Source organism: Arthrobacter sp. P1_D4 (genome assembly GCF_056406115.1).
This window is the reverse complement of record NZ_JBFUAU010000026.1, coordinates 1-108,298: the sequence shown is the minus strand read 5'-3', so window position 1 is coordinate 108,298 and position 108,298 is coordinate 1. Positions and strand designations below refer to the sequence as shown.

94 protein-coding genes and 4 pseudogenes are annotated in these 108,298 nt (G+C 65.8%); 39 read left to right on the top strand and 59 right to left on the bottom strand.

Going from position 1 to position 108,298, the window contains the following annotated elements; all coding sequences use genetic code 11:
* The 19 genes from AC1D0A_RS20745 to AC1D0A_RS20655 all read right to left on the bottom strand — a co-directional run.
* A partial coding sequence (locus AC1D0A_RS20745; protein ID WP_476863771.1) for a hypothetical protein occupies positions 1-189 on the bottom strand: 189 nt, incomplete at its 3' end.
* A 120-nt stretch (positions 190-309) separates the two neighbouring features.
* Positions 310-1,041, bottom strand: a complete 732-nt coding sequence (locus AC1D0A_RS20740) for a maleate cis-trans isomerase family protein (RefSeq protein ID WP_476943744.1) — start codon at positions 1,039-1,041, stop codon at positions 310-312.
* An 8-nt stretch (positions 1,042-1,049) separates the two neighbouring features.
* Complete coding sequence (locus tag AC1D0A_RS20735; protein WP_476943743.1) at positions 1,050-2,513, bottom strand: amidohydrolase family protein; 1,464 nt, start codon at positions 2,511-2,513, stop codon at positions 1,050-1,052.
* Between the two features lie 25 nt (positions 2,514-2,538).
* On the bottom strand, positions 2,539-3,324 hold the full coding sequence (locus AC1D0A_RS20730) for an aspartate/glutamate racemase family protein (protein ID WP_476943742.1): 786 nt from the start codon (positions 3,322-3,324) through the stop codon (positions 2,539-2,541).
* Positions 3,324-4,004, bottom strand: coding sequence for a GntR family transcriptional regulator (locus AC1D0A_RS20725; RefSeq protein WP_028275851.1), 681 nt, complete (start codon positions 4,002-4,004; stop codon positions 3,324-3,326). Before AC1D0A_RS20725 ends, AC1D0A_RS20730 begins: the two co-directional genes overlap by 1 nt.
* Before the next feature lie 69 nt (positions 4,005-4,073).
* Complete coding sequence (locus AC1D0A_RS20720) at positions 4,074-5,414, bottom strand: MFS transporter (RefSeq protein ID WP_243180682.1); 1,341 nt, start codon at positions 5,412-5,414, stop codon at positions 4,074-4,076.
* A gap of 441 nt (positions 5,415-5,855) precedes the next feature.
* Entirely contained in the window at positions 5,856-6,197 is a 342-nt protein-coding gene (gene uraH, locus AC1D0A_RS20715) for a hydroxyisourate hydrolase (protein ID WP_230010411.1), read from the bottom strand.
* Complete coding sequence (gene uraD, locus AC1D0A_RS20710) at positions 6,194-6,691, bottom strand: 2-oxo-4-hydroxy-4-carboxy-5-ureidoimidazoline decarboxylase (protein WP_243180683.1); 498 nt, start codon at positions 6,689-6,691, stop codon at positions 6,194-6,196. Before uraD ends, uraH begins: the two co-directional genes overlap by 4 nt.
* Before the next feature lie 154 nt (positions 6,692-6,845).
* Positions 6,846-7,682, bottom strand: a complete 837-nt coding sequence (locus AC1D0A_RS20705; RefSeq protein WP_243180684.1) for an alpha/beta fold hydrolase — start codon at positions 7,680-7,682, stop codon at positions 6,846-6,848.
* A gap of 84 nt (positions 7,683-7,766) precedes the next feature.
* Entirely contained in the window at positions 7,767-8,894 is a 1,128-nt protein-coding gene (locus AC1D0A_RS20700) for a phosphotransferase (RefSeq protein ID WP_476946701.1), read from the bottom strand.
* A gap of 4 nt (positions 8,895-8,898) precedes the next feature.
* The gene (locus AC1D0A_RS20695) at positions 8,899-10,029 is read right to left on the bottom strand and encodes a phosphotransferase (RefSeq protein WP_476946700.1); all 1,131 of its coding nucleotides are present in this window, start codon (positions 10,027-10,029) and stop codon (positions 8,899-8,901) included.
* A complete protein-coding gene (locus tag AC1D0A_RS20690; RefSeq protein ID WP_476946699.1) occupies positions 10,026-11,375 on the bottom strand; it encodes a phosphotransferase family protein in 1,350 nt (449 codons plus the stop codon). The genes AC1D0A_RS20695 and AC1D0A_RS20690 overlap by 4 nt, the downstream gene beginning before the upstream one ends.
* Complete coding sequence (locus AC1D0A_RS20685) at positions 11,372-13,258, bottom strand: ABC transporter ATP-binding protein (protein ID WP_476946698.1); 1,887 nt, start codon at positions 13,256-13,258, stop codon at positions 11,372-11,374. Before AC1D0A_RS20685 ends, AC1D0A_RS20690 begins: the two co-directional genes overlap by 4 nt.
* Positions 13,255-14,430: a glycosyltransferase gene (locus AC1D0A_RS20680; RefSeq protein WP_243180697.1), complete on the bottom strand. Its 1,176-nt coding sequence runs from the start codon at positions 14,428-14,430 to the stop codon at positions 13,255-13,257. The genes AC1D0A_RS20685 and AC1D0A_RS20680 overlap by 4 nt, the downstream gene beginning before the upstream one ends.
* The gene (locus AC1D0A_RS20675; RefSeq protein ID WP_476946697.1) at positions 14,427-15,647 is read right to left on the bottom strand and encodes a glycosyltransferase; all 1,221 of its coding nucleotides are present in this window, start codon (positions 15,645-15,647) and stop codon (positions 14,427-14,429) included. The genes AC1D0A_RS20680 and AC1D0A_RS20675 overlap by 4 nt, the downstream gene beginning before the upstream one ends.
* Positions 15,634-16,866, bottom strand: coding sequence for a glycosyltransferase family protein (locus AC1D0A_RS20670; RefSeq protein ID WP_476946696.1), 1,233 nt, complete (start codon positions 16,864-16,866; stop codon positions 15,634-15,636). The genes AC1D0A_RS20675 and AC1D0A_RS20670 overlap by 14 nt, the downstream gene beginning before the upstream one ends.
* A gap of 304 nt (positions 16,867-17,170) precedes the next feature.
* On the bottom strand, positions 17,171-18,712 hold the full coding sequence (locus AC1D0A_RS20665) for a sensor histidine kinase (RefSeq protein WP_476943736.1): 1,542 nt from the start codon (positions 18,710-18,712) through the stop codon (positions 17,171-17,173).
* Positions 18,713-18,747: 35 nt separating this feature from the next.
* Positions 18,748-19,413, bottom strand: coding sequence for a response regulator transcription factor (locus AC1D0A_RS20660; RefSeq protein ID WP_476946695.1), 666 nt, complete (start codon positions 19,411-19,413; stop codon positions 18,748-18,750).
* 463 nt (positions 19,414-19,876) lie between these two features.
* Positions 19,877-20,812, bottom strand: a complete 936-nt coding sequence (locus tag AC1D0A_RS20655; protein ID WP_043435005.1) for a serine hydrolase — start codon at positions 20,810-20,812, stop codon at positions 19,877-19,879.
* 136 nt (positions 20,813-20,948) lie between these two features.
* Between AC1D0A_RS20655 and AC1D0A_RS20650 the strand changes: the two genes are divergently transcribed.
* Positions 20,949-21,869 (top strand): 2-hydroxyacid dehydrogenase, encoded by a 921-nt coding sequence (locus tag AC1D0A_RS20650; RefSeq protein ID WP_476946694.1) that lies wholly within the window; start codon positions 20,949-20,951, stop codon positions 21,867-21,869.
* 35 nt (positions 21,870-21,904) lie between these two features.
* Here the strand turns inward: AC1D0A_RS20650 and AC1D0A_RS20645 are convergent, their stop codons facing one another.
* Positions 21,905-22,528: a dihydrofolate reductase family protein gene (locus AC1D0A_RS20645; RefSeq protein WP_028275838.1), complete on the bottom strand. Its 624-nt coding sequence runs from the start codon at positions 22,526-22,528 to the stop codon at positions 21,905-21,907.
* Between the two features lie 88 nt (positions 22,529-22,616).
* The gene (locus AC1D0A_RS20640; RefSeq protein WP_476946693.1) at positions 22,617-22,979 is read right to left on the bottom strand and encodes a VOC family protein; all 363 of its coding nucleotides are present in this window, start codon (positions 22,977-22,979) and stop codon (positions 22,617-22,619) included.
* 199 nt (positions 22,980-23,178) lie between these two features.
* Here AC1D0A_RS20640 and AC1D0A_RS20635 point away from each other — a divergent pair, with 199 nt between their 5' ends.
* Together AC1D0A_RS20635 and AC1D0A_RS20630 are read left to right on the top strand one after the other, a co-directional pair.
* Entirely contained in the window at positions 23,179-24,921 is a 1,743-nt protein-coding gene (locus tag AC1D0A_RS20635; RefSeq protein ID WP_476946692.1) for an ABC transporter ATP-binding protein, read from the top strand.
* Positions 24,918-26,951, top strand: coding sequence for an ABC transporter ATP-binding protein (locus AC1D0A_RS20630; protein ID WP_476946691.1), 2,034 nt, complete (start codon positions 24,918-24,920; stop codon positions 26,949-26,951). Before AC1D0A_RS20635 ends, AC1D0A_RS20630 begins: the two co-directional genes overlap by 4 nt.
* A 244-nt stretch (positions 26,952-27,195) precedes the next feature.
* On the opposite strand, the gene AC1D0A_RS20625 is transcribed toward AC1D0A_RS20630, so the two are convergent.
* From AC1D0A_RS20625 to AC1D0A_RS20615, 3 genes are read right to left on the bottom strand one after another with little or no spacing between them, the layout of a single operon-like run.
* Positions 27,196-27,708, bottom strand: a complete 513-nt coding sequence (locus AC1D0A_RS20625; protein WP_476946690.1) for a gluconokinase — start codon at positions 27,706-27,708, stop codon at positions 27,196-27,198.
* Entirely contained in the window at positions 27,708-28,019 is a 312-nt protein-coding gene (locus AC1D0A_RS20620) for a putative quinol monooxygenase (RefSeq protein WP_476946689.1), read from the bottom strand. Before AC1D0A_RS20620 ends, AC1D0A_RS20625 begins: the two co-directional genes overlap by 1 nt.
* A gap of 9 nt (positions 28,020-28,028) precedes the next feature.
* Positions 28,029-29,063 carry a LacI family DNA-binding transcriptional regulator gene (locus AC1D0A_RS20615; RefSeq protein ID WP_476946688.1) on the bottom strand — a complete coding sequence of 345 codons (1,035 nt, stop codon included), beginning with the start codon at positions 29,061-29,063 and terminating at the stop codon, positions 28,029-28,031.
* A gap of 230 nt (positions 29,064-29,293) precedes the next feature.
* Here AC1D0A_RS20615 and AC1D0A_RS20610 point away from each other — a divergent pair, with 230 nt between their 5' ends.
* The 4 genes and pseudogenes from AC1D0A_RS20610 to AC1D0A_RS20595 form a co-directional block, all read left to right on the top strand.
* Positions 29,294-30,646: an NAD(P)H-dependent oxidoreductase gene (locus AC1D0A_RS20610; RefSeq protein WP_476946687.1), complete on the top strand. Its 1,353-nt coding sequence runs from the start codon at positions 29,294-29,296 to the stop codon at positions 30,644-30,646.
* Positions 30,647-30,740: 94 nt separating this feature from the next.
* Positions 30,741-33,671 carry a TRAP transporter large permease subunit gene (locus AC1D0A_RS20605; protein WP_476946686.1) on the top strand — a complete coding sequence of 977 codons (2,931 nt, stop codon included), beginning with the start codon at positions 30,741-30,743 and terminating at the stop codon, positions 33,669-33,671.
* Between the two features lie 17 nt (positions 33,672-33,688).
* The gene (locus AC1D0A_RS20600; RefSeq protein WP_243180733.1) at positions 33,689-34,579 is read left to right on the top strand and encodes an NAD(P)-dependent oxidoreductase; all 891 of its coding nucleotides are present in this window, start codon (positions 33,689-33,691) and stop codon (positions 34,577-34,579) included.
* 218 nt (positions 34,580-34,797) lie between these two features.
* Positions 34,798-34,975, top strand: a pseudogene (locus AC1D0A_RS20595) (carbohydrate kinase); the annotation flags it as partial.
* Between the two features lie 331 nt (positions 34,976-35,306).
* Here the strand turns inward: AC1D0A_RS20595 and AC1D0A_RS20590 are convergent.
* The 9 genes from AC1D0A_RS20590 to AC1D0A_RS20550 all read right to left on the bottom strand — a co-directional run bounded on the left by AC1D0A_RS20590 (position 35,307) and on the right by AC1D0A_RS20550 (position 45,825).
* Complete coding sequence (locus AC1D0A_RS20590) at positions 35,307-36,305, bottom strand: aldo/keto reductase family protein (RefSeq protein ID WP_476946685.1); 999 nt, start codon at positions 36,303-36,305, stop codon at positions 35,307-35,309.
* Between the two features lie 72 nt (positions 36,306-36,377).
* Positions 36,378-37,883, bottom strand: coding sequence for a glycoside hydrolase family 32 protein (locus tag AC1D0A_RS20585; RefSeq protein WP_243180735.1), 1,506 nt, complete (start codon positions 37,881-37,883; stop codon positions 36,378-36,380).
* A 101-nt stretch (positions 37,884-37,984) separates the two neighbouring features.
* On the bottom strand, positions 37,985-38,905 hold the full coding sequence (locus AC1D0A_RS20580; protein ID WP_476946684.1) for a carbohydrate kinase family protein: 921 nt from the start codon (positions 38,903-38,905) through the stop codon (positions 37,985-37,987).
* Between the two features lie 90 nt (positions 38,906-38,995).
* Positions 38,996-39,946 carry an ATP-binding cassette domain-containing protein gene (locus tag AC1D0A_RS20575; RefSeq protein ID WP_243180737.1) on the bottom strand — a complete coding sequence of 317 codons (951 nt, stop codon included), beginning with the start codon at positions 39,944-39,946 and terminating at the stop codon, positions 38,996-38,998.
* Positions 39,943-40,980 (bottom strand): ABC transporter ATP-binding protein, encoded by a 1,038-nt coding sequence (locus AC1D0A_RS20570; protein ID WP_243180738.1) that lies wholly within the window; start codon positions 40,978-40,980, stop codon positions 39,943-39,945. Before AC1D0A_RS20570 ends, AC1D0A_RS20575 begins: the two co-directional genes overlap by 4 nt.
* A gap of 3 nt (positions 40,981-40,983) precedes the next feature.
* On the bottom strand, positions 40,984-41,922 hold the full coding sequence (locus tag AC1D0A_RS20565; RefSeq protein ID WP_243180740.1) for an ABC transporter permease: 939 nt from the start codon (positions 41,920-41,922) through the stop codon (positions 40,984-40,986).
* Positions 41,923-41,935: 13 nt separating this feature from the next.
* A complete protein-coding gene (locus AC1D0A_RS20560; protein WP_243180747.1) occupies positions 41,936-42,913 on the bottom strand; it encodes an ABC transporter permease in 978 nt (325 codons plus the stop codon).
* A 139-nt stretch (positions 42,914-43,052) separates the two neighbouring features.
* Positions 43,053-44,729 carry an ABC transporter substrate-binding protein gene (locus AC1D0A_RS20555; RefSeq protein ID WP_243180755.1) on the bottom strand — a complete coding sequence of 559 codons (1,677 nt, stop codon included), beginning with the start codon at positions 44,727-44,729 and terminating at the stop codon, positions 43,053-43,055.
* 55 nt (positions 44,730-44,784) lie between these two features.
* Positions 44,785-45,825, bottom strand: a complete 1,041-nt coding sequence (locus tag AC1D0A_RS20550; RefSeq protein WP_243180757.1) for a LacI family DNA-binding transcriptional regulator — start codon at positions 45,823-45,825, stop codon at positions 44,785-44,787.
* Positions 45,826-46,448: 623 nt separating this feature from the next.
* On the opposite strand from AC1D0A_RS20550, the gene AC1D0A_RS20545 reads away from it, so the two are divergent.
* The 6 genes from AC1D0A_RS20545 (at position 46,449) to AC1D0A_RS20520 (ending at position 53,762) form a co-directional block, all read left to right on the top strand.
* Positions 46,449-46,616 (top strand): hypothetical protein, encoded by a 168-nt coding sequence (locus AC1D0A_RS20545; protein WP_243180764.1) that lies wholly within the window; start codon positions 46,449-46,451, stop codon positions 46,614-46,616.
* A gap of 229 nt (positions 46,617-46,845) precedes the next feature.
* Positions 46,846-47,718, top strand: a complete 873-nt coding sequence (locus AC1D0A_RS20540; RefSeq protein ID WP_476946683.1) for an aminoglycoside phosphotransferase family protein — start codon at positions 46,846-46,848, stop codon at positions 47,716-47,718.
* A 77-nt stretch (positions 47,719-47,795) separates the two neighbouring features.
* Entirely contained in the window at positions 47,796-49,256 is a 1,461-nt protein-coding gene (locus tag AC1D0A_RS20535) for an HNH endonuclease signature motif containing protein (protein ID WP_476946703.1), read from the top strand.
* Positions 49,257-50,086: 830 nt separating this feature from the next.
* Complete coding sequence (locus AC1D0A_RS20530) at positions 50,087-50,836, top strand: hypothetical protein (protein WP_476946682.1); 750 nt, start codon at positions 50,087-50,089, stop codon at positions 50,834-50,836.
* Positions 50,837-50,959: 123 nt separating this feature from the next.
* Entirely contained in the window at positions 50,960-52,252 is a 1,293-nt protein-coding gene (locus tag AC1D0A_RS20525; RefSeq protein WP_476946702.1) for a C-glycoside deglycosidase beta subunit domain-containing protein, read from the top strand.
* A gap of 31 nt (positions 52,253-52,283) precedes the next feature.
* The gene (locus AC1D0A_RS20520; protein WP_476946681.1) at positions 52,284-53,762 is read left to right on the top strand and encodes a sugar phosphate isomerase/epimerase family protein; all 1,479 of its coding nucleotides are present in this window, start codon (positions 52,284-52,286) and stop codon (positions 53,760-53,762) included.
* Positions 53,763-53,825: 63 nt separating this feature from the next.
* On the opposite strand, the gene AC1D0A_RS20515 is transcribed toward AC1D0A_RS20520, so the two are convergent.
* Complete coding sequence (locus AC1D0A_RS20515) at positions 53,826-54,770, bottom strand: LysR family transcriptional regulator (RefSeq protein WP_476946680.1); 945 nt, start codon at positions 54,768-54,770, stop codon at positions 53,826-53,828.
* Positions 54,771-54,998: 228 nt separating this feature from the next.
* Here AC1D0A_RS20515 and AC1D0A_RS20510 point away from each other — a divergent pair, with 228 nt between their 5' ends.
* The 12 genes and pseudogenes from AC1D0A_RS20510 (at position 54,999) to AC1D0A_RS20455 (ending at position 66,064) form a co-directional block, all read left to right on the top strand.
* Positions 54,999-56,288 (top strand): ABC transporter substrate-binding protein, encoded by a 1,290-nt coding sequence (locus AC1D0A_RS20510; RefSeq protein WP_028275822.1) that lies wholly within the window; start codon positions 54,999-55,001, stop codon positions 56,286-56,288.
* 54 nt (positions 56,289-56,342) lie between these two features.
* On the top strand, positions 56,343-57,302 hold the full coding sequence (locus AC1D0A_RS20505) for a carbohydrate ABC transporter permease (RefSeq protein ID WP_439954124.1): 960 nt from the start codon (positions 56,343-56,345) through the stop codon (positions 57,300-57,302).
* 3 nt (positions 57,303-57,305) lie between these two features.
* Positions 57,306-58,142, top strand: a complete 837-nt coding sequence (locus AC1D0A_RS20500; protein ID WP_243180782.1) for a carbohydrate ABC transporter permease — start codon at positions 57,306-57,308, stop codon at positions 58,140-58,142.
* Positions 58,143-58,148: 6 nt separating this feature from the next.
* Complete coding sequence (locus AC1D0A_RS20495; RefSeq protein WP_476946679.1) at positions 58,149-58,520, top strand: nuclear transport factor 2 family protein; 372 nt, start codon at positions 58,149-58,151, stop codon at positions 58,518-58,520.
* 31 nt (positions 58,521-58,551) lie between these two features.
* Complete coding sequence (locus AC1D0A_RS20490) at positions 58,552-59,328, top strand: TIM barrel protein (RefSeq protein ID WP_476946678.1); 777 nt, start codon at positions 58,552-58,554, stop codon at positions 59,326-59,328.
* Positions 59,325-60,777: pseudogene (locus AC1D0A_RS20485) on the top strand (GMC oxidoreductase). Before AC1D0A_RS20490 ends, AC1D0A_RS20485 begins: the two are co-directional and overlap by 4 nt.
* A 73-nt stretch (positions 60,778-60,850) precedes the next feature.
* Positions 60,851-61,246 (top strand): C-glycoside deglycosidase beta subunit domain-containing protein, encoded by a 396-nt coding sequence (locus AC1D0A_RS20480; protein ID WP_028275817.1) that lies wholly within the window; start codon positions 60,851-60,853, stop codon positions 61,244-61,246.
* A complete protein-coding gene (locus AC1D0A_RS20475) occupies positions 61,243-62,346 on the top strand; it encodes a sugar phosphate isomerase/epimerase family protein (RefSeq protein WP_028275816.1) in 1,104 nt (367 codons plus the stop codon). The genes AC1D0A_RS20480 and AC1D0A_RS20475 overlap by 4 nt, the downstream gene beginning before the upstream one ends.
* 20 nt (positions 62,347-62,366) lie before the next feature.
* Positions 62,367-63,431 (top strand): sugar phosphate isomerase/epimerase family protein, encoded by a 1,065-nt coding sequence (locus AC1D0A_RS20470; RefSeq protein ID WP_243180790.1) that lies wholly within the window; start codon positions 62,367-62,369, stop codon positions 63,429-63,431.
* An 8-nt stretch (positions 63,432-63,439) separates the two neighbouring features.
* Entirely contained in the window at positions 63,440-63,838 is a 399-nt protein-coding gene (locus AC1D0A_RS20465; RefSeq protein ID WP_028275814.1) for a C-glycoside deglycosidase beta subunit domain-containing protein, read from the top strand.
* A complete protein-coding gene (locus AC1D0A_RS20460) occupies positions 63,835-65,046 on the top strand; it encodes a Gfo/Idh/MocA family protein (protein ID WP_476946677.1) in 1,212 nt (403 codons plus the stop codon). Before AC1D0A_RS20465 ends, AC1D0A_RS20460 begins: the two co-directional genes overlap by 4 nt.
* A 13-nt stretch (positions 65,047-65,059) precedes the next feature.
* Positions 65,060-66,064: a sugar phosphate isomerase/epimerase family protein gene (locus AC1D0A_RS20455; RefSeq protein ID WP_476946676.1), complete on the top strand. Its 1,005-nt coding sequence runs from the start codon at positions 65,060-65,062 to the stop codon at positions 66,062-66,064.
* 73 nt (positions 66,065-66,137) lie between these two features.
* On the opposite strand, the gene AC1D0A_RS20450 is transcribed toward AC1D0A_RS20455, so the two are convergent.
* On the bottom strand, positions 66,138-67,181 hold the full coding sequence (locus AC1D0A_RS20450; RefSeq protein ID WP_476946675.1) for a restriction endonuclease subunit R: 1,044 nt from the start codon (positions 67,179-67,181) through the stop codon (positions 66,138-66,140).
* A 68-nt stretch (positions 67,182-67,249) separates the two neighbouring features.
* On the opposite strand from AC1D0A_RS20450, the gene AC1D0A_RS20445 reads away from it, so the two are divergent.
* The gene (locus AC1D0A_RS20445; RefSeq protein ID WP_476946674.1) at positions 67,250-67,666 is read left to right on the top strand and encodes a C-glycoside deglycosidase beta subunit domain-containing protein; all 417 of its coding nucleotides are present in this window, start codon (positions 67,250-67,252) and stop codon (positions 67,664-67,666) included.
* Between the two features lie 24 nt (positions 67,667-67,690).
* Here AC1D0A_RS20445 and AC1D0A_RS20440 read toward each other — a convergent pair whose 3' ends face one another.
* A complete protein-coding gene (locus tag AC1D0A_RS20440) occupies positions 67,691-68,953 on the bottom strand; it encodes an ROK family protein (RefSeq protein WP_476946673.1) in 1,263 nt (420 codons plus the stop codon).
* Positions 68,954-69,058: 105 nt separating this feature from the next.
* Here AC1D0A_RS20440 and AC1D0A_RS20435 point away from each other — a divergent pair.
* From AC1D0A_RS20435 to AC1D0A_RS20405, 7 genes and pseudogenes are all read left to right on the top strand, one after another.
* A pseudogene (locus AC1D0A_RS20435) lies at positions 69,059-69,367 on the top strand (Gfo/Idh/MocA family protein); the annotation flags it as partial.
* A gap of 454 nt (positions 69,368-69,821) precedes the next feature.
* Positions 69,822-70,100, top strand: coding sequence for a hypothetical protein (locus AC1D0A_RS20430; protein ID WP_476946704.1), 279 nt, complete (start codon positions 69,822-69,824; stop codon positions 70,098-70,100).
* The gene (locus tag AC1D0A_RS20425) at positions 70,097-70,894 is read left to right on the top strand and encodes a hypothetical protein (protein WP_476946672.1); all 798 of its coding nucleotides are present in this window, start codon (positions 70,097-70,099) and stop codon (positions 70,892-70,894) included. The genes AC1D0A_RS20430 and AC1D0A_RS20425 overlap by 4 nt, the downstream gene beginning before the upstream one ends.
* Before the next feature lie 222 nt (positions 70,895-71,116).
* Complete coding sequence (locus AC1D0A_RS20420) at positions 71,117-72,598, top strand: MFS transporter (RefSeq protein WP_253906699.1); 1,482 nt, start codon at positions 71,117-71,119, stop codon at positions 72,596-72,598.
* A gap of 16 nt (positions 72,599-72,614) precedes the next feature.
* On the top strand, positions 72,615-74,192 hold the full coding sequence (locus tag AC1D0A_RS20415) for a GMC oxidoreductase (RefSeq protein ID WP_476946671.1): 1,578 nt from the start codon (positions 72,615-72,617) through the stop codon (positions 74,190-74,192).
* 75 nt (positions 74,193-74,267) lie between these two features.
* Complete coding sequence (locus AC1D0A_RS20410; RefSeq protein WP_243180843.1) at positions 74,268-75,230, top strand: LysR family transcriptional regulator; 963 nt, start codon at positions 74,268-74,270, stop codon at positions 75,228-75,230.
* Positions 75,231-75,302: 72 nt separating this feature from the next.
* Entirely contained in the window at positions 75,303-76,085 is a 783-nt protein-coding gene (locus tag AC1D0A_RS20405) for an SDR family NAD(P)-dependent oxidoreductase (RefSeq protein WP_476946670.1), read from the top strand.
* A gap of 18 nt (positions 76,086-76,103) precedes the next feature.
* Here the strand turns inward: AC1D0A_RS20405 and AC1D0A_RS20400 are convergent, their stop codons facing one another.
* From AC1D0A_RS20400 to AC1D0A_RS20340, 13 genes are all read right to left on the bottom strand, one after another.
* Positions 76,104-76,880, bottom strand: a complete 777-nt coding sequence (locus AC1D0A_RS20400) for an SDR family NAD(P)-dependent oxidoreductase (RefSeq protein ID WP_476946669.1) — start codon at positions 76,878-76,880, stop codon at positions 76,104-76,106.
* A 1-nt stretch (position 76,881) separates the two neighbouring features.
* Complete coding sequence (locus tag AC1D0A_RS20395) at positions 76,882-77,880, bottom strand: fumarylacetoacetate hydrolase family protein (protein ID WP_476946668.1); 999 nt, start codon at positions 77,878-77,880, stop codon at positions 76,882-76,884.
* Between the two features lie 11 nt (positions 77,881-77,891).
* On the bottom strand, positions 77,892-78,965 hold the full coding sequence (locus tag AC1D0A_RS20390; protein ID WP_476946667.1) for an amidohydrolase family protein: 1,074 nt from the start codon (positions 78,963-78,965) through the stop codon (positions 77,892-77,894).
* Complete coding sequence (locus AC1D0A_RS20385; RefSeq protein WP_028275799.1) at positions 78,962-80,086, bottom strand: FAD-dependent monooxygenase; 1,125 nt, start codon at positions 80,084-80,086, stop codon at positions 78,962-78,964. Before AC1D0A_RS20385 ends, AC1D0A_RS20390 begins: the two co-directional genes overlap by 4 nt.
* A 61-nt stretch (positions 80,087-80,147) precedes the next feature.
* Positions 80,148-81,191, bottom strand: coding sequence for a cyclase family protein (locus tag AC1D0A_RS20380; RefSeq protein ID WP_476946666.1), 1,044 nt, complete (start codon positions 81,189-81,191; stop codon positions 80,148-80,150).
* A complete protein-coding gene (locus tag AC1D0A_RS20375) occupies positions 81,188-82,150 on the bottom strand; it encodes a fumarylacetoacetate hydrolase family protein (RefSeq protein WP_476946665.1) in 963 nt (320 codons plus the stop codon). The genes AC1D0A_RS20380 and AC1D0A_RS20375 overlap by 4 nt, the downstream gene beginning before the upstream one ends.
* A gap of 6 nt (positions 82,151-82,156) precedes the next feature.
* Positions 82,157-83,176 (bottom strand): VOC family protein, encoded by a 1,020-nt coding sequence (locus tag AC1D0A_RS20370; protein ID WP_476946664.1) that lies wholly within the window; start codon positions 83,174-83,176, stop codon positions 82,157-82,159.
* 327 nt (positions 83,177-83,503) lie between these two features.
* Positions 83,504-84,241 (bottom strand): hypothetical protein, encoded by a 738-nt coding sequence (locus tag AC1D0A_RS20365; protein ID WP_476946663.1) that lies wholly within the window; start codon positions 84,239-84,241, stop codon positions 83,504-83,506.
* Positions 84,242-84,349: 108 nt separating this feature from the next.
* On the bottom strand, positions 84,350-85,660 hold the full coding sequence (locus tag AC1D0A_RS20360) for an MFS transporter (RefSeq protein ID WP_476946662.1): 1,311 nt from the start codon (positions 85,658-85,660) through the stop codon (positions 84,350-84,352).
* Positions 85,657-86,742 (bottom strand): sugar phosphate isomerase/epimerase family protein, encoded by a 1,086-nt coding sequence (locus AC1D0A_RS20355; RefSeq protein ID WP_476946661.1) that lies wholly within the window; start codon positions 86,740-86,742, stop codon positions 85,657-85,659. The genes AC1D0A_RS20360 and AC1D0A_RS20355 overlap by 4 nt, the downstream gene beginning before the upstream one ends.
* Positions 86,743-86,853: 111 nt before the next feature.
* The gene (gene pdxR, locus AC1D0A_RS20350) at positions 86,854-88,344 is read right to left on the bottom strand and encodes a MocR-like pyridoxine biosynthesis transcription factor PdxR (RefSeq protein WP_476946660.1); all 1,491 of its coding nucleotides are present in this window, start codon (positions 88,342-88,344) and stop codon (positions 86,854-86,856) included.
* A 150-nt stretch (positions 88,345-88,494) separates the two neighbouring features.
* Positions 88,495-89,196, bottom strand: a complete 702-nt coding sequence (locus AC1D0A_RS20345) for an SCO1664 family protein (RefSeq protein WP_476946659.1) — start codon at positions 89,194-89,196, stop codon at positions 88,495-88,497.
* Between the two features lie 13 nt (positions 89,197-89,209).
* The gene (locus tag AC1D0A_RS20340; RefSeq protein WP_476946658.1) at positions 89,210-89,893 is read right to left on the bottom strand and encodes an MSMEG_4193 family putative phosphomutase; all 684 of its coding nucleotides are present in this window, start codon (positions 89,891-89,893) and stop codon (positions 89,210-89,212) included.
* Positions 89,894-90,032: 139 nt separating this feature from the next.
* Here AC1D0A_RS20340 and AC1D0A_RS20335 point away from each other — a divergent pair, with 139 nt between their 5' ends.
* The 3 genes from AC1D0A_RS20335 to AC1D0A_RS20325 are packed head-to-tail and all read left to right on the top strand — an operon-like array spanning position 90,033 to position 94,940.
* Positions 90,033-91,421 carry a sigma 54-interacting transcriptional regulator gene (locus AC1D0A_RS20335; RefSeq protein WP_243180868.1) on the top strand — a complete coding sequence of 463 codons (1,389 nt, stop codon included), beginning with the start codon at positions 90,033-90,035 and terminating at the stop codon, positions 91,419-91,421.
* 25 nt (positions 91,422-91,446) lie between these two features.
* The gene (locus tag AC1D0A_RS20330) at positions 91,447-93,450 is read left to right on the top strand and encodes a vWA domain-containing protein (protein WP_476946657.1); all 2,004 of its coding nucleotides are present in this window, start codon (positions 91,447-91,449) and stop codon (positions 93,448-93,450) included.
* Positions 93,451-93,482: 32 nt separating this feature from the next.
* Positions 93,483-94,940, top strand: coding sequence for an MFS transporter (locus AC1D0A_RS20325; RefSeq protein ID WP_476946656.1), 1,458 nt, complete (start codon positions 93,483-93,485; stop codon positions 94,938-94,940).
* A 40-nt stretch (positions 94,941-94,980) separates the two neighbouring features.
* Here the strand turns inward: AC1D0A_RS20325 and AC1D0A_RS20320 are convergent, their stop codons facing one another.
* From AC1D0A_RS20320 to AC1D0A_RS20275, 10 genes are all read right to left on the bottom strand, one after another.
* Positions 94,981-95,586 carry a hypothetical protein gene (locus AC1D0A_RS20320; RefSeq protein WP_243180874.1) on the bottom strand — a complete coding sequence of 202 codons (606 nt, stop codon included), beginning with the start codon at positions 95,584-95,586 and terminating at the stop codon, positions 94,981-94,983.
* Complete coding sequence (locus AC1D0A_RS20315; protein ID WP_459385661.1) at positions 95,583-95,978, bottom strand: PEP-utilizing enzyme; 396 nt, start codon at positions 95,976-95,978, stop codon at positions 95,583-95,585. The genes AC1D0A_RS20320 and AC1D0A_RS20315 overlap by 4 nt, the downstream gene beginning before the upstream one ends.
* 1 nt (position 95,979) lies before the next feature.
* Entirely contained in the window at positions 95,980-96,393 is a 414-nt protein-coding gene (locus AC1D0A_RS20310; RefSeq protein WP_459385660.1) for a hypothetical protein, read from the bottom strand.
* A gap of 207 nt (positions 96,394-96,600) precedes the next feature.
* A complete protein-coding gene (locus tag AC1D0A_RS20305) occupies positions 96,601-98,304 on the bottom strand; it encodes a phospholipase C (RefSeq protein ID WP_476946655.1) in 1,704 nt (567 codons plus the stop codon).
* An 80-nt stretch (positions 98,305-98,384) separates the two neighbouring features.
* Complete coding sequence (locus AC1D0A_RS20300; protein ID WP_028275777.1) at positions 98,385-99,392, bottom strand: DUF6454 family protein; 1,008 nt, start codon at positions 99,390-99,392, stop codon at positions 98,385-98,387.
* Positions 99,393-99,566: 174 nt separating this feature from the next.
* Positions 99,567-101,120 (bottom strand): glycoside hydrolase family 32 protein, encoded by a 1,554-nt coding sequence (locus tag AC1D0A_RS20295; RefSeq protein ID WP_243180882.1) that lies wholly within the window; start codon positions 101,118-101,120, stop codon positions 99,567-99,569.
* 36 nt (positions 101,121-101,156) lie between these two features.
* Positions 101,157-102,044: a carbohydrate ABC transporter permease gene (locus AC1D0A_RS20290; RefSeq protein WP_439954127.1), complete on the bottom strand. Its 888-nt coding sequence runs from the start codon at positions 102,042-102,044 to the stop codon at positions 101,157-101,159.
* A gap of 1 nt (position 102,045) precedes the next feature.
* Complete coding sequence (locus AC1D0A_RS20285; RefSeq protein ID WP_476946654.1) at positions 102,046-103,005, bottom strand: carbohydrate ABC transporter permease; 960 nt, start codon at positions 103,003-103,005, stop codon at positions 102,046-102,048.
* Between the two features lie 83 nt (positions 103,006-103,088).
* Positions 103,089-104,384: a sugar ABC transporter substrate-binding protein gene (locus tag AC1D0A_RS20280; RefSeq protein ID WP_243180885.1), complete on the bottom strand. Its 1,296-nt coding sequence runs from the start codon at positions 104,382-104,384 to the stop codon at positions 103,089-103,091.
* Positions 104,385-104,547: 163 nt separating this feature from the next.
* Positions 104,548-105,570: a LacI family DNA-binding transcriptional regulator gene (locus AC1D0A_RS20275; RefSeq protein ID WP_476946653.1), complete on the bottom strand. Its 1,023-nt coding sequence runs from the start codon at positions 105,568-105,570 to the stop codon at positions 104,548-104,550.
* A 225-nt stretch (positions 105,571-105,795) separates the two neighbouring features.
* On the opposite strand from AC1D0A_RS20275, the gene AC1D0A_RS20270 reads away from it, so the two are divergent.
* The 3 genes and pseudogenes from AC1D0A_RS20270 to AC1D0A_RS20260 all read left to right on the top strand — a co-directional run.
* Entirely contained in the window at positions 105,796-106,572 is a 777-nt protein-coding gene (locus tag AC1D0A_RS20270; RefSeq protein WP_243180888.1) for an electron transfer flavoprotein subunit beta/FixA family protein, read from the top strand.
* A gap of 11 nt (positions 106,573-106,583) precedes the next feature.
* Positions 106,584-107,567, top strand: coding sequence for an electron transfer flavoprotein subunit alpha/FixB family protein (locus tag AC1D0A_RS20265; protein ID WP_476942880.1), 984 nt, complete (start codon positions 106,584-106,586; stop codon positions 107,565-107,567).
* 2 nt (positions 107,568-107,569) lie between these two features.
* Positions 107,570-108,298 (top strand): annotated as a pseudogene (locus tag AC1D0A_RS20260) (cytochrome b/b6 domain-containing protein); the annotation flags it as partial.

Below are 108,298 nucleotides of genomic sequence, written 5' to 3'. Positions count from 1 at the left end.
AATGTACTGGGCACGTTCGGTGCCTTGTTCCTGAATCAGGGTATCCAGGGACTCCAGCCACTCGGCGGTCTCTTCCGGATCACGATCAGGCAGCTGGTTTGTCAACCCGCTGAGGATATGGGAGGTATCTTCTCCTGCAGCCACGTCCACCTCACTCTTCATCGTTGAATGGTGATCAATATTTTTCATTATGTGGAAAAACTTTCTTGCATTTCGAGATTATCGAGAGAGGCTGGGACGCGTCAACATCAGCGGCGCATCACCGCGGCCCGGCAGTCACAATCGGTTGGAAGGTCGGTGCCTTGGCGGTCAGGCTGAGGTGAGCAGCCTGCCCCACCTCGGGGAGAGCAGCGGGGCGCCGGCCATTTTGAGGCAGTGCCACAGGGTCACGGCCACCGAATCGAGCACGGGAACGCCCATGGCCGCCTCGATTTCCTCCGCGATGTTGGCACCGTAGAGATTGGTGCAGAGGTACACGAGCGCGTCCGGGTTCTGTGCCGCAAGTTCCAGCGATCCGGGCCGCATCTCGGCGTCGGAGACCCGGGCGAATGATTCGTTGTCGCTCAGGCCGAGGAAACGGTGGTCAAGTGTTTTGATCCCGTCCCGTTCGTAGGACGCCACGATCCGTTCGTTGACGTCCTCTGTGTACGGGGTGAACAGCCCGATCCGCTCGGTGCCGAAGGACCGGAAAGCCTCCATGTAGGCCAGTGTGGAGGTGGTGGCGGGAATGCCGGTGGCGTCCTGCATTCCCCTGACGAGTTCGCGGTCGTGATCGGCGCCGAGCCACGATCCTGAAGTGCCGTTCCACGCGATGACGTCGACGTCGGCGGTCGCCAGGATCTCGGCGGCGGCCCGCATTGCCGGGGCATCAAATTGCCGGTCGGAGGAATCGTCGAGGGCGATCCGCGTGACCTGGATCCTGGCGAAGTGGATTGTCACGTCGTCGCGGTCGCCGAGGATCCGGTAGCTTTGCGGCTCGAGGCAGGTGTTGGAGGACGGCACGATCATGCCGATACGGGTGGGGCGGGTTGCGGAAGGCATGGGTGCTCCTAGCGGGCAGCGGGGTAGACAGCGGCGGGGGCGGGGGTAGCGCTGACGGGGGCGGTGGCCGCGGCCGCCTGGTGTTCGCGGAAACCGTTTCGGGCCACAAACTGGCCCACGGGGCCGGGGTCATGGAAGCCGCCGGCGTCCAGCACCACGCGTCCGGCGGACACCACGACGGCGGGCCAGCCGGTGAGCGTCCTGCCGTCAAAGGGCGAGAAGTCAGTCCCCATGTGCAGGCCCGCGCCGTCAACGGTGCGTTCCTGTGCGGGATCGAAGACGACGAGGTCGGCGTCGTACCCTGCTGCGATCGTTCCCTTGCCCGGCAGGGCGTTGATCCGGGCCGGACCGGCGGCGAACACTTCCACGAAATCCTCCACCCGGGCTGCCCCGCCGGTGGCGTCCATCATGGCGGTGAAGGTGACAGGCATGCGGGTTTCGACTCCCGGCAGGCCGTGCGGCATGGCGCGGATGTCATCGGACCGCTCGCGCTTTTGCGTGACGTCGTAGCAGGAGTGGTCCGAGGCCACCGTGTGGATGGCTCCGGCGGCAAGCCGGTCCCGCAACGCGGCGACGGTCTCGGGGCTGCGCATCGGCGGGCAGCAGGCGTACCACTCGGGGAAGGACGTGCCGTAGACGGTGTCGTCCAGGGTGAGGTAGTGCGGGCACGTTTCCGAGAAGGCGTCCATTCCGTGGCTGCGGGCCCCGGCGACGAGGTCTACGGCCCCCGGCGTGGACTGGTGCACAAAGTAGACGGGAGCGTTGGTGTACTCGGCCATCGCCAGGGTCTCCTTGACCGAGATCTCCTCCGCGAGTTCGGGCCGGGTCCGGTGCAGGTGTTCGATGCCGATGCGGCCGTCGTCCGCATGCTGCTGGGTGCAGTCGGCAATGATGGGATCGTGTTCGGCGTGGATGTAGGTGAGGCCGTCGAGCCGGACCATCTCGCGCATGACCTTCAGGATGGTGTCCCCGTCGGCCATGGTGGTGCCCCGGTTCGTGGTGTACATCTTGACCGAACGGACACCTTCGGCGGCGAGCTGTTCGAGCTGCCACGGCACAGTCTCGTCCCACTGGACCACCGAGCCGTGCAGGGCGACGTCGCAGCGGGACTCGCGTGCCAGTTCCTTCTTGTGCAACACCGCGGCCAGCGGGGTCTCGCGGGCGTCGCGGGGGATGCCGAAGTCGATAATGGTGGTGGTGCCGCCCCAGAGGGCAGCGGTGGATGTGGTCCGGTAGTCGTCCAGGGTTCGGAACCGTCCGGTTACCTGGGCGACATGGCAGTGGCCGTCCACGCCACCCGGAATCACCAGCTGGCCGGCGGCGTCGATGGTCCTGGCGGCAGCGGGGACCGGCTCAGAAGCGTCCACGAGCTGGACGATCGTCCTGCCGTGCACCACGACGTGCACATTCTGGCGGCCGAAACTGTTGACCACGGTGCCGTTGGCAATGACAAGGTCTGGGGTGTGGGACATCGTTGTCCTCCTTCGAGAAAGAAAATTAGTGGGACGGTGCGGGCAGCCGGGTGGCGTGCTGCGCCGTCGTGAGGGCGGCATCGAGGTTTTTCGAAAGTCCCTTGCGGGCCTTGACCGGTGGCGGCGCGAAGGCGCCGGCCCGGTGCGGACCGGACTGGAGGTTGACTACGGACTGGGCCATCTGGATGCCAGCGGAAATGCCGTCCACCACGGGGACGGGGATCTGGCCTGCAAGCTCGCGGGCAAGTCCGGCGAGCGGCGCGCCGGCGAGGATCACGACGTCGGCCCCGTCCTCGGCGACGGCCTGGCGGCTGAGCGCCAGCAGGGTCTCCTTGAAGTCATGCTGCACGGAGCCGATGCCGTTGAGGCTCTCGTTGATGGAGCGGATCGAGGCCAGCCGGCCGGCGAGCCCGAACCGTTCAACGCAGTCCAGATACCAGGGCCGGATGCGGTCCGAGATGGCGATGATCGAGAACCGGTGCCCCTGCAGGGCGGCGGCGCAGAGTGCCGCCTCGGTAATTCCGATGACGGGGACGTCGGCGAGTTCCTTCAGCGCCGGCATCCCTGGGTCGCCGAATGCGGCGACCACCACGCCGTCGACGCTGGCGCCGTCGCGAGTGTACTCTGCGATGATTTCGGCGACGGCACCGGCGGCGATCAGCGATTCAAAGCGGGTTTCGATGTATTCGACGCCGTGGCCGGCGGTCCGGACTACCAGTTCGGTTCCGGGCGAGGCTGAACGCCGGGCTTCGGATTCGATCAGCGAAGTGACATCGTTGCTGATGTTGGGGTTGATGACAAGGAGTTTCATTACTTCTTCCGATGAAGGTCGGGTTCCGTCCGGCGGAAATTCTCCGGAAACTGTTCCCGGTATTTGTCGATGTGCGACGCCGACTGGGCAGCCGCCCGGTCAGGGTCACCGCTGGCGATCGCGGTGTAGAGCGCCCGATGTTCTTCGATGAGTTCGGGGAGGTCGCTCACATGCCGGAACAGCCAGTGCATCCGGCCCTGGAGGGGTTCGAGCGCCGATTTGAGGAAGCCGTTGTTGGCGATCCGGGTGATGGCATCGTGGAATTCGCTGTTGGCCCGGTGGGCGTCCATAATGGCGCCCTTGGCTAGAGAGAGCTCGGCCGCGTCCAACAAGGCTTCCAGCGCACTGAGGTCCTCCGGTGTGGCGCGGGCCGCGGCCAGTCTGCAGGCCAGCACTTCGAGCGACTGGCGGACGTCGAAGAGATCCTCCACGTCTTTGGGGCTGAGCGAGCTGACTTCGGCCCCGCGAGCGCCGCGGTCGCTGACCAGGCCTTCCTGGCGCAGCATTCGCAGCGCCTCGCGGACCGGGAGGCGGGAGACGTTGAATTCGGCGGCGAGGTCGCGCTCCACCAGCCTGGTGCCGGGAACGTAGTGCCCTTCAAAGATCCTGTTGCGGAGGGTGTCCCGGACAGCCTCCCGGAGGGGGCGTTCCTTGTCCTGGGTTTCTTCTGCGGTAAGCATGGTGCTCCATTTCGGGTTCTTTATGGCACTGCGTTCCCGGCTTCGGGAACTGGTGTTTCGTGGCCTAGCTTAGACAGGGAGCCGCTTGTTGTAGTTCAGGGTCAGCACGGATGCGCCCATGATGATCGCGGATCCCACGAAGTACAGCAGCGCCCAGGTGTATGAGCCGGTGGCACCGACGATCAGGCCGACCGCGATCGGGGTGACGAAGCCGGAGATATTGCCGCTGAAGTTCATCGCGCCGCCCAGGACGCCGGCGTTGGTCCGGCCACCCAGGATCGAGGGGATGCTCCAGAAGAGGCCCACCCAGCGAAGGAAGAACATGACGACGGAGAGCAGGACTACCGCCGTCGTCGGGTCGGCAACGACGGTGACACCGACAAGGCCGCCGATCACTACGACGCTGGAGGTGCCCAGTAGGGTGCGCATGACGCGGTTGGCCGAGGCGCCGGATGCCCGCCATTTGTCGGCGATGGTGCCGCCGAGGATTTCGCCGACGAAACCGGCGCCGAAGATCACGAACGTGGACCAGCCGATGGTCTTCAGGTCAAAGCCCTTGGCCTGGGCCAGGTAGAGCGGGCCCCAGGTGAGCAGGCCGTAGAAGACGCCGTTGAAGCCCAGCCAGCCGAAGCACATGGCCCAGAAGGAACGGAACTTCAGGTAGGGGAGCAGGGCGCGCTTGCCCTTGCTGCCGTCGAGCTCGGCTTCGGCGTCCTCGGCGGCGTGGGAGGCCTCGATGTACTCGGCTTCGGCGTCGTTGACTCCGCGATGCTGGCGGGGGTTGTCCCGGACGTACCACCAGACGGCGAGGCCCATGAGGACGGTGGCGGCGCCGGCGATGATGAAGGAGCTCCGCCAGCTGCCCGTCGAGGCGATCAGGCCTGCGATGAGGATGCCGCCGAGCCCGGCGCCCAAAGGGGCTCCGGCGTCAAGGATGGTGGCGCCGCGGCCGCGTTCCGATTTGTGCATCCAGATGGCGTTCAGCTTTCCGCCGGCCGGCATGACGCCGGCCTCGGTGACGCCGATGCCGAGGCGGGCGATGAACATGCTGACAAAGCCTCCGGCCAGGCCGGAGGCCGCCGTTGCGGCACCCCAGCCGACGCAGGACGCGGTCATCACCTTGCGGGGGCCGAACTTGTCGATCAGCCAGCCGACCGGGATCTGCATGAGGGCGTAGGTCCAGAAGAACGCCGAGAGCAGGAGGCCCACGAGCTCCGGGGCCATGTTGAATTCCTTCTGGATGATGGGCAGGGCGACAGAGATGGATCCCCGGTCGATGTAGTTCACGGACACGAGGACCAACAGGAGGAGGAACATTTTCCATCGGACATTCGTGCGCCGTTGCACGCCGTCCTTGGAGCCTGTGGGTTCAGCAGGCTGTATTGCTGTTTCGGTATTTGGAAGAGACACAACTTCTCCTTGATAGAGAGTAAACATGCCGGCAAGTGATGGGGGATTTGTTTGAGGGGCAGGATGCCGGAGTGTGGGGCGTCCTGTGCGCGGGCCCTGTGTCGATCGCAGCGGTTGATAGGGGGCTGATGTCAGCGCTGACATCAGGTTCGGATCAGGTGCAGAATCTGGGAGGGCGGGGCCCGGCAAAGCTTTCTTGTTTTGGGATCCCGTTTTGGGATCCCAAAATTCAGATTAGGAGTGACGTGGGCCACTGTCAAGGGTCATGGGCCGGCTGGGCCGGTTCGCCGCGAAAATGTCGTTTGTGACTGGCCCGGGGTGCATGGCTGCGCGGGACCATGGCTGCGCCGGCCACCAGGCAGGGAGGCCTGCTCCCGGAGCGGTGCCGGGGGCCGGTAGCGGTGGGAGTGGTGCTGGCAGCCGGTCTTGGCTGCTCCGGGCTTAGCTGCCCCGGTAGGTGGAGTAGGCGAAGGGGCTCAGCAGAAGCGGGACGTGGTAGTGGGCCTGCGCTTCGGACACCGCAAAGGTCAGTGTGACTTCGGGGAAGAAGGTCTCGGTCCCGGCGGCCGCGTAATAGGCTCCGGTGTCGAAGCCCAGGCGGTAGGTGCCGGAGCCCAGGCTGTCGGGGCCGAGCGACTTGACGCGGCCGTCATCGTCCGTGGCGCCGGCCGCGATCCTGACCCAGCGTTCGCCGTCGAGCATGTCCAAGGTGACTGCGACGCCTGCGGCGGGCTTGCCGGAACCCGTGTCCAGAACGTGGGTGGTGACGTGGGAAGTGCTCATGCGCCTATCAGTCCTTCGAGTCGGAGTACCGCGATTTCGCGCAGCTGCTGGCCGATGACCACTTGTTCTTCTTCGGGAGTGTGGGCGAGCCGGGCGTTGAGGGCCGCCAGGATCTCCTCGCGGCTCCGGCCGGCCGCGCGGATCAGGAAGACCTGGCCGAATTTCTCTTCATAGCTCCGGTTCCCTGCGGCGATGGCTGCGGCGACGGCCGGATCCGGAGCGCCCAGGCTCGCCTGCTCCGATTGGGAGAGCCGGGCCTCCGCGCTGTTTCCTGCGGCCCGTTCGCCGATGCGGGGATGGTGGGCCAGCGCGGCTTCCACCTCCGCGTCGGTGAACGGTTCCGCCGCGCGGCCGGCGGTTTGGAGGAGGATTTCCGGACTGTCGAAGGGCCTCGAGCCGACGATCTCCTCAATCCATCGCTCGATGTCCAGGCAGGGGCGCAGGGCGGCGGCGGCCTCCGCGCGTCCGGCGGCATTAAAGTCGTCCAACAGCATGTGCCAGATCCTTTGTGTCAATGCTGGCATCCACGGTGTAGGGCTATACGGACAAAATATTCGTATCGTGGAACTGTTATTTCAGCATATGCAAAAGATTGAACCGTACCCGTCTGAGCTGTGTCAACCAGGGGCGGCTCCGCGACAGCCCCGGCTAACTCGCCAGGAACCGCAGCAGAACCTCGTTGACCTCCGCCGCGTGGGTCCACAGCATGCCGTGCGGGGCGCCGTCGATCTCCACATACTCGGCGCTCGGCAGCGCCTTGGCGAACTGGCGGCCCGCGACATCGATCGGCAGGATGTTGTCCGCAGTGCCGTGCACAATGAGGGCCGGGACATCAATTTTGGGGATGTCGGCACGGAAGTCCGTGTACCAGGTCGGCTGCGCTGCCGCCGACGCCGTGGCCCCACCACTGGTGGCGAGGTTCCAGCCGGCGTTCATGACCTCCTGGCTGAGCCGGGGGGTGCCGAGGAGGGTTTCGCTGTTGTAGAAGTTCTTGAAGAATTCCGTGAAGAAAGCGTACCGGTCCGCCGTCACGGCCTCCATCAGCCCGTCGAACACCGACTGCGGGACCCCGCCCGGGTTGTCCTCGGCCTGAAGGAGGTATGGCTCAAGGGAGCTCAGGAACACGGCTTTCGCCACCCGGGCAGAGCCGTAGGTTCCAAGGTAGCGGCCCACCTCGCCGGTGCCCATGGAGAAGCCCACCAGCACGGCGTCGTTCAGGTCGAGGGTGGTCAGGATGGTGTTGAGGTCCGCCGCGAACGTGTCGTAGTCGTAGCCCTCGGTGGGCTTGCTGGACTGTCCGAAGCCGCGCCGGTCGTAGGTGATCACACGGTAGCCGGCACCGAGCAGCGCTGCGCTCTGCTTTTCCCACGACGAGCCGTCCAGTGGGTAGCCATGGATCAGGACCACGGCCTGGCCGGATCCGTGGTCCTCGTAGTAGAGCTCGACGTCTGTGCTGTTTTCGCTTCCAACCTTGATGTAAGCCATGCCAGCGGTCCTCCCGGTTCGGCGCAATGCGCGGTGGTTCGGTGTGGGCGGTTCGGTGTGGGGCGGTTTCGATCTGATGTGCAGTCAGTACGTGGGCTCCACTTTAGCGGCCGGAACTCCCGCCGCCAGTGCCTGTTCACCATCCGGAATGAGGAAGTCCTCCGCCAGGTCCGCCCACTGCGGCCGGAAGGAATACAGGCAGCCGAGCCTCAGGCGGGTCGCGGCTGCGTAGGCGTCGAAGCGCGCCGGGGTGACATGCAGTTCCTCGGCGGTGGCAATGACGTGGCGGCGGGCGGTTTGGTACCTTTCGGCGGTCAGGCGGTGTTGGTGCAGGCGCAGCTGGAGGTGCACGGCGATGTTGCCGAGGTCGGCGGCGGCCTCGGCGCGGCAGGCTTCGTCGAAGTCCAGCAGACCCAGGGGAGCGCCCGGATCCACGGTGAAGACCTGCTTGTCGTGAAGGTCCCCGTGGGACCACACCAGCGGATCCGGATCGGTCCGGAGCAGCTTTTGGGCGGCCTGCCCTGCGGCCCCGCGGACGGCCGCGCGCTCGGCTTGCGCCGCCGGAATGTCCCCGGCGTGCACCAGCCACAGGTTCACCGTGTGTTGCAGTCTCGCCAGTTCGACGGCGGCCGTCCGGGGCGGGAGCGCCTCGAGGCTCGGGCGGTGCGCCGGAGTCCGGGCCACGGAATGCTGCCGAACCCAGGCCCGGGACCATTTTTGCCAGGCATTTTCAAAGACCACATCGCTGACCGCGGGGTCGATTCCCAGCTCGAACAGGGAACGGCCGGGCAGCGTCATGAGGGTGAGGCAGCCAGGGGCGGAGGAAACAATTTCCGGGGTGAGGAAGTCCCCTGCGCCGAGGAGCTCGTTCATCCGGGCGTGCCTGCCCACTGCTTCATCGGACTGGCGGGCCCGGAAGAGCTTGAGATGGTGCTCCCCGGCTCTGACCACGGCACGCTTGTGGGCCCGGTGCACCACCACCACCCCCAGCGGCGACGCGCGCTTCAGGGCGGGGAGACGCCGGTCGCGGCCGTCCCGCAGGAGCTCCAGCTGGCCCGCCCGGAGGTGGGCTGCCCGGACCCCTGCCCGGCCGGGAACCCCCAACTCCAGGACGTAGTCCTCCGCGGAGTCGTCGGGCCAGGACCGGATGACCTGCCATTCGGTGTTGTCAGCATCCAGGACGGCGGCCGGGACGGGCGGGTGCCAGCCCATTGGATCAGCCCCTGGATCCGAGGGACTGGCTGGCGGCCAGTGGGGTGAATCCGAAGGACTGACGATGCCGTACCCGTTCCTCGAGAACGCGGGTCGCCAGAGATGAGCCCGACGGGAGCGAAGAACAGGCCAGGCGCAGCCAGCGTGCGTCCGAGTAGGCATCGAACCGATCCGGGCTGACCTGCAGTTGCCGGGCGACGGCCAACACCTCCGAGTGAGCCTTTAGGTATCGCCCCGGCGTCAGGCTATTGCGCCTCAGGCGGCGCTCCAGATGGAAATCCAGGTAAGCGAGGTCGCGGGCGGCCTCGGCCTGGGCAGCATCGTCGAAGTCCAGCAGCCCGAACGGGGACCGGTCGTCGCCAGCGATGATCTGCCGGTCGTGCAGGTCTCCGTGCGCCCATACTAGTGGGTCCGGTACTGAGCCGAGCAAGTTCGCCGTGACGTAATCTGCCATGGCCATCAACGTGTGGCGTTGGGTGGACAGTTCCGGGACGTTCTCTGTGTGGCGCAGCCATCGTTTCAGCCAACGGGCCGCGGCGTTTGCTTCCGCCTCCGGTGAATGGACCGGCATTGCGCCCAGAATGGTTCGTCTGCTGGCGTCAGACGCCGCGCTCAGCTGGGCGAGCCACGCGCGGGACCATTTTTCCCATGCGTCGTCAAAATCTTTTTCGCCGATCGTGACGTAGTCCTCGCCGATTTCGCCGAGCGTCGGTCCGGAGAGGGCGCTTAAAACGAGGGTGTCCGGGGAGCTCCGAAGCACTTTGGGCGCCGTGAAGGCACCGGCGTCCAGCAAGCGGTCCATCTGGGCGCATCGTTCGGCGGGGACGGCGGCGCCTCCGGGCCGGAAGATCTTGATGTAGCAGCCCTCCGCCCGGATGATCGCCCGCATGTAAGGCCAGTGGGAAATGATTTCCCCGCGCTGTCTTTCCGTCCGAAGGGCCGGCAGGTAGGGATCGTCCTCCGGCAGGAGCTCAAAGTGGCCTTGGCTCAGATGGGCTCCCCGGACGCCGGGCCGTCCCGCAGTCGCGACCTCAAGCAGGTATTCTCCGGGTTCTTTGTCGGGCCACGCCCAGCGGACGCGCCACGGGGTGCCGGCGTCGTCGATGTATTTCCAAAGCGGTGGGTGCCAGCTCACGCGATCAGCTCCAAAGCTCGGCGGATCTGCCAGTTCGTGTCGGCCGGCCAGTCGCTGGCCCGGTTCCGGAACGGGTCGACGCTGTTCAGGAACAACCGGAAGGCCGCCCAGGTCTCCACCCCGGCCTGCGTCACATGCCCGCCGGCGTCGCGGTAACCGTCGATCAACTGGGCCGTCTTACGGCCGCCGGCGMCGGGCCCGACGCCGGCGGGGTCTGCGATGTCCTCCACCGCGGCAAAGGACCCAAGGTCCCTCGCCGGCTCGGAGGTCGTCACGCGGTCGAAATCGATGATGCGGATGGCCGGGCCGTCCACCAGTACTTGGTCCGCCGAAAAGTCACCATGGACCATCACCGGCTGTTGCCTTCGGGGGCCGGCGGCGCCGACAGCTGCCAGGAGCCGGCCGGTGAGCGCGTCCACCGGAGCCTCGAGCCCGGGGAGCAGGCAGGCGATCATGGACCGCGTGGCCATGAGCTGGCGTACAAGGTCCTCCATGTCCGTCATCCGGTCCGCCCCGGGCTCCGTGTCCATGCCATGGATCGCCGCCAGGGCTTGGCCGGCCCGGTAGGCGGCCGGATCGTTGCCGCCGCCACCCAGGTCTCCCTGGCCCCAGCCCGGGGAGGCACTGATGCCGTGCGCGGCGCATTCCGGGTCCGCGAGTTCGGGCAGGACCGGGATGCCGTGGCTCTGAAGCCGCTGCCGCAGGCGGAGTCCCGCGGCAGCCTCGTCAGCTTGGACGGCGGTCTTGACGACGACGGGGACCGTCTCCGTGGGGACCCTGGCAACGAGCCTGCGCTCCGGGTTGTATCTCAGCACGCTGACCGGGGGGTCCAGGAAGCGCCCTGCCGCGGGGAGCGCTCCGAGCCGACGGAGTCCGTGGTCCCGGAGCCAGCGCAGGTTGGGGCGAAGCGGCCAGTCCTCCTCGATGGGACCGGCCGCCACGGCGACGTCGGGGTTGAGATGATCGGGCTGGATAAGCCGGATGCCGCCGCCGCGCTTTTGCGAACTGTCTGCCCGCTGCTGCAGTTTCCCGACGTGCTCCGGTGTTGTTGTCAGTGCCCAGCCGTAGCTGCCGGCACCGCTGGCATAACTGCCGCTGCCGTAACTGCCGTTGCCGGTCCGGCGGAAGGCGACGAGGGCGGAGGTGTGCGGTTTGTAGCGGGTCCTGACGATCTGGACACTTTCGCCCAGGAGCTCGGAGAGCAGCTCGTCGTCGAGCACCCAGTTCAGGCCAGGGACCCGGACGTCACGGGCCGCCAGGGCACGGTCAGCGTCGCGCCGCTGCGCCTGCAGCCACTGTCCCTGCAGCCATCGTCCCTGCAGCCGCTGTCCCTGCGGGGTGCTCACGTCGGCACCTTGAACAGTTCACCCGGCTCGGGGGTCTGCTGCCGGTGGACCCAGCCGGCAAAGCGGGAATCCGGATCGGCCAGCAATGACTGCGGCGGCCCGTCTTCCAGGATTTGGCCGTCTTCGAGCCAGATCACCCGGTCGCACGATTGGGCCGAGTTGACGTCGTGGGTGATCGTGATGGAGGTCCGGCCCTCGGTGAGTGTGTCCAGGGCGCTGAGGACCGAATCCCGGGATGCCGGATCGAGGCCGGCGGTCGCCTCGTCCAGGATCACGATCGGGGCCTTGCGGAGCATGGCACGGGCGACGGCCAGCCGTTGACGCTGGCCCCCGGAAAGATCGTTGGCCGCCTCGCCAAGGACGGTTTCATAGCCCTGGGGCAGTGCGCGGATGAAACCGTCGGCCTGGGCGAGGGCCGCCACGGCTTCGATCTCCTCATCGGTGGCATCGAGGCGGCCGAACCTGATGTTCTCCCGGACGGAGGTTCCGAACAGCACGGAGTCCTGGAGCAGGATTGAGACATGGGAACGCACGGAAGCGATCTTCAGGGCCCGCAGGTCCTCGCCGCCGAGGCTGACACTTCCCTTCCACGGGTCCACCATCCGGAGGATCATGCTTGCCAGCGTGGACTTCCCGGCCCCGGAAGGCCCCAGCACGGCGCAGTGCTGACCCGCCGGTATGGTCAGAGTGATTCCCTTGAGCACCGCGGTTTCCTCGAAGTGGCCGGCCCAGACGTCCTCGAACACAATGTCCGGGTGCGGGTTCTTGAGGGCGACGGCGTGCGGTGACTCGGGCACGTCACTCTGGGCCTCAAGCAGGTCCGCAACCCGTTCCCCGGAGGCCGTCGCGCGTGCGATACGGCTGGTGTACCTGGCCACGTCCTTGAGTGGCCTCAGCCCGGTTTTCAGGTAAGTCAGGAAAACGACCAGATCTCCGGGTGTCATCGCGTGGTGCATCACCCTCCATCCACCGGCAGCCAGGACCACCGCCGTCGCGATTCCCGTCAGGACGTCGGTCTTCCGTTGCAGGCTGGCGGCCAGCCGCAGCGTGACCACCCCTGAGCCAAGTGCCGACTGGTTGCTCTTGCTGAAGCCCGAGCTGAGGGTGTCTTCGAGTCCGTACGCCTGGACTTCGCGCATTGCGCCCAACGTCTGGGCGGCGGTGGTGGCCAGGGCGCTTTCACCCTTGCGTGACTTGCGGGCCGCCGTAGTAATCGATCCCGAGTTCTTGCGGGACACCAACACGAATATCCCGATGGACACGAACGTCACCAGTGCGATCAAAGGATCGAGCCAGAGCATGATGATCATCATTGCTATCAGCGACACGAAATTGCCGATGAGGGGGAGCCCCGCCGTGACGGCCACATCCTGCAGCCGGGACACGTCTCCGACGAGCCGCTGGACAGTGTCGCCGGTGGAGGCGCGGCTGTGGTGGCGCATCGACAGGCCCTGGAGGTGGCGGAAGGTTCGGGCGCGCAATTCGGAGGAAATCCGGGTACCCACCAGGGCAAACGAAATCGCGGACACGTAGCCGGCCACGGCCCGGATCAGGCAGATGACAACCACCGCACCGGCGCAGAGGAGCAACACCTCCGCGCTCGCCTCCACGCTGAGCGGGGACCTGCGCAGAGTGGCGCCGAGTGAGTGTGAGACGGAGTCGAGGACGATTTTCACCGGCCACGGCTCAAGAAGCCGGAAGAGGATTTCCACGGCCATGGCAATGAATCCCCAAGTGATGAGCAGCCTGTGCCCGCGCAAATGCGGGCGGACGCATCGCAAGGTCCGCCGCAGCGGTGAGAGTTCAGCCGGTGCGCTGGTGCGGGTCCGTCGCCACAAGGTCCGCCAGCTGCGGGGGTGCGAATGTCTGGCAGTGGTGGTCATTGCCTGGCCAGTCTGCGTGCAGGCGGCAGCGCCCCGGTGATCCGGGACAGCACCCCGCTCCAGCTGAACCGCTGCACGGCGTCGTTGCGGGCCTCGAGCCCCAGCCTTTCCCGCAAATTCGGGTCTTGGCCGAGCCGGAGGAGGGCGTCCGCGAGCGCGGCAGGGTCCCCCGGCGGGACGAGGATCCCGGTGCGGCCGTCCTGGATGATGGACGGAATCTGGCCCACGGCGCTCGCGATCACAGGCAACCCGGCCGCCATGTACTCAAAAACCTTCAGTGGCGAGAAGTAATCGTCCTGGCCAGGTCCGTCCGGGGGATAGGGAGCGGCGGCGGCGTCGAATTCTGCCAGGAGGCCGGGCACCGCAGCCGGCGCGACGGCGCCTGAGAATACCGTCGGCACGCCGAGGGATTCGGCGAGGCGTTCGAGGTCCTGCCGGCCGGGGCCGTCACCCACCACATGGAGCTGCCAGCGCAGGCCCGGGTCGGCGGTCTGCTGGTTGGCCAGGGCGACACCGTGCAGCAGGCCGGGGACACCGTGCCAGGGCTTCAAGGTTCCGACGAACCCGACGGTGAGGTGGTCCGGATTCCGTCGGCCGGGGCGGCGGGCCGTGATCCGTTCGACGTTCACTCCGTTCGGCGCCAGCACAGTCCTGGCGGTCGGCACCCGCGCCCGCACCCAGCGGACCACGGGATCCGAGACGCAGGCCACGACGTCGGCCGTCGCGGCGTTGCGGCGGAACACCGTCTCAGCCTTCTTCACATCGAGCAGCTGGCGGTACCGCTGCTGCTCCTCGATCAGCGGAGCATTGACCTCAAGAACGGACGGCACGTCCAGGATGCGGGCCACCACCGACAGTGCCGGGCTAAACAGCGAATACCGCTCGTAGAACAGCCCGCAACCGTTGCGCAGGACCTCGTCCGCCAGGCCCAGCGCGGCGTCCTGGACCGCCCGTTCCCGCGCCGAGGCGGGGACGGATTCCGGCTTGACTTCGACGACGTCGAGATCGGCAAGATCGCTGGGCCGCTCGGTGCCGAGCAGGGTGCAGTAGACGGTGACGACGGCGCCGGTGCCACGCCACGCCCGGACGATTTCCTGGACATGGACGGAGGAGCCCTTGGTGCCGAAGACAGGAACGCCGGGGTCGGCGCAGAGATAGGCCACGCGTGTCATGCGACTCTCCTTTCAGAACGGGAGAGGGACCTCAGGAGCTCGGCCTGGCGGTGGACGTCGTAGTCCTCCTCGATCAGGGCGCGGGCGTTGCGGGACATGGCGAGCCTGTCCGTGGCAGGGGAGCCGAGCGTGCAGATGCCGCGGGCCAGGGCGTGCGGGTTGCCCGGCCGGACCAGGACCCCGGTGGAGCCGTTCCGGACTACTTCGGGGATCCCGGTGACGGACGTGCTGACGCAGGGGACGCCCGTGGCCATGGCCTCGAGCAAGACCGTGGGCATGCCGTCCGCGTTGCCGTCTGCGCCGACCACGCAGGGCGCCACGAAGACATCGGAGGAGTGGAGCAGTTCGTGGACCTGGTCCTGGGTCTGCGGGCCGAGGAGGCGGACATGGCTGCCGAGTCGGAGCTGGCCGATGCCGGTCTCCAGTTCCTCGGCCATGAGCCCGGTACCGGCGATCCGGAGGTCCAGTTTGACCCCCTGGTCCAGCAGTTCGGCGGCCGCGGGCAACAGATACTGGAAGCCTTTTTTCTCCACCAGGCGCCCGACGGCGGCGATCCGGAGGGTGGCTTCGAGCGGCCGGGGTTCCCGGTACGGGAAGCGCTCGAGCTCCAGGCCGTTGCGCACCAGATGGAGCCGGGCGGTCGAGGACGGGAAGCGGCGGCGCAGGTAGCGCATGTTGTACCGGCTGATGGTCACGGCGTGATGGGCCTGCTCGAGCTTGAGCCGCAGGTCCTCGTCCTGGACCGATTCATGGAAGATGTCCACCGCGTGCGCGGTGAACGAGAACGGGATGCTGGTGATGAGGGACGTCAGCCGGGCCACGGTGGTTGATCCCGAGGCGAAGTGGACGTGCATGTGCCGGATGTTGCGGTTCTGCAGCGCGGTGGCCAGGTTGATGGCCTGCACGGCGTCGTCTGCCGAGGCGGCGGCGAGTTCGCCCAAATTCCGGCCGACGGCGGCTGTGAGCCCGGCCGCGTCGGCCATCCGGAGGCTCTCCCACAGGGCCACAGTCTTGATGGGGCGGTCAATATAGGTCACCGGTGCCTGGACCCGGGCGAGCTCGGGGTGGAACCGGGGGTCGTCGGTGGGCCGGAGCGAGAAGATTTCGATCCGGTCCCCGGCGGCCTCGCGGGCCAGGATCTCCGAAACGATGAACGTTTCGGAGAACCGCGGGTACATCTTCAGGACGTACGCCGTCCCCGGTTCAAACGGCGACACGGCTGGCACCTTTCACGCTCACGGCGGCATCGCTTTCGTCCGCGTTGAATTGTTCGGCACTGGCCCGTTCGGCGGTGACCTGATCGGCACTGTCCCGCTCGGTATCGGCCAGCCTGGTGGTGGCCAGCGGCCGCAGCAGCTCGGCGGCCATCTGCGGAACCCGGATCAGGCCGTCCAGCACCGCACGACGGCGGTCCACGGTGGTGCCGAACCGGGCGGCCAGCCAGGCCGCCAGGATCTCCGGCGTCAGCGTGCCAATCTCGTGTTGCTCCAGGTACCCGGCCGCGGCGAGGGAGGCGGCCCGGATCCGCTGCTCGGCGCGCGACTGCGTGCGGGGCACGATCAGGGCCGGGACAGGCGTGCTCATGATTTCGCACACCGTGTTGTAGCCGCCCATGGCCACGACTGCGCCGGCGTGCCGGATGTGGAACACGATGTCATCGACTGCGGCGACCACTTTGACGCCGGGGCGGGCCCGCTGCCGGAGGTCGTTGAGCTGCTCGGCGGGCATCTGCGGCCCGGCGACCACGAGGTGTCCCAGCCCGTCCGGGACCGGCGTGGCGACGGCGACGCGGGCCAGGGCATAGCCGTCCGAACCGCCGCCGACCGTCGTCATGCAGTACCGCCCGGGCATGCAGCTGGTGCCGGAGGCCGAAGGGCGCCCCTCGGCGAGGTAGCCCGTGTACCGGATGAGCTTTCGGAGGGCGAACGGTATTTCGCCGGCTGCTACGGGATCATGGACCGCGGGATCGCCGTAGACCCAAATGGCGTCGAACAGGTCCTTCACCACGCGGGGACCGCCCACCCTGGCCCATTCGGCGAGGGCCGCGGCGGGCGAGTCAAGGACCTCTCGGAGGCCCAGCACCACGCGCACGGGCCCGGCGGTGCGGGCGTGGCGCAAGGCTGTTTCGAGTTCGCCATGAACGCCCGTGGCGTGCCGGTCCACCACCACGAGGTGGGGGGAGAAACCGGCCAGCGTTGCCTGCAGCAGCCTGGCCCGCAATGGCACGAGCTCCCCCATGGGCAACGTCAGATTCCGCGGCAGGTAGCCCGCGGAACCCTTCGCCACACCGGGAAGGAGTACCCAGTCCCAGCCCTCGGGCAGCCGGAACGCCGGTGCGAGGGCTGTGCCGGTGATGAGGATTCCGGTGACGGGGCGGCCGATCAGGCCGGGAAGCTGATTGTTCAGCGCGTGGGCCAGTGCTAGATTCCGACGCACATGTCCCAGGCCCACTGAATCATGCGAGTACAGCACTATCCGCAATGGCTCCACAACAATCCTCCCCCGCCCCCGGTGCCCCCGGACACGGTCGCGAACGCGACTGTGTACGGGCAGGTGCTGTCTGATGTTATGCACCAGCGTGCGCCCCGAGAGTGAGGATGGGATGAGGGGATGATTAAGGATTCCTCATCCAAGGGCCCGCGTTTGCGGCGCCGCGCTTAGGCACGTACACCGGCAGGTGCGGGCCAGGCCAGACGGCGGGCAAGGTAAGGCGGCGGGCAAGGTAAGACGGCGGGCCAGGTCAGACGCGGACGCCGGAGGACTGCAGGGGGATCCGGATCAGGAAAGTGGCCCCGTGGCCGAATTCGGATTCCACCGTGGCCACGCCCCCATGCGCCTGGGCGATGGCCGCGACAATGGCAAGGCCTAGTCCCGAGCCCTCCACGCCGCGGCCCGTGTGCGCCCGGCCGAACCGTTCGAAGATCCGCCTCTGGTCCTCGGTGGCGATGCCGATCCCGTCATCGCGCACCCACAGCACGAGGGTGTCCTGCGGGGGCAGCGAGGTGCCGTCGTTCGCCGTCGGGCGCTCAATCCGGGAGCCGAGCGCGATGGTGGAGGACGGACCGGTGTACTTGACGGCGTTCGCGGCGAGCTGGACCAGTGCCTGGGTGAGGCGCTGCGGATCCGCCTCCACCACGTAGTCGGCTCTTTCATCGATCTGCCAGTGCCGGTCGGCCAGGACGTGCACTTTCTCCATGACCTGATCCAGGAGTTCCGGGACCCGGACGGGTTCACGCTGGATGAAGCCGATCTCGCCGGAGTTGGCGAGCAGCAGGAGGTCGTCCACCAGGCGCTGCATCCGGTCCACCTCGTCCAGCAGCACGTCCCTGGTGGCAATGACATCGTCCGGATCATCGACCGTCACGAGCTCGAGGTGCCCGCGGAGAATGGTCAGCGGGGTCCGCAGTTCATGGCCGGCGTCGTCCAGGAACTGCTGCTGTTGCTGGGCGCCCTCATCGAGTCTTTCCAGCATGGTGTTGAAGGTCTTGGCAAGCAGGGTGACGTCGTCCTCGCCCTTGCGCACCTGGACCCGCTGCGTGAGGTCCTCCGGACCCACCGCCCGGGAAGTCTCGCGCATACGGCGGAGCGGATCGAGCAGCCGGCCGGCAACCACGCTGCCAATCACCGCGGCAGCCAGGAGCATGCCGAGGGCCACCAGCGAATACGTCCGGACCGAGCTGGCGTTGTGCTCGCGCTGGTCGCCCGCGTCCCGGCCGACCAGGAAGAATGTCCCGGGGGCGCCTTTCATGGGCACCACCACTGTTCTGAGCGGACGGCCGTCCGAGTTCAGCTCGCCGAAGGACGCGCCGGCCTGGTTACTGAGCTGGGCGGCATCGGCCAACATGCTGTTGTTCAGGAGGTTGCTGTCCCCGTTGCCCTCAACGGTCCATGCCACATGCCCATCCACTATCCCTGCCATGACCTCGTTGCTGCGCGGCTCGATATCCTCCGCGGCCTCGTGAAGTGCGCTGATGTACTTCCTGTTAGCGTAGTCTCCGGACGTTTTTTTGTTGGTCTGGACGAGCTTGACCACGGCGTTGGCCTTGTCCAGAACCGCCTGGTCTGTCCTGGCGTCAGCCTCCTGGAACTGCACCACGAACGTGACCACCCCGGCCGTGACCACTCCGGCGAGCATCATGCCCAGCATGGCGGCCACCACCCGGAAACGCACCGAGTGGAACTTTGCGCCCCAGCCGGACGGGTCCTGGGTTTCCGCCTCAGGGAAGGCAACCGCCGGCGCGGCCTGGCCGTCTTCACTGGGATGTTCATCCGAGGTGGCCACTCTGTTCCCTTCCTGCGCGGATCAGCTTGCTGTGCCTAGCTGAGGCGGTACCCGGCGCCGCGGGTGGTGAGGATTCGGTCCGCGCCGAGTTTCATCCGCAACTGACGCACGTACACATCCACCACGTTGGACGTGCCGTCGAAGTCGTAGCCCCAGACATGGCTGAGCAGTTGCTGCCGGCTCAGAACCTGCCCGGGGTGGAGCAGGAACATTTCCACCAACGCGAATTCGCGGGCGGAGAGTTCCACCATCCTGCCGTCGACGCTGACCGAGTGGGTGAGCAGGTTCAGCTCCAGGTGCCCGTAGCGCATGACGCTTCCCGCCAGCACATCGCCGGAGTCCGACTTGCGGATCCGGGCCTTGATGCGGGCCACGAGTTCCTCGAAGTGGAAAGGCTTGACGATGTAGTCGTCGGCGCCGCCCTCCAGCGCTGCGACGGTGTCGCTGGATGATCCGCGGGCCGTGAGGAAGATGACCGGGATGCCCACCTGGCCGCGGCGCAGTGCCGCGAGGACGGCGTACCCGTCCAGGCGGGGGAGCCCGATGTCCAAAAGCAGGAGATCGAATTCGCCGCTGGAGGCGTAGTCCACGGCCGTGACGCCGTCGGCGACCACTGTGGGCACGTAGCCAGCCGCGCGCAGGCCCTTTTCGATGAAGCGGGAGATGCGTTCTTCGTCTTCTGCAATAAGGATGCGGGTCAAGGTGACTCCCTGGAAAAGCCCGGATCCGGAAGGCCCCCCTAGCCGCGCATCTGCACGGTCCTCTTCGCGGGATCCTAGGCCTGCTCCAATACTGCGGCGTCTCCTACATGTGACTGGGAGGAATTCCGGGGCCCCAGCAGCCTCGATCAGCCCGGAGTGCGGGCCGGACCCGTGCCCCGCTGTGTGGGGCCGGCGGTTGAGCTGGTGCGGACCCGTCAGGGCGGCGCGGCAGGACGTGCTGGACCGCGCGCTGGACAAGAGGCCCCTGCGTCGGGGCGACTGAACGTTCTTGATTCAGAAGGAATGGACATCTGGTGCTCCTCCAGAGGACGGCCCCACGGCGTGGGGTTCCATCGGGCAGCTGCGGCTGAGACTATTCCCGCTTCTTTCATCCTGCCCCCGTAATGGAGCCTGCGCCACCTTTGATCGGTTGATTTTCAGGCTATTAACAGGGACCTCACCATCACCGCCCAAAAAGCGCACCGGTGAGCTGGCGGGTCAGGTCGTGGATGAGGTCCAGGCGGTCCGCACTGTCGGCGTCGTCCGGGCCCCACGTATAGATGACCACCGCGTAGGAGCGGTCCCCGGCGCTGAGCAGGGCGGCGTCGTGGACGTAGCCCTGCACCACGCCGTACTTGTGGTGGACCGTGATGCCGGGCGCAACGGCGGCCGGGACGAGGTCCTCGTCATTGGTGTGCTGCATGTAGCCGAGCAGCTCCGCGGTGTGATCGGCGTTGAGCAGCTTGCCCGTGGTGAGCTGCGCCAGGAGCCGCGCCATGTCCGTCGGGGCCACCAGGTTTTGCTCGGGATCGTAGGTGATGCCGAGGGTGGCGGCGTAGGCGGTGAGGTTGGGGTAGCCGATGTCCCGCATCAGCAGGAGCCATGAGTCGTCGCTGCTGGTGTTGATCATGGCTTTGAGCTGGAACGCGGCATTGAACGCGCCCAGGGGAGCATCGAGTGACTTATCGCCGGTTTCCACGAGGTGGTAGTAGGCGGCGGCCGTCAGGACCTTCGCGGTGCTCGCCGCGGTGTACGGTGCCACGTCGCCGTAGCTCTGCAGCTGGCCGTCGCGGGTGTCCAGCACGGCGACGCCGATCCGGTGATCGGGGTGCGCGCCGATGATCCGCTGCATCTCGGCGGGAAGGTCGACGGCGGCGGCCGCCGGGGCTGCCGGTGCGGACTCCGCCGGGCCCGGCTCCTGCTGCTGGGCGACGGTCAGGACGTCACCGGTCAGGAAGTCGCGGGTCAGGAAGTCACGGGTGTGGGAATCACTGCCGGGTGCGGTGCGGATCGCGCCGAGGACCACGACGGCGGCCAGCACCAGCACGGCGGCGGCCCAGACAAGCACCACGTTCCTGCGGTGGGTGGGAGCGGCCGGCCGGGGGCCCGGATTCGTCATGTGCGTGGGCCTTTCCGGACTCGACTGGGTGGTGCCTCCGACGTTAGGCCGGGCCGGGGGCGAAGTCCACGGAGCGCGCGGGGCACGGCCCAAGTGGGACAAAAATCCCAGATGCGGGTCCACTACGCTGGCATTCATGACCCGGAAAATTACTGTCAGCCTGCCGGACCCCACCTTGCGTGAGTACCTTCAGCCGCACCCGGACGTCACCGTCCTGGAATGGGACCTCGCCAGTGAGCCGCCCCTGCCGCGGATCGACATCGTGGTCCCGCCGTACATGGGCGGCCCGGAGGTCCTGCGGAGCCTGGCAGCGGTGGACACGGCCCTGGTGCAGAGTCAATCGATCGGATACGACGGCGTGGCGGAGTTCCTGCCGGCCGGGCGGGTCTTCGCTAACGCGTCCGGCGTGCACGAGACCTCCACCGCGGAGCTGGCCCTCGCCCTGATCCTCGCCAGCCAGCGCGAACTGCCCCGCCTGATCCAGAACCAGCAGGACGGACGGTGGGATGCCCGGCCCACGGCCAGCCTGGCCGACCGCCGCGTCCTGATTGTTGGCTACGGCGGGGTGGGCAAGGCGATCGAGGACCGGCTGCTTCCATTCGAGACCACCGTGACCCGGGTGGCCAGCACCGAACGGACGGATGACCGCGGCCGGATCCACGGCATCGCGGAGCTGCACACGCTCCTGCCGGAGCACGACATCGTGGTGGTGGGGGTTCCGCTCAGCGACTCCACCCGGCACCTGATTGATGACGCCTTCCTCGCGGCCATGCCGGACGGCGCCCTGGTGGTGAACGTGGCCCGCGGCCCGGTGGCGGACACGGAGGCCGTGGTCCGGCACACCGCCTCCGGCCGGATCCGCGCCGCGCTGGACGTCACTGATCCCGAACCCCTGCCGCAGGACCACCCGCTCTGGCGGACCCCGGGCGTCATCATCAGCCCGCACGTGGGTGGCGCGAGCTCGGCGATGCGCCCGCGGATGGGCCGGCTGCTGCAGCGGCAGATCGAGATCATGCTGGCGGGCGAGCCGCCGGTGAATGTGGTGTTGAACGGCTAGTTGGGCGGCACGGGCCCCGGCCCGGGCGTGTCGCTTTAGCCCTCCTGGGTCACGGCCGACATATCGCCGACGCCAGGTGTGCCGTCGGCGAGCGCGTAGCGCTGCTGCACCGCGCCCTTCTGTGAGGCGACGACCGGCTCGATGAGCCTGAGGTTCGTCGGAACTACCCCGTCCGCGAAGACCTTCTTTCCACCGCCGAGGAGGATCGGATATACCCAGAGCGTAAGTCGGTCGAAGAGCCGCTCGGCAAACAGGGTCTGCACGAAGTCGAGGCTGCCGATCACGTGGATGTGCTCGTGCCGGTCGCGCAGTTCGCGTACGGCGGCGACGGTATCAGGACCGAGGAGCGTGGAGTCGGCCCATTCGAGGGCCGGCGACTGGCGCGAGGCCACATATTTCGGGATGCGGTTGAACAGCCGTGCGATGTCACCGTTGGCGTGCGGCCAGTAGGCGGCGAAAATGTCGTAGGTCCGGCGTCCGAGCAGAAGCGCGTCCATCCCTTCCATCCCGGAGACGACCTGCCCGCCGACGACCTCGTCTATGAGGGGTGCCTGCCAGCCGCCAAACGCGAAGCCGTCGGCAGGGTCCTCGTCGGGCCCGCCGGGCGCCTGCGCAACGCCGTCGAGAGTGGTGAACAGGTCGATATGGATGAGTCCCATGCCGTGCTCCTTCTCCGTCGCCCGTCGTCGCCGCGGCGACGGGATCACTTCGAGGCTGGCACACCGTTCCCCTGCGAAGCAACAGGTATCAGCGGCTCCCGGCGGTGTCCACCACGCAGAACCTGTTGCCCTCCGGATCGGCCAGGATCACGTAGTCGGCGTCCGAGGGCCGCTTGCTCCATTCGATCCGGGTGGCGCCCAGGGCCAGGAGGCGCTGCACCTCGGCGTCCTGGGTGTCCGTGTAGAGGTCCAGGTGCAGTCGCGGGGGAATCTGGACGGCCGCGGGGACGCGGTCCAGGGAGACACAGGTGCCCACGCCGCCCGGCGGCTGCAGGATCACGAAGTCGCCGTCGGGCTCGTACCGCGGCTCGTAACCCAGGGCTGCCTGCCAGAAATTCATCTGGCGTTCGAGGTTGTCCACCCGGATGACGATTGAGCCAATGCGCAGCATCCGCCTCAAGCTACACCCGGGCCGCAGGCCCGGCAAGCAGTCCAGCCCGGCAAGCAGTCCAGCCCGGCAAGCAAACCGCGCATTTGAACATCGCCGCAGGCCCGCCCCCGATTCGCCCTGAGAGGAACCCAGCTATCTCCCGGCGGCCGGACGTAAACTGACCCACACAAGTGCCTGTGACGCGTGAAGTGGAGACCGGATGCTCTGGAAACTGCTCGTCGAATACCTGAGGCCGCAGCGGCGGCTGTTGCTCGCCGTCGTCGTCTTCCAGCTGGCGGCGTCCATTGCCTCGCTGTACCTGCCCACCTTGAACGCGGACATCATCGATCAGGGCGTGGCGACGGGGGACACGGACTACATCCTGCGCGTCGGCGGCCTGATGCTGGCGGTCACGCTGCTGCAGGTCATCTGCACCGTCGTGGCCGTGTACTTCGGGGCGAAGGCCGCGATGGCACTGGGCCGGGACGTCCGGGGCGCCATCTTCAGCCGGGTCGCCGCGTTTTCCGAGCAGGAAGTCACCCGGTTCGGCCCGCCCAGCCTCATCACCCGCTCCACCAACGACGTCCAGCAGGTCCAGCAGCTGGTTCTGATGTCCGCCACGCTCATGGTTACGGCGCCCATGCTCTGCATCGGCGGGGTGATCATGGCCATCCGGCAGGACCTGCAGCTGTCCTGGCTGATCGCCGTCAGCGTCCCCGTGCTGCTGGCCGCGGTGGGTTCGATCATCTTGCGGATGGTGCCGCTGTTCCGGGTGATGCAGGCCCGGATCGACACCGTCAACCGGGTGCTGCGCGAACAGCTCACCGGCATCCGCGTGGTGCGGGCCTTCGTCCGGGAGGACGTGGAGACGGCCCGCTTTGCCCGCGCCAACGAGGACGTCACGGACACTGCGCTGCGCGCCGGCAGGCTCATGGCTCTCGCGTTCCCCACCGTGATGTTGGTCCTCAACGTCTCCAGCACAGCCGTGATCTGGTTCGGCGCGTTCCGGATCGAGGACGGCTCCATGCAGGTGGGCACCATGATCGCGTTCCTGAGCTACCTGATGCAGATCCTGATGTCCGTAATGATGGCCACGTTCATGGCGATCATGATCCCGCGCGCCGCCGTCTCGGGGGACCGGATCGGCGAGGTCCTCGGGACCGAATCCAGCGTCCGGCCGCCGCTGCGCCCGGTTTCGCGCGCGGCCGGGCGGGCAGCCCGTGGCGAGCTGGAGATGCGCGACGTCGGGTTCGCCTACCCGGGTGCCGAGCAGCCGGTGCTGTCGGACGTGAACTTCACCGCCCGCGCGGGGCAGACGACGGCGATCATCGGCAGCACCGGCTCCGGCAAGACCACCCTGGTGAACCTGATGCCGCGGCTCTTCGACGCGACCTCCGGTTCGGTCCGGATTGACGGCGTGGACGTCCGCGAGCTGCACCCGGACCTGCTGTGGGGGCACATCGGCCTGGTCCCGCAAAAGCCCTACCTGTTCTCCGGCACGGTGCGCAGCAACCTGCTCTACGGCAAGCCCGACGCCACCGAGGACGAGCTCTGGCGGGCCCTGAGAATTGCGCAGGCGCAGGATTTTGTGGAGGAGCTGGAGGGCGGGCTGGACGCGCCGATCTCGCAGGGCGGCACCAACGTCTCCGGTGGCCAGCGGCAGCGGCTCGCGATCGCCCGGGCACTGGTGAAACAGCCCGAGCTCTACATCTTTGACGACTCCTTCTCTTCGCTGGACACCGCCACGGACGCCCGGCTGCGGCAGGCACTCAAACAGCACACCGCCGGGGCCACCATGGTGATCATCGCCCAGCGGGTCTCCAGCATTGTGGACGCGGACCAGATCCTGGTGCTCGAACGCGGCAGGATCGTCGCGCACGGCACACACGAGGAACTGCTGGAGGCGTCGGAGACGTACCAGGAGATTGTGAACTCCCAGCTCGCAGCGGAGGAGGCAGCATGAGCCGCACCGACAAGGCGCCGACGCCGGCCCCCGCCGCCGCTCCTGCCGCCGGGGCCCCCGGGGCCCCCGCGGCGCAAACCCCGATGCGGATTCCGCGCCCGGCGGGCGGACCCGGCCGCGGCGGCCCGTTTGCCGGGATGAACATCCCGGCCGAGAAGGCCATGAACTTCGGACCGTCTGCCCGGCGGCTGCTGGGGGAGCTGCGGCCCGAACGGCTGTGGCTGACGCTGGTCCTGGTGCTCGCCGTCGTCGGGGTGACGTTCTCGGTGATCGGACCCCGGCTCCTGGGCGAGGGCACTAACCTGATCTTCGCCGGCGTCGTGTCCAAGCAGCTGCCGCCCGGGGAGACCCAGGACCAGGTGCTCGCCCAGATGCGCGCCGCCGGGCAGACCCAGCAGGCGGACATGCTCGGCGCCATGACGCTGACCCCGGGCGCCGGGATCGACTTCACCGCGCTGGCCACCGTGCTGCTGTGGGCGCTGGTGTTGTACGTGCTGGCATCGGTGTTCGGCTGGATGCAGGCGTACATCCTCAACGGCGTCGTGCAGCGCACGGTCTTCCGGCTCCGCGAGCGGATCGAGGCGAAGATCAATAAGCTGCCGCTGCGCTACTTCGACTCGGTGCAGCGCGGCGAGCTGCTCAGCCGGGTGACCAACGACGTCGACAACATCTCCCAGAGCCTGCAGCAGTCCATCAGCCAGGCCGTGACCTCGGTGCTGACCGTGGCCGGGGTGCTGGTGATGATGGTCCTGCTCTCGCCCACGCTGGCGCTGATCGCGCTGGTGACCATTCCGCTGACCCTCGTGACGACGGCGGTGATCGCCAAGCGCTCCCAGAAGCTGTTCGTCGCGCAGTGGCGGCACACCGGGGAGCTGAACGGGCAGATTGAGGAGACCTACACCGGGCACGCCCTGGTGAAGGTGTTCGGCCGGCAGCGCGAGGTGGAGGAGCGGTTCCGGCAGAAGAACGCGGAGCTGTACCAGGCGAGCTTCGGCGCGCAGTTCATTTCCGGCTTGATCATGCCGGCCATGACGTTCATCGGAAACCTGGTCTACGTGGGGATCGCCGTGGTGGGCGGCCTGCAGGTGGCCTCCGGGGCGATGCAGCTGGGCGATGTGCAGGCGTTCATCCAGTACTCACGGCAGTTCACCCAGCCGCTGGCCCAGTTGGGGTCCATGGCGAACCTGCTGCAGTCCGGCGTGGCCTCGGCCGAGCGGGTGTTCGAGCTGCTGGACACGGACGAGCAGTCGCCCGATCCTTCGCCGTCCGAGGCGCCTACTGGTGGCCGGGGGCGGCTGGTGTTCGAGGACGTGTCCTTCTCCTATTCGCCGGACAAGCCGCTGATTTCCTCCCTCAGCCTGGTGGCGGAGCCGGGGCAGACGGTGGCCATTGTGGGCCCGACGGGTGCGGGCAAGACCACCCTGGTGAACCTGATGATGCGCTTCTACGAGCTCGACGCCGGCCGGATCACGCTGGACGGCGTGGACGTCACCGCGATGACCCGGGATGAGCTGCGCTCGCGGATGGGCATGGTGCTGCAGGACACCTGGCTGTTCGGCGGGACCATCCGGGACAACATCGCCTACGGCCGGCCCGGCGCTTCGGAGGACGAAATCCTGGAGGCCGCGAAGGCGACGTACGTGGACCGGTTCGTCCGGTCCCTACCTGAGGGCTACGACACCGTGCTCGACGACGAAGGCGGCAATGTGTCCGCCGGCGAGAAGCAGCTGCTCACCATCGCCCGGGCGTTCCTGGCCCGGCCGTCCGTGCTGATCCTGGACGAGGCGACTTCTTCCGTGGATACGCGGACCGAGGTGCTGGTGCAGAAGGCGATGAGTGCTTTGAGGAGCGACCGGACTTCGTTTGTCATTGCCCACCGGCTGTCCACCATCCGCGACGCCGACCTCATCCTGGTGATGGAGGCGGGGCAGATCGTGGAGCAGGGCACGCATGCTTCGTTGCTGGAGGCGGGCGGCGCGTACGCGGCGCTGTATGCGGCGCAGTTCGCGGCTCCGGTGGCGGAGGTTTAGCGGGAACAGAAACATTCTTCCGTCGGACTCGAGACGGGTAGTTCTCAGTGCGGATCAATTCTACGTAATATCCACTATCGATGGCTGCCCCGTAGTAGCTCAGTCGCGCCTGTGTGGCAGCTGACTATAATGTGCTGGCACCCAGCAAATCGAGATCCTCAAGCTCGTCGTCGGTATCCCAGCGCAGGTCAATTACGAGTCCTCCGAATATCAGGATGTTATTTGTAGCAGCCCACTTCGCGGGTCAACTGCGAATGGCTTGCAGGTTGTCGAGTTGAGAGAGTATTTCGTTCGTAGTTGCCTCGATGCCTTCCTGGGTGGGCACTGTCAGTCCTGCTTCGTCCGACTGAAGGGGTTCGAGTGTCTCCAGCTGAGAGTTGAGAAGAGAAGGGGGCATGAAGTGTCCGGGACGCTGCGCTACCCGGCTTTGCAGAAGCGGCAGCTCGACCTTGAGTTGGACGAAGGCTGCCGCGGGTGCTTGGGCCCTGATTGCATCCCTGTAGGCGCGTTTTAGCGCCGAGCAGGCAACGATGATTCCCTTCGGATGGTTTGAGGTCAGCTCGGCACCTACGAGTCCGAGCCAGGGCCACCGGTCCTCGTCTGTGAGTGGGATGCCTGCAGCCATTTTTTCGACGTTGGCTTGAGGATGCAGCGAGTCTGAGTCGACAAAAGTGGCACCCATGCGTTGTGCAAGCGCAGCACCTACGGTTGATTTTCCGGCCCCGCAGACGCCCATTACGACAAGGACAGGTTTCATCAGAGAATGCCCTGGACGGGGGTCCCGGCCGGGATCGGCTCGTGACGTGCCACCTCGACCGGACGCTGGAGCAGCCCGTCGAGGGAGGCGTTGAGCCGCTTGACCGGTTCGCCGGCGCCGTGGGCGTCGAGCAGTTCGGCGGATTCCCATTTCTCGATCATGAGGATGTGGCCCTCGGGAGTCTCGTGGATGGCGTAGAGGAGGCAGCCGGGTTCCCCATGGACCTCGGCAATGGCCGGGGACAGGGCCGCGACGACCTGGTCGAAGGATCCCTCTTTGGGGGTGAACTTTGCGGTGACGACGACGGGCATGGTTTTTCCTTAGTGGGTAGGGGCTAGGGCGAGGGGGGCACAGCTATTGCGGGGCAGGAACTCGGCTTTGACCTCGATGAGCCGCGGGCCTTCGGGCAACCTTCCCTGCATCCGTCCAAGCACGAGTTCGAGCGCATGGACGGCGAGCATGTCCAGCGGCTGGCGGATCACGCTCAGCGGCGGGGACATGAGTTCTGTCCAGGGATTGTCATCGAAGACGATCACGGAGAGGTCGTCCGGGATGCGTACCCCCCTCTGAACAAGCCGCCGGACCGAGCTCTGTACCTGTGCGGTGTTGGCCACAACCAGGGCGGTGGGCGGCTGTGGCATGGCAAGGAGGGAGCCGACGGCGTCGCCGCCAGCGTCGCCGCGAAAAGGCACATCGCGGATGAGCAGGGGGTCGACCGGAAGGGACGCGCTGTCGTGCGCCGCGGTGTAGCCGCTGATCCTGGCCCTTCCCGTTGAGGTGCTCCGGGGCCCGGTAATAAGGGCGATCCTGGTGTGGCCGAGGCCGATCAGGTACTCCGTTGAGCGCTGGGCGGAGTCATAGTTTTCAATGCTGACGACGTCGGCCTCGCCGAGTTCCTCGATGGTGCGGTCAACGAAGACAACATTCACGCCGAGGTCCTGCAGGCGTGCCCATTTCTCAACGTTCCCGCCCGTGGGGGTAGCGATGACACCGCTCACGGACCGGTCCAACAGCGTATCCAGCGATTCCGCTTCCAGGTGCGGATCCTCCTGGGTGGTCATCAGGACAACCTGCACGCCGTGGCTGCGGGCCTCCCACACGATGCGGTCAGCCAGCCGCGCGAAGAACGGGTTGGAGAGGTCTGTGACCACGAGCCCGATCGTGAGTGCATGGCCTGCGCTGAGTTCCCGGGCGGCCGCGCGCGGACGGTAGCCGAGTTCGTCGATGATCCTGAGAACTTCCTGCCGTTTTGCCGGCGCGACGGGTCCGGAGTCCGGGTTCAGGACCCGGGACACGACAGAGACCGAGACTCCCGCAGCCGCCGCGACATCGCGAATGGTTGGGGCCTTCTTCACTGCTCCTCCTTGAGGTCCGCGATCGGCGGCTGATGACCGCGGGCTGTCTATCCGCCCTGTGATCCTTGCCCGTTCGACTGCGTTCGATTGTGACTGTTGACACAGACTAGCACGCACTGGTACAAATGTGGAACCGGTTCCACTCCGGTCCTCAACTCCATTCGCGACGACGACGTTGCTCCGCCTTCAGGCGGGGGGCTCCGACGCGAACGTCAACCAGAGAGATCCCCATGAATCTTCACAAACTCCTCAGCGACCGCGAGCAGGAAGGCCGCCCCATCCGGGTTGGCCTGATCGGAGCCGGCCGTTATGGCACCATGTACCTGGCGCAGGCGAACAACATCCCGGGCGTCCACGTCGTCGCCATCGCAGACATCAACGTCAAGCGCGCAGAAGGCGCCTTCGACCTCGTCGGGTGGCCCAAAGACCAGATCGCGCCGGACATCGCCACCGCCCTCCGGGACCGCTCCACGACGATCGTGGCCAACGCGGACGAGCTCTTCGACGTCGACATCGACGTCATCGTGGAAGCGACGGGCAACCCCATTGTGGGTGTGAAGCATGCACTGCGTGCCATTGAAACGAAGAAGCACATCATCATGGTCACCGTTGAGGCCGACGCCCTGGCAGGTCCCGCCCTGGCCAAGCGTGCGGAAGCCGCCGGTGTTGTCTACTCGATGGCTTATGGCGACCAGCCGGCCCTCATCATGGAACTCGTGGACTGGGCACGCACCAGTGGTTTCGACGTTGTCTGTGCCGGCAAGGGCGCGAAGTACCTTGAGCACTATCACGAGATGAACCCGGACAACGTCTGGGAGAACTGGGAGTTCTCCAAGGAACTCACCGACTCGGGGCAGCTGAACCCCAACATGCACACCTCGTTCCGTGACGGCACGAAGGCTTCCATCGAGATGGCCGCCGTCGCCAACGGCGCCGGACTGGTACCTTCTGACGCCGGGCTGTCGTTCACACCGGGGGATGTCGAGGAAATCGCCACGATCTGCCGGCCCGCCGACGTCGGGGGAGCCCTCGCCCACGAAGGCACGGTCGACGTCATGTCCAGCGTCAACCGCGACGGTTCCTGGATCCCTCACAACACCCAGGAAGGCGTCTTCGTCGTCGTCAAGGCCACGAACGACTACGTTTCCGGCTGCTTCAACGAGTACCCGTGGCACCCGGACCCCACCGGCCAGTACGCCGCCCTGTACCGCCCGTACCACTACGTGGGCCTGGAGCTGAACGTCTCCATCGCCAACGCCGCCCTCCGGGGGATCTCCACCGGCTCGCCCGTCGGTTTCTTCGGTGACGTCGTCGCGACGGCCAAGAAGGACCTCAAAGCCGGTGAATTCCTCGACGGCGAAGGCGGATACACGGTCTGGGGCAAGCTCGTGTCGGCCAGGCACTCAGTCGCAACCGGGGCCCTCCCGGTGGCGCTGGCCCACCACGTGGAACTGCGCAACGACGTCGCCAAGGGCGAGATCGTCGGCTGGGACGACGTCATTATTGACGACTCCCTGGCCCAGGCCCTTGAACTGCGCCGCGAAACCGAAGCGCTCGTCGCGGAATCCGCCCTCACTGCCTGACGCTCCCCGCACTAAACCGGGCGCGGCCATGAACTTCATTCGATGTCGTTCACGCCTCCGGAACCAGACTCCTTCCAACGAAGAAAGGCATCACATGAAATCCAAAACCCGCGCCCTCACCGGTGTGCTGGCCTGCACCCTGGCCGCCACGCTCCTCGCCGGTTGCGCCTCCGGAGCGCCCGGCTCCTCCGGCGGCGCACCGGCGAAAATCCAGCTTTCCATTCCGGATCCGCTCACCTCGTCCGTGGGCGTTTCCGCCCAACACTTCGCCGATGAAGTCAAGAAATCCTCCAACGGGTCGGTGATTGTCACGGTGGTTCCGAACGGAACGAGCTTCAGCGGGGACCAGAACGCCGCCGTCACCCGTCTGCAGGGCGGCTCACTCGATGCCCTCATCCTCTCGACCTCCGTGTACGCCTCCGTGGTGCCGGAAATGAACGGCATCAGCATCCCCTACCTCTTCAAGGACACCACCGAGGAAGCTGCGTTCCTGGCAGGAAAGCCGGGCCAGGTGCTGAAGGAAAAGCTCGCATCCAAGGACACCGTAGCGTTGTCCTTCCTCACCCGGACCGGCCGCGAGATCACCAACTCGGTGCGCCCCATAGAGGAGCCTGCGGACCTCAAGGGCCTCAAGATCCGTGTCCCCGGCAACCCGCTCTGGACCGACTTCTTCGGGAAGCTGGGAGCAAGCCCGACCACCATGGCCTTCTCCGAGGTCTTCACGGGCCTGCAGACCGGAACGATTAACGGCCAGGAAAACCCGATCGAGGTGCCGTGGACCAATAAGTTCTCCGAGGTGCAGAAATATGTGTCACTGACCAACCACATCAACGACGCATGGGTGCTCGCCCTGTCGTCGAAGAAGTGGGAAGGACTTTCCGAGGCCCAGAAGAAAGCCCTCACCGACGCGTCGGCCGAAACGGCAACGTTCAAGACCGGCTACGACGAAGAGCAGTCCAAGAAGCAGCTGGATGAACTCGCTGCCAAGGGCATGGCGGTCAACGAGCTCAGCGCCGCCGGCCTGGAGGAATTCGGGCGGGGGGCCCCGGGGCCCCCCCGGCCCTCCCACCACGTCCCGCTCTCAACGTCGACAGTCTGGAAGAACATGAAACACACGCTCGCTCCCGAGGAACTCGAGGAGGTCATTCCGTCCGACGCGGAAGAAATCCTGCACCACGGTCACGTCCCGCCAGGCTGGAGCGGCGCCGTCTGGCTCGACAAGGTCCTCGAATGGACCGTGGGCGCGGCGATCCTCGCCGAACTCGTCGTCATCCTGCTGAACATTGCGGTCAGGGTCGCCACCGGTGATTCAGTGCTCTGGACCCAGGAAGTGTCAGAAATCGCGCTCCTGACCATCGCCTTCATCGGCGGAGCCATCGCCTACCCCAAGGGTGCGCACATGTCGGTCCAGGCCCTCATCATGCGCCTGCCCGCAACATGGAAGCCCTACCTGGCCGCCCTGGTCGACTGGCTCGTCTTTGTCATGAGCGCAGGCGCATTTGCTCTCTTCGTGCCGACCCTGGCCCAGCAGATCGAAGAAAAGACGCCCATCCTGCAACTGCCCGTCTTCTGGGTCTCGATGCCATTCTCCGTCGGCATGGTGCTCATCGCATGGTTCGCCCTCGTCAAACTCCGGCGGCAGGAACGCCGGCCCGTCCTGACCGCCGCCGGCATCGCCGCGGCGATGGTCGCCGTCGTCATGCTTGCCCCGCCCCTGTTCTACTACGCGTCCCCTAACGTCCTCCTGGGCGTGGTGCTCGCGGTGCTGTTCCTGTTGCTCTTCCTTGGCCTCCCCATCGCCTTCGTCCTGGCCCTGGCCTCGGGGATCTACCTCTACCTTGGCGGCATTTCCGATGTCAGCGCCATTCCGATCGGGATGGCCTCGGGCGCCAAGGGGTTCGTGCTGCTGGCCATCCCGTTCTTCATCCTGGCCGGCACGGTCATGAACTCCGCCGGACTCACCCTGCCGCTGGCCAAGCTCGTCGATGCCCTCATCGGCCACCTGCGCGGCGGTCTTCTGCAGGTGGTGGTGGTCACCATGTACATCTTCTCCGGCATCTCCGGGTCCAAGGTCGCTGACGTCGCGGCCGTCGGCACCACCATGCGCGGCATGCTCGAGGAGCGCAAATACCCGCGCGGCGAGGTGGTCGCGGTCCTGTCGGCATCGGCCATCATGGGCGAAACCATCCCGCCCAGCATTGTGCTGCTGATCCTTGGCTCCATCACGACGATCTCCACAACCACGCTGTTCCTGGCCGGATTAGTTCCCGCGGCGTTCCTTGCGCTGGTCGTCATGGCGCTCGTCTTCTTCCGGGCCCGCAAGCAGGGCGGCGTCGCCAGCCCCAAGGCGACCTGGCGTGCACGCGGTTCAGCATCATTCTTCGCCCTGCCTACCCTCCTCCTGCCCGTGGGCATGGTGGTAGGCATCATGAGCGGCTTCGCAACGCCGACGGAAGTCTCCTCGGTCGCCGTGGCCTACGCCTTCGTGCTGGCCGCCGCATACCGGCGGGGCAGCAAGAAACTCCTCGGCGACACCCTGCGCGAAACGACGACGACGGCGGGCATGGTGCTCTTCATCATCGCCGCGGCGTCGCCGCTGGCCCAGACCCTCGCCCTCGCCGGCGTCTCGCAGCAGATCCACGACCTGATGTCCGGACTCGGAGACTCCCCGATCCTGTTCATGCTCTTCACCATCGTCCTGCTCATCATCATGGGCCAGCTGCTCGAGGGCCTGCCCGCCGTGCTCATCTTCGCCCCGCTGCTGCTGCCGATCGCCACCGACTTCGGCGTCAACCCGGTGCAGTACGCCATGGTGCTCATCATCGCCATGGGTATCGGCTCCTTCGCACCCCCGGCCGGCGTCGGCTTCTACGTCGCCTGCGCCACCGCCCGCGAAACCGTGGAAAACAGCCTGAAGCACTTCTGGCCGTACCTGATAGCAGTATTCATCGGGCTCCTCGTCCTGGCCGCGGTTCCCTGGTTCAGCACCTTCCTCCCCGCCCTGGCCGGGCTCATCCCCTTCTAACCAGGAGACAGCGAACAATGGAAGCTTCTTACGACGGACTGCCCGTATCAGTGTCGTTGCTGGGGACAGGTCCCATGGGCGCCCCGATCGCCCGCAACATCATCGCCGGCGGCGTGCCCCTGACCCTGTGGAACCGCACGCCGGAAAAGGCCCACGCGGTTGGCGGCGGCACGGTCGTGGCCTCCGCGGCCGGTGCCGCCAGCGAGGTTGTGCTAACCGTGTTGCCCGACCTGCCTCAGGTTGCGGCCCTGCTTCCCGGTGAGGACGGCCTGCTGGCGGGATGGAAGGCCGCCGGCATAGAGCGTCCGATCCTCGTGATTCACGGGACGGTGTCACCGGTGGCGGTAGCGGAGTTCGCCGACGACTGCTTGCGGACCCACGGGGTGACCGTCATCGACGCGCCGCTCAGCGGCGGCACGATCGGTGCGGAGGAGGGTCGGCTGAGCATCATGGTGGGCGGCCCCCGCGGCGCAGTGGACCGCATCACGCCGGTGTTCGAACTGTACGCCTCGACGCTCGTGTGGTTCGGCGAGACCGGTGCGGGCTCGACCGTGAAGGCATGCAACCAGATCGTTGTGGCTGCCACTGTAACGGCCCTTGCCGAGGCGATGGCCCTAGCAAGCACCACCGGTTTGGACCTCGAGAAAGTGCAGTCCGTGCTTTCCGGCGGTCTCGCAAATTCGGAAGTGCTGGCGCAAAAGGGACAGAGATGGATTGACGCCGACTTTGAGGGAGGTGGATCAGCCAAGAACCAGCTCAAGGACCTCAGATTCATCACCGAGACTGCCGGGCGTAAAGGACTGAAGCTTCCATTAGCCACGTGCCTCGAAGGCGCGTTCGAAAACATGATCGAAGCCGGCGACGGCGACATGGACCATACGGGTATCTACCGGACCATCCTCACTTAGCCTGCAAACCGGGAGCCCAGGCTATTCCCTTGATAAGCCTCTTGTTCAAGGGGCAGGCGGGGGCGTACCCATGGGGACGCTGGAGCCGACCAAATGGGTGTGCCCATGAGGCCAATGGTGCCGCTGAAGGCCATACGAAAGAATGGCAGGGCCAGCCCCCGACATAAAGGGCAGCCGGTACCGGTCTCCCCAGGTGGCCGGGACTTTTGATCGTAGGACTGATTCTGGGCTTTCTCACCCGAGGAACCGAAATGCTTCGCCCCAGCTGTCCTGGAGCAGTTCGGACACACCGCAGCTGCAGCCGCAGCCATTACCGTCCAGCGCCCGGGAGCGAACCCCCCAACCCTGGAAGAATTCAATATGGCAATCGGAGCCCTCCCGGGCGTGTCCGTATAGCGGTGGGTCCGGAGCGGATCTTGACGTGTAGCGGACGATGAAGGCCACCGCAGAGCCCGCAGCCGGTGATGCCACTCGGCCATCCCCCAATGACCTGGGAAGTCCGCTAAATAGTGTCCTTTGATGGCCTGGGCCGAACACCTCAGCGAAGTGCGCCGCGATTTCCCGGCCGTGAGAGCCTTTCGGACTCAGCGACAATTGGGATCTCGCCCGGCCCGATATCAGTCATCACAATTTTGGAGCGGTCGCGGTTGCCGGATTTTCCCGGCGCGGGCTGACACATCGTGTTTGCCGTAACCGATGTGCTCGTCCGTCACAGCTACCCGCGATGTCATGGGCGGGCCGGGAATGACTCCACTTTTGCGGGGTCACGTTCAATGACCGGGTCCAAGACTTCGTCGACCTGTGCCAGCAGGGCGGGGGCCAGTTTCACTCCGGCTGCGGTTGCGGTGTCTTTGAGCTGGTCCGGGCGTGAGGCTCCGACGATGGCTGCTGAGACGTTGGGGTTTTGCAGTACCCAGGCGACGGCGAGTGCGGGCATGGAAAGGCCGGCGTCAGCGGCGAGCGGTTTGAGCTGCTGGATGCGGCTGAGGATGTCTTCGGTCAGGTAGCGGTTGTCTGACTTGATCTTGCCGTTCTCGCCTGTGAAGCGGGATGCTGCCGGGGCCTCTTGGCCGGGAACGTATTTTCCGGTCAGGACGCCTTGGGCCATGGGTGACCAGCAGATCTGTCCCAGGCCCAGCTCCTCGCAGGTGGGGACGACTTTCTTTTCGATGACCCGCCAGAGCAGGGAGTACTGGGGCTGGTTGGAGATCAGGTGGATGCCCAGTTCCCGGGCGAGGGCGGCGCCGGCGCGGATTTCGTCCACAGTCCATTCGGAGACGCCGATATACAGGGCTTTTCCTCGCCTGACGACGTCGGCGAAGGCCTGCATCGTCTCTTCCAGCGGCGTCTCGTAGTCATAGCGATGGGCCTGGTAGAGGTCCACGTAGTCGGTCTGCAGCCGCTTCAGGGAGCCGTTGATGGATTCCATGATGTGCTTGCGCGACAGCCCGCGGTCGTTCCGGCCCTCGCCGGTGGGGAAGTAGACCTTGGTGAAGATCTCGACGTTTTCGCGCCGCACACCGGCTAGCGCTTCACCGAGGGTGTGTTCCGCGCGGGTGCCGGCGTAGGCATCGGCGGTGTCGAACGTGGTAATGCCCAGGTCCAGCGCCTCCCGGACGCAGGCCGTGGCCTCGTCCTGGTCGATCTGCTCACCGTGGGTGACCCAGTTCCCGTAGGCCAGTTCGCTGATGTACATCCCGGATGAACCAAGTTTGCGGTATTCCATGCTGGGGTGCCTTCCATATCTTGTTGCTAAGACCGTATTCCGGCGTGCGGCTGCGTCGTGTGGGATGCCGGCCTATACCAGGGGCGTGATCCTCAGGCTCTCGACTGTGGCCGAGCCGCCGCGGGCGTAAATGGAGACTCGGGTGCTTGTTTCGTCCGGGAAGATCAGGTCCGTAAGCACGAGTTCGCCGTGTTGGGCGAAGACCTCAACGGAGCAGTGGTCGACGTAGATCTTCAGGCCGTATCGGCCGTCCCGGGCGCTGATGGGGGCGGTATCGACGGAGGCGAATCCATCGTGGAAGCCGGTGTCGCCGGAGGCGGTCCGGTCGAGGATGAGTCGGCCCTGGGCGGGGTTGATGCTGATTCGGGTTCCTTCCGTGCCGCTCCCTCGAACGATGAGGCCGAATTCTTCGGCCGTCCCAGGCGTGAACTCGGCTTCGATGAGCTGAACCGTGCCCGTGGCGGCTGGGAGCGGGCGCGTTTCCTCTGCCAGATGGATGGGGCCGTCCTGAACTGCCGGCGCCTGATTGGGGCATACGGCTTCCTCGACGACGTTCTGGATTAGTCTGGTGCGGCCGCCAACGGTGGCCAGGGAGAGTTCCCGGGGCAGAGACATGGGGCTCCGCCAGGGTGAAGTCGGGATCTGATTGGCGTAGTCCCAGTTGTTCATCCAGCCGACCATGATCCGCCTGCCGTCGGGGGCGTCGCTGAAGGAGACGGCGGCATAATAGTCCCGTCCCCAGTCCAGCCAGTTGTACTCCTGTAGGCGGTCGGGGTCCTGCTCCCCGCTGGTGATGGTGGAGTCGGAGATGAATTGGACGCCATCGAAGTCTCCTGTGAAGTATTGCCCGGCTGAACCGCCGTTCGGGCCGCCGGGGTTCAGATTCACCGTCAGAACCCACTTCAGCTCCAGTGGATTGCCGTCCACCGGCAAAGCGAACAGGTCCGGGCACTCCCAGATTCCGCCGGTGGCGTTGGCGGGGCCGAAATCACTGAGGTGTTCCCACGTTTTCAGGTCTTCGGACTTGTAGAGGACTACTTTGTAGTCGTGGGCTTCGACGGCCGCCATTACCCAGTAGGAGCCGGCCCCGCCGTCGTAGCGGAAAACCTTGGGGTCACGGAAGTTGGCCGAGTTGCGGCTGAGTACGGGATTGCCAGCGTATTTTTTCCAGGTGAAGCCGCCGTCCAGACTGTAGGCCAGTGATTGCGCCTGGACGCCGTGCAGCGGAGAAGGCGCCTTGTAGGCGCTGGTGTAAATGGCCACCAGCGGTGGCGCCAATTCGGTGCCGAGTCCGCTGCTGTTTTGGCTGTCGAATACGATGCTGCCGGAGAAGATGTCCTCCCGCTCGTCGCAGGCAATCGCGACAGGCTGTTCGGTCCAGTCGGTGAGGTTCTCCGACGTCGCGTGGCCCCAGGACATGTTTCCCCAGGTGTCTCCAAACGGGTTGTTTTGGTAGTAGAGGTGGTAGAGGCCCTGATGGTAGATCAGTCCGTTGGGATCATTGAGCCAGGTGTTTCGGGCTGTGTAATGCAGGGCGGGCCGGAAGGCTTCCGGGTGTGTGGTGGTCACGGCCGTCATGGGAGGTGCACTCGTTTCAGGTTCGGAATGGGGCAAGGAAAGGGCCAGGATCTGACGGTGATCGTCAGATTGGCCGCGGTGTTGAAGACGGAAAGTGGTGGTCAGCTGACCAGGGCTTGCATTTCAGCCAAGGAGGGCAGGTCCGCCCCTGGACGGCCGACAGTTATGGCGCCTGCCATGGATGCCATGCGGGCGATCTTTTCAAGAACGGGCGGAGCCAGGCCCTCGCCTCCTCGGGTCAGCAGCCCCAGAATGAGGGCCGCCATGTAGGCATCTCCTGCCCCGATGGTGTCCGCGACAACGGTTTCCACGGAGGGGACACTGATTTCTGTGTCTGCGGTGAGCAGGAAGGATCCTTCTGATCCGCGGGTGACCACGACCAGGTCCGTGCCCAGTCCGCGTATGTGGCGGGCAGCCTCCTCCGGCGAATTGCGCGGATACAGCCATGCTGCGTCCTCGTCGCTGAGTTTCACGACGTCCGTGAGGGGAACGAGCTCTTCGAAGATGGTTCTGGCTTCGTGGTGGCTGCCGAGCAGTTCGGGTCGGATGTTCGGGTCATAGGTGACGGTGCTGGTTCCTGCGCAGTCCTGCAGGAGGGATTTCACCCCTGAGGCCCCCGGGGCGAGGAAGCTGGCGATCGACCCGGTGTGCAGGAGCGTGGGGAGGTACGCCGGGGCAACCGGTGGGAGGTCCCAGGCGAGGTCGAAAGTGTAGGTTGCGGACCCGTCGGCGGCCAGTGTTGCCGTGGCGGTCGATGTAGAGGCCGTGGACTGGCAGCCCGGAAGGATATAGACGCCTGCGCCGCTGAGATGGCTGCTGATGGCAACTCCCCGGCTATCGGTACCGATTGAGGTCAGGAACCCGGTTGAAACATCGAGACGGGCGAGTCCGTAGGCCACGTTGGCGGGGGAGCCCCCCGGGTGCTCGGTGGCGCCGTTCCCCGTGTGGACCACATCGATAAGTGCTTCGCCGACAACGATCACCTCGGGTAGGACGGACAGTGTGGCAGGGGGGTTCATCATGGATTCTTTCTGGGTTTTCGACAGCCAATGGAGCTGTGCGGGTCTGATTCCGCGGGGAAAGCGGCCTCTCGGACGGCGGATTTGGGGCCGTCAGTGGGCAGGGTCCGGTACTTTGAGCGCCCAATGGGATTTGCTCAGGGCGATCCGTTCGCCGGTGCCCCGGGGAGCGTTCCGCCCTGTGGCGTCCCTCTTCGGTGGGCGGACGGTCTGGGTTCTGCGGGCGTCGGGTACGGCGGAGAGCAGCAACTGTGTGTACGGGTGATGAGGGGCGGCCATCAGCTCGATGCTCTCGCCACCCTCGACCAGGTCCCCGGCGCACATCACCATGGTTGTGTCCGCGATGTAGCGTGCGGAGGCGAGGTCGTGGGTGATGTAAAGCATGGACACGCCCCGTTCATCGCGGAGTTTGCGCATCAGATTGAGAATTCCGATGCGGACCGAGACGTCGAGCATCGAGGTGGGTTCGTCGGCCAGTATGATTTCCGGTTCCACGGCCAGGGCTCTGGCGATGGCGACGCGCTGCCGCTGTCCGCCGGACAGCTGATGGGGGTATCGGTCCAGCATCTGCTCGCCCAGACCGACTGTTGCCATTAGTTCACACAGCTTGAGTTTGAGGGCACGCGGGCTGTCGTTTTCTCCGTGAAGCTGCAGGGGACGCGTCAGGAAGTGCTCGATGCGGTGTGCCGGGTTGAGGGATCCGAAGGGGTCCTGGAAGACCATCTGGACCTTGCTGCGGTATCTCATTGACGCCCGGCGGCGTTCGGTGGCAAATATGTCTTGTCCGTCGAGGATGAGCTGGCCGCCTGTGGGCTGCTCGAGGCGGGCGAGGATCCGGGCGATGGTGCTCTTTCCGCTGCCGGATTCCCCGACGAGTGCCACAATCTCGCCGCGGTTGATGTCGAAGGAGACGTCGTTGACCGCACGTACGGTCGAACGGAACGGGAAACTTCCAAGCTGATAGTCCTTGCTCAGGTTGCGTACCTGAACCAGGGGCGCGGTCGCCGCTCCTGGGAGGGATGAGGTGCTGTATGCGGGGCTCATCGGCGTGACCTTTCGCGGGGGACGACATATCCGGGTACGAGCAGACAGGCTGCCTCGTGGTTTTCGGCTCCTGGAAGGAGCGGGGGTTCGATGGTGCGGCAGGAGTCGATAGCAAGCGGGCACCGGGGGTGGAAGCGGCACCCGGTGGGGGGATGGGCCATGTTCGGCGGGGCGTCCGGGATACCAATCAGCTCCACTCTCGGTCCGGTCAGCGGAGGGAACGCTCCCATCAGTGCGTTCGTGTAAGGGTGAAGCGGGTTGTCCAGCATCGTCTTGGAGGGAGCGACCTCGACCAGCTTTCCTGCATACATCACAGCCATGCGGTGGGAGAGTTCGACCATGAGTGAGATGTCGTGGGTGATGAACAGAATGGAAAAACCCAGCTGCTGCTGAAGTTCTTTGATCTGGTGCATGATTTCCTGCTGGACGACCACGTCCAGGGCAGTGGTGGGTTCGTCCATGATGAGGAGAGAGGGTTTAAGCGCCAGCGCTATCGCGATCACTGCCCGCTGACGCATTCCGCCGGAGAGCTGGTGCGGGTAGGACTTGAGGCGGTCCGGGCTGATGTCGACAAGTTTCAGCAGCTCCACGGCGCGTTCGCGGGCGGCTTGCTTGGACATTTTTTCGTGCGTGGTGAAGACATCGACGATCTGATCTCCGATGGTCATGACGGGGTTCAGGGAGTTCATCGCGCTTTGGAAGACCATGGCCACGTCGCGCCAGCGGGTACGTCGCAGTTCTTCCTCGCCCAGGTCCAGGAGATTCCTTCCGGCGAGCTCGATGGAGCCCCCTGTGATTTTTGCCGGGGTCTGCAGGAGCCGCATGATCGCGTTTGCGATGGTCGACTTGCCGCAGCCTGATTCACCGGCGAGGCCGAACACTTCTCCGGCGCCGATGTCGAAGCTGACACCATCCACGGCGGTGACGTTTCCGCTTTCCGCCGTGTATTGGACCTGCAGGTTCTTCACGCTCAGCACGGGGCCGGCGGCGGCAGGACCGATGTTTCCCCGTTCCAGTTCAGTCAGGGTTTCCATCTGTCAGCCTTTCTTTTCCACGCGCAGGCGAGGGTTGGTGATTTCATCAACGGCGTAGTTGATCATGGCCAAGGCAAATGCGACGACGGCGATGGCGCCGCCGGAGGGCAGGAGCACCCACCAGTCGCCGGTCATGAGCGCGCCGTCGTTGTTTGCCCAATAGAGGTTGGTTCCCCAGCTGACGGACCCCGTGTCGCCGAGCCCCAGGAACTCCAGGCCTGCCTGGGCGCCGATGCCGTAGATGACGCAGCCCAGCAGGGTGCTCATCACGATGGAGGCCATGTTGGGCAGGATCTCCCGGAACATGATGCGCCATGCTTTCTCGCCGGTCACGACGGCCGAAGCGACGAAGTCCTTGCTGCGCAGGGACAGGGCCTGGGAGCGGAGGACCCGGGCGCTGCCTGCCCAGCCCGTGATGATCAGGACGATGACGACGGTGACGGGCCCCGGCGGCAGGAATGCGGCCAGAACCACGAGGAGCGGAAGCCCGGGGATGAGCAGGAATATGTTGGTCAGCAGCGAGAGCAGTTCGTCGATGGCTTTGCCGAAGTACGCGGAGGCTATGCCGACGAGGCAGCCGATGAAGGTCGCCGCCAGACCTACGGTGAATCCGACGGCCAATGAGCTTCGCGATCCCCACAGGGTGAGGGCGAGCACGTCCTGGCCTTTGGAAGTGGTTCCGAGCAGGTGGTCCGCGGATGGTGCCAGGGATGCTTCGGGGCCGAAGTCGGAGGGGTTCCCCGGTGCCAGGAGAGGGGCCAGCAGCGCCAGGAGGGCAAATAGCACCAGGATGGCCAGTCCGAAGAGGGCCTTCTTGTTCGTGAGGATGCCGTGGACGAATCCTCCATGAACCAGGCGTCCGGGGGAAGGAGGTTCAGGTATCTGAACGGTGGGGTTGCCGGCCGCGGTGATTGTGGCGGGTGTTGAGTCTGTAAGTGACATGGGGGACCTGTTTCTAGCTGACCCGGACCCGGGGGTCCAGCCGTACGTAAATGATGTCGACCAGGAAGTTAGCTGCCAGCACGGCGGCGGTAATGGTGAGGAAGATGCCTTGGGTCAGCGGGTAGTCCAGCGCCTGGACGGAGGTCAGAAGCTGGTAGCCGATGCCCGGGTACGCGAATACGGTTTCGGTGAGGAGAGCGCCGCCGACGACGAATCCAAGGGACATGCCGAACGACGTCACGGAGGGCAGCATGGCGTTGCGGGCCGCGTACTGGAACATGATCCGTGCCGGACGGAGTCCCTTGGCCCGGGCCATCGTGATGTAGTCCTCAGCGGTGGTGGCGATCATCGTGTTGCGCATCCCCAGCATCCAGCCGCCGATGGAGACCAGGACGATGGTCAGGGCCGGAAGGATGAGGTGAGTGGCTACGTCGCTGATGTATTCGAGGGAGAACGAGGGGCTGAGGCCTGTGGAGAAGGCATGGCTCAGGGGCAGCCAGCCCAGGGTTATCCCGAACAGATATAGAGCGGCCATGGCCAGCCAAAAATAGGGAAATGATCCGACAAAGATCAGCAACGGGGGAAAGACCGAATCCAGGAACTTTCCGCGACGCCACGCTGCCAGAATGCCGAGGAAATTGCCCAGAATGACGGCAATAACCAGGGAGGTGCCGCCCAGCAGGAGGGTCCACCCGATTTGTGATGCGATCACCTCCGAAACGGGGGAAGGGAACCGGGAGAGCGAGATGCCCATGTCCCCGCGGAAGATGTTGCCGATGTAGGCGAGGTACTGCTCCCACAGGGGCCGGTCGTCCAGGCCGAAGAGCCGCCGGAGCGCATCCACCTGGTCCGGGCGCATCTGAGACTGCACTTGGGAAAACATTCGGCTGACAGGGTCCCCGGGCATCAGCCTGGGGAGGAAGAAATTCAAGGTGATGCAGGCCCAGAAGGCGATGATGTAGAACCCCAGGCGGCGGAGGAGGAATACCATGGTTCCGCTTCTTTCTTGATGATTGTTGCGCCGCCCGGGGATCGGTCCGGGTCCGGCAGGTGGTAACGGTGCAGGTGCCGTGTGTGCGGCGGCCATGGTGGCTGTCCGGGGCCGGTTGCCCCGAACAGCCACCAGATGGCTACTGCGCAGGCTTGAGTGAGGTCAGAACCAGCACTGTGGTGGCGGAGCGTGCCGAGAGAGTGGCATACGGGTTGTCGTTGCTCGGCCAGCCCGTGAATCGCTGATCGGTGTAGGCGCCCCACGCCGGGCCGGAGAACAGCGGGATCACCGGGGCTACGTCATTGAAGCGTGCCTCCAGGGAATTGACGAGGGTCTTCTGCGCTGCCGGCTCTGCCGTTGCCGCCAACTTGTCCAGGGTCGCGGTCGCTTCCGCGTCGCCAAAGCGGTGGTAGTTTTCATTGGCCTTTGCACCGACCGGCACAACGACCTTCTGTGACATTACGCCGCGGTAGAATTCGTACGGCGTCGCGCCGGCGTTGCTCCAGACGATGCCGCTGTCGAAGGATCCGTCAGTGTAGCCGGACACGACCTGGGACCAGTCCGGGGAGTTGACCTCGACTTTCACGCCAAGTTTTTCCATGTTTTTAGAGATGATCTGGCCGACGGAAAGCCAGTCCGAAGATGCCGATCCTACAGAGAACTTAAACTGGAACGGTTTGCCGTCCTTGAGGGTGCGAATGCCGTCAGTTCCCTTCTTGTAGCCGGCGTCATCGAGCATCTGGTTGGCTTTGTCGACATTCAGCTTGGTCCAGTCGCAATTCTCAACGATGCCCTGGTCGCGCCAGCTGGCGTAGGTGTCGCTGAGGCCGGTGCAGTCGGCCGGATGCGTGTAGCCTGACATGCCCAGGCTGTCGACCTGGTCGCGGTCCACGGCCATGCTGAGTGCTTTGCGGACGACCGGATCGTTAAAGGGAGCCTTCGTGGTGTTCAGCTGCCAGTTGATCGTGCCACCGGTGGTGGGGTACCAGAAGTGGCGGTGTGCCGGATCCTTGTCGATATAGGTTTTCTGGATGTTGGGGATGAACTGGTCGCTCCAGTCCACGTCGCCGTTCTGCAGGGCGAGGTTGGCCCCGGAGTTGCCGGCGAAGGCCAGCATTCTGATGCCGGTGAGCTGCTGCTTTTCCGGCTGCCAGTAGTTGGGGTTCTTATCCAGTTCAAATGACTGTGTCTGGAAATGGGAGACCTGTGTGTAGGGGCCGGTGCCCACCGGGTTGTCGTTGGTGGCTTTTGCCGGGTCCGCGATCTTGGACCAGACATGCTTAGGGGCGATGACCTGCTGGCCGACTTCGTAAAGTCCGGGGGAGTAGGCCTTGTTGAAATCGAAGCGCACTGTGTGGGCATCTACGGCCGAGACTTTGGCCAGATAGTCGAGTCCTCCCTGGATCTTCTTCTGGAGGTCAAAGGTGTACACGACATCGTCGGCGGTCAGTGGCTGTCCGTCTGACCACTTAACGCCGTCGCGGAGCGTGAAGGTCACGCCCTTGCCGTCTTCGTCTGCTTTCCACGAAGCCCCGAGCCAGGGGACCGGTTCCCCCTTGACAGGGTTGACGATCAGCAGGGGTTCGAAGACCGACTGCTGCGTCATCGGCAGTGCGTTCGGGGAGAACGGATTGAAGTTGCTGGTGAACGTTGCGGTGTCTTCCCGGGGGATTGTCAGGAGCCCGTTGGAGGCGCTCCCACCCTTTGCTGTGCTTCCAGATGTGTTTCCGGCGCCGCAGCCGGTGAGGGCCAGGGCGCCGATCGCCAGTGTGGCCGCAACAACGGTCAGTGACCTTTTGGGGTGGATTTTGGGCATGAGGGAGCTCGTTTCGTCAGTGAAATGGAGTGGGGAGGTTAGCGGGGAATGGAAGTCAGGACGCCGCGACCGGCAGGCGCACAGATGTACGCTCCACCAGAGGGCACTCGACAATGCGTTGGAGCGGGGCCAGATCACGGTTCGCTGCCAGTTTGGCCAGCATCGCGACGCCGGTTGCCCCCATTTGCTGGAACGGCAGTGCAACTGTCGTCAGGCTGGGCCGCAAATAGTTGGCGATGACTTCCTGGTTGTCGAAGCCAACCACGGAGATATCGTCACCAATACGGAGCCCTCGTTCTTTGATGGCGTCGTAAGCGCCCATGGCCATGCGGTCAGTGGCGCAAAAGATCGCGGTAGGTGGCCGGCTGCCATCCAGGAGGGCGACTGCCGCGCGGTAGCCCTGGTCTGCCTCGCCGTCTTCGTTGATCACCAAGCTCTCATCCAGGCCGATGCCTGCCTGTTCAAGTGCTCGGACATAACCAGCCCGGCGGCCGATGGCGGCCGGAATGACGGGATCAAGGTTGATGAGCCCTATCCGGTCATGTCCGGCCCCGATAAGCCTCATCGTGGCAACATAGCCACCCTGAGCCTCATCCGGAATGACGGAATGCAGTTTTGTTGCTTCGTCAAAGCAGTGAACCAAGACCGTCGGCACCTCCTCCGCAACAGCAGGCAACCGCACACCCCTATGCCAGCTTGTGGCGTAGATCAGACCCTCGACACGGTGCTCGAGCATCGTCTCGATGGCCCGCCGGTCGGCGTCACTGCTGCCGTCGGTGCTGGCTATAAGAAGCGTCTTACCCTCCCGCGCGGCCTGTTCCTCGGCGCCGCGGACAATGTTGGCGGCATAAGGAGCGATCACGATTTCCGTGATCAGCCCGTAGAGCTTGGTCTGCTTGGAAGCCAACGCGCGGGCTCCCGCATTCGGGCGGTAGCCCAGTTCGCTCACAGCCTGGTGGACGCGGTCACGGGTTTCTTCTGGAATTCCGTTCCCCGTTCCACCATTAAGGACAAAGGAAACAGTCGTCCGGGAAACTCCGACATGGTTCGCGACATCCTGCATCGTCACTTTGGCCTGCCGTGGGTTCGTCTCCATTGACCGTCCGATGTCTAGTAATAGGGGTGAATATTGGATGAGAGTCTAGCCGCACCTACTGATGCGCGTTACTAACGCGCGTTAGTGGATGTGAGATAGAACATATCCCGCATTGGGTTGGGGTGTCAAGGAGCGTATGAACGGCCGACTTGTAACGCGTCAGCCTGGAGTGGCTGCAGATAACCGCACCGTGATCGCGCCCGCGAGCCGGCGGGGCGATCCGGCCGCCTGGCTCTGGAACGGGGCTGGAGGGAGGTCTTTGCAGCTCATCCCACGCGCCAGCTTGAGGTAACGTCGATTATCGTAACGATTGGCAAGGGAATTTGGCCGGGCGTGCGGCGTCGTGCGCAGGAACGGCGAAGCAGCCAGCGCCGCGGTTAGCGGGACTCAGTCATCGCCCCAAGCAGTCCGCTCATTCTGATCGTATGTGCGAATGCCGCCGTTTCAGCGGTCCGACGTTTAGCTTGGCGCCGCCCGAGGGAAAGGGACGACGATGTTCACCCTGCAGATTAGCTATCTGGTCCGGGAAAACGAGGCTTTCAAGAAAGTCTTCGACCCGCAGCCCGCGCAGCCTCGGGCCCCCGGTCTGTTCGCTTGTTCGGGGTACCGAGGACCAGGACAGCGTGGCCGTGCTCCTTGACTTCGACACCAAGGACGCCGCGACGGTCTTTATGGAAAAGCTGCGCAGCCAGGTGTGGAACAAACCCGAGGTGATCGGGCAGCTGATGATGGCAGCGCCGACAGCCAGGATTCTGGAGGAGGTGGCCCGCGAGGAACAGGGCGCGGGCTGACCGCTGAGAATCCGGTGGTCCAGGCTGGGATGAGTTTCACGCAGCTTCATGCCGTCCCAGGAAGACGGCGGGACATCCCGCCGTCGTCCGATTCCATGTCCTCGTTCCGCGCCCCGTCCGCTCTTGGGGGTCTTGAACTATATGCGGACAAGGGAATGGACCGGACTGCATAACAGGCGCAAGGAAGGCGGATTTCTGAATGGCTCGAATGCCGCCAGCCACGGTGGACGTGAGTGACAGCGTTGTCCAGCGCCTCGTCCGGGACCAGCGGCCCGACCTTGGCGACTGTCGGATAGCGCGGGTTGCGAACGGCTGGGACAACGCGACCTTCCGGCTCGGTGACGATCTGGCCGTCCGGCTGCCCCGCAGGGCGGAGGCCGTTCCGCTGATACTGCATGAGCAGCGCTACCTTCCCGACATTGCTCGCCGCTCCCCGGTTGCCGTTCCTGTCCCCGTCCATGCCGGCAGGCCGACGTCGGACTTTCCATGGCCGTGGAGCATCGTGCGGTGGGTCCCCGGAGCCGCTGCGGCCGACGTCGGGCCGGCAGGCCGCGGGCCGGCGGCTAAGGGCCTGGCGGATTTCCTGCTGTCCCTTCACGTGCCCGCCGAAACGGGAGTCCCGGTCAACCCTTTCCGAGGCGTGCCGCTGACGGACCGTGACGCTGTGCTGGTGGAACGGCTCGGGGACCGCGAACGCTACCCCCAGGCGGCAGCGCTGAGAGCAGTGTGGGCGCAGGCCKGCGCCGCCAAAGCCTGGGATGGTCCGGCGATGATGCTCCACGGGGACCTCCACCCTGGCAACATCCTGCTGGCGGACAACGGCTCCCTGGCCGGCGTCATCGATTTCGGCGACGTCGGGGCAGGGGACCCGGCTGTCGATCTTGCGGTGGGGTGGCTGATGTTCGACGCCGGCACCCGCCACCGCTTCATGGGCGCCTTCGGCTCCGCAGTAGATGGAGACACCAGGATGAGGGCCCGCGGTTGGGCCCTCATCCTGTCCACCGCCATGCTGAGCAACTCCGACGATAATCCGCGGATGTTCGCCGTAGGAAAGTTTGGGATCAGGCAGATCCTGGATGACGGGCTTCGCCTGCAACTCTGACGCCAGCGTTAAATGTCAGTGGCGCCTCATATGCTGGGAGTGTGGAAGGCAAAGCAGCTGCGGAGACGTTGGAGGCCATGGAGGCCTCCCTTGCCAGGTTGTCTGCATTTGCCGGTCGCGGAGCCGGGAACGCGGCCTCGACTGGCGCCGACCCTGTTCGGGACGAAGCGGACGCGTGCCTGGACGGTATGGCTGAGGTCGCCAGCATGGAAGCCAGGCTGGCCGCCCTGAAAGTGCACTTCGCCGCCGGATATGCCCGCGCTGCCGTCGCCATGGCGGGCCCAGCCGTTTCCCCGCAGGAGCGCACCGCCCAGGAAATGGCCGTGACAGCAGAGGTGGCCTGTGTCCTGACCGTGAGTGAAAGATCGGCGGCGGCGCTCCTGGCAGAGTCGGCCACCCTGACCACTAAGTTGCCCGTGACGCTGTCTGCGCTGCAAGCAGGGAGCATTTCATGGCAACACGCGCGGGTGATGTGTGATGAAACGTCCGGTCTGGACCTCGCCGCGGCGGCTGCTTTGGAGGCGCATTTCCTGGACCCCGAAGCTCCCTTTGCCGCGCGTGGCTGCCCCGCGGGGGAGCTGGCGCCGGGCAGGTTCCGGGCCAAGGCGCGCAGATGGCGTGAGCTGCACCATCCCGTAAGCATCGAAGCCCGCCACCGCAAGGGTGTGGAGGACCGTCGGCTGGAATATGTGCCGGACCGGGACGGCATGGCCTGGCTCTCGGCCTATCTGACTGCGGATGTGGCGGTGGCTGCATGGTCCCGTGCCACGGAAGCGGCCCGTGCCCTGCAGGAGCCGAATGAATCCCGGACCCTGACCCAGCTCCGTGCGGACGTCGCCGCCGACTGGCTGCTGGCGGGGGTGGCGGAAGGAACTCCGTCACCCAAGGCGCAGGTCCTGGTGACCGTGCCGGTGCTGTCTCTTTTGGGCACCGAGTCGGAACCGGCCACGCTGGACGGGTATGGTCCCGTTCCGCCGAGCATGGCCCGCCGGCTTGTAGGGGATGGCGCCGGATCGTTCCTGCGTGTGCTGACCGATCCGCGCAACGGAGCGCCGCTGGAGATCGGACGGACCAGCTACCGGGTTCCGAAGGCGATGCGCCAATGGTTGCGGCTTCGGGACGGCCGGTGCCCTTTTCCGGGCTGCAACAACCATTCCCTGGATAACGAAGCGGATCATCTGTTGGCTTGGTCCGAGGGAGGCGGCACCGGCGTCACCAACCTGGGCCAGCCATGCCGGCGGCACCACCGGCTCAGACACACCACAGCATGGAGGCCGGTTGACGCGACCCGGGACCAGCCACCCGGCTGGATCTCACCTGCGGGACGCTCCTATCCAAGCGAACAACAAGACTGGGAACCACCACACTGGCCGCAGCACCTCGGCCACGCGGGTGAAGGCCGGGAGTTGGAACCGCCCGGCTGGCCGGACGTACTTGCCGGCGCCGTCGGACCCGGAGAGACCGTCGGACCCGGAGAGACCGGGCCGCCATTACCCGTGGATCCCTTTCCTGACTGGGCGCTGTTCATCGCGGCGTAGGATCGGCGCTCCACTTTCCCTCCCCGTCCAATTAAGGGTTCGAAGGATGTTCCGGCTATTGGCCTGCCCCCCTGCCTCCGCCGTGACCCTGAGCCGCGACCCTCCGCCGTGACCCTGAAAGGCCGGACCGGCCAGGACCAGCGCGATTCAGGCCACTGTCCCCATGCCCATCACGGTCCGGGTCAATCTCGACTCACCGGACGAGTTCGTCGGGTCTGCTTGCTACGGCGATCATGCGACGCATGACGCCGAATGGACGGGGAAGAAGGCCTTGATGAAAGTTTCTTCATGACCGTTTCATCCCTGCCTCATTGTTGAAGTTCACGCTGGACACACGAACGGCCTGCGCCGGAAGAGCCTGCGTATGGGGAACGGGGGGAATGGTGGACGGAGCATGGCTGTCTATTGTTAATGGGCACGGGACGCCTGGAACGCGTCACCCTACTGCGTCGCACCACTCGCTGGTATCTCCGCCGGTACATGGAATTGATTCCATGGATTGCCCCTCCGCCATTCCGGCGTCTGCCGACGACGATACCGGCACATCCTGGCTGGTTCAGCGGGCGTGGCCAGAGAAGACACCAGGAGAATTTGTACTGGAGGTCCGGACGCCGGGAGTGCCCGGCGTCCGGGGAGCTTATTTGCGTCGCGGGCAGTTCGAACTAATCCCTTTGGACGATCCGGGACTTCCCGCCTTACGGGGGGAAGCGCAGCAGGGGGAATTGATTTCGTATTGGCCGTACCACCAGGCTGTCGTCCGGGCGGAGGGCCGCTATATAAAGATCTTCGGACCCGGGGGCGCCGTCGTACCGGCCGAGCGCTGCGCGCAAATGGACGTCCTGCTGGACGCCGGCAACTTCACAACGCCCAGAATCCTTCGTCAGAGTTCCCAATCGGACGTCATCGTTTTCAGCGCCATGCCGGGACCGACTCTGAACGAGCTGGGCCGGGTGGAAGCGGCCGTCTGCGATGAAGCGTTCGCCAGGGCATGGGAGAAATGGTCGCGCGCCTGGGTCGCGGAACTGAACGGCTCCCATGGCCCAGCAGCACGAGGCGTTCTCGACAGCCTTCCGCTCCGTTCAGCAGAGTGGGAAGCCGCGAAGGTGTGTCGACGGGTGGACGACTGGTTGCAGCACAATGAAAACGTCCCCGAGTTGTCGTCTCAGCGCGCTGTCTTGCGCGCCGCTGTAGAGCACGTGGCCATGAACCTGATACGGACGGCACCGGATCCGGTGGTATGGGCCCACGGAGACCTCTACGACAAGCAAATCATCGTTCCTGACGGCGACATCCCGCCCGGACTGCTGGACTTCGACAGTACGGCCCGGCACGAGGCCGCCCGGGATCTGGCCGGCTTGGACGTCCATCTGGAGCTTCATCTACGAAATAACCGCATGACGCCCGCACGATATCTGACCGCTCACACGCAGGTGCTGGCCGTGGCCGAGGAACTGCGCGTCAGTCCAGTCCGGTTCGATGCGTACTCGGACGCCATCTGGCTCCGTCTGGCACTTTCTCCGTTACCTGGCCGCTTCTCTCTGGCCATCGGCGTCCTCGCGGAACGGGCCGAAAGGAGCTGAGGCCCTCGAAGCGGCCAGCCCGGCGAGCCCCTGGCATGTTTTGCCGGTTAGGCGCTCACTTAGGTTCAAAAGCGACGGAATGATTGCTACTCTGGATTCTGCACCTAGAGAGAGTGAGCAATGATGCTTCTCGAAAGAGACCTCATCCAGTCCGTCGGCTTCCGCAACGTAACGGACGGCGGACGTGTAACCGGCTTTCAGTTCCGGGTCCGGATGCCTTCCTACCGGGGCATGGCCGCGTCCCTCATCGATGGCATCGCCGTTCGCGTTGGCGGCATCGTCGACGTCGGACCTGACGTTCCGCTGTGGACCTTCGGCGGGCGGACCTACACCCTGCAGCAGCTCTGGGAAAGTGATGGCGTGCGCTGGCCCCTTGAGGAAGCGGCAGTGGTCACCGTTCCCCTCGACGGCGGCCTGCCGCAGGGCGTCCACGAGCTCTCCATAGAGCTGCGGCTGCGGATGTCCTACATACCAGTCGAGCACCAGCCCACCACTCACCGGACCAGCCGCAAGGTGACGCTCGCGCCGGAAGGCGGCGAAGGTACCTTCCGCTACGGCGTTTCCCTCTACAGCTTTATGGGCGATTACGGCACGGTGATGGACCTTGAGACGGCGCTGGCCGCCGTCGCTGACGTGGGCGCCACCGGCGTCGAGATCCTCGGCGAGGGCCACGTTCCCAACTATCCGGAACCGTCCCCGGCCTGGATCGATAACTGGTTCGGCCTGCTGGAGAAGTATTCGCTGGAGCCGACGAACTACGGTTCCTGGATAGACACCCGTCTTCATTCGGGCCGCACCATGACGGTCGCCGAGGGTGCGGAGGCCCTGCAGCGGGACCTGCGGCTTGCCAACCAATTGGGTTTCGGCTTCGTGCGCCCCAAGATCGGCGTGGTGTCCAGCGATCTGGTCCCAGACCCCATCTGGACCGAGTCCGTGGAACGCTCGCTTGATCTGGCCCACGAGCTGGGGATCATCATCTGCCCGGAGATTCATTCGCCGACGCCCATCAGGCACCCCGTCGTCGAGGACTACATCGGCCTCATCGAACGGACCGGAACCAAGAACTTCGGCCTGCTCATCGACACCGGAATCTTCCAGGACCGGCCCATTCCGCTGCGCGCAGGTGAGACCCGCGAGGCCCGGCCCGCCTTCCTCGACGGCATCGGCGTCGACCCCGCCGACTTCGCCGATATCGCCCAGTATGTGGTGTTCGTCCAGGCGAAGTTCCACGACATCAACGAGCAGCTGGAAGACCAGCAGATTCCCTGGCTGCCCGTGCTCAAGGCCCTCAAGGACTCCGGCTACACCGGTTATCTCTCCAGTGAATACGAAGGCGAACGCACGCCATGGCGTGCCATTGAGCAAGTGCGGCGCCAACACGCCCTGATCCGCCGCATCACCGGCGAACTTACCTGACCCATCCCATTTCCCAGTAAAGAGAGCAACAATGCCAAACGGACTTCTTGACGATGCAAGCCTCCGCACCCATCCCGACGGTCTCGCGCTGGCCTTGACCCTGCCGTGGTACCGGAGTCTGTGGCTCTCCTCGGTCTCCAGCCTGCGGCTCACCGTCGACGGCCAGGATATCCCCGCCGGGAACCTGTCCCTGGAACTGGGTGGTGTCCGCTATGCGCTCCCGGACCTGCCCGCTCAAAGCGAAACTCTCTGGTACCTCCAGGAACATCCCTTGCTTATCGCCACAACGGAGACCCCTGTTGCCCTGGGCGAGCAGCACACCGTCCGGCTCATCGGTGAGCTGCGCCTGCCGTACATGCAGATTGCTCCCGGCCAGGACGGCGGTCCCGGCATGTACGTTCCCAACTTCGTGAACCAGACGATGGAGCTGACCGTCACGGACAGGGCTGCGGGGGCACCGGAACTGACGACGGCGGTCACGCCGCCCCCACCGAAAGCGGAGGAGGATCCGTTCTCGCTGGGGCTCACCCTGTACTCGGCAAGCGCCGAATTCCGGGCCGGCTGGTACGACTTCGACGGTCTGCTGAACCGCGTGGCCGAGCTCGGCATCGGCCCCGGGATCGAAATTGTGGCATCGCAGGTCCTGCCTACCTATCCCAACGTGACTGACGACTTCGTGCGCTCGTGGCAGCGCGCCTTCGACAAGCACGGCTTCACCGCCAGCTCCTTCGGCGCCAATCTGGACATGGGACGCCGCCGTGACCGCGACATGACCCCGGACGAGGAGTACGAGTTCACGCAGACACTCTTCCACGGCGCCAAGAAGCTCGGTTTCCCGCTCGTCCGCATCCAGAGCGCGAAGCCGGAGCTGCTTCGCCGGCTGCTGCCGCTCGCCGAGGACCTCGAACTCAAACTTGCCTACGAGATCCATGCACCGCTGGGACCCAACTCGCCCGAGATCATGAAGGTCCGCGACGTCTACGCCGAGCTTGATTCACCGCTGCTGGGCTTCGTGGCTGACTTCTCCTCCACCATGCACAGCATGTCTCCCACGCTCCTGCGCGCGGTTCGCCGTGCAGGGCTGGACGATGAAGCTGTGGAAAGGCTGCAGGCTATCTGGGGCACTGAGGCACCGATGCGGGTGCGGCAGGAGGAGTTCATTGCGTACCTGCGGGGACGTGACTTCGATCCTGCCCGGCTTGGATCCTTCGCCCACCTGGCGTTCAACATGCACGGCCACGTCAGCCCGAAGGAGTGGGCTGACATCATGCCGCAAATCATGCACGTCCACGCGAAGTTCTACGACATTGATGAGCAGGGCAACGAGCCGGCCATCGACTATCCGGAACTGGTCCGCGTATTCGTCGAAGGCGGCTACCGCGGTTACTGGTCCAGCGAATGGGAAGGCCATGCCTTCGCCGAGCTCGGTGAGGTGGATCCGCTGCTGCTGGTGCGGAAGCATCATGACCTTATCCGCAAGAGCATGCGGACGGCGCTGGCATCAGCCTGACCTGAAAGACCGACGTCCCATAGTCTCGATGCCCGTCCGTTTACCGGCCGGGCATCGAGGTATTTAAGGGGCTTCCTTGGTAGCGGCGGCTGCCACGATGTCGGCAGCCTCTTTGAAGAGGCCCCGCATCCACTCATGCTCGGAGTCGCGGTTGTGCACGGGGTGCCACCACAAGGCATTAACCAGCGGCGTGGCATCGAAGGGCAGTGGCAGGATCCGGATCCCGCCCACGCGCAGAGCGAACGGCACAAGGGCCGCCTGGATGAGCGCGATCCGGTTGGTCCCAACCACAAAGTGCGGCAAGGACTGGAAACTTTCAACAACCACGTCCACCCGGGGCTCAACGCCCAATTGCTGGATCTGCCGTTCCGCCGAGGTTGAGGCTGAGCGCGTCTGATAGGTCATCGCCCAGGGAAGTTCAGCGATGTTTTCCATGGTGATTTGCTCGCCGACGGCTTCATTGGACGTGGAGACCACGGCCACCCAGCCGTCCCTCCACAGGTCCAGGTAGGGCAGCCCGGTGAGGAATCCGTGGGGAATCACCATGCCGTCCACCGACCGAAGGCGGTTGGCTGCATCCTCCACCACCATCGGATTGTGGAGCATAAACCGGAACCGGACACCTGGGGCGCGCTCGGCTGCAAGCTCGGAAACAACCCGGCCAATGGTAGTGAAGCCGTAATCCGAGCCGTAGATGGAGAACTCGCGCTCGGATTCTGTGGGCTCCCAGGTGGCCTGGCTTTCGAAGACGCGGCGTGCGGCCTCCAGTGCGGTGGTGGTGTGCTCCGCGAGCCGGAGGGCGAAGGGGGTGAGCTCGTAAGCATTGCCGCGGCGGGCCAGGATCGGGTCACCGAAGTGGGATCGGAGCCGGGCGAGCGAGGCGCTGAGCGCCGGCTGGCTGAGGTGGAGCCGCTCGGCCGCCCTGGTAACGCTTCGCTCGGTAATGAGGGCATCCAGCGAGATCAGCAGGTTGAGGTCGAGACGGGAAAGCAGGACATGTTTCGTCACGGCGCAGCGATCCTTTGGAAGTGGAACCGTTTCAAGGGAGTTTATCAGCGGGATCAATAACGTAGGCGAAGCCATCAGGGATCTGGATGGACCTTCCGCGGACCCCCGTTAAACTTATGTCCGTCATAGCAAAGACTTATGTGTCTTTTAGGCACATCTCCTGCATACTTGTGAGTGACCGGGGTCACGACACCCGGATTTTGGACAATGAAGTCAGAAAGGCTGGACATGACACAGCACCGTCGCTATTCAGGCCTGAAGGTCGGCGCCCTCGCCGTCCCCACCGTCGCAGCACTCATTCTTACCGGTTGCTCGGCCTCCACCGGCAGCAGCTCCTCTTCGGGTGGTTCCCAGGAATTTTCACTGTCCTTCGCGACATCCAACACCATCGAGAGCCCCTTCCAGGTGTTGGCAGAAAATTACATGAAGTCACACCCGAACGTGAAAATCACCTTCAATCCTCAGCCGAACGACTCCTACGACCAGACCCTGCGCACACAGCTCCAGGCCGGAAACGCCTCAGACGTCGTAGTGACCTCACCCGGCTCCGGCACCGGCCGCAGCATCCTGCCGCTCGTCCAGGCAGGTTTCCTTGAACCGCTTGACGATGCCGCGAAGCAACTGCTCCCCGAGGGAAGCGCCAGCACCTTTGGAACCGACGGCAAGGTGTACGGCCAGGCCACGGAAATTACGATCTCTGCCTTGGTGAGTAATGAGACGGCTGCAACTGCAGCCGGTGGCTTCCCTGCCGACTTTTCCTCCCTCCAGCAGCAGTGCAAGGCTCTGGAGTCCTCCGGTAAATCCCTCTTTGCCCTTGCCGGATCAGCCCCTCCCAACACAGGGCTGATGGCGATGTCCCTGGCAGCCTCGCGCGTCTACGCGGAAGACCCGAAATGGAACGATAAGCGCGCTGCGAAGGAAGCCACCTTCGCGGGCTCGGACGGTTGGAAGTCAGCCCTCGAAGCAGTTAATACCTTGAAGGACGCGGGCTGCTTCCAGAAGGGTGCTGCCGGCGGCGGCTTCGATGCCATCACCAAGGGGCTTGCCAGCGGAACGTCCGTGAGCGGCTTCATCCCGGCTCCAAGCTGGAAGCAGCTGCAGTCCGCCGCTGGGGGCTCCCAGTTCGCCGTTCGGCCGTTCCCGGCGGAACAGGGCTCAGGTAATAGCTACGTATTTGCCAGCGCAAACTACGCCTTCTCCATCAACGCGGCCTCCAAGAACAAGGACGCTGCCAAGGCCTTCCTCGACTGGGCCGCCCAGCCTGAGCAGACCAAGGCATTCGCAGAAATCGACGGTGCCCTGCCGGTCAGCGGACTCGACAAGTACGATTTCGACGGCGGCGCCTATAAGAACGTCGGCGGCCTGATGAAGGACGGCAAATACGGCCCCCTGCCCAACATCCAGTGGCCGAATTCCGCCGTCTACGACGCACTGGCCACGGGGGTCCAGGGCATCATCACCGGCCAGAAGAGCCCTGACCAGGTCCTGCAGGCCATGGACGCGGCCTGGGATCAGTAGCAGTTCTTGACCATCAACGTTCCGACGACTCAAAGGGACAAGCAAGGAATACCAATGACTGCGACGATGCAACCGAAAAGCGAAGCAGCTGAAGCACCCCGGCGAGGCAAGCGGACGCCGGGGGCGGGTGAGAACACCCGTCCCCGGCGGGGGCCCATGCAGTTCGGACACTGGTGGTGGGCGCTGCCCGGGATCGCCCTGGTGTTTGCCATCCACTACGTGGCAACTGGAATCGGCGGATTCTTCGCCTTTACCAACTGGACGGGCATCGGCTCGTTCAAAATCACGGGCTGGACAAACTTTGAGGCCATCTTCAAGGACCCCACGAAACTCGGAGCCCTCTCCAATACCCTCTTTCTGGCCTTTGGCTCGGTTCTCCTGGGCAACATCGCCGGGTTGGTTATTGCGCTGGGCCTGAACCGCGTCGTCAAGACGCGCTACATCCTCCGGACCCTCTTCTTCATGCCGGTGGTGCTCAGCCCGCTGGCCACGGCCTACATCTGGAAATACATCTTCGACTTCGACGGTCCGCTCAATGCCTTCCTTACGGCAATAGGCGCCGGCGACCAGGCCAAGCCGTGGCTGGCCGACCCGCAGTGGGCCATCTGGACCGTGCTTGTGGTGCTGGTCTGGTCTTCCACCGGCTTTGCCATGGTGATTTTTATGGCCGGCCTGGCCGGTGTCCCCGTGGAAGTGGAGGAGGCGGCGGCCATTGACGGTGCCAATCTGTGGCAGCGGTTCCGCAACGTTACCCTGCCCGCCATCCGCCCCGCCGTCGCCATCGCCACCACGCTGGGAATCGTCCAGGGGCTGCGCGTCTTCGATCCCATCATGGCGCTCACCGGCGGCGGACCGGCCGGAGCGACGGAAACGCTGGCCACGCTGGTTTACAAGCAGGCCTTTGCGCTCGGGAACTTCGGGGGCGGTGCCGCCCTGGCCCTGGTGCTCGCCGCCATCATCCTGATCTTCGCCGTTCTCCAGCAGCGGCTGACGCGTTCGAACCCTGAGGACTAAGCCATGTTCCGCTACACCAAACTCACCCTGCTCCGCGAAGTCGGCCTATGGGCGCTCGCCCTGGTGTTCCTCGCGCCGTTCTACTTCCTGGTGACAACTGCCCTGAAGCCGGACAGCGAGTTGTTCACCACCTCGGCCCTGGCTCCGCCAACAAACCCCGACTTCAGCAACTTTATCGACGTCCTCACTGCCACCGGCAACTCAAACGTGGTGATGGGCCTGGTCAACAGCGCCATCATCACCGCAGGCAGCATCGTGGGGCTGATCGCACTCGGCTCCATCACCGGATATGTCATCACCCGCAGCACCCGACGCTGGAGCAAGGGCGCGTATTACCTCTTCCTGATCGCCATCATCCTCCCCGGCCAGCTCGGCGCCGTCCCTCTCTACATGGGTGCACGGGCCCTTGGACTCACCGGATCCGCTTGGGGCCTGATCATCCTCTACACGGGCATGCTCCTGCCGTTGTCGATCTTCCTCTACGCAAACTTCTTCCGCGGCCTCGGCACGGACTACGAAGAAGCGGCCACCATCGACGGCGCCAGCAAATCCCAGATTTTCTCCAAGGTGGTGTTCCCGATGATGGCCCCAGCCACGGGAACGGTCACCATCTTCGCCGGGCTCATCGTGTGGAACGACTTCTTCACGTCGTTGATCTTCCTGGGCGGCTCCGCCAACCAGACGCTGCCGGTGGCCATGTACTACTACATCGGCTCCCTGGTCTCCCAGTGGAACTCGATCTTCGCGATAGTGATTGTCTCCATGATTCCCATCCTGGCGCTGTTCCTGTTCGCGCAGAAACGGTTCATCCAGGGCTTCTCCGGCGGCCTGAAGGGCTGACCCGCGATGGTTGACAACCGCGCAGCGTTCGAGCGCTTCGTGGACATCTTCTACACCCAAAAACGGGTGCGTGAAGCCTTCGACTTCCTTGTGGCCGACGACTACCGGCAGCACAACCCGGCCATTCCTGACGGGCCTGAGGCGGCAGTAAGAATGCTGACGCCGAAGTTTGACGGATCGCCAGACTCCCGGTTCGAGGTTCAGCGCATCCTGGTGGACGGTGACCTGGCGTTGGTGCATGTACGCGCTTCAGGTCCCGGCAGTCCCGACGCCGCCGTCGCAGACATTTACCGCTTCGAAAACGGCCGGATTGTTGAGCACTGGGACGTACTTCAGCCGGTTCCCGAGGACCCGGTCCACGACCACCCCATGTTTTAGACCACCCATCCCAATTCTCTAGGAGATATCCATGTTTCAACTTTCGCCCAATATCGACCTTTTGTTCGCCGAAGCAGGCGAAAGTGCTGCTGACCGGGTTCGCGCGGCGGCAGCAGCCGGCTTCGACGCCGTCGAAATGTGGGGCCCAACGGGCAAAGACATTCCGGCCCTGAAGCACGCACTCGAGGAAACCGAAGTCCAGCTCACCTCCCAACTGGCGGAACCGCGTATGCAGTTCATGATCCCGCCCCGCAACCACGATGCTTTCTACACCGGGCTGGACGCCGGCGTCGAAGTGGCACAGCAGCTCGGCTGCCCCCGGATGGTAGTGGGCAGCGGTACCGGATTCGGCGGCCGCAAGCGGCAGGACCAGCTGGACGAACTGATTGAGATCTTCACCCGAGGCGTCGCGCACATCGAGGGTTCCGGCATCACCCTGGTTCTCGAACCGGTCAACGTCAGGGTTGACCACCCGGGAGCCCTCCTGGACCGGACCTCGGAAGCCGTCTATGTCGCCAAGGGCGTCAACTCGCCATACTTCGGCGTTCTCTACGACCTCTACCACTCCACGGTCGAGGGCGAGGACGTGGCCGCCGAGCTCGCCAACGCCGGCGACCTCATCAAGTATGTTCAGATCGCAGATGCGCCGGGGCGCGGCGAACCCGGTTCCGGTTCCATCGACTGGCACGCCCGGCTCACGGACCTGGGGAACAGCGGCTACGCCGGCCCCATCGGGCTGGAGTACTACCCGACGATCGACTCGGCGAAGTCCGTCCGGCGCATCCAGGAACTGGTGGCGGGACGGTGAGCGGTAACCGGTATCCCGTTGCGGTCGACGTCGCCATCGTCGGCAGCGGCCCCACGGCATCGGCATACGCACGCATCCTCAGCGAGGAAGCCCCTGGTGCCACCATCGCCATGTTCGAGGTGGGCCCCACGGTCAGCAATCCACCCGGGGCGCACGTCAAGAACATTGAGGATCCTGAACGCCGCAGCCTCGCGCAGCGGGCATCGGAAGGCCCCGGCGCAGGTGCCGACCGCCGCATTGTCCAGCAACGTGGGCGGCATGGCCGCCCACTGGACCGCTGCCTGCCCCCGCCCGGGCGGCAAAGAGCGCATTCCGTTCCTGCCGGACCTTGAAGAGCTTCTTGACGACGCCGACCGACTGCTGGGGGTGACCACCCGCGCCTTCGACGGGGCTCCGTTCTCTGACCTCGTCCGGGAACGACTCGCCGCCGCCGTGGACGCGGGCCGTGACACCGCCTATCGCGTCCAGCCCATGCCTCTTGCTGTGCACCGGCGGGAGGACGGCGGCCTGGTCTGGTCAGGTTCCGACGTCGTGATGGGGGATGTGACCCGGGAAAATCCGCAGTTCGAACTCTATGATGAGTCGCTGGTAACGCGTGTTCTCCTGGAGGATGGCGCTGCTGCCGGCATCGAAGTCCAGGACCGCCGCAGCGGCGAAACCCATCAGGTGGCGGCCCGCTACGTTGTGGTGGGTGCGGATGCCCTGCGCACGCCGCAGCTGCTGTGGGCTTCCGGGATCCGGCCCGACGCCCTGGGCCGCTACCTCAACGACCAGGCGCAGGTAGTGTTCGCGAGCCGGCTGCGCGATGTCACCGCTCCGCAGGGCCGGGCAGCCGCCAATGGCGCGCTCAGTGAGCAGAGCGGAGTTGCCTGGGTTCCCTACACGGACGGGGCGCCCTTCCACGGCCAGATCATGCAACTGGATGCGTCACCGGTTCCCTTGGCCGACGATGACCCCGTTGTCCCGGGCTCTATCGTGGGGCTTGGGCTGTTCTGCGCCAAGGATCTGCAGCGCGAGGACCGGGTGGCGTTCGACGACGGTGTCCGCGACTCGTACGGGATGCCCGCCATGCGCATCCACTACCGCCTCACGCGGCGGGATCACGAGGTGCTGGACCGCGCCAAGCAGGAAATTGTCCGCCTGGGCAAGGCGGTGGGTGAGCCGCTCGACGAGCGTCCGTTCGTCATGCCGCCCGGCGCATCGCTTCACTACCAGGGCACAACCAGGATGGGTGCAAGGGACGACGGCCAGAGCGTGTGTTCGCCCGACAGCCAGGTGTGGCAGGTCCCCGGCCTCTTCGTGGCTGGCAACGGCGTCATTCCCACCGCCACGGCATGCAATCCCACGCTGACCGCTGTGGCGCTCGCAGTGCGCGGGGCCCGGAAACTCAAAGAAGAACTCAACAGCTATTTACTTATGTCTGAATCAGACAATAGACTGACTAAATAATGAATAAGTGGTGCGATGTCGCTGCTATTTCGTTCAATCACAGGCAAGGCATGCCGCAGACAAGGAGGTCTCGATGATCGCCGACCGCATAATCGAGCAGGGAACACTGATCACCCAGGACGGCCGTACCGCCGTCGAAGTCCGCATCCCCTGGTACCGGGCCCTGCCGGGTTCCTGCATCGCTGGAGCTGCATTGACAGTGGACGGCGTCAGCGCCCCCGAGGGCTCACTGCGCTGGACCATGAACAACCGCACTTTCAGCTTCGAGGAACTCGTGGACGAGACCGGCGAATGGTGGTTCCCGCTGGACTCGGCAGTCCTTTCGGGCGACCTTCCCGTCCCTGACAGCCGGACCGAGCACGAGGTCAGGGTGGACCTGAAGCTCTACATCCCCTACATCATCACCGACCACGGCGTGCTGCACATCGAAGAGCACGACACCAAGACCATGAAGGTGGCACAGCGATGACCAGCCTCGGCACGCCGATCCAGGGCGTCACCCTTTACAGCTTCACCCGGGCCGTCCACGCCCGGCAGTACGACCTCGATGGCCTGATCCGCAAAGTGGCGGCCGAAGGCTTCGGCCCGGGGCTCGAAGTCATCGGATTCTCCAGCCTGCGCGGCTTCCCGGACCGGATCGATGACAACTTCGTTGGCCAGTTCCGTGATCTTGTGGCCGAGGTTGACCTGGTCCCCACCTCCCTCGCAGTCAACGTTGACACCGGTATCCGCCGCGACCGGCTCATGAACCATGACGAGCTTGTCGAATACATGCGCAAGCAGATCGAAGTAGCCGCCAGGCTCGGCTTCCCGATCGCCCGGGTGCAGATATCGCTGACTCCGGACGCCATGGAAAGCCTGCTGCCCGTGGCCGAGAAGTACGGCGTCACCCTGGCCCTCGAAGTCCACGCGGACCAGCACGGCGCCCACGAACGTGTCCTGGCCCTTCGCGACCGCTACGAGAAACTCAATTCCCCCTTGCTCGGCTTCACCGCGGACTGGGGTGCCACCGTTACCGGCTTTGCGCCCTCCCTGCTGGAGGCCTACCGCCGCCGTGGTGCTTCGGAGGAACTTCTCGGACAGGTGGTTGACCTGTGGAATGGTTTCTACGTCGACGGACCGCCAAACACGCAAAAGGTTCACGGTGAACGCTTCGGTGCCTTCATCGGCCTGGCCGCCCGCAACGGCCGGCCCGACCTTGGCATTGACTTCGCCATCAACGGAACAGGGCTTTTCGGTCCTGCCCCGCTGGACACCTGGCTCGAGATCATGCCTTGGGTCCGCCACGTGCACGGCAAGTTCTTCGGCATCGACGAGACCGGCGAAGAGCCCTCGGTGCCGGTCCGGAGCCTAGTCCGGCAACTGGTTGAGAACGGCTACTCCGGCGCAATCTCCAGCGAATACGAAGGCTGGCACTGGAACAACTGGCAGGACCCGTTCGACATCATCCGCGGCGAGCAGGCCGTCCAGCGCTCAGCGGCCGCCAACGCCGGTTCGGCCATGATCACCGACGCTTCAGAAGCCCGCCGCATCCTCAACAGCCATCTCGCCCAGCCCGTCCGCGGCTGACAACGAAGGAACCAGAAATTATGTCAGAAGGCATCGCAGGCTCGGGCATCGAGCTTGGCATCACCCTCTATTCGCTCACCTCCGAGTTCGCCGCCGGGCTCTACACCCCTGAGACGCTGATCAAAGCTGTTGCAGATGAAGGCCTCGGCCCGGGGGTTGAGTTCAACATCGCCCAGATGCTGCGCACCTACCCGGACGTCGACGACGACTTCGTCCGCCTGTGGCGCGACAGCATGGACCGCTACGGCCTGACCCCCAGCGCAGTGGGCACCAACCTGGACATGGGCCGCCGCAAGGACCGGGACATGACACCCGATGAGGAGTACGACTTCTTCGCCGCGCAGCTGCACACGGCTAACAAGCTTGGTTTTCACCGCGTGGTGATCCGCTCAGCGGGCAAGGAATTGCTCCGCCGGCTGCTTCCCCTGGCCGAGAAGTACGACCAGAAGCTCGGCTACGAAATTCACGCGCCGCAGGGCCCGAACGATCCCAAGATCCTGCAGATCCGCGAAATGTACGAGGAACTGGGAAGCGACCGGCTCGGTTTCACCGCAGACTTCAGCTCGACGATGCACAGCCTTTCCCCGACCCTCTTCCGCACGTTGACGCAAATGGGGCTGCCCGAGGAGCACTTCGCCGTCATGCAGGAGATCTGGCGCAAACCGTCGCCCATGCATGAGCGCAACCAGGAGTTCGAGGACTACCTCAGTGCAAACAACTTTGATCCTGCCCGCCTGGGCCCGTTCACCCGGCTGGCATTCAACATGCATGGACTGGTTCCGCCGGAGGAGTGGCTGGATATCATGCCGCAGATCTTCCATGTCCACGCGAAGTTCTACGACATCGACGAACACGGCAATGAACCCGCAATGGACATTCCCCGCATTGTGCGCCAGTTCGTCAAGGGCGGCTACCAGGGCTACCTGTCCAGCGAGTGGGAGGGCCACGCGTTCGCCGACCTGGGCGAATCCGATCCGATCGACCTCGTCAAGAAGCAGCACACGCTGATGCGGCATGCCATCGAAGAGGCCGTTGATCCAAATGCATCCGACTCCCACGCGACCCTGGTCGAGACTGTTAAGTAAGGAAAGCCATGGCAACTCACAATTCCCTGTTCCAAGACACGGACGTCCGCAGGCACCCCGAGGGGATTGCCGTATCGGTGCAGCTGCCCTGGTACCGCAGCCTCTGGCTGTCCGCCGTTGACGACGTCGTCGCAACCGTCAACGGCGTGGAGATTCCCAAGGAGTCTCTCCGCTTCGAACTGCAGGACAAGTCCTACTCCATAGCTGAACTCCCGGAGCAATGGGAAACCCTGTGGTTCGTCGCAGACAAGCCCGACGTGATCATCCCGCTGGACCGCGTCCCCGACGCCGGCGAGGAGATCGACGTCGAGGTCATCCTCACCCTGCGCCTGCTGTATATGCAGATTGCGCCGATGCGTTACGTGGGCAACCGCGTCGCGGTTGACCGGACGGTGGTGCTCGCATGAAAACCCTGCGCGTGGCCATGATCGGTTATGGCTTCATGGGTGCTGCCCACTCCCAAGGCTGGCGGACGGCGCCGCGGGTATTCGACCTGCCTGCCGAGCCGGAAATGGCGGTTATTGTCGGCCGTAACGCTGAAGCGGTCGCCGCCGCTGCCAGCAAGTGGGGCTGGGCCGAGTCAGCAACAGACTGGCGGGACGTGATCGCCCGCGACGATATCGACGTCGTCGATATCGTCACCCCCGGCGACTCCCACGCCGAAATCGCGATCGCCGCGCTGGAGGCCGGGAAGCACGTTTTGTGCGAAAAACCACTCGCCAACACGGTGGCGGAAGCCGAAGCGATGGCCGAAGCCGCCGAACGGGCGGCTGCCCGGGGCATCCAGGCAATGGTCGGTTTCACCTACCGCCGCGTTCCGGCTGTCACCTTCCTCCGCAACCTCATCGCCGAAGGCGCCGTCGGCACGATCAACCAGGTGCGTGCCTCGTACCGGCAGGACTGGCTGGTGGACCCGGAGATGCCGCTGGCCTGGCGCCTGCAGAAGGAACACGCCGGCTCGGGGGCCCTGGGGGACATCGGCGCCCACGCCATCGACCTGGCCCAGTTCGTCACCGGCCTGAACCTGGAGAAGGTGTCCGGCGTTATCGACACCATCGTGAAGGAGCGGCCTCTTTTGAAGGGCTCCACTTCAGGCTCCGGACCTTCCGATACCGGGCTTTCCGGCGCTGCCGGCGTCGGCTCCGGCCAGGTGACGGTGGACGATATCGCCATCTTCACGGGCCGCTTCGAATCCGGCGCGCTGGCGTCGTTCGAGGCCACCCGGTTTGCCACCGGCCGGAAGAACGCGCTCCAGATTGAGGTTTCCGGGGACAAGGGCGCCCTGGCCTTCGACCTCGAGGACCTCAACAGCGTCCAGTTCTACGACCGCACGGCACCTGCGGACCGCCAGGGCTTCCGGAAGGTCCTGGTCACGGAAGCGGAGCATCCCTACGTTTCGGCGTGGTGGCCGGCAGGCCACATGCTCGGTTACGAGCACGGGTTCTCCCACCAGGTCAAGGACCTCGTGGAGGGCATCGTGGGCGGCTCCGCCCCGCATTCGTCGTTCGCCGACGGGCTGAGGGTGCAGCGGGTGCTCGACGCTGTCGAGCGCAGTTCCGAAAATGATTCCGCCTGGACACGTGTCGCTGCCGGCGTTCCCGTGCCGGCCAGTTGAGGAGGGGAAGCACGTGGCACGACCAATTACCTTGTTCACCGGCCAGTGGGCCGACCTGCCGTTCGAGGAGGTGGCCCGGCTCGCCGGCGAATGGGGCTACGACGGGCTGGAGATCGCCTGCTGGGGTGACCACCTGGACCCCTGGCGCTGGGACGACGACGCCTATGTGCAGGGCAAGCTGGACATTCTTGACCGCCACGGCCTCAAAGTGTGGACCATCTCCAACCACCTCAAGGGCCAGGCCGTCTGCGACGACCCGATCGACGAACGGCACCGCGGCATCCTGCCGGACGTCGTATGGGGCGACGGCGATCCTGAAGGGGTCCGCCGTCGTGCCGCCGAGGAACTGAAGAACACTGCACGGCTCGCCGCCAAGCTGGGCGTGAAAACAGTGACGGGCTTTACGGGATCGTCCATCTGGAAGTACGTGGCGATGTTCCCGCCCGCCTCCGAAAAGATGGTCGACGCCGGCTACCAGGACTTTGCCGACCGGTGGAACCCCATCCTCGATGTCTTTGACGAGGTGGGCGTCCGGTTCGCCCATGAGGTGCACCCATCAGAGATCGCGTACGACTACTGGACAACGCAGCGCGCCCTCGAGGCGATCGGGCACCGCGAGGCCTTTGGCCTGAACTGGGACCCGAGCCACATGGTGTGGCAGGACATCGACCCTGTGGGGTTCCTGTGGGACTTCAAGGACCGGATCTACCATGTGCACTGCAAGGACACGAAGAAACGCCTGTCCAACGGGCGCAACGGCCGGCTCTCCTCCCATTTGCCCTGGGCTGATCCGCGCCGCGGCTGGGACTTCATCTCCACCGGCCACGGCGACGTGCCGTGGGAGGATGCGTTCCGGATGCTGAACGCCATCGACTACCGCGGGCCGCTGTCCGTGGAGTGGGAGGACGCCGGAATGGACCGGCTGGATGGCGCCCCCGAGGCGCTGGCTTTCGTGCGCCGGCTCTCCGGCTATGAACCCTCCGCCGCAGCTTTCGACGCCGCATTCAGCACGAAGTAATTCGCAAACAAGTGAGGCCAGACCCGCGGGGCCGGCCTCACTTGTTTGTATGCCATGGGCTTCTTGTATGCGGTCAGAGGGCCGCCCGGGCCGCTGGTGCCGGCTCCACCACTGCCGACTCCACCACTGCTGGCTCCGCGAGGGCTGCCCCCGCCAGGGCCAGGTGACTCCGCGTCATCTCCGTTGGGTCGTCCTGCAGCCACTCGTGGCCGCCCCATTCGCTGGTCAGCGTGCCCGTGAAGCCGGTCCCGCGCAGCAGGCTGCCAAGGTCATGCAGCGGCTGGGAAACCCGGCCGCCGTCGTCGTCCAGATCCCAGAACTTCAGATGGAAGGCGCCCACCAGGGGGAGGATGCCCTGCAGATCTGCGGCGTCACTGCGGCCGAAGCGGATGAGCAGGTTCATAAAGAGGGTGTGGATGCGCGGCGGAACCTTCCCTGCGCGGAGCAGGGCGGTGACGGCATCGAGGGTGGCGGGATCTCGCCAGTCATTCTCCAGGCGCGCCAGAAGATCGGAAGGAACGCCGCCCTGACGCAACTCATGAAGGTAGGTGACGGGAAGGGCCGGCATGAGCATGCTGATGTCGACGAGTACCCGCACGTGCTCGTCTGCCAGCCCGGCTATCGCATCCAGTGCTGGTGCCACAGAAGGGTTGTTTGGAGTCTGCTGCCCTTGGATTTCTTCGTACAGCACCAGATCGAGTTCATGCAGCAGCGGCTGCAGCAGCGTGAGCAGTTCCGTGCCAGCCTGTCCGATCGGTAACCGGATCCCGCGGGCACCCACTCGGCTGGCGGCGCTGAGCTGGGGGACCAGGAAGTCCAAGCGCTCCTGCAACGAGCGGCGGTCGGTTGGGGACGTGAAGTCGTCGAGGCTGGCGCCAACGATGCTGACGCGGCCCCCTCTTGCCGCCAGCGAATCCCGCAGTTCGTCTACCTCGGCGTCCTGCGGAGCGGGGAAGGACCGCCACAGCAGCCCAGGTTCAAGTTCTATTGCCTTCGCCACGGAATCCGCGATGCCAATCACAACGTCCGCGGCTGTCCGCCGGGCTGCCGTGATCTCCGGAGTCCAGTTGAACGAGCTGGCGCAGAGGGTCCAGTTGTCAGGAAGTGCGGGGGCCATGTGATGCCTTCCCATTTATGCTTGTTAATGACAAACTTATGTCACTTTTAGGATAAAGGACGGAAGCCATGTTGCAAACCGCTTTGCGCGAAGATGCGCTGACGGCCACGCCGGAAGGCTTTGAACTCCGGCTCGGCCTGTCATGGATCCGCTCAATGCCCCTTTCCAGCGTGGCTGAGCTCGCAGTTGAGGTCGACGGCATCCCGGTGGCACCAGGGGAGTTGACGGTGGTGCTGGGGGCCCGGCGCGTGCGTGCGGACGCATTGCAGGCGGAGTCCGGGTGGTGGTTCGTGCAGGACAGGGTGGTCCTGGCCGGCCGGCGCGAGCTTTCCCGCGGGGTGCACGCCATCGCCGTCGACTTCCAGCTGCTGGTGCCCTACCTTCAGGCGCGTCCCGGTTCTCCGCTGGTCCTGCCGTTCCATCTGGAGGCCCGGCTGGAGCTTGACCGGGAACCGATGCCCAGCGTCTCCCGCGATGTGGCCTGAGCGGCTATGCCCAGGCAGTGGACCCTATGCGGGGACAGCGTGCCGTTCCGGTGAGGGCCTGCCGTCAGCAAACCAGCGCGGGAAGGTGACATCGAACAGCTGCTCGCGCGCCAGCTCAGCTCCTCCGCGCAGGGGTTCGCGCTCATCGTTGACGGACAAGGTGATCGTGAGGTCGCGGGTGGCGAGCGGCAGGGACAGCTCGTAGACCCGCTGGCGCACTTCGGCCAGGAATACTTCGCCGGCCGATCCCATGGCCCCGCCGATGACGATGATTCCGGGGTTGAACATGTTCACCAGGGCTGCAATGGTCTCACCCGCTACCCGGGCCGACTTTTGAATCAGTGTGATGGCCAGCGGGTCCCCGGCCTGGGCCGCGAGGGTGATCTCCTCGAGGGTCAGTGTCCCCTTTTTTGCCAGCGGGGCCAGGGAGCTCCGCGTGCCTCCCTTGACAGCCTCTTCCGCGTCCCTGACCAGGGCCCAACCGCTGGCCACCGCTTCGAGACAGCCGATCTTGCCGCAGCGGCATTGGGCATGGGAGTCGGAAACCCGGACATGGCCGATGTCGCCGGCCGCGCCGTTGGCACCGCGGTGGATCCTGCCCTGGGACAGCAGGCCGGCACCGATTCCCGAACCGATCTTGCAATAGATGAGGTTCGCAAGGGATTCGCGACGCCGGGCGCGCTCACCAAGGGCCAGCAGGTTGACGTCGTTATCCACCCACACCGGTGCGTTGAAGCGGTCCTCGAAGGGCGTACGGACATCGAATCCATTCCACCCGGGCATGATCGGAGGTGCCACCGGTTGTCCCGTGGCGAAGTCAACCGGGCCGGGGAGGCCCACCACCACACCCCAGACGGGCACTTGGTGATCCTTTTTCAGCACGTCGTCAACGAGGGCCATCACGGCGTCAATGGTCTTCTCGGGGCCCTGGGCGATATCCCAGGTGCGGTGCGTGTGTGCCAGGATGTCGCCATCAAGGGCAGTGACGCCAACCCTTATATGAGCGGCTCCGAGGGCACATATGACAATCCTTCCCTGCTCCGCGCGGAAGCGAAGGGTCCGGGGCGCGCGGCCACCGGAGGAGGCGCCGAATTCTCCATCCCCGAGAAAGCCGATCTCAATGGCCTGCTCCACACGCTGGCTGACAACGCCCCTGCCCAGCCCGGTGACCTTGCCGATTTCAGGGCGCGTTGTTGCCTCGCCCGTTCGCACCAGGTTGACGATCCTCAGCAGGCTCGTCACTTCATCCGTTTGTGCTCCAAAGCGGAGTGTGGACTCTGTCGTCATGATCACAATTCTCACACATAAGAGGGAACTAAGGTGGGGTTGAACGCGACTATAGCCGGATATTTCCGTACTTATGAATAATATGGACAAAAGAGGGAGGCGACGATGCCTTGGAATATAGGAGTTCTGGGGGCCGGGCCGGGCGTCGCGGCCCTGCATCTGCCGGTGCTGGGGCGCCTGGCGGACCTGTTCAAAGTGGTGCACATTGCCGATGCGGGAAGTGGGCGCGCCCAGGGCCTGGCCGAAAGGCTTGGTGCCCGGTGGTCAGTGGGGGAGGCGGACCTGCTTGCGGACCCGGCTGTCCACCTGGTGGCCATCTGCAGCCCGCCCGCTGAACATGCCCGCCAAATCCTGGCGGCTGTAGCCGCGGGGAAGCCTGCCATCTTTTGCGAGAAGCCATTGGCCACCAGCAGGGAAGAAGCCGACGAAGTCATCTCTGCCTGCCGGCTCGCGGGAACGGTCCTTCTGGTGGGGACGAACCACCTGTTTGACGCCGCGTGGGGGCGGGCCAGGCATCATCTTGTGGCCCTCGCGGGCCGGGTACAGGCGATCTCCGTGACGCTGGCGCTTCCGCCGAATGACAGGTACCACCGGCTGGTCGCCGAGGGCGGCCCTTTCCAGGCCGCCCGGCGGGAACGCCTGGACCTCGACAGTCCCGCGGTTGCGGCCGGCGTCCTGCGGCAGCTGCTGACCGGGCTCGCGATCCATGATCTTCCGGCCGTGAGGGACATCGCGCCCGGCATCGACGAGGTTGTCTACGCCAGGGTCGCCCCGCCAGTCGGCTACCTTGTGGGGGTATCGGGCCGGCGGAATCCTGGTCCAGTTGGCGCTTACCATGCTTCCGGAAGGACCGGATGCCCTCTGGAGGATGAATATCGCCACCTCCCACGACCGCATCGAGGTGAATTTCCCGCCCGCCTTTGTCCATGCCGGAAGCGCGGCCACCCGAGTGCGAAGCACGGACGGGCAGTGGACGGAGTACAGGCGGGATCCGGAAGACGGCTATATGGCGCAGTGGCGCCTGCTTGCCTCACTCCTTGAAGGCGGGGTCCCAGTCGAGTACGACGAACTGCTGGCTGACTCGCACTTTGCAATCGACCTGGCCGATGCTGCCGCAGCGAAGGTTCTGGAAGGGGTGCCGCAATGAGTTCAGCAAATCCAGGGATCGGCATCTTCACCGTGTTGCCTTCCTATCTCGCGGCTGTCGCCGAGCTTGCGGTCAGTGCTGCACTCACCAGAGACGTCAGTGGGGCGGTGGCTGTGGTGCCCGGATCCGGCGATTGGTGGCAGGGCATGCTGGACGCCCGGGCCAGGGGAGCGGCAGCCGTGGTGATTGCGGACCCTGCTGCGCTCCCGCAGAAAGGACCCGGAGCCTACCCACGGCCCGGTGACATCCCGGTCATCGTCGAGCGTCCCCGGCTGCGCCCGGATGTGGTTGCCGATGCCCTCCGGGCCAGACGAGGCAGGCCGGCCCGGATAGTCACCGTCGAGTGCGCTGCCCCCGCGGCCGGTCTTGAAGCGGTAATCCGCGACGGCTTGGGCTGGGCCCGGTCACTGGTCCGGGGCCCGTTGACGCTCCAGGTGTGCAGTGCCACGGCGCACGCCAGGATTGCCCTGCTGGATTCAGGGGGATCCGCGGGCGGGGCAATACCCGTCACCCTGGGGGCGACGGCGGCAGCGGGCCTTCACTCCGACGGCCTGCTCCAGGTGCTGGCCCTCGGCGAGGTGCGAACCGAAGTCACCGTGGACCAGCAGGCCGGGCTGACGCGGCTGGAGACGTCCACCGGGGACGGGACACTAAGGGCACCGGAGCGCTATGAATCATCAGCCCGCCTGGCGCTGCGCCGGGCCATCGAGGCGCAGTCTTCGGGTCAGCCCGGAACGGACCTGGATGAGCTGCTCGAGGACATGTCCCTCACCCGCGCCGTGCTTGCTACATAAGGGCTGCCCGCCATAAGGGCTGCCCGCCACCATAGACCGGCGCCGACCACCGGCGTCTAATTCACGCATTCTTTTGTTGCTTTCAAACTAAAGTGAGGTAGCATGAGTAACGGCGCCGGGGTTCCTTCCGAACCCGTTCTCCGTCGTGATGGTGCGCCGGAGGCACAACACGTCGCGTCGACGGCCCGATCGTTCGGGTAGATCACTATGCCACTTTCACCTTTGAGACTCCGTCTCCTTGTTATCTCCCTGCTCACGGTTTCGTTCCTCGGGGCCCTGGACCACACCGTGGTGTCCACATCCCTGGCCACGGTTGCGGGTGAGCTGGGCGCGCTGAAGCTCATGAGCTGGGTTGTTGTGGGATACACCCTCGCGAGCACTGTGCTGCTGCCGGTGCTCGGCAAACTAGGTGATGTCCTGGGAGCCCGCCGGATCTTCCTCAGTTCGCTGGTAATGTTCCTGGCGGCCTCCCTGGCCTGCGGCTTTTCGCAGGACATGGCATGGCTTATCGCCGCGCGCGTCCTGCAGGGGATGAGCTCCGCGGGCCTGCAGCTGATGTCGCAAACCATCATCGCCAGGGTCACCTCGCAGCGGGAACGTCCGCGCTACATGGCCATCATTGGCGCAGCTTTCCCCATCGCGGTCCTGGTTGGCCCCGTTCTCGGCGGCGCCATCACCGATTACTGGGGCTGGCAGTGGGTTTTCTGGATCAACATCCCGGTGGGCGCTGCAGCCCTGGCCCTTGCCCTGGTTGCCGTTCCCCACCTGGAGCCCGGCCCCATGCCCCGCCACTTCGATGTTGCCGGGGCGGCTGTATTTACCGCGGCACTGGTGGCCCTTGTCCTCGCCGCCACCTGGGCCGCAGAACGCAGCGCGGGCCCCGCCACCGCTGCCGCGCTCGCGGTCAGCATGCTGGGCTTTGTTGCCTTCTACTTTGTTGAGCGCCGCGCACCCGAACCCATCGTCCCCCTGCATTTCTTCGCCAACCGGACCATCGCGGCAGGCACCGCACTCTCGGCGATTATCGGCGTCGGCCTCTTCTCCATCACCGCCTATTTGCCGACGTACGTCCAAATGGCGTACCAGACAACCGCCACCGTGTCCGGGCTCGTGCCGATCGCAACCGTGTTCGGCATGCTGACCAGCAACCTGCTGACCGGATGGCTGGCCAGCAGGACGGGGCGGTACCGGATCTTCCCCATCCTGGGAACATCATTGGGGGCCGCCGGACTGTTTGTGATGGCGGTGTTGCCCGCCGGGCTTCCGCTGTGGGTTCCCATGATCGTTATGGCCGTTGTTGGGATGGGCACCGGCGCGTTCATGAGCCTGATCGTCACTGTGGTCCAGGGAGCTGCTCCGGCCAGCCAGACCGGCACCATCACCGCGACGATCAACCTGGTGCGGCAGGTGGGGTCAACAGTGGCGACGGCGATTATCGGCGGGGTGATCGGCTTCGGCGTGGCGGCCCTTTTGCCGGCGGGCCTGGATGCTTCCACCCTGACCCCGCAACTGGTCAAAGGGGCCGCCCCGGCAGTACAGGCCAGCGTGGCTCAGATCTACGCCTCAGTCTTCACCCCCATCTTTATTGCCTTGGCGGCCACGTACGCAGTGGGAATAGTCGCGGCGGTCCTGCTTCCGCACGGGCGCCTCTCCGACGAACCCGTTCCCGCCCCCCAAACAACTTCCGAATCCCTTTCGGCCTGATTTCAAAGGAGACATCATGTCCAACCCAACCATCGCCATCGTCGGCAGCGGGCCCATCGGCTCCACCTATGCGCGGGTGCTCCTCGAGCAGGTCCCGAACGCGCGGGTGGTGATGTTCGAAGCCGGCCCGCAGGTGACGGAGGTTCCCGGCGCGAGCGTCCGCAACATTGCCGACCCTGGCGAAAAGGCTCGTGCGCGCGAAATGTCGCAGGGGCCGCAGGCCGGCGCCTACCGGGAGTCGCTCGGCATCCCGGCAGCCACGGTCACCGAGGGAATGTTCACCGCCCGCCAGGGCACCCACCTTCTCGACTTCGGCGGCGCGGGCTCCGCCCAAGCCTCGAGTTTTCCCGCGGCGGCTGCGGCCACCAACGTCGGCGGCCAGGGTGCGCACTGGACCTGCGCGACGCCGTCGCCCGCCTTCAGTGAAAAAATCCCCTTCATAGCGGACGACGAATGGGACGGGCTGATTGAGGACGCGAAGCAGCTGCTGCACGTCCACAGCGCAGCGTTTGCCGACTCCGCCGTTGGTGAGGCCATTCGGACCCTCCTCGATGAAGAGTTCGGCGCGGAGCTGCCGGATGGGTACGGCGTGGGCACCCTTCCGGTTGCCGGGGACCCGCAGCCCGACGGCTCCGTGCGCTGGGCGGGGGCCGACGTCGTCCTCGGCCCGCTGGTCGACAAGGACAGTCCGGTCTCGAAGCAGTTCGAACTCCGTGACCTCACCCTGGTCCGCCGCGTGGAACTGGACGGACACCGGGTCACCGGTGTCACCGTCGAGGACCTCCGCAGCGGGGAGAAGTCATTCGTGGCAGCGGACATCGTGGTGGTGGCCGCCGATGCCTTCCGCTCCCCGCAGCTTCTCTGGGCATCCGGTGTGCGGCCGCAGGCCCTCGGCCACTACCTGACCGAGCATCCCGTGGTCATCTCCACGGTGGCGCTGGACGCCGAAAGGATGGGGCGGTACGCCACCGAAGAGGACCTTAAGGCCGAGCTGGCCCGGCGCGCACTGAACCCGGCAGACCCCGTCGCGGCTGTCAACCGCATCCCGTTCTCGGAGCCGGAACACCCCTTCTCCGTCCAGGTCATGTACACCGAGACCACGCCGTTCCCGATGGAGCCGGGAACCCCCTACTCCGAGAACCGCTGGGGCTACGTCAACATGGGCTACGGCATGCGCAAGCACCCGCGCTACGAGGATGCCGTCACGTTCGACGACAATGAGCCGGACTACCGGGGATTCCCCAACATGAGAATCGAGTACGCGCTCACAGAACGGGAAAACGCGGAAATCGCCGAGGCAACCGAGCGGCTGCGGCGTGCCGGCAAGGCCCTTGGCGCCTTCGTGGCCGAGCCCAGGCTCATGCCGAACGGCTCGAGCCTGCACTACCAGGGCACCATGCGCATGGGTGAAACCGACGACGGCACCTCGGTGGCGGATCCGTGGTCACGGGTGTGGGGCTACAACAACCTGGTGGTGGGAGGAAATGCGCTCATTCCGACGGCAACTGCCATGAATCCCACGCTGATGAGCGTGGCCATCGCTGTCCGCGGCGCCCGGAAGGTTGCTGAGGAGCTTAGTTCGCAGAGTGCCTAGGTCAACTGTTCGTAGGGGCGCAGACGCCCGCCAGCTGTGGCTGGGCTGACGCCGAGGCACGGATAACCTGTGGGTATGAAGAACCTGGACCTCAACCTGCTGCCCCAGCTGCAGGTCCTGCTGGAACTGCGGAACATCTCCCGGGCAGCCGAGAGGCTCCAGCTCAGCCAGCCGGCCACCAGCGCCGCAATGGCCAGGCTCCGGCGCCATTTCGACGACGAACTCCTGGTGCGGAACGGCCGCACCTATGACCTCACGCCGTTCGCACAGTCCCTGGTCCCGCTGGTTGATGAAGCCATGCTTCACATCCAGCGGGCCACGCGCGTCCGGTCCGGCTTCGACGCCGCCACGAGCGAGCGGGAGTTCATTATCGCCGCCTCGGACTACGCGGCGGCCCTGATCGTGGGGCCGCTGCGGGGGATCCTGCGCGAGGAGGCCCCCGGAGTGTCGGTGGATTTCGTTCCCACAGCCAAGTCCGGGATCCAGGGCCAGATGGCCGACTACTCAAAAATCGACCTGCTCGTCGGGCCCACGGGGTACCAGATGCAGGGAGCCAGCAAGCAGCTGTTCCGGGACAGCTTTGTTGCTGTGGCTGACACCGGAAATCCCCTGCTCCAGCAGCCCCGGCTCACTGTGGAGGACCTGGCCACCGTTCCCCACGCCGTCGGCTATTTCGGTGAGGGGATCAGCACCCCGGCGGACAAGCTGTTCGAATCGCGAGGCATTCAGCGCCGCGTGGCGGCTGTGGTGGCCGGGTTCCTGTCCCTGCCACTCCTGGTGGAAGGGACCGACCTCGTGGCGCTCGTCCCCGGGATGCTGGCAGCACGGGCCCAGCGCGGCGCGGATATCGTTGTGCTGGCGTTCTCCGAAGACGCTGAAGCGTCCCTCGTGGAAGCGATGTACTGGCACCCGTCCCAGGCGGAGGACCCCGCCAGCGTCTGGCTGCGTTCCGTGGTCCAGCGGGCCTGTTCGCGGCTGCACGAACTCTTCCCCATCACCGCCCACCCGGTAACTATCCACGCGGCAGATACCACCTAGAACCAAAGCGCCGTTCCCGATCCGGACCATCCCTGCGAAAGTCGAAGAAACGCACTTCGAAAGGGATCCCCCATGCCTGTCTCCAGCCTGCGCCTGGCCGGCAAAACCGCCGTCATCACCGGAACGGCCAGCGGCCAAGGCAGGGCGGCGGCGCTCGCCTTCGCCGAGGCGGGCGCCGTGGTGGTGGGCTGTGACATGGACGACGACGGCGCCGCGGCCACCGTCCGGCAGGTCACCGCAGCCGGGGGCCGGATGAGCAGCAGCCGGGTCGACCTCACGGACGAGGCCGCTGTGGCGGCCTGGGCGCAGGACGTAGCCGCAAACCACGGGCAGGTCCATATCCTCTATGCCAACGCGGCGGTCACCCGCTTCGCCCCGGTGGAGCAGCTCACGTTTGCCGACTGGAAGTGGAATGTCGAACACGAGATGGATGTGGTGTTCCTGCCGGTCAAATACTTCTGGCCACAACTGATCCAGGTGCAGGATGCCGCCATCGTGCTGGTGGGATCCACGGCAGGAGTGACCGGTTCCATGACCAACGGCCGGCTGGCCCACACCGCCACGAAAGGGGCCGTGGTGGCCATGACCAGGCAGCTCGCCGCCGAAGGAGCTCCGCATGGACTCCGCGTCAATACTGTCAGCCCCGGAATGATCCGCACCGCAGCCAGCGAGGGCAACCTCCTGGCCGCCGACCACCCCATGCGGTTCATCGCCGGCAGCATCCCGCTGGGCCGGATCGGCACGCCGGAAGAAGTGGCCAAATGCGCGCTGTTCCTGGCCTCCGACGAAGCGTCATACGTGACGGGCGCCAACCTGATGGTCGACGGCGGCTGGTCGGCCGTGCTGCCGGGCTAGTTGAAATCGTGCACCACGTCAGCGCATGGCGTCGGAGACAGACTTCGCTCCGCCGTGGCCCGACTGGCCGCCGTCCACCGGGATCTCGGCACCGGTCACGAAGGACGAGAGCGGGCTGAGGAGGAACAGCACGACGCCGGCCACTTCCTCCACGCTTCCAGTGCGCCCCAGCGGGGTCTCGGCCATGGTCGCCTGCCTGAATTCGGGCTTAGCGCTCGCCGTCATGGGCGTTTCGATGAAGCCCGGATGGACAGTATTAACCCTTATCCCCCGGGGGCCGAGTTCCATGGCGGCCACCTGGGAAAGGCCCCGCAGTGCCCACTTGCTGGCGGTGTAGGCCACGGGATAGTGCGCGGTGAGGCCTGCGACGGAACCGACATTGACGATGGATGCGGCACTGCCCATCAGCGGTGCGAGGGCCTGGATCCCCAGCAGGCTTCCGGCGACATTGACTTCATAGACGCGCTGCAGGTCAGCCACGGAGGCATCCAGCAACCGGCTCCGCTGGGTGATGCCTGCATTATTGACCAACCCGTCCACCTGCCACCCCTTGGTCTGAATCCAGTGCGCGAGATCGGACCAGCCGGAGGCATCGCAGACGTCCAGTTGGCGGTACACCAGCGCACCGGCCGAAGACGATGACACGGCGGCCAGCGCGGCTGGCATGTCCACTGCGAGGTCTGTGGCAATGACGCGGGCCCCGGCCTCCACCAGCATGCGAGCCTCGGCAGCGCCCTGGCCCTGGCCAGCGCCGGTGACCACCACGGTCCGGCCATCGAGCTGAAGGGAGACCACCCTACGTCCCGGAAGGAACCGTAGAGGCCACCCGGTTGCGCGGACGCTGCCGGGCACGCACGCGGGTCCCCGCGTTGCGGCGTTCACCAACCGTATTCACGATTGTCCCGATGCCTTCCACCGTCATGCGGACCACGTCTCCCGTCTTCAGCGGCGGGGGAGTCTTCGCACCGTTCCGTCCCCAGAGCTCCGCGAGGCAACCGCTGCCGCAGGTGCCGGAGCCCAGCACATCGCCGGGCCGGACCACGGAGTCTTGCGAGGCGTAGGCGACGAGCTCGGCGAACGGCCAGCCCATATTGGACAGCAGGTCCTGCCCGATGGCTTTCCCGTTGACTTCCACGGCCATGGAGATCGGCAGGAACCCCTCGGCGTCGTGCAGGTCCTCGAACTCATCCGCGGTGACAATCCAGGGCCCCAGGGTATTGGCGAAATCCTTTCCCTTGCACGGGCCGAGACTGACCTTCATCTCCCGGCGCTGCAGGTCCCGCGCCGACCAGTCGTTGAGGACGGTGTAGCCGAGGATGTGCCGGTGCGCCTCCGCTGCAGTAAGGTTCCGGCCGTCGCTTCCGGGGACGCGCCCGACGACGGCGGCGACTTCGGTTTCAAAGTCCAGATCCTCGCAGCCCGCCGGAATACCAATCACCTCACCGGTGCCGGTCACCGTATGCGGGTTGGTGAAGTAAAAGGTGGGCGCCTCGTACCATTCGGGCACCACGCCGGCCACGCCGTCGATGCTCTTCCGTACGCCTTCGACGTGTTCCTCGAACGCGACAAAATCCCGAATGGTGGCGGGCGCCAGTGGGGCGAGCAGCTGCACGTCCGCCAGCGGAACGGCCGGGCCAGACCCGATGATCCGCCGGGCCAAACCCAGCGTCTCTTCGAGCCCGGCATCCAAAAGGGTCTGGACACTCTGGCCTGCGGGCAGCGCGTAGCAGTTACCGCCGTCGACGAAGCCGGACTGCGTCCCGCCGTCGTGGTTCCAGCGAGCAATCTTGACCATGAAAGGGTTCCTTAGGCTGTGCGGCGGGCAGTGAGGATGGAAGCGGGCGTGATGCCCAGGGCAGCGGCGTTGCCGGCCAGCACCCTGGCCTCGTCCTCGGCGGAAAGCTGTGCCTCGATGACCTCGGCCACGGGGCGGTCGGAGCCCATGTCGAACGGGTAGTCGGAACCGACCAGCACCTGCCCCGGGCCCGCGGCGGCCACGAGCGCCCGCAGTTCAGCCGGGCTGTGGACCAGGGAGTCGAAGAACAGCTTCTTCACATACGACGACGGCGGCTGGGCGCAGCCGTGTGCCTCCGGCCGGACCCGCCAGGCGTGATCGGAGCGGCCAAGGCTGGTGGGCAGGTAGCCGCCGCCGTGCGCGGCCAGAACCCTCAGGTCCGGGTGCCGGTCCAGGACACCGCTGAAGATCAGGTGGGACAGGGCCACCGCATTTTCCGCGGGCTGGGAGACGGTGTTGGCGAGGTAGAAGCGGTCCAGCCGCTCGTCCAGCGAGCATCCGAAGGGGTGCAGGAAGACCAGGGCACCAAGCTCCTCGGCCCGGCTCCAGAACGGTTCCAGCCTGGGGTCGGAGAGCTCAACGGTGCTGCGCCCCGGGTCGGTGGGGGTGGCGGCGAACGAGCCGATTTCCACGCCGAGCAACCCGCACTCCAGCATGGCGTGATCCAGGGCTTCGACCATCAAGGAAGGGTGCTGCAGCGGGACCAGGCCCAGGCCGTTCAGCCGTTCCGGGGCGCGGTCCACGAACTCCCGCACCGCCTGGTTGGCGGCCTTGGCAACCTGCAGGGCCAGTTCTTCCGCGGCGAAATAGTAGAAGTGCGACGGCGACGGCGAGACGAGCTGCACGTCCACGCCTTGGGCGTCCATGTCCGCAAGACGGCGGTCCAGGTCCGTCAGTTGCGGCCAGCGCTCCTTGATCATCTTTCCCGAAGCGGCCATCGACTCTGGTCCGTTGCGCCGGACTTCCAGGGCCTGTTGAGCGCCGAAGCCCTCGGGATCAGCTTCGGCCACTAATTGCTGCAGGGCCGGAAGCAGGATGTGGGCGTGGACGTCCACGGTGGGTTTTTCAGCAGGGCTGGTGCTCATGCGGGCTCACTGACCAAGCTGGAGACTGAATGCATGAGGCCCGGCACGTTGGCGTCCCGGACGCCGTCGAGCATCCACTGGCCCAGCTGGACGGAGGCGTCGACCACTGCTTTTGCCCGGTCCAGTCGGCGGTCGGTGAACTCTTTCCAGAGTGTCTCGGTGATGTCGTCGGCGCCGATCAGGAGATCGGCCAGCACGGCTGCGTCTTCCATTGCCATGGCAGCACCTTGCGCGATGGTTGGCGGGCAGCTGTGGGCGGCGTCGCCGATGATGACGGTGCGGCCGCGGTTCCACGGCCCGTCCACCAGGTGGGTAGTGAACCACGTGTAGTTGATGCGGGCGCTCTGGTCCAGGTTGGCGCGGATCTCGTTCCATGGGCCGCCGTAGGCAGCGGCGAGGTCGGCCATAATGCGGGGGCCGTCCTCGTGCTTGCGCTCCTGGGCCCTTTCCACAAGGTAGGCGTAGATGGTGTCAGGGCCGGTGGGGCAGTAGCCGGCGATAAAGCAAGGCCCGCCGTACGTCAGGTCGGTGCGGACCACGTCCTGCGGCCGTTCCACGAACGCGCGCCAGATGCCCATGCCCGTGGACCGGGGTTCACTATCGATGCCGATGGCCTTGCGGACAGCTGAGTGCAGGCCGTCGGCGCCGATCAGGAGGTCGTAGCGGGCGGTGCCGCCGTCGGCGGTGCTCACGGTGACGGAGCCGCCGTCGTCTGTTATTTCGGTGACCGTCTTGCCGTAGCTGATCCGTGCGCCTGCCTGCCCGGCACGCTCGCGGAGGATGGCGGTGAGGTCGGGGCGGTACATGCCCAGTGTGGCTGGGAGGTCGTCGCCGCCGGTCCGCATGTCATCCAGCACGGCGATGACGGTGCCGGCGGGGTCCGGGGCGCGCAGGCCGAGGGTGCTGAACGCGTAGCCCTTCGCCTCGATTTGCTCCCAGACGCCCAGCTGGCGGAGGACCCGCAGGGCGTTCCCCTGCAATGTGATTCCAGAGCCAAGGGTTTGCGGGGCATCGGCCTTCTCCAGGATTTCAACCTGGATTCCCGCGTCGGCCAGCAGGATGGCGGCGGTCAGTCCCGCGGCTCCCGCCCCGACGATTCCGACGTTCTGTACTGCTGCCATCGCTGACTCCTTTGTATTGACGGCGTGACTGATGATGGTTGTGGTGCTGTTGTACTGAAAGCTACCGGAGGGCGATCGGGTTGACGGGCGATCCGACGGCGCCGGTAATGGGCAGGGGCGCCGCGGTGAGCAGGAAGTCGTACCTGCCGTCTGCCGCGCAAGCCTGCGCGAGGCCGTCCGGGTCCCACATTTCGCCGAGGAACAGCCCGAGGTTGGGGATGGCGATCTGGTGGAGGGGCTGGAAGGCGCCGTCGAACTCGTTGGGCCGGACCTCGAAACCCCAGGTGTCCGTGGCGATCCCCGCGATTTCACTGCGGTGAAGCCAGGGTGCGGTGCTGAAGGACAGCCCCGGGGCCGAGCCGCCGGCGTAGTCGCCCCAGCCGTCGCGGCGCACCCGGGTGTGCTGTCCGGTGCGGATCACCAGGATGTCGCCCCGGCCAACCTTTGAGCTGGGGCCCTGCAGGTCGATGGTCCGCTGGAGGTGTTCGGGGGTGATGGCGAAACCGTCCGGCAGCTCGCCGTCGTTCCTTCCCAGGTCGGGTCCGAGCGCGCGGCCGACGTCCAGCAGGACGCCGCGGGTGACGATCTTGGCCGCGGCGGTTTCGATGCCGGTGACCAGGTCGCCTTCGGAGGTGACCACGTCCCCTGCGGCACGGCCGTTCCAGGCCTTGCCCTGGTCGAAGATGTGGCCGAGGCCGTCCCACTGGGTGGAGCACTGCAGCGGCATGGCAATGACGTCGTCCGCGCCGCCGAAGCCGTGCGGGAAGCCCTGGTTGCCGCGTTCGGCGTCCACGCCGGTGTCGGTCATGGTGTGGACAGGGTTGGTGCGTCGCCGCCAGCCCTTCTGCGGCCCGTTGGTGTCGAACGGCTGGGACAGCGAGAAGGCCTCGCCCGTCTTTACCAGGGCTGCTGCTTCAATGCGCTTGTCCGCGTCGATGAAGTTCAGGGTCCCAAGGACGTCGTCCTGGCCCCAGCGGCCCCAGTTGTTGTGGGATTCGGCCATGGCGCGGATGCTGCCGAGCGGATCGTCACGCCGGATGACCGGGGCATCGGTGGCTGATTCCCCGGTGCCGGTGGTGGTGGGTGCTGTGTCCTGGCTGGTCACTGCTGGCTGCCTTCAGTGACAACTTCGTCCTTGCAGTGGATGAGCTGGGTGCCCAGGCCCGTAATGGTGCCCTCCATGACGTCGCCGTCCTGGAGCAGCCTTCCCCAGTGCTGGCCGTTGCCGGCGGGGCTTCCGGTGAGCACCAGGTCTCCCGGGCGCAGCGGCATGATCTGGGAAGCCTCGCTGATCAGCTTGGCGACACCGAAGATCATGTCTGAGGTGGACTCGTCCTGCATGGCCTTGCCGTTGAGCTTCAGCGTGACCTGGACGTCCTGCGGGTCGCCGAAGAACTTGGCGGGTACCAGCAGCGGTCCGGTGGGCAGGAAGCCGGGGGCGTTCTTGGCGCGGTACCAGTCCGAGCCGATGGCCGGCATGTCCTTGCGGAACACGTACTCACGGGTGGTGATGTCGTTGACCATGGTGTAGCCGAAGACGTAGTCCAGGGCTTCCTCGGGGGTGACCCGGAACGCCGTCCTGCCGATCACCGCCGCCAGTTCAAGTTCCCAGTCGTGGGACTTGGAGTAGGCAGGCAGGGTGAGGTCGTCCGTGGCGGACGCGATCGCCGTCGGGAGCCCGATGAAGAAGTACGGCGTTCCCTGGCCCGCGCGCTTGTCCATCATTGCGGCGGTCCGGTCCCGGACTTCGTCCTCGTCCTGGCCCGGTTCGCGGTGGGCCGCAGCGAGGTCGATGACGTGCTTGCGGTAGTTGGCGCCGGTCTGAAGGACCTGGACAGGCTCTACCGGGGCGAGGACCTCGATGTCGGCCATGGCCAGGCCGGTGTCCTCGCCGGCCGATGCGGCGATGGCGTCCAGCTGGTTCTCGGTTGTGTCCCAGTGCTCGATCAGGGCGTTGATCTCCCCATCCAGCGGCAGGACGCGGTCGCCGACCAGCAGGCCCGCGCGGGCCTTGCTGTCACCGGTCTCCTGGAACCGGATGAGTGCATATTGTGTTTCGGCCATGGTGTCCTAGCCCCGTCCCTGCTTGGCGTAGGGGTTCAGGAGGGCTTCCTTCATTTCGGGGGAGGCGCCTTCTTCGGTGGCGGTGAAGCCTTCGGCGGGAGGGAAGGATTCGGTCATGGAGTGCGGCATGGCGCCGTTCTTGTAGAAGTTGTTGGATCCTTCGGAGGGCTTCCAGGTGTTGGCTTCCCAGTCCGGGACGTAGTTGCGGTAGCCACCGGAGTTGAGCTCGACGCGCAGTCCTGACGGGTCGCGGAAGTAGAGGAAGTTTTGCTCGCCCACGCCGTGGATGGAGGGGCCGTATTCCATGGCGGTGCCGTTTTCCATCATGACGTCCGCGGTGCGGAGCAGGTCTTCGGTGGCGTCCACCCAGAAGGCGATGTGGTTGACGCGTCCCGCGCGGCTGGAGGTGTCCAGGACCACGCCCAGGTCGTGGGACTTTTCGTTGGTCGTGAGCACGGAGAAGACGGTGATGGGTGCCTCGTCCAGGTCCACGAAGGCCATGACGCGGAAGCCCAGGGCTTCGTTGTACCACTTGGCGAAGCCTCGGACATCGGAGGAGGCCACGGTGACGTGGTCCAGGAAGCGGGGCGCTGCGGCGTGGCTGCTGCGGCGCTCCGGCCGGTCCGGGTAGGTGGATTCAAGACCGGGCTCAGCCACGAACTTCTCAACGTCGAAGAAGAGGCGCATGGGGTGGCCATAGGGGCCGGTGAATTCGTAGGCCTTGCCGTAGCCGTGGCCGCCGGCGGTCCAGCTGCCCTGGATGCCGGTTGCTTCGACGCGCTGGGCTGCGGCTTCCAGACCGGCTTGGGAGTTGGCGCGCCAGGCCATCCGGCCCAGGGAAGCTTCCGGACCTTCGGTGAGGACCAGGCTGTAGCGGTAGTAGTCACCCCAGCAGCGCAGGTAGACGTTGCCGTGCACCCGGTCGATGATGCGCATGCCGAACTTTTCCTCGTAGAACCGTGCCGAGGCTTCGACGTCGGGGGTTGTGATCTCGAGGTGGGCAAGATGGGAGAGGGGAGTTTCCACGTTGAATTCCTTCTAAGTACTGATTGCCGTGAGTGGGTCGCTGCAGGTCTAGTAACCAGACTGAGGCAAAAGAAGTATTCGGTGAAGAGGCGTTTACTGATGCCACCTATTTGTATGGCAGATACCTTGGCCTTAGTGCAGGCCCAACGTAACGAGTTGTCCGATCAGCGGCCGGCCACCGTGCGGCCGAGGGAAAGGAACGACGATGTTCACCCTGCAAATTAGCTATCCGGTCCGGGATTCCGATGCCTTTAAGAACGTCTTTGACAGCGATCCCGCAGGCCGCGCTGACAGGTTCCTATCGGTACTTGATCCCTATCATCGCCATTACGGTGCGGGCTGCTCGGCCGATCCCGAATCCGAGGACACCTCGGGCTGCGGGGTCGGTTCGGTTGCGGGGGCGGGCTCCGGGCTCTGGCCGGTTTCCGGGGCGACGTCCGCTGGGGTGCTGTCGCTTGGTGCGCCGGCTCCCGGCACTGCGGTTCCGGCCGAGCCACTGTCCGCGCCACTGGGGCTACCGTCCGTGGTCAGGCCATCTACTTTGTTGGCGCCTTCCTCGACTTTCGCAGGCACTTGCTCAACTTGCCCAGGTCCTTCCTTCACGTCCTTGGTGGATGCGTCCGTTTTGTCCGGGGCGGTCGGAGTGCCGCTCAGTGCTGTGCCCAGCGTCGTCGTGGGTCCGGTCGCACCGCCCTCGATGCTCGACGCCGACGAGACAAGGCTGGAGATGGGCCTGTTGGTTCCGAATTCGACCGCAGTGACACCGACCATCGCGATAACGAATGCGGCAGCGCTGACTGCCCCGACCTTGATCCAGGTCTTTGGGGTGAACTGCCTCTTCAGCCGTTTGGCTCGAGGTTCGTCGCTCTCGGCCGGAGCGTTGGCGGCCAGTACTTCGCCGTCGTCAGCGGGCAGTCCGCCCCTGCGTCGCTTTGGGATTTTCGTCAATGCCACGCTGGCGGCCGAACTGAGTGTTCGGGCATAGAGAGCGGCGCCCACCGTGGCAACGATGGAACCGAGTGCGGCGCCGATAAGGGTCCCGGCTACGCCTAGAAAGGACCCCACCAAGGCAGAGGTCACCGCGGCCAACGCCGAGCCAATAGTCTGGGCGCCACTTAGCCCCAGGAGCTGTTTCGGCTTGTCTTCGGTAGTGGAGTCGCCCCCGCTAAAAGTTTAGACCTCGGCCGCAGCCCGTCGGGCCCGGGCGGCTCGCACGAGCCCACTGGACACGGCCGCTCCCACGAGGGCGAGCACCGCGAGCACGAGGAACACGATGTGGTAACCGCCGGCTCCCGGATTTGCGTCGAGGATTGTCCCGTAGACGATGAAAGCGAACATCCCTGGTGCATAGCCGACCAGGCATGCGATTCCGAAAGCCGTGCCGCTGGTCTCCTCCGGAATCCCGACCTCGTCCATCGGCGCCCAGAACACACCCCGCATGGTGAAGACGATAAGCGAGAACAGCAGGGTCACGATCATCGCCGGGATCTGGCTGCCCGGATCGGCCGGGAGGAGCAGCAGCACCGCCACCACCGGGATCAGGCACAGGAACGCCAGCCGGATGTACCGGCTCGCACCCTTGACCACCTTGTCCGCGAGGACTCCGCCGATCGGGCCACCGATGATTTTCAGGCCGTACTGGTTGATGATGCCGTAGGCGCCGACCAGCGCGACAGGCAGCCCGTACACGTAGGTCAAATACGGGATGAAATAGGTGAGGCCGCAGTACACGACGTACACCATGAACACGGTGAAGCTCACCCACCACAGCTGCGGCAGCTTCGCGGCACGCCAGATTTCGCCGAGGCCGGCCTTCTGCTTCTTCGCCACGGGCTGCTCGCGCGCCGGCTCGCTTGTCTGATTGCTTGGCTGACTGCGAAGCAGCAGGAACAACAGCACGCCGACGACGACGTCAATGATGGCGTAGAAGGCAATGGCCGCACGGAATCCGCCGGTACCCGAACCGAGCAGGACGAAAATTCCCAGCGCGGAGAACGCCACGGCAGTGTCGACGACACCGCGACCGCCCTCGAGGAGGCCGAAGAGCCGCCCCTGTTCCTTCGAGCCGCCAAGCTGACGGATGCTCTTCAGCAACGCGGGCCAGACCAGGCAGTCCGAGCACACGGCGAGCAGCGCGAACAGGAGCAGGAGTGTGCTGAAGCCGGGGAACGTGCTGAGGAACAGGCCCAGCGCTCCCGTGCCCACGAGTCCGAGCGGGATGAGGATCCGCGTGGAGAAGCGATCGGCGAGGTAGCCGCCGACGATGAAGAGCGCCGTCGCGACCATCGAGTTGACGCTCAGGAGGGTGCCGATCTCAGTGTGGCTGAGGCCCATTGCCTCCTGCATGGGGACGTAGAACGCGTCCTTGAGGTTGGCGAGCTTGTAGATGGTGCCGCCCGCCATGACGAGCAGAGCGAAGCGGATCCACTTGCTCCAGTCGACGCGGTTCGTAGACTTCCCGGGGGTCTGAGTCAATGTGGTCATCGTGCACCTGCCAGGGAGTTCGTTGTGTCGAGCTGTGCGACGGCGATGTCGCGCAGCGAGGCGAGCAGCTCCTTCACATGGGCCACCTGGTGGTCGGCCCAGCCGGGTTCTGCAGCGAGCAGTTCATCCCGGGTCCATCCGGGCGGGATGCCGGTAGTGCTCAGATCGCGGTACGGGATGAAAGGGTCCGCGCCTTCGCCGGCGTGGCGGAAGGCGGGAGCGTAGTAAAGATTTTCCTGTTCGAGGGCCAGGGCGATGACCTGGGGCTCGTCCTCGCCGAGCATCAGGAGCTCGAAGAGCATCCGCGCACCGGGCAAGTCGTCCTCAGGGCTTCCCTGCAGCACACCGCGGTGACCGTAGCCGTCCCCCTCGGGAAGAACATGGACCCCTTTCAGGTGCACCTGCAGGATGTGCGGCGCGAGCGCGGAGAGGGCATCCATGGGACGCTCGCAGGCATTGATCATATTCCCGAAATCGAACATGGCGTGCAGGCGCGGATGGGAGACCCGGCGCAGCAACTCGGCGATCTCGGTGGAGCGCAGTTCCTCGTGCTGCTCGAAGGAGAAGTGCAGATCGTGCGCGTCTGCGAGCACGGCGAGCCGGCGCAGGTCCTGCTCGATCAGTGTCATCACCTGCGAGAGCGTGCCCTCGAAGCGCGAGTAGACGCGGATGTGCCGGACGCCGAGGACCCCCGCGATGCGGACTACCTCGTCCACGTCCGCGCGCAGGGTGGTGCTGATTTCGAGGTGGATCCCCAGACCCAGGTGGCGCGCGCGGTCGGCGAACTCGCGAAGCCTGTTCTCGCTCATCCGGCCCAGGCTCCGCTCCTCGCCGTCGAGGAGGTGGATGCAGGCGCCGGCCAGGCCGTGCCGATGCGCGAAGTCGAGCACATCATCGGGCCCGTACCCGCCGTAGGTCAGGTTGCCAAGGAGGGCGTAGGCGTGGGCGAACAGAGGGGCGCGGTCGATCCGTTCGATCAGGGTCCGGGCCAGCTCGTCGGTCAGGCGGGACAGGGACTCGATCTCCTCTTGGTTGAGGCGGGATCTTAGGAGCGCCTGAAATTGGGCATCGGCAGGGGGCATCGTTGGCTCCTCGGGAGGCGGGTCAGGGGTGGTGGCGAATGTCACTCATCATTTGTACGCCGGTAATGGATCGCAATAAAGATCCATTAAGGCCACAGTCGTTAAGTCCATTCAGGAACCTGGGGCGATGCGCTCCCATCGGTCCCACGCGGCGGCCATCCTGCCGACAGCCTGCGGCATGTGCTCCTCCGCGGTGCCGGCGAACCCGATCAGCAGCGCCGGGGGGAGCTGCCGGGTGAGCCGGTACTCGCCGAGAGGGTAGGTGTACACCCGGCCCGCGGCCAGTCCCCTGGCTACCTCGATATCGTCGACCGGTTCACGGAGCCAACCCATGACGTGCAGGCCGGCGTCGACCGGGGCGGCTTCAATCCTGTGGCTCAACTGGTGATCGATTGCTTCGAGCAGGGCGTCCTGCCGTGCCGCGTAGAGACGCCGGGTGCGGCGAAGGTGGGCGTGCAGATGCCCTTCCGACAGGAAGTCCGTGAGGGCCATCTGGAGCACCATCGCGGGCGGGCGTCCAATGACCGATGATGCGGATGCGAACGGCTTCACCAGGTCCTCCGGCAGCACGCAGTATCCGAGGCGGATCGACGGCGCGAGCACCTTGCTGAAGGAGCCCACAGTGATCACCTGCCTGCTCAAATCGAGCCCGAACAGGGTTGGGAGGAATTTCCCGCGGTAGCGCAGCTCGCTGTCGCAGTCGTCCTCGACGATCCAGCTCCCGTTTCGTTGCGCCCACGCGATCCACTCCGCCCTTCGCCCCGGGCTCATCGCAATGCCGAGCGGATGCTGCCGCGCGGGGGTCAGGCAGGCCAGGCGTGCCGGAGCCGCGTCGTCGTCCGGGAGGACTGCTCCCTCGCCGTCGACGGGGACGCCTCGGACAGGACAGCCCTGGGACTGGAAGGCGAGCCGTCCGGAGATGTGCCCCGGGTCCTCGACGACGACGGGGTCGCCGGCGTCGAGCAGGAGAACCGCCAGCACGTTGAAGGCCTGCTGCGCACCGGAGGTGACGACCACCTGGTCCGCCGTGCACCCCAGGGCTCTCACGTCGTTGACGTATTCCGCGATCGCTTCCCGCAGTGGGCGGTAGCCGTGGGGATCGCTGTACCCGATCGCAAGCGGATCGGTGCGCCCGGCATGGCGCCCCAACAGGCGCTTCCAGGTCGCCGCGGGGAAAGCCGAGGACGCAACCTGGCTGGCAACGAACGATTCGGTCTCTGCCGGCGCCCACGTGTGCGGCGCCTCGCTGAACAGGTCGGTGCCCCGCGAAGAGGTGGCGGCTCCGCGTTCGGACAGCGGCGGCCGGGACATCGGCCTGTGCGGGGCGGCATCGCTCCACAGGGTGTCGACGTACGTGCCGTCACCCGCACGTGAGCGCAGGAAGCCCTCAGCAGTGAGTTGCTCGAACGCAGACACGACAGTAATCCGCGATACTCCCAGCTCGGTGACGAGCGTGCGGGTCGAGGGCAAGCGGGTTCCGCTCGGCATTGAACCCGTCAGGATCTGGGTGCGCAACTGCGCATACAGCTGCTGGTGCAAAGGCTCAGCCGCTGCGCGGTCGAGCTCAAGTCCGGCCAGCAGTCGGCCGCCAGCGCTCTTCATCCCGCGAACCGCGGAGCTGATTTCACCATGGCCCCATTTTACGGGCCCGATTCCAGCTGCCGTCGGTCCGGACGTTGCGCCAGATGGCGGGATCGTTGGACAGGCCGCGGTTCCCGGCGGCATATCCGAGCCACCCGGACGGGCGGGTGCCTAAACCAGCGGCCACGGGTAGCGCATGCCGGTGCGGTCAACCGGCAGGACCCGTGCGTGCAGCAGGCGCTGGACGCGGCGCTGCAGGGCGGTGACCTCGTCGTCGTCGAGGAGCTCGGCCACCTCGGGAGGAGCGGCCTCGGCGAGCGGGGCGATGTCCTCGAGCAGGGCATCGGGGATGGGGTCGCCGGCGAAGTCCCAGATCACGGTGCGGAGTTTGAAACTCGCGGAGAAGCAGAGCCCGTGGTCGATGCCCCAGACCCGTCCGTCGTCGCCGCGCAGCACGTGCCCGCTTTTGCGGTCCGTGTTGTTGGCGACGTAATCGAACAGGGCGATGCGGGCCAGGTCGCGGTGGGTCTCTGGGGCGTCTTCGAACAGCGTGAAGTAGTGCTCTCCGAAGTCGCACTCGATGAACCACTGCAGCGACCCGACCCCCAACGGGGCTTCCTCGCGGATCACGGTCGGCGGCACGAGGCCCCACGACAGGGACTCGCTGAGCAGGTAGGCGGCGCGTTCGCGCTTGTAGAGTCCGGGCTCGAAATCGGACAACGGCCGTTCGCCGGCCTCCGGCTTGTAGACCGCGTACCCCTCGTCTTCGTCGCAGGAGACCTGGACCAGGAACGTCTCGTTGCTGCTGCGCGGGATGCGCCCGAGCAGCTCGACGCGGCCCTCGGCGAGCAGGGTCAGCTCCCGGCCGGACACCGGCTGCCCCAATTCATGACGCGCTCAGCCCGCTGAGCGGTTCCGACGTCGAATTCACCATCAACACGGCCGGGTCCTGCCCCTCCACAAACGAGATGGCCGACACCGAGCCCGGGCTGATAACGATCCTTTGGAAAAGGTCCAGCGGCGTCCCCAGAGCGTGGGCGACGGCGGCCTTGATGGGATCGGCGTGGGAGAAGCAGACCACGACACCCCCGGCGTGGGCCGCGCACAGGGGCTCTAGTGCTCCGATGATCCGCGCCTGCATCTCCGTGAAGCTCTCACCGTTCGGGAAACGGAAGGCGGATGGGCTGTGCTGCACGGTCTGCCACTCGGGCAGGGCCGCCAGGTCCGCGATCGCGGCACCGGTCCATTCGCCGAAATCGCACTCCAGCAGCCCGTCGTCGTGCGCCACCGCCAGTCCCGTGCGGGCCGCCGTCGGCTCTGCCGTTTCGCAGGCGCGCTCCAGCGGGGAGGAATAGAGGGCGTCGACGGACAAGCCCGCGAGCCGTTCTGCGACCCGTTCCGCCTGGGCCCGGCCCCGGTCGGACAGATGCAGTCCGGGGGCGCGCCCTGGGAGCACCATGCCCGTGGTCGGCGTTTCCCCGTGGCGCACCAGAAGCAGGAGCGTGCCCTGCCGCTCGGGTGAGGTCGCGGGGGCCGGAGGTGCCGGCGCGGTTGATGCAGCCATCAGCATTAAGCGTAGCGGCAGGGGTCCCCGCCCGAGCTTGCGAGGGTGGGGGAGCTGCAGAGCGGTATTCCGCACTTCACGCCAACGCGCAGGAATCTGCAAGAATCCCTCGATTCCCCGCACGGGAGAGGTCTACGGTGGAGGAGTGAGTGATCGCCCCGATATCTTCACTGTTGGTGAACTGCGTGCCGCCGGCCACGTCCACAAGGACCTGCGCCGCGAAATCCGCGACAACCTGCTCGCGGCCCTTGCTGCCGGTCGGGATCCCTGGCCCGGGATGTTCGGGTTCAGCCGGACCGTCCTGCCCCAGCTCGAGCGGGCCCTGCTCGCCGGGCACGACGTCGTCCTGCTCGGCGAACGGGGCCAGGGCAAGACGCGGCTCCTGCGCACCCTGGCCGGGCTGCTGGACGAGTGGTCGCCGGTGATCGAGGACTCGGAACTGAACGAACACCCGTACGAACCCATCACGGAGCACTCCCGCGCCCTGGCCCTCACTGAGGGGGACCGGCTTCGGGTGGCGTGGCGGCACCGCTCGGAACGGTACGTCGAAAAGCTCGCGACGCCGGACACGTCCGTCGCGGACCTGATCGGCGACGTCGACCCGATGCGGGTGGCCGAGGGACGCCGTCTCGGGGACCCGGAAACCATCCACTACGGCCTGGTCCCGCGCTCCAACCGCGGAATCATCGCCATCAACGAGCTGCCCGACCTGGCCGAGCGGATCCAGGTCTCGATGCTCAACGTGATGGAGGAACGCGACATCCAGATCCGCGGCTACGTACTGCGGCTGCCGCTGGACGTCCTGGTGGTCGCGTCCGCCAACCCGGAGGACTACACGAACCGCGGCCGCATCATCACGCCCCTGCGGGACCGGTTCGGCGCCGAGATCCGCACCCACTACCCGATCGAGCTCGACGACGAGGTCGCCGTCATCCGGCAGGAGGGGCAGCTGGTGGCGGGCGTCCCGCCCGTCATCCTCGAGATTCTGGCCCGCTACACCCGGGCCCTGCGGCAGTCGCCGGCGGTGAACCAGACCTCCGGGGTTTCCGCCAGGTTCGCCATCGCCGGCGCCGAAACCGTCGCCGCGGCGGCCCTGCGCCGGGCCAGCGTGCGCGGCGAGGACGAGGCCGTCGCCCGGATCATCGACCTGGACGCCGCCGTGGACGTCCTCGCCGGAAAGATCGAGTTCGAATCCGGTGAGGAAGGGCGGGAACAGGACGTCCTGGACCACCTCCTGCGCATGGCCACCGCGGAAGCCGTCCGGGCCCACTTCCACGGCCTGGACATGGGCCCGCTCGTGGCCGCGCTCGACGGCCACGCCACGGTCACCACCGGGGAACTGGTCACCGCGCGGGAGTTCCTCCACAACCTCCCGTCCCTCAACGGATCCAGCCTCTATGACGACATCAGTGAGCGCCTGGGCGCGACAAACGACGGGCAGCGCGCCGCCGCCGTCGAACTTGCGCTGGAAGGGCTCTACCTCGCCCGGCGGATCTCCAAGGAGTCCGACGACGAGGAGACGATCTACGGGTAGGCAGCTTTACGGCTAAGGAGGCCTCATGACCGCTCACAACCGGTCCAGGTACGGCCGGTACACGGGAGGACCGGATCCGCTCGCCCCGCCGGTGGACCTGGCGGAGGCGCTGGACGCCGTCGCCGAGGACGTCATGGCCGGCTACTCGCCCCGGCACGCCCTCCGGGAATTCCTGCGCCGCGGCGGCCGGAACCGGGAAGGCCTCGACGACCTCGCCGGTCGTGTCCAGCAGCGGCGCAGTGAACTGCTGGGCCGGCACAACCTGGACGGCACCCTCAGCGAAGTCCAGAAGCTGCTTGAGACTGCGGTGCTGGAGGAGCGCAAACAACTAGCCCGCGACGCCATGATGGACAACACCGACCGCGCCTTCCGGGAGATGCAACTGCAGAACCTGCCGCGCTCCACGGCGGCGGCGGTCAACGAGCTCGCCTCCTATGACTGGCAGTCCAGCACCGCGCGGGAGGCCTACGAGCGGATCAAGGACCTGCTCGGCCGCGAACTCCTGGACCAGCGGTTCGCGGGTATGAAGGAGGCGCTCGAGGGCGCCACCGAGGAGGACCGCGCGGCCGTGGCCGAGATGCTGCAGGACCTCAACGGGCTCCTCGACAAACACCGCCGCAGCGAGGACACCGAGGCGGACTTCCAGGCATTCATGGCCAAACACGGCCAGTTCTTCCCGGAGAACCCGCAGTCGGTCGAGGAGCTGGTGGACGCGCTCGCCCAGCGCGCGGCCGCCGCGCAGCGGCTCCTGCAATCCATGTCCGCCGAGCAGCGCGAGGAGCTGATGCGACTCTCCGCCCAGGCGTTCGGCTCGCCCGAGCTTATGGCACAGCTGGGCCAACTCGATTCCAACCTGCAGGCTTTGCGCCCCGGCGAGGACTGGTCCGGCTCCGAACGCTTCGAGGGCGAGGAAGGACTCGGACTCGGCGACGGCACCGGCGTGCTCCAGGACATCGCCGAACTGGACGAGCTGGCCGAACAGCTTTCCCAGGCCTACAGCGGGTCACGCCTTGATGACCTGGACCTGGACGCCCTCGCCCGCCAGCTCGGACAGAATGCCGCCGTGTCGGCCAGCACCCTCGCGGAGATCGAGCGGGCCATGCAGGATGGCGGCTTCCTCCAGCGCGGCGCCGACGGTGATCTCCGGCTGTCCCCGCAGGCCATGCGGCGGCTCGGCAGGTCGCTGTTGCGGGACACCGCCAAGCAGCTCTCCGGCCGGCAGGGCCGCCGGGACACGCGGGTTGCCGGGGCGGCCGGGGAGCAGACCGGCTCCAGCCGCCAATGGGAGTTCGGCGACGCCGAGCCGTGGGACGTCACCCGCACCATCACCAACGCGATCCGCCGCACGATCGCCGACGGCGGTGACCCGGGCCGCGGACTGCGGCTCGCCGTGGGCGACATCGAAGTCACGGAGACGGAGGCGCGGACACAGGCCGCCGTCGTCCTGCTTGCGGACGTGTCCTTCTCGATGGCCGCCGAGGGACGCTGGGTGCCTATGAAACGCACCGCACTCGCCCTGCACCACCTCGTCTCAACCCGGTTCCGCGGCGACCGGCTGCAGCTGATCACGTTCGGCCGCTACGCGCAGACCATGGACATTGGCGAGCTCACGGCCCTGCCGGCCCTGCGGGAGCAGGGAACCAACCTGCACCACGGCCTGCTGCTGGCCGGCCGGTTCTTCCGCCAGCACCCGTCGATGCAGCCCGTCCTCCTCGTGGTGACCGACGGCGAACCCACCGCGCACCTGCTGGCCGACGGCGAGTCCTGGTTCTGCTGGCCGCCGGACCCGGAGACCATCCGCGTGACGGTCGCCGAACTGGACCGCCTGGCCCGTGCCGGCACGCAGGCGACGTTCTTCCGGCTCGGCGACGACCCTTCCTTGGAACGTTTCGTCCAGCGGATGGCCCGCCGCATCGACGGCCGCGTGGTGGCGCCCGAGGCCGGGGACCTGGGCGCGGCCGTGGTGGGCGAATACCTCCGCGCCCACTTCCGCGGACGCCCCTACGACGACGCCGACTGGGCCCAATAGACGCTGCTCAATAGACGACCGCACCGGGAGTGATGCACGTGACCACCATGCCTGCCGAGGGAGTCGGGTTCCGCTCCAAACGCGGACCCGTCCTCATTGCCCTGATGCTCTCCACCGGCCTGGTGGCGATCGACGCGACCGTGGTGGCGACAGCCGTGCCCGCGATCGTGCACGACATTGGCGGGTTCACGTCGTTCCCCTGGCTGTTCTCCGCCTATCTGCTGGCGCAGGCCGTGTCCGTCCCGGTCTACGCAAAGCTTTCCGACACCATCGGCCGCAAGCCGATCATGCTGATCGGAATCGGCCTGTTCTTGCTCGGCTCGATCCTGTGCGGAGCCGCCTGGAGCATGCCGGCCCTCATCGCCTTCCGCGTCGTGCAGGGCCTGGGCGCCGGCGCGGTCCAGCCGATGGCCATCACCATCGCCGGCGATATCTACACCCTGGCCGAGCGGGCAAAAGTGCAGGGCTACCTGGCGAGCGTGTGGGCTGTCTCCTCAGTGGTGGGCCCGACGCTCGGGGGAGTGTTTGCCTCGCTCGGGATCTGGCGCGGCATTTTCCTCGTGAACGTCCCTCTCTGCCTGGTGGCCGGATGGATGCTGGTCCGGTCGTTCCACGAGAACATCGAGCCCGTGAAGCACCGGGTCGACTATCTGGGCTCGGGGCTGCTCACTGTCTCGCTCACGCTGCTTATTCTCGGGGCCCTCGAGGGCGGCCAGGCCTGGGCCTGGGACTCCGGCATCAGCGACGCAGTGTTCGCCGGCGGTGCCCTCCTGTTCGTCGCGTTTATCCTTGTCGAACGGCGGGCGGCGGAGCCGGTCCTGCCTTCGTGGGTGGTGTCCCGGCGGCTGCTGGCGACGACGGCGTTGGTCGCTTTCGGCGTGGGAGCGGTCATGCTGGGCATCACATCGTACGTTCCGACGTTCCTCGTAGGAGCCCTCTCGACCTCCCCGATCGTGGCCGGGCTCGCCCTGGCGGCGCTGACCATCGGCTGGCCGATCAGTGCGTCCCAGTCAGGGCGCCTGTACCTGCGCATCGGGTTCCGGAACACTGCCCTGATCGGCATCACGGTCACCGTCATCGGCACGGGAGTCCTGGCCGTCACCGCCTCCGTCCCCAACGTTGCGCTCGTCGCCGTCAGCTGCTTCATCGTCGGGCTCGGACTCGGGCTGGTCGCGACACCGACCCTGATCGCCGCCCAGACGAGCGTCGAATGGAACGAGCGCGGCGTGGTCACCGGCACCAACCTTTTCGCCCGGTCGATCGGCAGCTCCATCGGCGTCGCCGTCTTCGGCGCGATAGCGAACGCTGTCTACGCCGGCACCCCGCACGGCGACACGGATCCCCACACAATCGTGGCGGCCTCATCCGCCGTGTTCCTGGCCGTCATGATCGCCGCCGTCCTCACCGTCGTCGCCGTCATCGGCATGCCCGCGACGAAACCCGTCAAGCAGACCCAGGCCGCCGCGCGAGGATCATCCAGCAGCGGATGACCGCGGTTCCGCTGTCACTTTTGGGGTCTTGCTGGGGCCTTCATCGCCGGATGCCGAGGGTGGCGATGAGATCTTCGTGCAATTCGAACCAGATGCGGTGGAAGGAGTCGCGGTCTGTGGCGGTGAGCCACGCCGGCTCCGTGGCTGCGTTTTCCACCGCCAGCTCGAGGCGTTCCGCGTATCCGCTGAACCGCGGCAACACAGCGGTCAGGCGGACTTCCAGACCGCTGAAGGACGCCAACGCCTGGGTGAAGGTTTGCTGTGTTGGCTCGTCGATCCCATCGTGCCGCTGACTTCCCTCGGCGAGCCAGCGGAGCTGGAGTTTGCTGCAGGCGGCCACGACTCCTGCGTTCAGTGGTGCAAACTTCGCGTGCACGGCGGCGACTGCTGCCTGGCCGCCCACGCTGTCCAGCTCCTCGGCCAGGAGCCGTTCGTTTTCAGTCCTGCCGGCCACGGTCAGGGACCAGCCCCGGGTTCCGCCGAATGAGGAGCGCGACGCCCACCCGTTCGCCCCGGCGTCAATGAGGAGCCGTTCGACGTCGTGCGGATCCTGGCCAAACCGGGCGGCAACTGATTCAGTGTCAGCGAAGCCGAGCAGCCTCAGGGCATGGAGGGTGAGGAGCATGGATGGCTGCTGCGGGCTCATGGACCCGCTCCGGGACCTGCCGGTTTCGCGCGGACGGTTCCGTGAGTTCCGTCGACCACGAGCGTCGTTCCGTCCGTGATGCGGGTCAGGGCGCCGGCCACCCCCAGAACGGCGGGGATGCCCTGTTCGCGGGCCACAATGGCGGCGTGCGAGAGCATTCCGCCTGTTTCCGTGATGACGGCGGCGGCGATCCCGAACAGTGGCGTCCAGGCGGGGTCAGTGGTGCGGCAGACCAGGACGTCGCCGGGGGTCAGCGCGGAGAATTCGTCGACGCTGTGAACGGTCCGGGCGGTCCCACAGGCGGTGCCAGGGCTGGCGCCGATGCCTGTGAGAAACGCGCCGGCGCGATCCCTGCCTTCTGCTCCGGCACTGGCCTCAGGGGTGAATTCCACGTCAGCCCACCAGGCCCGTGTCGGGCCTGACGGACAGCCGATCCAGTCGCTGCTGCGCGGCCTGCGCCGAGCGGAGGCCCAGGCTCTGGGCAATCTGGGGCCAGGTCAGCCCCTCGGCCCGCGCCAGGAACAGGAGTGCCGTTTCCAGGCCATCCGTCTCTGCCCGCGCGGCGGACACAAGGGTGAGGGCGGCCCGCACGTCCAGACCATCCACCGGCTCTCCGCGGTCTGTCCCGTTGGCCCGCCACAGGACGTGCTGGATGAGGTCACTCGCTGAAGGGGGCTGCCGCTCACCCAGCCAGGGCCGGGGCGGGAGTTCGGCGGCGCCCCGGTCCAGCAACATCCGCGTGGCCTCGCTTTGGCGCTGAGCCTCCGCAGCGTCGCCGCCCGGACGGGTCCCGTCGGTCTCGTTCATTCCAGACTCTCTTTCCCGTTGGTTCGGCGCCCCTCGACTCCACCAGCTTCTGGCATCAACATCTTGTTGTCAACAATCTGTTGATGCTTCGGGGGGAGGACGAGTCGTTGAAGCGGCGCGGACAGGAACGCCACCCGGCCAACTGCCGGGTGGCGTTCCAAAGGGGGCTGTTTTGCCGTCGGTCCACGACCGGGCTGTTGCAGGAGGTTACTTTCCGGTGTTGCTGTTGTTGTTGCCGTGTTCGGTGGAGGCGACGGCTCCGGTCTGTTCGTTGAGCAGGACCTGGTCTTTGCGTTGTTTGTCGAAGTTGAACATGGCGTTCACCGATCCGGCGGTGGCGTCGGCGGAGGCGTCGCCGATCCGGCCGGTGCGCCAGTTGTCCTCGATGAAGCGCAGGATCGAGGCCTGGTCGGTCTGGGTGTGGTCCACGTAGTTCTTCTTCGCGTAGGGGGAAATGACTACCAGCGGCTGGCGCGGGCCGGGGCCGCAGCGGTCAGCGTAGCCGCCGGCCATCGGGACGCCGCTGGCTGCGGCGTGCTGGCACCAGGCATCGTCGTCGGCGGTGTTGGAGGAGTTCTTTGCCTTGCCGGCGACGTGGTCGTACCAGCCGTCCGAGTCGTCGTAGGCAAGCACCACGGCAGTGTTGTCCCAGTTCCGGGATTTCTGGATCTGGTTCACGGTGCTGGTGATGAAGTTCTGCTCGTCGATCGGGTCAGAGTAGGCGGCGTGGCCGTCCTGGAACATTCCCGCTTTCAGGAAGGACACGGCGGGCATGTTGTCGGTGTTGACCACCTTGTTGAACGCGGTGAGGTCGTACTGGTGGTTCGCCTGTCCGTTGTGGCTGATTTCCGCGTCGGACGCCGGTGCCAGGTGGTGCGGGTTGGCGGTGGAGGCGTAGTACTGGAACGGCTGGTGGTGCGGGGAGTAGTCAACCACGCTGGCGCCGGCGGCGTTCGTGTGGCTGGACAGGCACGACGCCGGGGAGTCCGCCGTCGCGGCGGTGGTCGGCGTGAAACCGCCCTGGAACCAGCCCCAGGACGTGCCCTTGGCGTTGAGCAGGTCGCCGATGTTCCTGCCGCTCATGCCGGCCAGGTTTCCGGTTTTGGCGTGGCTGCTGTTCGAGCAGTCGTCGTGGACCGGGTCCGGGTCGTTGATGACGGTGCCGACGCCGTTCGCATCCGGCAGGCTGACAGCACTGCTGCCGGCCGCCGGGGTGGCCACAGGTTGTCCTGCGGCGGTGTACTCGGTGGCCCCGTGGGTCTGGCCGGATACCAGATTCAGCGCCCCGGGTGTGGAGGGTCCGAAGACAGTGCTGAAGTGGTTGTCGCTCATGGAGTAGTTCTGGGCGTAGTTCCAGATGCCGGTGACGGTGTTGCCGTCGTAGTAGTCCATGGTGAGGCCGGCGCGGCCGTACTGGTTGGTGCCGCACGCGTCGCGGCTGGTGAACTCGACGAACTTGTCCATCGCCCCGCCGTTGTATGCCTTCTGCTCAGCGGTGTATCCGTGGTCCTGGTCGCAGGTGACGGCCTGCGCCGGTGAGAGCCGGGCAGGCTGCGCCGAGTTGGGGTTGTTCGGTGCCAGGAGGCCGGCGGTGGCCAGAGTGTTGATGTCCTTGGGGGTGTTTTTCGCGGCGGTGAAGGCGGCCGTCGCGGTGCCGGTACCCTGCTGGGTTTCACCCGGGAGATTGGCAGCCTTGGGGTAGGTGGCGAAGTAGTGGTCGAAGGAGACGTTCTCCTGGAAGATCACCACCACGTGCTTGATTGGCGTCGCGGTACCGATGTGGTTTTCGCTGGCGGAGGCGGGACCTGCGCCGATACCGAAAATTCCGGCTGTCAGTGCCGAGGCGGCCAGGGCTGCCGCGCCCGTGGCGGCGACCCGCTTCCGGGTGAATCGTTGTGCTGGATGAGGCATGGGGGAGCCAATCGTTGGTGTTCAGGGATGCCGGCGGCTGATGGCAGGCATTCGTATGCTGCTTTGGTGGCCGGCCTGCGTTACTTGGCCGGCGTGACCGTGGCCTCGTAGGTGAGGATTTCGGTGCCGTTGCCTTCCTCGCCGTTGTCGGGGGCCACCTTCATGGTGAGGTGCCCGCCGTCGGCCGTCATTTTGAACGGGTTGCGCGTGGCCACATGGCCTGCGGTGGACCACTGCTGGAAGGGGACATCGCGGATTACGCTGTGGGATTTGAGGTCGATCATCGCCATGCCGCCGAGTTCGTAGATGGCGCCGGTGCCGCCGGCCGCCGGGGTCTGCGGGAGGTTGGTGATCCCGCTGCAGAGCATCCGGGAGTTGGGCACGTACTGGCAGTCCTGGTAGTCGATGAAGTAGTTCGGGTTCTGCCAGGTCGAGAGCTGCTTGCCCTGCAGATCCCATTCGGCGAAGCGGCGCGAGCCCCAGGTGTTGCCGACCAGGTGGCCGGTCTGCTTGTCCATCACGATCCCGCCGAAGTGGTCCTTCACCTCGAACTGCTTGTGCACGTCCAGGGTGGCCGCGTCGACCCGGTAGATGATGGCGCTGCTGTCCGGCCGGTACTGGGCCACGGGGATCCAGACGTTGGTGCCGTCGAAGTCGATGCCGCCGGGGTGGTACATGTCGCCTTCTCCCAGGACGATGTCCTTTTGCAGGGCGCCGGCCTTGTCCATGACGAACAGGTGGCCGACGCCCTTGCCGGGGGTGCGGTCGAAGCCGTTTTGCGGGGTCGGGAACTTCACGGTCGGTTCGATGATCTGAACGGCCGAGAGGAAGATGTGGTCCTGGCTGTAGGCGATTCCCTCCGTGTGATAGGTCGGGAAGTTCAGCTTCAGCTTGGACGTCTGCTGCCAGTTCGTGTTCCGGTCAACGCCGTTGAAGGCGTCGGCCAGGGCCGTGTTCCTGTCACCGTGGTTGCCGGCGCCGGTGGGGTTGTCTGCGGCTTGGGCGGCCGCGGTGATGCTAATTGCGGACGCGGCCAGGACGATTGCTGCGGCGGCCGTGAGGATGCCTCGGGTGTGAGTCGTGCTCATTCGGGAGCCTCTCAAAGGTTGGATCTCAACAAGAGATCGCAACGTTACTTCCCGGTAATTAATCCCCGATACGGGCAGGTGAACGGCAGATGTCCGGCAGCGGTCCGGTGGACCGGCTTCGTTTCAACGCGGATCTGATCCCCCACCACTGCTGGCGTGGACCCCTTCAGCCGCTCAGGCGAGGACGGCGAGGCCCGCCAGGGTGCCGCCCTCGCCTTCGGCCAGCAGCCCGACGGCGGTGCCGGAGTTCGCGGGAAAGACCAGATCGGTGATGGTGGCCAGGCCGTCCTGCGCGAAGACCTCGACCGAGCAGCGGTCCAGGAAGACCCGGAGCCGTAGCCGGCCGTCCTCCAAGGAGACGGCAACGCGCTCCACCGACGGGAACGACTCGTGGAACCCCACATTCCCGGATTCGGTCCGGTCCAGGCTGAGCTCGGCCGTGCGGCAGTCGTAGGCCAGGACAGTGCGCGCCCCGGCTCCGGGCCCGGACGTGGAGCCGGATTCCCCGCCCGTTTCGCTGCCAGTGTCCCCGCCGGCCCGGAGCACCAGACCTACCCTGCCGGCGGCGCCGGGCTCGAAGTCCGCATCGATGCGCAGCACATCACCAAAGACCTCGGCCGGAAGCCAAGTCACCCCGTCCGCCAACGGCTGCCGGTCCAGCGCGAACAACTCAGTACCGTGGCTGTGGAACGGGTCCACCGCCTCCTGCACCAGCACCGGGCGCCCGCCGCGGCACACCAGCCTGACCTCGCGGACCAGGGACATCGCGCTGCGCCAGCCGTCCGAAGGCGTTGAGGCGGCGTACTGCCAGTTGTTCATCCAGCCGATCATGAGCCGCCGTCCGTCCGGGACGTTGCTGAACGACACGGCCGCGTAGTAGTCCCGGCCCCAGTCGAGCCACCCGTAGTCGGCCATCCGGCTGTCGTCGGCCTGCACGCCGTCGGTGACGGTGGTTTCGGAACGGAACGTCACGCCGTCGAAGGTTCCGATGAAGTACTGGCCGCCCGAGCCGCCGGCGATGCCGCCGGGGCTCAGGTTGACCACCAGGACCCACCGGGTGTTGGTGGCGTCGCCGTCCACCGGCAGTTCGAACAGGTCCGGGCATTCCCACACACCTTCCGTGGCGTTCGCCGGGCCGAAGGTGCTCAGGTACTCCCAGGTCAACAGGTCCGCCGACTTGTAGAGGACCACCTCGTGGTGGACCGCCTCGACGGCGACCATCACCCAGTAGCTGCCGGCGGCGCCGTCGTGCCAAAAGACCTTGGGGTCGCGGAAGTCCGCGGAGGCGCGGTCCAGTACCGGGTTCCCGGCGTACTTGGTCCAGGTGGCGCCGTCGTCCGTGCTGAAGGCGAGGGACTGAGCCTGCCGTCCGGCTAGCGGTGAGGCGGGCGAGTACGCGCTGGTGTAGATGGCCACGAGCGGGGGCACGCCTCCAACGCCGAAGCCGCTGGTGTTGTGGACATCGACCACCGCGGAGCCGGAAAAGATGGCCTCCTGCTCATCGCATGCGATGGCCACGGGTTGTTCGTCCCAGTGCTGCAGGTCTGTGGAGGTGGCGTGGCCCCAGGACATGTTGCCCCACTCCTCGCCGTGCGGGTTGTGCTGGTAGAAGAGGTGGTAGGTGCCGTTGGCGTAGACCAGCCCGTTGGGGTCGTTGAGCCAGTTGCGCTCCGCCGAGTAGTGCCACTTTGGCCGGTACTGGCAGTCGAGTTCTGTGAGTGTTTTCATGAGGGTTCTTTGCAGGCTTTCGCGTGAGGAGGCTGGTCAGCCCTTGACGCCGCTGGAGGCGATGCTGTTGATGAAGGATCGCTGGAACGCGATGAAAAGGACCACCACGGGAATGGTGATGAGGGACGCGTAAGCCATCACCTCGCCCCAGGAGACGTTGAGCTGGAAGAAGTACTGGATGCCGATCATCACCGGGCGGAGTTCCTCGGACTGGACCACCATGAGCGGCCACAGGTAGGAGTTCCAGGCGGGCAGGAAGGTCAGGATGGCCACGGTGGCGGTCGCCGGTCCCGCGAGCGGCATCACCACCTTGCGGTAGATGGTGAACCAGCCCGCGCCGTCGATCCGGGCAGCCTCGTCCAGTTCCTTCGGGATGGACTCGAAGTACTGGTGGAACAGGTAGATGGAGAACGCGTTCGCGATGAACGGGATGATCTGGACCTGGTAGGTGTCCAGCCAGCCCTTCGAGATCTCGAGGCTGAACCCGTTGAGCTCAAAGTACGGCAGCTGGTTGACCCACCACACCAGCGGCAGCGCCAGCGTCTGGAAGGGCACGATGAGGGTGGCGAGGATCGCGGTGAACACCACGCGCTTGCCGCGGACCTCCATGCGGGACAGGGCAAACGCGCAGAGGCTGTTGATGAAGATGCCGAGCACCACCGTGACCGCGGAAATGCCTATGGAGTTCATCAGGAAGCGGGCGGCCGGGACCCGGTCGAACACGGCCGCGTAGTTGTCCAGCGAAATGTTGCCGACCGGCAGGAACGCCGCCACCGAGGACATGTCGCCGAAGATCTGCTGGTCCGGCTTGAGCGAGGACACCATCATGAACACGATGGGGAAGGCGGCGACGGCGGCGAACAGGAGGCGGACCGCCGTGGTCGCGGCATTGCCGAGACCCTTGGAAATGAGTGTCTGTTTCACGTCAGTCCTTCTCTCGGGTCAGGTAGCGCTGCACTGCGGAGATCAGCAGGACGAGCACGAAGAACACGAGCGAGATGGCCGAGGCGTAGGAGGTCTCCTGCTGCTTGAAGCCGGAGCGCACCGCCTCGTAGATGATGGTGGTGGTGGAATCGAGGGGCCCGCCCTGGGTCATGACGCTGACCTGGTCGAAGAGCCCGAGCGCCTGGATCGTGATGGTCACCAGGACCAGGGTGCGGGTGTGGGTGAGGCCGGGCCAGGTCACGTAGCGGAACTGGTGCCAGCGGCTGGCCCCGTCGAGTTGGGCGGCCTCGTACAGTTCCCCGGAGATGCTCTGCAGGCCCGCGAGCCAGATGATCATGTGGAATCCTGCGGCCTGCCAGATGGACAGGGCGATGATGGCCGGCATGGCGGTGGCGGGATCGTTGAGCCAGTCCGGGCCGTTGATGAGGCCGAAACTGGCCGCCGACAGCAACTCATTGATCAGGCCGTCCTTGCGGTACATGAACATCCACAGCAGGGACACCACCACCATGGACGTCACCACGGGAAGGAAGTAGATGGTGCGGAAGAAGTTCACGCCGCGGAACTTCTTGTTGATCAGGAGGGCCATCGCCAGGGCGAGTCCGGACTGAACGGGCACCACCACGACGGCGAAGTAGCTGACGTTCAGCAGTGAGCGCCAGAACACGGGATCCGCGAAGAGCCGCGCGAAGTTGTCCCTGCCGACAAACTCGACGGGCCGCGGGGAAACAAGCCTGGCGTTCGTGAATGCCAGGCCGAAGCCCAGGATCGCCGGGAGGAAGACGAAGGCGAGCAGGAGGACCGCGGCCGGGGCGATCATGCCCCACCCGCTGATCTGTTCGCGAATGTGGCGCGGCCGGCGGCGCGGTTTGCTGGGCGGTGCGGCCGGGGCCGGGTCCGCCAGACGGCGGCCGGGGGAGGGGAGTTGGGTGGTTGTCATGGTTTTCTCCGTCGACAGTCAGGGCCTGAGGTACTTTCGACGGCGGTTGCGCACCGCCGTCGAAAGTACCGTTTGGCAGCCGGCTAGTTCTTGTAGCCGCCGTTGGACTTGATGTTGGCGTCGATGGCCTTGACCGACTTGTCCAGCGCCGTCTTGGGGTCGGCGCCGGCCAGGATGTCCTGGACAGCCTTGCCGTATTCGGTGGCGATGAAGGGATAAGCCGGGGTTTCGGGGCGCATCACCGCGTAGTTGCGGGAAAGTTCCATGAAGATCCGGTTTGTGCCGCCTTTGGCGAACGCGGGGATCAGGGCAGCGGCCTCGTCGGTGGCCGGGATGGTGCCCGTTGCCTTCGCCACCGCGGCCAGGTTTTCCGGCTTCAGCGAGTAGGACAGGTAGTCCATGGCTGCCGCGGAGTTGGTGCAGCCGCTGGTCACGCCCCACTGCCAGGAGGCGCCGCCGATCTTGGGGCCGTTCCCGAGGTCCACGGACGGCATGACCACGAGGTCCTTACCTACCGCTGCGCGTGCCTTGTCCGCGGCCCAGGAGCCGGTGTAGAGAAGGCCGCTCTTGTTGTTGAGGAAGTCCTGGGTGGAGTCCTTGCCGCTCTTCTTCGCCATGAAGCCCTGGTCGGCAAGGCCGCGGAACCACTGGGCCCATTCGACGGCCTTGTCGCCATTGAGGACGCCGTCTGCCGACTGGAATCCGTCGCGGTTGATCAGGTCCCCACCGAAGGACTGCAGGAACGGGGAGTAGGCGTAGGGCAGCCATTCGCCGGTTCCGGCGGTACCCATGTCCAGCGGGTATTCCCACTTGCCCAGGGCCTTGAGCTTGGTCAGCGCGTCCTGGAACTCGTCCTTGGTCCACGGCTTCTCGACCGTGGCGACGCGGACACCGGCTGCCTTGAGGTCGGAGGCGCGGGCGAGCATCGCCAGTGCGACGTCATAGGTGCCAACGGCGTAGGTCTCGCCCTCCCATTTGGCCACAGTGCTCGGCAGGTTCTTGGAAACATCCGCGTCGAGTTTCAGGGGTGTCAGGTACTTCGCCCAGGCCCAGTTGGGAACATTGGGGCCATCGATGTCAACAATGCAGGGGAGCTTCCCGGCGGCCGCGGCCGAGACCACGGAGTCGTTGTAGGAGTCCTGCGGGAACGCCTGGACCTTGATCTTGGCCTTGGCGCCGGCGCTCTTGTTGTAGGAATCGACGATGTTTTCAACCGCCTTGAGTTCTTCGGCGTTGCCCGCGTTGTGGGTCCACATGGTGATCTCATTGGAGCCGGCGGACGGGGCAGAGGCGCTGCCCTTGCCGCAGGCGCCCAGGGAGCCGACAAGTGCCACCGCAGCTACACTGGTGGCGAGGATCCGGGTGAATCGCTTGTTCATGATGGTCAATCTTTCTGCTGAATTTGGGCGTGGGAGATTGCCCCGGGTCCTTCGGGACGCGGCCGGTGCAACGGCTGCGTCCCTTCTTATTGCGGTCCCCCGGGCGGCGGAGCAGTGGAACGGTGGAACAGTGTGGTGATGCCGGCTTGGTGCCGGCAATCGGCTAACTTGGCGGCGGGCCGAGCGACCCCCGCTCAATCAGGGGGCAGTCCAGTTGCGTCTGGACTGCGGGTGCGCCGGGATTTTCGATGTCGTCCAGGAGCCGGTGGACCGCCCAACTGCCCATTTCGTAGTGGGGAAGGGCGACGGTGGTGAGCCCCGGCCACAGGGCGTCCGCGATGATTTCGAGATTGTCGATCCCCACAATGGACACGTCTTCCGGAATGCGCAGCCCCAATGCGGTGGCCGCCTGGTAGGCGCCCATGGCAACCCTGTCACTGAAGCAGAACAGGGCTGTGGGGCGGTCGGGCTGACCGAGCAGGCCCAGGGCGGCCTCGCGGCCTCCCGCGGTTTCGGGCTGGCCGATCACGAGGTGGCGGGGGTCGTGCTGCAGGCCGTGCCGCCGGAGAGCATTGAGGAAGCCTTCCCTGCGGCCGTGCGTGGCGGGGATGTCGTCGATGTTGTTGAGCATCCCGATCCGGGTGTGGCCCGCTTGGATGATTGCTTCAACGGCCGTCTCGGCGGCGCCCACCTCGTCGGGGGTAACCGAGGAGATGGAACTGTCGCGAGTGACGGAATCCAGCAGCACGGTGGGAAGGCCCTCCAGTTCTGCGGGGACCTGCACTCTCTGGTGGTACATCCTGGCATAGACCACCCCGTCCACCTGATGCTGCCGCAGCATGTTGATTTCACGGGTTTCCAGCTCGCTGTCCAGGCCCGAGTTGACCACCATCACCACATAGCCGCGGTCATAGGCTGCGTCCTGCGCCCCGCGGATCATGGCGCCTGCAAAGGGGGTGGTGGTGATTTCGTCACTCACCAGGCCAAGGATCTGGGAGCGCTGGTTGCGCAGTCCGCTGGCCATCTTGTTCGGGGCGTACCCAAGATCCCTGGCCACTTCCCGGACGAGTTGCTGCGTCGCTGCCTTCACCCGGAAACTCGTGGCGTCGTTGAGGGCATGCGACACCGTGGTGACGGAGACCCCGGCAGCCTTGGCTACGTCGCGTATTCCCACTCTTGTCGTCATTGACTTCCCTTTGCAAAACGTTTTGTATCTGGTGTGAGACACGTTACACAAAACGTTTTGCACTTGTCAACGGGACGTCCGCCTTTACCTTGATCCCGGTCCCATGGCGAGGACTTCACGTCACGACACGGGCTCTGTCAGCCGGAAGGGGCCCCGGTTTCGTAGACTCGATGGGTTCGACAATGTCTCCGCTCCAGGGACAAGCCGCCACAGGAAGAGCCATCGATGAAGATTATCGTCCTAGTAAAGGAGGTCCCCGACACGTACGGGGACCGAAAACTCAACCTTGAAACCGGCCTCGCCGATCGAGGAGCAAGTGAGGCAGTCATTGATGAGATCGGTGAGCGGGCCCTGGAGTTGGCCCTGACGTACGCAGACTCGAACGAGGGCACTGAGGTCGCAATCCTTTCCCTCGCCCCGGAGAGTGCGACGGCAACCATCCGCAAGGGGCTTGCGATGGGCGCGGGAAGCGCCACCCACGTCGCTGATGAGGCGCTCCGGGGTGCGGATCTTGGACTTACCGCTGAAACCCTCGCCGCAGCGATCCGTCGCATGGGGTTTGACCTGGTGATCACCGGCAACGTCTCCACTGACGGATCCGGCGGCATGATTCCCGCGATGCTTGCAGAATTGCTTGACGTGCCGCATGCCACCGGCCTCAGCTCCGTCGAAATCGGCGACGGTGCGGTGTCTGGCTCCAGGGCCGTTGACTCCGGCGTGCAGAAGGTCTCAGCGAACCTGCCCGCGGTGATCTCCATTACCGAGGCACTTCCCGAGGCGCGCTTCCCGAACTTCAAAGGCATTATGGCCGCGAAGAAGAAGCCCCTTGAGGTCCTGACCCTGGCGGACCTCGGGGTCACGGCCGACAATCCGGAGGCGGCGCGTTCGATCATGCTGACCGTTGCGGAGAGGCCCCCGCGCGCGGCAGGCGTGAAGATCATCGACGAGGGTGATGCCGGCGAGAAGCTCGCTGAGTTCCTGATCGAAAACCGACTGGCCTAAGGATCAACGACATGACTGAATTCCCTCGTGACGCAATCCTCGTTGTCGTGGAAGCCCGGGCATCCGGTGAACTCGAGAAGGCTGCGGCCGGGCTCTTCGGTGCGGCCGCTGCCGTTGGCACCCCGGTTGCATTGGTACTTACCTCACCCGGCGCCGGGAGCGCCGCCGCCGCGGAGGCCGCGGCCCTTGGTGCCGCGCGCGCACTCATCGCGGAGACTCCGGATCCTTCCGTGCTTGGGGTGCCGGGCGTTGACGCGCTTGCCGCTGCCGCGGAGCAGGTGCAGCCGGACGCGATCCTGATTTCGCATTCCCTGAACGGTCGCGACCTCGCCGGCCGTTACGCTGCCCGTTCGCGTGCGGCGATTTCCGCCGATGCGGTCGGTGTGTCCCGTGATGACGAGGGCGTCGTGGCACACCACTCCATCTACGGCGGCGCCTACAACGTGACGTCGACGTCCACGTTTGGGGCGCCGGTGATTACGGTCCGCCAGGGCTCCATCGAGGCGCGCGCGGCGGCCCAGCCGCAAGCGACGGAGACCTTGGCCGTGACGGGCTCCGAGAAACCGGCCGCGCGGATCGACTCCTTCGAGGAGGCAACTGCCGCCACCTCGCGGCCGGAGCTGCGTGGTGCCGCGAAGGTTGTCGCCGGTGGCCGCGGCCTCGGCTCGGAAGAACAGTTCGCACTCGTTGGACAGCTCGCCGATACCCTCGGTGCCGCCGTTGGTGCGTCGCGCGCCGCGGTGGATGCCGGCTACGTCCCGACGTCGCATCAGGTCGGCCAGACCGGGGTTTCCGTGTCACCACAGCTGTATGTCGCGCTGGGCATCTCCGGCGCGATCCAGCACCGGGCTGGCATGCAGACCGCGAAGATGATCGTCGCCATCAACAAGGACGGGGACGCGCCGATCTTCGAGGTCGCGGACTACGGTGTGGTCGGCGACGTCTTCAAGGTTGTTCCCCAGCTCATTAGCGCACTTGAGGCCCGGAAGAAGTAGCGATGGCAACTCTGTCTCGGTCCATCCGGCGGGGCCTGCCGCGCGTCGAAGGTGGCGAACCCTGGCCTCCAGCAGGCCAGGCGCCCGCCAGCATTGCCGCGGCGGAAGCGGTAGAAGCGGCAGAAGCGGCCGATCTGTCGGCGTCAGTTTCCGGGGCGGAATCGGCCGCGGCCGCCGCGCCCTCCGCCCCGGCTGCTGTCCAGGAAACGGCGCCGGGTGCGGCGCTTTCAGCGCCGGGCCCGGTGGTGATTTCAGGCTCCGCGCTGGCGCGGCAGCTTCGCCGCGGCCTGCCGCGCGTGCCGGGCGGCGAACCTTGGCCGCCGGCGGGAGAAGCTCCGGTACCGGTGGCGGCTCTGTCCGGGGCTCCGGCCTCCGGCGCCGCTGCGGCATCTGCCGCAGATGCAGCCGCAGATGCTGCCGGGGCTGGTGCTGCCGAGGAAGCAGCGGTGCCGGCAACGGAGGCGCCTGCAGCGGCTCCGGCAGACACGCCCGCCACACGGACGACGGGAACCACCTCGCTGCGTCGCGGGCTTCCCCGTGCCCCCGGCGGCGAGCCGTGGCCGCCGGCTGGGCTTGCTCCGGCGGCCGCTGCCGCCCCTGCGGTGCAGGCAGGTCTCCAACATATTGCCGACGCCGAGCTGGAGCCCTCGGCGTCGAGTGCACCCGCGGCCACCACCGCCCCGGCGCCCGAAGCGCAGCCCGCCGCCGCCGCCCCGGCGCCCGAAGCGCAG

Coding starts and splice junctions, on each gene's coding strand:
- AC1D0A_RS20740 (WP_476943744.1), bottom strand. CDS start 1,041: ATGCCTTCCGCAACCCGCCCCACCCGTATCGGCATGATCGTGCCGTCC.
- AC1D0A_RS20735 (WP_476943743.1), bottom strand. CDS start 2,513: ATGTCCCACACCCCAGACCTTGTCATTGCCAACGGCACCGTGGTCAAC.
- AC1D0A_RS20730 (WP_476943742.1), bottom strand. CDS start 3,324: ATGAAACTCCTTGTCATCAACCCCAACATCAGCAACGATGTCACTTCG.
- AC1D0A_RS20725 (WP_028275851.1), bottom strand. CDS start 4,004: ATGCTTACCGCAGAAGAAACCCAGGACAAGGAACGCCCCCTCCGGGAG.
- uraH (WP_230010411.1), bottom strand. CDS start 6,197: ATGAGCACTTCCCACGTCACCACCCACGTTCTGGACACGGGTTCCGGC.
- uraD (WP_243180683.1), bottom strand. CDS start 6,691: ATGCTGTTGGACGACTTTAATGCCGCCGGACGCGCGGAGGCCGCCGCC.
- AC1D0A_RS20705 (WP_243180684.1), bottom strand. CDS start 7,682: ATGGCTTACATCAAGGTTGGAAGCGAAAACAGCACAGACGTCGAGCTC.
- AC1D0A_RS20700 (WP_476946701.1), bottom strand. CDS start 8,894: ATGGGCTGGCACCCGCCCGTCCCGGCCGCCGTCCTGGATGCTGACAAC.
- AC1D0A_RS20685 (WP_476946698.1), bottom strand. CDS start 13,258: ATGACCACCACTGCCAGACATTCGCACCCCCGCAGCTGGCGGACCTTG.
- AC1D0A_RS20680 (WP_243180697.1), bottom strand. CDS start 14,430: ATGACACGCGTGGCCTATCTCTGCGCCGACCCCGGCGTTCCTGTCTTC.
- AC1D0A_RS20655 (WP_043435005.1), bottom strand. CDS start 20,812: ATGACGAATCCGGGCCCCCGGCCGGCCGCTCCCACCCACCGCAGGAAC.
- AC1D0A_RS20650 (WP_476946694.1), top strand. CDS start 20,949: ATGACCCGGAAAATTACTGTCAGCCTGCCGGACCCCACCTTGCGTGAG.
- AC1D0A_RS20645 (WP_028275838.1), bottom strand. CDS start 22,528: ATGGGACTCATCCATATCGACCTGTTCACCACTCTCGACGGCGTTGCG.
- AC1D0A_RS20640 (WP_476946693.1), bottom strand. CDS start 22,979: ATGCTGCGCATTGGCTCAATCGTCATCCGGGTGGACAACCTCGAACGC.
- AC1D0A_RS20635 (WP_476946692.1), top strand. CDS start 23,179: ATGCTCTGGAAACTGCTCGTCGAATACCTGAGGCCGCAGCGGCGGCTG.
- AC1D0A_RS20630 (WP_476946691.1), top strand. CDS start 24,918: ATGAGCCGCACCGACAAGGCGCCGACGCCGGCCCCCGCCGCCGCTCCT.
- AC1D0A_RS20625 (WP_476946690.1), bottom strand. CDS start 27,708: ATGAAACCTGTCCTTGTCGTAATGGGCGTCTGCGGGGCCGGAAAATCA.
- AC1D0A_RS20620 (WP_476946689.1), bottom strand. CDS start 28,019: ATGCCCGTCGTCGTCACCGCAAAGTTCACCCCCAAAGAGGGATCCTTC.
- AC1D0A_RS20610 (WP_476946687.1), top strand. CDS start 29,294: ATGAATCTTCACAAACTCCTCAGCGACCGCGAGCAGGAAGGCCGCCCC.
- AC1D0A_RS20605 (WP_476946686.1), top strand. CDS start 30,741: ATGAAATCCAAAACCCGCGCCCTCACCGGTGTGCTGGCCTGCACCCTG.
- AC1D0A_RS20600 (WP_243180733.1), top strand. CDS start 33,689: ATGGAAGCTTCTTACGACGGACTGCCCGTATCAGTGTCGTTGCTGGGG.
- AC1D0A_RS20590 (WP_476946685.1), bottom strand. CDS start 36,305: ATGGAATACCGCAAACTTGGTTCATCCGGGATGTACATCAGCGAACTG.
- AC1D0A_RS20585 (WP_243180735.1), bottom strand. CDS start 37,883: ATGACGGCCGTGACCACCACACACCCGGAAGCCTTCCGGCCCGCCCTG.
- AC1D0A_RS20580 (WP_476946684.1), bottom strand. CDS start 38,905: ATGATGAACCCCCCTGCCACACTGTCCGTCCTACCCGAGGTGATCGTT.
- AC1D0A_RS20575 (WP_243180737.1), bottom strand. CDS start 39,946: ATGAGCCCCGCATACAGCACCTCATCCCTCCCAGGAGCGGCGACCGCG.
- AC1D0A_RS20570 (WP_243180738.1), bottom strand. CDS start 40,980: ATGGAAACCCTGACTGAACTGGAACGGGGAAACATCGGTCCTGCCGCC.
- AC1D0A_RS20565 (WP_243180740.1), bottom strand. CDS start 41,922: ATGTCACTTACAGACTCAACACCCGCCACAATCACCGCGGCCGGCAAC.
- AC1D0A_RS20560 (WP_243180747.1), bottom strand. CDS start 42,913: ATGGTATTCCTCCTCCGCCGCCTGGGGTTCTACATCATCGCCTTCTGG.
- AC1D0A_RS20555 (WP_243180755.1), bottom strand. CDS start 44,729: ATGCCCAAAATCCACCCCAAAAGGTCACTGACCGTTGTTGCGGCCACA.
- AC1D0A_RS20550 (WP_243180757.1), bottom strand. CDS start 45,825: ATGGAGACGAACCCACGGCAGGCCAAAGTGACGATGCAGGATGTCGCG.
- AC1D0A_RS20535 (WP_476946703.1), top strand. CDS start 47,796: ATGGAGGCCTCCCTTGCCAGGTTGTCTGCATTTGCCGGTCGCGGAGCC.
- AC1D0A_RS20530 (WP_476946682.1), top strand. CDS start 50,087: ATGGACGTCCTGCTGGACGCCGGCAACTTCACAACGCCCAGAATCCTT.
- AC1D0A_RS20525 (WP_476946702.1), top strand. CDS start 50,960: ATGCTTCTCGAAAGAGACCTCATCCAGTCCGTCGGCTTCCGCAACGTA.
- AC1D0A_RS20520 (WP_476946681.1), top strand. CDS start 52,284: ATGCCAAACGGACTTCTTGACGATGCAAGCCTCCGCACCCATCCCGAC.
- AC1D0A_RS20510 (WP_028275822.1), top strand. CDS start 54,999: ATGACACAGCACCGTCGCTATTCAGGCCTGAAGGTCGGCGCCCTCGCC.
- AC1D0A_RS20505 (WP_439954124.1), top strand. CDS start 56,343: ATGACTGCGACGATGCAACCGAAAAGCGAAGCAGCTGAAGCACCCCGG.
- AC1D0A_RS20500 (WP_243180782.1), top strand. CDS start 57,306: ATGTTCCGCTACACCAAACTCACCCTGCTCCGCGAAGTCGGCCTATGG.
- AC1D0A_RS20495 (WP_476946679.1), top strand. CDS start 58,149: ATGGTTGACAACCGCGCAGCGTTCGAGCGCTTCGTGGACATCTTCTAC.
- AC1D0A_RS20490 (WP_476946678.1), top strand. CDS start 58,552: ATGTTTCAACTTTCGCCCAATATCGACCTTTTGTTCGCCGAAGCAGGC.
- AC1D0A_RS20480 (WP_028275817.1), top strand. CDS start 60,851: ATGATCGCCGACCGCATAATCGAGCAGGGAACACTGATCACCCAGGAC.
- AC1D0A_RS20475 (WP_028275816.1), top strand. CDS start 61,243: ATGACCAGCCTCGGCACGCCGATCCAGGGCGTCACCCTTTACAGCTTC.
- AC1D0A_RS20470 (WP_243180790.1), top strand. CDS start 62,367: ATGTCAGAAGGCATCGCAGGCTCGGGCATCGAGCTTGGCATCACCCTC.
- AC1D0A_RS20465 (WP_028275814.1), top strand. CDS start 63,440: ATGGCAACTCACAATTCCCTGTTCCAAGACACGGACGTCCGCAGGCAC.
- AC1D0A_RS20460 (WP_476946677.1), top strand. CDS start 63,835: ATGAAAACCCTGCGCGTGGCCATGATCGGTTATGGCTTCATGGGTGCT.
- AC1D0A_RS20450 (WP_476946675.1), bottom strand. CDS start 67,181: ATGGCCCCCGCACTTCCTGACAACTGGACCCTCTGCGCCAGCTCGTTC.
- AC1D0A_RS20445 (WP_476946674.1), top strand. CDS start 67,250: ATGTTGCAAACCGCTTTGCGCGAAGATGCGCTGACGGCCACGCCGGAA.
- AC1D0A_RS20440 (WP_476946673.1), bottom strand. CDS start 68,953: ATGACGACAGAGTCCACACTCCGCTTTGGAGCACAAACGGATGAAGTG.
- AC1D0A_RS20430 (WP_476946704.1), top strand. CDS start 69,822: ATGAATATCGCCACCTCCCACGACCGCATCGAGGTGAATTTCCCGCCC.
- AC1D0A_RS20425 (WP_476946672.1), top strand. CDS start 70,097: ATGAGTTCAGCAAATCCAGGGATCGGCATCTTCACCGTGTTGCCTTCC.
- AC1D0A_RS20415 (WP_476946671.1), top strand. CDS start 72,615: ATGTCCAACCCAACCATCGCCATCGTCGGCAGCGGGCCCATCGGCTCC.
- AC1D0A_RS20410 (WP_243180843.1), top strand. CDS start 74,268: ATGAAGAACCTGGACCTCAACCTGCTGCCCCAGCTGCAGGTCCTGCTG.
- AC1D0A_RS20405 (WP_476946670.1), top strand. CDS start 75,303: ATGCCTGTCTCCAGCCTGCGCCTGGCCGGCAAAACCGCCGTCATCACC.
- AC1D0A_RS20395 (WP_476946668.1), bottom strand. CDS start 77,880: ATGGTCAAGATTGCTCGCTGGAACCACGACGGCGGGACGCAGTCCGGC.
- AC1D0A_RS20390 (WP_476946667.1), bottom strand. CDS start 78,965: ATGAGCACCAGCCCTGCTGAAAAACCCACCGTGGACGTCCACGCCCAC.
- AC1D0A_RS20385 (WP_028275799.1), bottom strand. CDS start 80,086: ATGGCAGCAGTACAGAACGTCGGAATCGTCGGGGCGGGAGCCGCGGGA.
- AC1D0A_RS20375 (WP_476946665.1), bottom strand. CDS start 82,150: ATGGCCGAAACACAATATGCACTCATCCGGTTCCAGGAGACCGGTGAC.
- AC1D0A_RS20360 (WP_476946662.1), bottom strand. CDS start 85,660: ATGACCACATTGACTCAGACCCCCGGGAAGTCTACGAACCGCGTCGAC.
- AC1D0A_RS20355 (WP_476946661.1), bottom strand. CDS start 86,742: ATGCCCCCTGCCGATGCCCAATTTCAGGCGCTCCTAAGATCCCGCCTC.
- pdxR (WP_476946660.1), bottom strand. CDS start 88,344: ATGAAGAGCGCTGGCGGCCGACTGCTGGCCGGACTTGAGCTCGACCGC.
- AC1D0A_RS20340 (WP_476946658.1), bottom strand. CDS start 89,893: ATGCTGATGGCTGCATCAACCGCGCCGGCACCTCCGGCCCCCGCGACC.
- AC1D0A_RS20330 (WP_476946657.1), top strand. CDS start 91,447: ATGACCGCTCACAACCGGTCCAGGTACGGCCGGTACACGGGAGGACCG.
- AC1D0A_RS20325 (WP_476946656.1), top strand. CDS start 93,483: ATGCACGTGACCACCATGCCTGCCGAGGGAGTCGGGTTCCGCTCCAAA.
- AC1D0A_RS20320 (WP_243180874.1), bottom strand. CDS start 95,586: ATGAGCCCGCAGCAGCCATCCATGCTCCTCACCCTCCATGCCCTGAGG.
- AC1D0A_RS20310 (WP_459385660.1), bottom strand. CDS start 96,393: ATGAACGAGACCGACGGGACCCGTCCGGGCGGCGACGCTGCGGAGGCT.
- AC1D0A_RS20305 (WP_476946655.1), bottom strand. CDS start 98,304: ATGCCTCATCCAGCACAACGATTCACCCGGAAGCGGGTCGCCGCCACG.
- AC1D0A_RS20300 (WP_028275777.1), bottom strand. CDS start 99,392: ATGAGCACGACTCACACCCGAGGCATCCTCACGGCCGCCGCAGCAATC.
- AC1D0A_RS20295 (WP_243180882.1), bottom strand. CDS start 101,120: ATGAAAACACTCACAGAACTCGACTGCCAGTACCGGCCAAAGTGGCAC.
- AC1D0A_RS20285 (WP_476946654.1), bottom strand. CDS start 103,005: ATGACAACCACCCAACTCCCCTCCCCCGGCCGCCGTCTGGCGGACCCG.
- AC1D0A_RS20280 (WP_243180885.1), bottom strand. CDS start 104,384: ATGAACAAGCGATTCACCCGGATCCTCGCCACCAGTGTAGCTGCGGTG.
- AC1D0A_RS20275 (WP_476946653.1), bottom strand. CDS start 105,570: ATGACGACAAGAGTGGGAATACGCGACGTAGCCAAGGCTGCCGGGGTC.
- AC1D0A_RS20270 (WP_243180888.1), top strand. CDS start 105,796: ATGAAGATTATCGTCCTAGTAAAGGAGGTCCCCGACACGTACGGGGAC.
- AC1D0A_RS20265 (WP_476942880.1), top strand. CDS start 106,584: ATGACTGAATTCCCTCGTGACGCAATCCTCGTTGTCGTGGAAGCCCGG.